This is a genomic window from Micromonospora sp. NPDC052213 (assembly GCF_040679695.1).
Classification (GTDB): Bacteria; Actinomycetota; Actinomycetes; order Mycobacteriales; family Micromonosporaceae; genus Micromonospora.
This window is the reverse complement of sequence record NZ_JBFAVI010000001.1, coordinates 56,611-154,024: the sequence shown is the minus strand read 5'-3', so window position 1 is coordinate 154,024 and position 97,414 is coordinate 56,611. Positions and strand designations below refer to the sequence as shown.

Annotated in this window: 87 protein-coding genes, 1 tRNA gene and 1 pseudogene (1 of these 89 cut by a window edge); 39 read left to right on the top strand and 50 right to left on the bottom strand. The window is 73.5% G+C overall.

Translation table 11 applies throughout. The features are described from left to right. Positions 1-67: 67 nt before the first annotated feature. A complete protein-coding gene (locus AB0L34_RS00715; protein ID WP_357452903.1) occupies positions 68-1,054 on the top strand; it encodes an aldo/keto reductase in 987 nt (328 codons plus the stop codon). Between the two features lie 145 nt (positions 1,055-1,199). On the opposite strand, the gene thpR is transcribed toward AB0L34_RS00715, so the two are convergent. The 5 genes from thpR to AB0L34_RS00690 all read right to left on the bottom strand — a co-directional run bounded on the left by thpR (position 1,200) and on the right by AB0L34_RS00690 (position 5,804). Next, positions 1,200-1,778 (bottom strand): RNA 2',3'-cyclic phosphodiesterase, encoded by a 579-nt coding sequence (gene thpR / locus AB0L34_RS00710; protein WP_363700722.1) that lies wholly within the window; start codon positions 1,776-1,778, stop codon positions 1,200-1,202. A 12-nt stretch (positions 1,779-1,790) separates the two neighbouring features. Beyond that, positions 1,791-2,300 carry a hypothetical protein gene (locus tag AB0L34_RS00705; protein ID WP_363700720.1) on the bottom strand — a complete coding sequence of 170 codons (510 nt, stop codon included), beginning with the start codon at positions 2,298-2,300 and terminating at the stop codon, positions 1,791-1,793. A 102-nt stretch (positions 2,301-2,402) separates the two neighbouring features. Continuing rightward, positions 2,403-3,686, bottom strand: coding sequence for an MFS transporter (locus tag AB0L34_RS00700; protein WP_357452896.1), 1,284 nt, complete (start codon positions 3,684-3,686; stop codon positions 2,403-2,405). A 70-nt stretch (positions 3,687-3,756) separates the two neighbouring features. Beyond that, positions 3,757-4,206 carry a MarR family transcriptional regulator gene (locus tag AB0L34_RS00695; RefSeq protein ID WP_350701717.1) on the bottom strand — a complete coding sequence of 150 codons (450 nt, stop codon included), beginning with the start codon at positions 4,204-4,206 and terminating at the stop codon, positions 3,757-3,759. 119 nt (positions 4,207-4,325) lie between these two features. Beyond that, positions 4,326-5,804 (bottom strand): NCS2 family permease, encoded by a 1,479-nt coding sequence (locus tag AB0L34_RS00690; RefSeq protein ID WP_363700718.1) that lies wholly within the window; start codon positions 5,802-5,804, stop codon positions 4,326-4,328. 88 nt (positions 5,805-5,892) lie between these two features. On the opposite strand from AB0L34_RS00690, the gene AB0L34_RS00685 reads away from it, so the two are divergent. Continuing rightward, positions 5,893-6,141, top strand: coding sequence for a DUF2530 domain-containing protein (locus AB0L34_RS00685; RefSeq protein WP_363700716.1), 249 nt, complete (start codon positions 5,893-5,895; stop codon positions 6,139-6,141). A gap of 36 nt (positions 6,142-6,177) precedes the next feature. Here AB0L34_RS00685 and AB0L34_RS00680 read toward each other — a convergent pair whose 3' ends face one another. Next, positions 6,178-7,017: a DUF3027 domain-containing protein gene (locus AB0L34_RS00680; RefSeq protein ID WP_357452889.1), complete on the bottom strand. Its 840-nt coding sequence runs from the start codon at positions 7,015-7,017 to the stop codon at positions 6,178-6,180. Between the two features lie 87 nt (positions 7,018-7,104). On the opposite strand from AB0L34_RS00680, the gene AB0L34_RS00675 reads away from it, so the two are divergent. From AB0L34_RS00675 to AB0L34_RS00665, 3 genes are all read left to right on the top strand, one after another. Continuing rightward, positions 7,105-8,763 carry an MFS transporter gene (locus AB0L34_RS00675; protein ID WP_363700714.1) on the top strand — a complete coding sequence of 553 codons (1,659 nt, stop codon included), beginning with the start codon at positions 7,105-7,107 and terminating at the stop codon, positions 8,761-8,763. Beyond that, the gene (locus tag AB0L34_RS00670) at positions 8,760-9,410 is read left to right on the top strand and encodes a futalosine hydrolase (protein ID WP_363700711.1); all 651 of its coding nucleotides are present in this window, start codon (positions 8,760-8,762) and stop codon (positions 9,408-9,410) included. Before AB0L34_RS00675 ends, AB0L34_RS00670 begins: the two co-directional genes overlap by 4 nt. A gap of 262 nt (positions 9,411-9,672) precedes the next feature. Further along, entirely contained in the window at positions 9,673-10,548 is an 876-nt protein-coding gene (locus tag AB0L34_RS00665) for a 1,4-dihydroxy-6-naphthoate synthase (protein WP_363700709.1), read from the top strand. On the opposite strand, the gene AB0L34_RS00660 is transcribed toward AB0L34_RS00665, so the two are convergent. Both AB0L34_RS00660 and AB0L34_RS00655 read right to left on the bottom strand, forming a co-directional pair. After that, complete coding sequence (locus AB0L34_RS00660; protein ID WP_091098926.1) at positions 10,509-10,895, bottom strand: cold shock domain-containing protein; 387 nt, start codon at positions 10,893-10,895, stop codon at positions 10,509-10,511. The two genes, AB0L34_RS00665 and AB0L34_RS00660, sit on opposite strands and share 40 nt — an antisense overlap. A gap of 28 nt (positions 10,896-10,923) precedes the next feature. Beyond that, positions 10,924-11,547, bottom strand: a complete 624-nt coding sequence (locus AB0L34_RS00655; RefSeq protein ID WP_363700707.1) for an HAD family hydrolase — start codon at positions 11,545-11,547, stop codon at positions 10,924-10,926. Positions 11,548-11,634: 87 nt separating this feature from the next. Between AB0L34_RS00655 and AB0L34_RS00650 the strand changes: the two genes are divergently transcribed. Continuing rightward, complete coding sequence (locus AB0L34_RS00650) at positions 11,635-14,118, top strand: helicase-associated domain-containing protein (RefSeq protein WP_363700705.1); 2,484 nt, start codon at positions 11,635-11,637, stop codon at positions 14,116-14,118. Between the two features lie 61 nt (positions 14,119-14,179). Here AB0L34_RS00650 and AB0L34_RS00645 read toward each other — a convergent pair whose 3' ends face one another. After that, a complete protein-coding gene (locus AB0L34_RS00645) occupies positions 14,180-14,428 on the bottom strand; it encodes a hypothetical protein (RefSeq protein ID WP_363700703.1) in 249 nt (82 codons plus the stop codon). A gap of 129 nt (positions 14,429-14,557) precedes the next feature. Further along, positions 14,558-15,424 (bottom strand): L,D-transpeptidase family protein, encoded by an 867-nt coding sequence (locus AB0L34_RS00640; RefSeq protein WP_357702378.1) that lies wholly within the window; start codon positions 15,422-15,424, stop codon positions 14,558-14,560. Positions 15,425-15,600: 176 nt separating this feature from the next. Between AB0L34_RS00640 and AB0L34_RS00635 the strand changes: the two genes are divergently transcribed. Next, the gene (locus tag AB0L34_RS00635; protein ID WP_357452867.1) at positions 15,601-17,280 is read left to right on the top strand and encodes a DNA repair helicase XPB; all 1,680 of its coding nucleotides are present in this window, start codon (positions 15,601-15,603) and stop codon (positions 17,278-17,280) included. A gap of 618 nt (positions 17,281-17,898) precedes the next feature. On the opposite strand, the gene AB0L34_RS00630 is transcribed toward AB0L34_RS00635, so the two are convergent. Both AB0L34_RS00630 and AB0L34_RS00625 read right to left on the bottom strand, forming a co-directional pair. Beyond that, positions 17,899-18,495 (bottom strand): dihydrofolate reductase family protein, encoded by a 597-nt coding sequence (locus AB0L34_RS00630; RefSeq protein WP_363700700.1) that lies wholly within the window; start codon positions 18,493-18,495, stop codon positions 17,899-17,901. Further along, positions 18,495-19,259 (bottom strand): TIGR03089 family protein, encoded by a 765-nt coding sequence (locus AB0L34_RS00625; RefSeq protein ID WP_363700698.1) that lies wholly within the window; start codon positions 19,257-19,259, stop codon positions 18,495-18,497. The genes AB0L34_RS00630 and AB0L34_RS00625 overlap by 1 nt, the downstream gene beginning before the upstream one ends. 137 nt (positions 19,260-19,396) lie before the next feature. Here AB0L34_RS00625 and AB0L34_RS00620 point away from each other — a divergent pair, with 137 nt between their 5' ends. Beyond that, a complete protein-coding gene (locus AB0L34_RS00620; RefSeq protein WP_363700696.1) occupies positions 19,397-20,236 on the top strand; it encodes a hypothetical protein in 840 nt (279 codons plus the stop codon). Between the two features lie 30 nt (positions 20,237-20,266). Here the strand turns inward: AB0L34_RS00620 and ligD (AB0L34_RS00615) are convergent, their stop codons facing one another. Continuing rightward, on the bottom strand, positions 20,267-21,178 hold the full coding sequence (gene ligD / locus AB0L34_RS00615; protein WP_363700694.1) for a non-homologous end-joining DNA ligase: 912 nt from the start codon (positions 21,176-21,178) through the stop codon (positions 20,267-20,269). Further along, positions 21,168-22,109, bottom strand: coding sequence for a non-homologous end-joining DNA ligase (gene ligD, locus AB0L34_RS00610; protein WP_363700692.1), 942 nt, complete (start codon positions 22,107-22,109; stop codon positions 21,168-21,170). The genes ligD (AB0L34_RS00615) and ligD (AB0L34_RS00610) overlap by 11 nt, the downstream gene beginning before the upstream one ends. 85 nt (positions 22,110-22,194) lie before the next feature. Between ligD (AB0L34_RS00610) and AB0L34_RS00605 the strand changes: the two genes are divergently transcribed. The 6 genes from AB0L34_RS00605 to AB0L34_RS00580 all read left to right on the top strand — a co-directional run bounded on the left by AB0L34_RS00605 (position 22,195) and on the right by AB0L34_RS00580 (position 26,682). Further along, complete coding sequence (locus tag AB0L34_RS00605) at positions 22,195-23,211, top strand: Ku protein (RefSeq protein WP_357452849.1); 1,017 nt, start codon at positions 22,195-22,197, stop codon at positions 23,209-23,211. Between the two features lie 112 nt (positions 23,212-23,323). Beyond that, the gene (locus AB0L34_RS00600) at positions 23,324-23,716 is read left to right on the top strand and encodes a MerR family transcriptional regulator (RefSeq protein ID WP_357452846.1); all 393 of its coding nucleotides are present in this window, start codon (positions 23,324-23,326) and stop codon (positions 23,714-23,716) included. Further along, positions 23,686-24,033: a thioredoxin gene (gene trxA / locus AB0L34_RS00595; protein WP_357452843.1), complete on the top strand. Its 348-nt coding sequence runs from the start codon at positions 23,686-23,688 to the stop codon at positions 24,031-24,033. Before AB0L34_RS00600 ends, trxA begins: the two co-directional genes overlap by 31 nt. Positions 24,034-24,196: 163 nt before the next feature. Next, positions 24,197-24,877, top strand: a complete 681-nt coding sequence (locus AB0L34_RS00590) for an FKBP-type peptidyl-prolyl cis-trans isomerase (protein WP_363700689.1) — start codon at positions 24,197-24,199, stop codon at positions 24,875-24,877. A gap of 194 nt (positions 24,878-25,071) precedes the next feature. After that, positions 25,072-25,896, top strand: coding sequence for a hypothetical protein (locus tag AB0L34_RS00585; protein ID WP_363700741.1), 825 nt, complete (start codon positions 25,072-25,074; stop codon positions 25,894-25,896). Between the two features lie 114 nt (positions 25,897-26,010). Next, positions 26,011-26,682, top strand: a complete 672-nt coding sequence (locus tag AB0L34_RS00580; RefSeq protein ID WP_363700687.1) for an HAD family phosphatase — start codon at positions 26,011-26,013, stop codon at positions 26,680-26,682. 4 nt (positions 26,683-26,686) lie between these two features. On the opposite strand, the gene AB0L34_RS00575 is transcribed toward AB0L34_RS00580, so the two are convergent. Next, positions 26,687-27,211 carry a class I SAM-dependent methyltransferase gene (locus AB0L34_RS00575; RefSeq protein WP_363700685.1) on the bottom strand — a complete coding sequence of 175 codons (525 nt, stop codon included), beginning with the start codon at positions 27,209-27,211 and terminating at the stop codon, positions 26,687-26,689. Between the two features lie 260 nt (positions 27,212-27,471). On the opposite strand from AB0L34_RS00575, the gene AB0L34_RS00570 reads away from it, so the two are divergent. Next, complete coding sequence (locus AB0L34_RS00570) at positions 27,472-28,488, top strand: NADPH:quinone reductase (protein WP_363700683.1); 1,017 nt, start codon at positions 27,472-27,474, stop codon at positions 28,486-28,488. Between the two features lie 267 nt (positions 28,489-28,755). Here AB0L34_RS00570 and AB0L34_RS00565 read toward each other — a convergent pair whose 3' ends face one another. Continuing rightward, entirely contained in the window at positions 28,756-30,390 is a 1,635-nt protein-coding gene (locus tag AB0L34_RS00565; protein ID WP_363700739.1) for a fatty acid--CoA ligase, read from the bottom strand. Positions 30,391-30,488: 98 nt separating this feature from the next. Between AB0L34_RS00565 and AB0L34_RS00560 the strand changes: the two genes are divergently transcribed. Next, positions 30,489-30,980, top strand: a complete 492-nt coding sequence (locus AB0L34_RS00560; protein WP_350701761.1) for an NUDIX domain-containing protein — start codon at positions 30,489-30,491, stop codon at positions 30,978-30,980. A 54-nt stretch (positions 30,981-31,034) separates the two neighbouring features. Here AB0L34_RS00560 and AB0L34_RS00555 read toward each other — a convergent pair whose 3' ends face one another. After that, on the bottom strand, positions 31,035-32,702 hold the full coding sequence (locus tag AB0L34_RS00555) for an MDR family MFS transporter (protein ID WP_363700681.1): 1,668 nt from the start codon (positions 32,700-32,702) through the stop codon (positions 31,035-31,037). Between the two features lie 118 nt (positions 32,703-32,820). Continuing rightward, complete coding sequence (locus tag AB0L34_RS00550) at positions 32,821-33,381, bottom strand: type 1 glutamine amidotransferase domain-containing protein (RefSeq protein WP_357452824.1); 561 nt, start codon at positions 33,379-33,381, stop codon at positions 32,821-32,823. A 117-nt stretch (positions 33,382-33,498) separates the two neighbouring features. Here AB0L34_RS00550 and rfaE2 point away from each other — a divergent pair, with 117 nt between their 5' ends. After that, positions 33,499-35,499 (top strand): D-glycero-beta-D-manno-heptose 1-phosphate adenylyltransferase, encoded by a 2,001-nt coding sequence (rfaE2, locus tag AB0L34_RS00545; RefSeq protein ID WP_363700679.1) that lies wholly within the window; start codon positions 33,499-33,501, stop codon positions 35,497-35,499. Further along, positions 35,496-36,374, top strand: a complete 879-nt coding sequence (locus AB0L34_RS00540; protein ID WP_363700677.1) for a glycosyltransferase — start codon at positions 35,496-35,498, stop codon at positions 36,372-36,374. The genes rfaE2 and AB0L34_RS00540 overlap by 4 nt, the downstream gene beginning before the upstream one ends. A gap of 51 nt (positions 36,375-36,425) precedes the next feature. Here the strand turns inward: AB0L34_RS00540 and AB0L34_RS00535 are convergent, their stop codons facing one another. From AB0L34_RS00535 to AB0L34_RS00525, 3 genes are all read right to left on the bottom strand, one after another. Beyond that, entirely contained in the window at positions 36,426-37,547 is a 1,122-nt protein-coding gene (locus tag AB0L34_RS00535; protein WP_363700675.1) for a glycosyltransferase family 9 protein, read from the bottom strand. 9 nt (positions 37,548-37,556) lie between these two features. Next, positions 37,557-38,090: an Hsp20/alpha crystallin family protein gene (locus AB0L34_RS00530; protein ID WP_357452807.1), complete on the bottom strand. Its 534-nt coding sequence runs from the start codon at positions 38,088-38,090 to the stop codon at positions 37,557-37,559. Between the two features lie 155 nt (positions 38,091-38,245). Beyond that, positions 38,246-38,752 (bottom strand): DUF2231 domain-containing protein, encoded by a 507-nt coding sequence (locus tag AB0L34_RS00525; RefSeq protein ID WP_363700673.1) that lies wholly within the window; start codon positions 38,750-38,752, stop codon positions 38,246-38,248. Positions 38,753-38,900: 148 nt separating this feature from the next. Here AB0L34_RS00525 and AB0L34_RS00520 point away from each other — a divergent pair, with 148 nt between their 5' ends. The 5 genes and pseudogenes from AB0L34_RS00520 to AB0L34_RS00500 all read left to right on the top strand — a co-directional run. Next, the gene (locus AB0L34_RS00520) at positions 38,901-39,518 is read left to right on the top strand and encodes a pyridoxamine 5'-phosphate oxidase family protein (RefSeq protein ID WP_363700671.1); all 618 of its coding nucleotides are present in this window, start codon (positions 38,901-38,903) and stop codon (positions 39,516-39,518) included. Between the two features lie 76 nt (positions 39,519-39,594). Then, entirely contained in the window at positions 39,595-40,203 is a 609-nt protein-coding gene (locus tag AB0L34_RS00515) for a helix-turn-helix domain-containing protein (protein ID WP_363700669.1), read from the top strand. Then, complete coding sequence (locus AB0L34_RS00510; protein WP_363700667.1) at positions 40,200-41,489, top strand: MFS transporter; 1,290 nt, start codon at positions 40,200-40,202, stop codon at positions 41,487-41,489. Before AB0L34_RS00515 ends, AB0L34_RS00510 begins: the two co-directional genes overlap by 4 nt. Positions 41,490-41,598: 109 nt before the next feature. Continuing rightward, positions 41,599-42,222, top strand: a complete 624-nt coding sequence (locus AB0L34_RS00505) for a hypothetical protein (RefSeq protein ID WP_363700665.1) — start codon at positions 41,599-41,601, stop codon at positions 42,220-42,222. A 223-nt stretch (positions 42,223-42,445) separates the two neighbouring features. Continuing rightward, positions 42,446-42,895: pseudogene (locus AB0L34_RS00500) on the top strand (SRPBCC family protein); the annotation flags it as partial. A gap of 404 nt (positions 42,896-43,299) precedes the next feature. Here AB0L34_RS00500 and AB0L34_RS00495 read toward each other — a convergent pair. From AB0L34_RS00495 to AB0L34_RS00485, 3 genes are all read right to left on the bottom strand, one after another. Next, positions 43,300-43,704: a VOC family protein gene (locus AB0L34_RS00495; RefSeq protein ID WP_363700663.1), complete on the bottom strand. Its 405-nt coding sequence runs from the start codon at positions 43,702-43,704 to the stop codon at positions 43,300-43,302. A gap of 64 nt (positions 43,705-43,768) precedes the next feature. Next, positions 43,769-44,185, bottom strand: coding sequence for an ester cyclase (locus AB0L34_RS00490; RefSeq protein ID WP_363700660.1), 417 nt, complete (start codon positions 44,183-44,185; stop codon positions 43,769-43,771). Positions 44,186-44,239: 54 nt separating this feature from the next. Beyond that, positions 44,240-44,785: a DUF4240 domain-containing protein gene (locus AB0L34_RS00485; RefSeq protein ID WP_363700658.1), complete on the bottom strand. Its 546-nt coding sequence runs from the start codon at positions 44,783-44,785 to the stop codon at positions 44,240-44,242. 206 nt (positions 44,786-44,991) lie between these two features. On the opposite strand from AB0L34_RS00485, the gene AB0L34_RS00480 reads away from it, so the two are divergent. Together AB0L34_RS00480 and AB0L34_RS00475 are read left to right on the top strand one after the other, a co-directional pair. Beyond that, a complete protein-coding gene (locus AB0L34_RS00480) occupies positions 44,992-45,627 on the top strand; it encodes a flavin reductase family protein (RefSeq protein ID WP_363700656.1) in 636 nt (211 codons plus the stop codon). A gap of 133 nt (positions 45,628-45,760) precedes the next feature. Then, a complete protein-coding gene (locus AB0L34_RS00475) occupies positions 45,761-46,759 on the top strand; it encodes a hypothetical protein (protein WP_363700737.1) in 999 nt (332 codons plus the stop codon). Positions 46,760-46,979: 220 nt separating this feature from the next. On the opposite strand, the gene AB0L34_RS00470 is transcribed toward AB0L34_RS00475, so the two are convergent. Continuing rightward, entirely contained in the window at positions 46,980-47,240 is a 261-nt protein-coding gene (locus AB0L34_RS00470) for a hypothetical protein (protein WP_363700654.1), read from the bottom strand. Positions 47,241-48,217: 977 nt separating this feature from the next. Here AB0L34_RS00470 and AB0L34_RS00465 point away from each other — a divergent pair. Then, positions 48,218-48,439, top strand: a complete 222-nt coding sequence (locus AB0L34_RS00465) for a hypothetical protein (RefSeq protein WP_363700652.1) — start codon at positions 48,218-48,220, stop codon at positions 48,437-48,439. A gap of 17 nt (positions 48,440-48,456) precedes the next feature. Here the strand turns inward: AB0L34_RS00465 and AB0L34_RS00460 are convergent. Then, positions 48,457-48,530: transfer RNA gene (locus AB0L34_RS00460), tRNA-Thr, on the bottom strand. A gap of 139 nt (positions 48,531-48,669) precedes the next feature. Between AB0L34_RS00460 and AB0L34_RS00455 the strand changes: the two genes are divergently transcribed. Beyond that, on the top strand, positions 48,670-50,427 hold the full coding sequence (locus tag AB0L34_RS00455) for a metallophosphoesterase (protein ID WP_363700650.1): 1,758 nt from the start codon (positions 48,670-48,672) through the stop codon (positions 50,425-50,427). 125 nt (positions 50,428-50,552) lie between these two features. Here the strand turns inward: AB0L34_RS00455 and ricT are convergent, their stop codons facing one another. The 6 genes from ricT to tmk form a co-directional block, all read right to left on the bottom strand. Continuing rightward, positions 50,553-51,392, bottom strand: coding sequence for a regulatory iron-sulfur-containing complex subunit RicT (ricT, locus tag AB0L34_RS00450; RefSeq protein ID WP_357452580.1), 840 nt, complete (start codon positions 51,390-51,392; stop codon positions 50,553-50,555). 334 nt (positions 51,393-51,726) lie between these two features. After that, complete coding sequence (locus AB0L34_RS00445; RefSeq protein ID WP_363700648.1) at positions 51,727-52,413, bottom strand: hypothetical protein; 687 nt, start codon at positions 52,411-52,413, stop codon at positions 51,727-51,729. Then, positions 52,413-52,718, bottom strand: a complete 306-nt coding sequence (locus AB0L34_RS00440; protein WP_350701801.1) for a hypothetical protein — start codon at positions 52,716-52,718, stop codon at positions 52,413-52,415. The genes AB0L34_RS00445 and AB0L34_RS00440 overlap by 1 nt, the downstream gene beginning before the upstream one ends. Position 52,719: 1 nt before the next feature. Further along, a complete protein-coding gene (locus AB0L34_RS00435; RefSeq protein ID WP_350701802.1) occupies positions 52,720-53,049 on the bottom strand; it encodes a YbaB/EbfC family nucleoid-associated protein in 330 nt (109 codons plus the stop codon). Positions 53,050-53,196: 147 nt separating this feature from the next. Beyond that, the gene (locus AB0L34_RS00430; protein WP_363700646.1) at positions 53,197-54,486 is read right to left on the bottom strand and encodes a DNA polymerase III subunit delta'; all 1,290 of its coding nucleotides are present in this window, start codon (positions 54,484-54,486) and stop codon (positions 53,197-53,199) included. Continuing rightward, complete coding sequence (gene tmk, locus AB0L34_RS00425) at positions 54,486-56,585, bottom strand: dTMP kinase (RefSeq protein ID WP_363700735.1); 2,100 nt, start codon at positions 56,583-56,585, stop codon at positions 54,486-54,488. Before tmk ends, AB0L34_RS00430 begins: the two co-directional genes overlap by 1 nt. A gap of 299 nt (positions 56,586-56,884) precedes the next feature. Here tmk and AB0L34_RS00420 point away from each other — a divergent pair, with 299 nt between their 5' ends. Next, a complete protein-coding gene (locus AB0L34_RS00420; protein WP_363700644.1) occupies positions 56,885-58,093 on the top strand; it encodes an alanine racemase in 1,209 nt (402 codons plus the stop codon). A 243-nt stretch (positions 58,094-58,336) separates the two neighbouring features. Here the strand turns inward: AB0L34_RS00420 and AB0L34_RS00415 are convergent, their stop codons facing one another. After that, positions 58,337-58,912, bottom strand: a complete 576-nt coding sequence (locus AB0L34_RS00415; RefSeq protein ID WP_363700642.1) for a TetR family transcriptional regulator — start codon at positions 58,910-58,912, stop codon at positions 58,337-58,339. Between the two features lie 225 nt (positions 58,913-59,137). Here AB0L34_RS00415 and AB0L34_RS00410 point away from each other — a divergent pair, with 225 nt between their 5' ends. Further along, positions 59,138-60,451, top strand: coding sequence for a D-arabinono-1,4-lactone oxidase (locus AB0L34_RS00410; RefSeq protein ID WP_363700640.1), 1,314 nt, complete (start codon positions 59,138-59,140; stop codon positions 60,449-60,451). Positions 60,452-60,460: 9 nt separating this feature from the next. On the opposite strand, the gene topA is transcribed toward AB0L34_RS00410, so the two are convergent. The 6 genes from topA to AB0L34_RS00380 form a co-directional block, all read right to left on the bottom strand. After that, positions 60,461-63,289, bottom strand: a complete 2,829-nt coding sequence (gene topA, locus AB0L34_RS00405) for a type I DNA topoisomerase (RefSeq protein ID WP_363700638.1) — start codon at positions 63,287-63,289, stop codon at positions 60,461-60,463. Positions 63,290-63,642: 353 nt separating this feature from the next. Further along, positions 63,643-64,347, bottom strand: coding sequence for a hypothetical protein (locus tag AB0L34_RS00400; protein ID WP_363700733.1), 705 nt, complete (start codon positions 64,345-64,347; stop codon positions 63,643-63,645). Continuing rightward, complete coding sequence (locus tag AB0L34_RS00395; RefSeq protein ID WP_363700636.1) at positions 64,344-64,886, bottom strand: hypothetical protein; 543 nt, start codon at positions 64,884-64,886, stop codon at positions 64,344-64,346. The genes AB0L34_RS00400 and AB0L34_RS00395 overlap by 4 nt, the downstream gene beginning before the upstream one ends. Before the next feature lie 109 nt (positions 64,887-64,995). Continuing rightward, positions 64,996-67,350, bottom strand: coding sequence for a sodium-translocating pyrophosphatase (locus tag AB0L34_RS00390; protein WP_350701813.1), 2,355 nt, complete (start codon positions 67,348-67,350; stop codon positions 64,996-64,998). 370 nt (positions 67,351-67,720) lie between these two features. Further along, positions 67,721-68,161 carry an ATP-binding protein gene (locus AB0L34_RS00385; RefSeq protein ID WP_357452553.1) on the bottom strand — a complete coding sequence of 147 codons (441 nt, stop codon included), beginning with the start codon at positions 68,159-68,161 and terminating at the stop codon, positions 67,721-67,723. Next, entirely contained in the window at positions 68,161-68,517 is a 357-nt protein-coding gene (locus AB0L34_RS00380; RefSeq protein ID WP_282263055.1) for an STAS domain-containing protein, read from the bottom strand. The genes AB0L34_RS00385 and AB0L34_RS00380 overlap by 1 nt, the downstream gene beginning before the upstream one ends. 343 nt (positions 68,518-68,860) lie before the next feature. On the opposite strand from AB0L34_RS00380, the gene AB0L34_RS00375 reads away from it, so the two are divergent. Then, entirely contained in the window at positions 68,861-71,293 is a 2,433-nt protein-coding gene (locus tag AB0L34_RS00375; protein WP_363700731.1) for a DEAD/DEAH box helicase, read from the top strand. A gap of 272 nt (positions 71,294-71,565) precedes the next feature. After that, positions 71,566-72,144 carry a hypothetical protein gene (locus tag AB0L34_RS00370; RefSeq protein ID WP_363700633.1) on the top strand — a complete coding sequence of 193 codons (579 nt, stop codon included), beginning with the start codon at positions 71,566-71,568 and terminating at the stop codon, positions 72,142-72,144. Positions 72,145-72,360: 216 nt separating this feature from the next. Here the strand turns inward: AB0L34_RS00370 and AB0L34_RS00365 are convergent, their stop codons facing one another. From AB0L34_RS00365 to AB0L34_RS00330, 8 genes are all read right to left on the bottom strand, one after another. Next, on the bottom strand, positions 72,361-72,741 hold the full coding sequence (locus tag AB0L34_RS00365) for an Rv3654c family TadE-like protein (protein WP_363700632.1): 381 nt from the start codon (positions 72,739-72,741) through the stop codon (positions 72,361-72,363). A gap of 11 nt (positions 72,742-72,752) precedes the next feature. Continuing rightward, positions 72,753-73,121, bottom strand: coding sequence for a TadE family type IV pilus minor pilin (locus tag AB0L34_RS00360; protein WP_363700630.1), 369 nt, complete (start codon positions 73,119-73,121; stop codon positions 72,753-72,755). Next, the gene (locus tag AB0L34_RS00355; protein WP_076470820.1) at positions 73,118-73,285 is read right to left on the bottom strand and encodes a DUF4244 domain-containing protein; all 168 of its coding nucleotides are present in this window, start codon (positions 73,283-73,285) and stop codon (positions 73,118-73,120) included. The genes AB0L34_RS00360 and AB0L34_RS00355 overlap by 4 nt, the downstream gene beginning before the upstream one ends. Positions 73,286-73,312: 27 nt before the next feature. After that, a complete protein-coding gene (locus AB0L34_RS00350) occupies positions 73,313-74,107 on the bottom strand; it encodes a type II secretion system F family protein (RefSeq protein ID WP_363700628.1) in 795 nt (264 codons plus the stop codon). Then, a complete protein-coding gene (locus AB0L34_RS00345; protein ID WP_363700626.1) occupies positions 74,107-75,420 on the bottom strand; it encodes a hypothetical protein in 1,314 nt (437 codons plus the stop codon). Before AB0L34_RS00345 ends, AB0L34_RS00350 begins: the two co-directional genes overlap by 1 nt. After that, positions 75,417-76,628 (bottom strand): TadA family conjugal transfer-associated ATPase, encoded by a 1,212-nt coding sequence (locus tag AB0L34_RS00340; protein WP_363700624.1) that lies wholly within the window; start codon positions 76,626-76,628, stop codon positions 75,417-75,419. The genes AB0L34_RS00345 and AB0L34_RS00340 overlap by 4 nt, the downstream gene beginning before the upstream one ends. Then, positions 76,625-77,728, bottom strand: a complete 1,104-nt coding sequence (gene ssd / locus AB0L34_RS00335) for a septum site-determining protein Ssd (RefSeq protein WP_363700621.1) — start codon at positions 77,726-77,728, stop codon at positions 76,625-76,627. The genes AB0L34_RS00340 and ssd overlap by 4 nt, the downstream gene beginning before the upstream one ends. A gap of 516 nt (positions 77,729-78,244) precedes the next feature. Next, positions 78,245-79,111, bottom strand: coding sequence for a sigma-70 family RNA polymerase sigma factor (locus AB0L34_RS00330; protein WP_363700619.1), 867 nt, complete (start codon positions 79,109-79,111; stop codon positions 78,245-78,247). Between the two features lie 153 nt (positions 79,112-79,264). Between AB0L34_RS00330 and AB0L34_RS00325 the strand changes: the two genes are divergently transcribed. The 3 genes from AB0L34_RS00325 (at position 79,265) to AB0L34_RS00315 (ending at position 81,728) form a co-directional block, all read left to right on the top strand. Then, entirely contained in the window at positions 79,265-79,723 is a 459-nt protein-coding gene (locus AB0L34_RS00325) for a carboxymuconolactone decarboxylase family protein (protein ID WP_363700729.1), read from the top strand. A 221-nt stretch (positions 79,724-79,944) separates the two neighbouring features. Continuing rightward, on the top strand, positions 79,945-80,439 hold the full coding sequence (locus tag AB0L34_RS00320; RefSeq protein ID WP_363700617.1) for a hypothetical protein: 495 nt from the start codon (positions 79,945-79,947) through the stop codon (positions 80,437-80,439). A 473-nt stretch (positions 80,440-80,912) separates the two neighbouring features. Continuing rightward, positions 80,913-81,728, top strand: a complete 816-nt coding sequence (locus tag AB0L34_RS00315) for an HAD-IB family hydrolase (RefSeq protein ID WP_363700615.1) — start codon at positions 80,913-80,915, stop codon at positions 81,726-81,728. A gap of 148 nt (positions 81,729-81,876) precedes the next feature. Here AB0L34_RS00315 and AB0L34_RS00310 read toward each other — a convergent pair whose 3' ends face one another. After that, positions 81,877-82,623: an oxidoreductase gene (locus AB0L34_RS00310; protein ID WP_363700613.1), complete on the bottom strand. Its 747-nt coding sequence runs from the start codon at positions 82,621-82,623 to the stop codon at positions 81,877-81,879. Between the two features lie 263 nt (positions 82,624-82,886). Here AB0L34_RS00310 and acs point away from each other — a divergent pair, with 263 nt between their 5' ends. The 5 genes from acs to AB0L34_RS00285 all read left to right on the top strand — a co-directional run bounded on the left by acs (position 82,887) and on the right by AB0L34_RS00285 (position 94,521). Further along, a complete protein-coding gene (acs, locus tag AB0L34_RS00305) occupies positions 82,887-84,851 on the top strand; it encodes an acetate--CoA ligase (RefSeq protein ID WP_363700611.1) in 1,965 nt (654 codons plus the stop codon). A 269-nt stretch (positions 84,852-85,120) separates the two neighbouring features. Beyond that, on the top strand, positions 85,121-87,913 hold the full coding sequence (locus tag AB0L34_RS00300; RefSeq protein ID WP_363700609.1) for an immune inhibitor A domain-containing protein: 2,793 nt from the start codon (positions 85,121-85,123) through the stop codon (positions 87,911-87,913). Positions 87,914-88,331: 418 nt separating this feature from the next. Further along, positions 88,332-90,638 (top strand): immune inhibitor A domain-containing protein, encoded by a 2,307-nt coding sequence (locus AB0L34_RS00295; RefSeq protein WP_363700607.1) that lies wholly within the window; start codon positions 88,332-88,334, stop codon positions 90,636-90,638. A 323-nt stretch (positions 90,639-90,961) separates the two neighbouring features. After that, on the top strand, positions 90,962-93,358 hold the full coding sequence (locus tag AB0L34_RS00290; RefSeq protein ID WP_363700727.1) for an immune inhibitor A domain-containing protein: 2,397 nt from the start codon (positions 90,962-90,964) through the stop codon (positions 93,356-93,358). A 230-nt stretch (positions 93,359-93,588) separates the two neighbouring features. Beyond that, positions 93,589-94,521: an alpha/beta hydrolase gene (locus AB0L34_RS00285; RefSeq protein WP_363700605.1), complete on the top strand. Its 933-nt coding sequence runs from the start codon at positions 93,589-93,591 to the stop codon at positions 94,519-94,521. A 25-nt stretch (positions 94,522-94,546) separates the two neighbouring features. On the opposite strand, the gene AB0L34_RS00280 is transcribed toward AB0L34_RS00285, so the two are convergent. Together AB0L34_RS00280 and AB0L34_RS00275 are read right to left on the bottom strand one after the other, a co-directional pair. Next, entirely contained in the window at positions 94,547-94,912 is a 366-nt protein-coding gene (locus AB0L34_RS00280; protein ID WP_363700603.1) for a hypothetical protein, read from the bottom strand. Next, a protein-coding gene (locus AB0L34_RS00275) for an SseB family protein (protein ID WP_363700601.1) crosses the window boundary here: on the bottom strand, positions 94,909-97,414 show its 3' portion. The gene runs 212 nt beyond the window's last position; only the last 2,506 of its 2,718 coding nucleotides appear in the window; the start codon falls outside the window, past its right edge; its stop codon occupies positions 94,909-94,911. The genes AB0L34_RS00280 and AB0L34_RS00275 overlap by 4 nt, the downstream gene beginning before the upstream one ends.

Sequence of the window (97,414 nt, the reverse complement as noted above, 5' to 3'; positions counted from 1 at the left end):
TCCGGCGGCGAGCGTTCGCCGGAGTCGACGCGAGGCACTCGAAGTGCCGCCGTGGCAGGGTGGCCGTATGGAGTACACGAACCTGGGCCGCACCGGCCTGTCGGTCAGCCGCCTCTGCCTCGGCACGATGAACTTCGGGCCGCAGACGACCGAGCCGGACAGCTTCGCGATCATGGACCGGGCCCTCGAACACGGCATCAACTTCTTCGACACCGCCAACGTCTACGGCTGGCAGACCGGCGAGGGGATCACCGAGCAGATCATCGGCCGCTGGTTCGCCCAGGGCGGCGGCCGGCGGGACAAGGTCGTCCTGGCCACCAAGGTCTACGGCAAGATGGGCGAGTGGCCCAACGAGCAGGGCCTGTCCGCCCGGCACATCGTCCGGGCCTGCGAGGACTCGCTGCGCCGGTTGCAGACCGACACCATCGACCTCTACCAGATGCACCACGTCTCCCGGGCCACGCCGTGGGAGGAGATCTGGCAGGCCATGGAGACCCTGGTCGCCCAGGGCAAGGTGCTCTACGTCGGGTCGTCCAACTTCGCCGGGTGGCACATCTCGGTGGCGCAGGAGGCGGCGGCGAAGCGTCACTTCCTCGGCCTCGTCTCGGAGCAGTGCATCTACAACCTGCTCACCCGGCACGTCGAACTCGAGGTGGTGCCCGCCGCGCAGCACCACGGGCTCGGCATCATCCCGTGGTCGCCGCTGCACGGCGGGCTGCTCGCCGGGGTGCTGCGGAAGATGGCCGAGGGCGGGGCCGCGCGCGGCGCCAGCGGCCGCTCGGCCGACGCGCTGGCCGCGCACCGGCCGACCATCGAGGCGTACGAGAAGCTCTGCGGCGAGCTGGGGCACGACCCGGCGGACGTGGCGCTCGGCTGGCTGCTGTCCCGGCCGGGGGTGACCGCCCCGATCATCGGGCCGCGCACCGCCGACCAGCTCGACCGCTCCCTGGGCGCCCTGACCGTCAGCCTCGACGAGGACGCCCTCGCCCGGCTCGACCAGCTCTTCCCGCCCGTCGGCAACGGCGGCCCCGGCCCGGAGGCCTGGGCCTGGTAGCCACGCGCCGACGATGGAGCCGGCGGCGGGCGACCGCCGGCTCCACGGGTGGGTGCCTCCGCCGCGGCCTGCGGCGACCTCCCCCGGGCCGGCGCGGCCGGGCGGTCACATGGGCACGCCGGCCGTTGCTGGCGCGGCCGGGCGGTCAGATGGGCCAGGCGGCCAAGCGGTCGTAGGTAGGGCGGGGGCCGGGGTGGCTGCGCATCAGCACCATCTCGGCGGCCGGCCACGCCGGGCCCTCGTAGCCGTCCAGGGTCGCCAGGTCCGCCGCCACGTCGACGTCGGGCACCCGGTCACCGGGTCGGGCGACCGTCAGGTGCGGGCGGAACGGCTTCTCGTCGTGTGGCAGGCGGGCGTGCCGCAGCCGGGAGCGGATCAGCCGGGCCAGTATCTGGAGCTGCTCCACCTCGCCCCGCAGGTCGACCCAGAGCACCGTGAACCGGCCCCGCCCGAAGCGCCCGCCGCCGGCGATCCGGAGCCGGGGCGCGGCGGAACGGCCCTCCCGGGACCACTCGGCGGCCAGCCCCAGCGCGCTCTCCACGTCGACCAGCCGGTCCGCCTCGACGTCGCCGAGGAAGGCGAGGGTGACGTGGGCGGTGGCCGGGTCGGCGAGCCGGACGTTGATCCCGGAGGCGGCCGCCGCGCCGACCCGCAACCGGGCGACCTGCGCGCCGAGGTGCGCGATCGCCTCCGGCGGCGGGTAGACCGCGACGAAGAGCCTCACGCCGGCCCGCCGTCAGTGGTGGCGCTGCCGGTGACCGGCCCGGGCAGCGGGCAGGGTCAGCCCGGCGGTGTGCAGGAGGCCCTCCACCCGGACCCGCTCCAGCTCCAGGTCGACGCCCTCCAACTCGGTCAGGTGCTCGGTGATGCCGAGCGCCCGGCAGGCCAGCCGGAGCCGGTCGTCGTACGCCCGGAGCACCGTGCCGTGCCAGACCGGCTGCCGGCCGTCGGTGCTGGCGCCCTGGCCGCGCAGGCGCCGCAGGTCGGCGGCGAGTTGCTCCAGCGGGCGCCGGTCGGGCCGGTCGAAGTCGGTGAGGTCGATGTCGCGGGTCAGCGCGTCGGCCTCGACGGCCCGGTCCAGCCGGGCGATGGTGCGGCGCTCCCGCCGGCGCTCCCGCCACTCGGCCCACCCACAGGCGACCCGGTCGATGATCTCGTCGGCGCAGAAGACCGCGGCGATCACCGCCGGCAGGCTGGCCACGCCCACGAAGGCCAGGACCAGCAGCACCCCGCGTCCGACCTCCACGCATCGACGCTAAGCCCGATCCCCCCGGGCCGCCACCGGATTGGCCGCATCCACGCCATCCGCAGGATGGGACGGATCGTCCCACCCGGGCGGCGAGGGCGGTCAGCAGTCGGTGGAGGTGACGTAGAAGCGTGGCATCGGCAGGATGCGGAAGCGCAGCCGGGCGCCGGCGCGGCGGAGCTGCCAGGTGAGCGCGATCAGGGCGGTGGCCAGCGAGACGAGCCCGCCGATCCAGATGCTGGCGCCCGCGCCGTAGGTCTCCGCCACCCAGCCGATCAGCGGCGCGCCGACCGGGTTGGTGCCGAGGAACACCAGCACCCACAGGGCCATCACCCGGCCCCGGAAGGCGGCGTCCGTGCCGAGCTGGACCCGCTGGTTGGCGGCCTGGGCGAAGAACACCATGAAGAACCCGGTGGGCAGCAGGAGCGCCACCACCATCCAGTACGCCGAGGCGAGCCCGACCAGGGTGCCGAAGCTGGCGCAGCCGACCGCGGCGCCGAGCACCACCCAGACCGACGGGCGGCTGCGCCGCCCGGTGCCGGCCAGCGCCCCGACCAGCGCGCCGACCGCCAGCGCGGTGCTGAACAGCCCGAACGAGGCCGCCCCGGTCTGGAACACGGTCTTGGCGAGCGCGGCCAGGGTGAGCTGGAAGTTGAACAGCGACATGCCGATCACCGACATCACCGCCATCGGCAGCAGCAGGTCGGGGCGGCGCCAGACGTAGCGCAGGCCGTCGACGACCTTGGCCGAGGCCCGCTCGTCGCGCGGCGGCAGCGCCTCCCGGTGCAGCTCGGCCGGGCGCATCCGGACGACGTTGACCAGTGGGGCGATCGAGCTGAGCGCGGTGAACAGGAAGACCGGCCCCACGTCGAACGCGGCGATGGCCAGGCCGGCGACGGCGGGCCCGACGATCCGGGCGGAGTTGAACACGGCCGCGTTCAGCGAGAGCGCGTTCGGCAGCAGCGACGTGCCGACCAGCTCCGAGACGAACGCCTGCCGGACGGGGGTCTCCACGGCGTTGGCGACGCCGAGCAGGGCCGCGAACGCGAAGACGTGCCAGAGCTGCACGAGGCCGGTGATCACCAGCAGGCTCATCGCGAGCGCCAGCACGGTCCAGAACGCGTTGGCGACGAAGAGCAGCATCCGCTTGTCGTAGCGGTCGGCGAGCCGCCCGGAGAGCAGGGTGAGCAGCAGGACGGGAGCGAACTGGAGGGCGGTGACCACGCCGAGCGCGGTGGCGGAGTTGTCGGAGAGCTCGAGGACCAGCCAGTCCTGGGCGATGAACATCATCCAGACACCGATCAGCTTGATCAGTTGCCCGGATGCGAAGAGCCGGTAGTTGCGGACCTGTAGGGACTGGAACATCGTGCTCAGCTTCGCCTGCACTCTTTGTGCGCCTCCTCGCGGTCGTACGCGTCATCGACGGCGGACGGCGCGGTGGTGCGAGGCGCGCGGGTCAGGCGCGGGCGAGCTGCTGAAGGATCTCGGCGGCCTGCCGCAGGGTGTCCCGTTCTGCTTCGGTCAGCTCGGCCAGCCGGTGGGCCAGCCACTCGTCGCGGACGCGCTCGAACTGGTCGAGCACCGCCCGTCCCCCCTCTGTCGCCGCGAGGATGACCTGCCGGCCGTCGGTCGGGTGGGGGGTGCGCTGCACGAGGCCGCGCTCCTCCAACTTCGCGACGATCTTGGTCATCGTCGGCGGCTGCACCCGTTCGACGTCGGCCAGTTCCCGTGGCGTCAGCGCGCCCGCCAGCTGGAGGCTAGTGAGCGCGGAGAGCTGGGTGACCGTGAGGTCGCCGACCGGCCGGGCCTGGCGGACCCGTCGGTTGAGTCGGGTGATCGCATCACGCAGCTGTGGTGCGAGCTGCGCCGGTGGCACGCGTTTCGCCGTCACCGTCCGCTCCGTCACGATAGTTAGCTTAACTAATGAGCTTGGCTAATGAGCTGCGATATGACCATGGTCACGAGAAGTTTGCCCTGCTCCGGGCCGGCTACCCGATTCGGTCACCGGCCCGGAGCGGAGGGTGGTCAGAGCACCAGGGACTCGATCGGCCCGCGCAGGAAGTACAGCACGAAGAGGGCGGCCACCCCGTACAGCAGGGGGTGGATCTCCCGGGCCTTGCCCTTGGCGAGCTTCACCACCACGTACGTGATCAGGCCGGCGCCGATGCCGTTGGAGATCGAGTACGTGAAGGGCATCAGGACGATCGTGAGGAACGCCGGGATGGCGATCTCGTAGTCGGACCAGTCGATCGTCCGCACCGCGGTCATCATCAGGAAGCCGACCACCACCAGCGCGGTGGAGGCCGCTTCGAACGGCACCACCACGACCAGCGGCGCCAGGAACATCGCCAGCAGGAACAGGGCGCCGGTGACCAGGTTGGCCACGCCGGTGCGGGCGCCCTCCGCCACACCGGCGGCGCTCTCGATGTACGACGTGTTGCTCGACGTGCTCGCCGCACCGCCGGCCGCCGCCGCGATCGAGTCGACCAGCAGGATCTCCTTGGCCCGCGGCGGGGTGCCCCGCTCGTCGAGCATGCTCCCCTCCTGCCCGACCGCGACCATCGTGCCCATGGTGTCGAAGAAGTCCGTGATCAGCAGGGTGAACACGAACATGAGGACGACGAGCCAGCCGGCCCGGCTCCACGAGTCGAACACGTTGAAGTTGCCGAGCAGCGACAGGTCCGGCACGTCCAGCCAGGTCTTCGGCAGCTCGGGGACGTTCAGCGCCCAGCCCTTCGGGTTCGGCTTGCCGTCGACGAAGGACGGCCCGATGTTCGCCACCGCCTCGACGACGACCGCCAGCACGGTGGAGCCGAGGATGCCGATCAGGATCGCGCCCTTGACCCGGCGTACCAGCAGCACCACGGTCAACAGCAGGCCCACCACGAAGACCAGCATCGGCCAGCTGCCGAGGGTGCCGTCGAAGCCCAGGCCGACGGGGACGGTGGTGTTCGCCGAGTCCGGGACGCGGCGGACGAAGCCGGCGTCGACCAGCCCGATGATGGTCAGGAAGAGGCCGATGCCGACGCCGATCGCCGTCTTCATCTGCGTCGGCACCGAGCGGAACACCGCCGTGCGCAGGCCGGTCAGCACCAGCACCGCGATGATCACACCCTCGATCACCACGAGGCCCATCGCGTCCGCCCAGGTCATCTCGGGGGCGATCTCGTACGCGACCAGCGCGTTGACGCCGAGGCCGGCGGCGAGCGCGATCGGGAACCGGCCGACGACGCCCATCAGGATCGTCATCAGGCCGGCGACCAGGGCGGTAGCCGCAGCGAGGGCGGGGATGGGGAGCTTCTGGCCGTCGCCGTCGACGGCACCACCGATGATGAGCGGGTTGAGCACCACGATGTACGCCATCGTGAAGAAGGTCGCCAGGCCACCGCGTACCTCGCGGCTCATCGTCGAGCCACGGGCGGAGATCTCGAAGAACCGGTCGAAACCGTTACGCGGGCGAGCCGGATCGGGTGGTGTGCCGTTGTCGGGTGGGGCTACTGCCATCAGGTCCTCGCAGGTGATCTTTCGTTGTCGCGCCGCATCGTCGCAGATCACGGGCCAGCAGCGAAAGTTGATCGCGTACGCTTGCCGCGTGCCGAAGGAGCAACCGCCGCGCCCCGAGCCGCTCGACCCGCCGATGGTGCCGTTCGCCCTCGCCGGGATGGCGGCCTGGGCGCTCGCCGGGTTGGTGTTGCTCGTCTTCTTCCGCGGCTGGCTGACCGCGCACGGTCACCAGGACTGGTTGTGGATCTGCCTGGCCGGTTTCCTGTGGGGTTTTCCCGGTCTCGCCGTGATGATGCGGCACGACGCCAACCGACGCCGCCGCCGCGCCGGCCGCTGACCTGCGCCGACGCCGATCCGCCGGCGCGGCCGTCCGTCAGGGGTGGCCGTACGGCTCCGCCGGCTCCGCGGCCTCCACCGAGCCCGGCGCCCGGCTGACCGACACGGGCTCCACCGCACTGTCGTCGTAGACCGTCGGCATCTCGTCGACCGGGGTGTCGGCGGCCTCGATCAGGGTCTCCGAGTGCGCGCCGCAGCCGTGGTCGGCGCTGACCACCCGGCCGTCGTCGGGGGCGTAGAAGTTGCCGCAGGCGCCGAAGGACTGCCGCAGGGCGCCGGCGAGCGGCAGGTAGAAGCCGCAGGTCCCGCAGCGGGCGGCGGCGGGAGCGGCGACCGAGATCGCGGCGGAGGGGCCGTGGTCGCCGTCGTACCAGCGCTGGGCGGCCTCGCTGCGCCCCTCCCGGGAGAGCACCCGGGCCCGGCCGAGCCCCAACTCCCAGGCGGTCTCCTCGACCGCCGGGTCGTCCGAGAGCACGTAGCCGGGCTGGAGCCGCTCGTCGTCCGCCGGGGTGGGCAGCAGGTCGCCGGGACCGAGGTCACCCGGCTTGAGCCGCTCCTGCCAGGGCAGCCAGCCGGGGGCGAGCATCGCGTCCGCGCCGGGAAGCAGCACCGTCTCGCAGACGGTGACGTGCCGGCTGCGGGGCACCCGGGTGACGGTGACCGCCCACCGCCAGCCGCGATAGCCGGCGAGCCGGCACTCGAAGTAGTGGGTGACGAGCCGGTCGCCCTCCGCGACGGCCTGCAGGTGGTCGCCGATGTCCGAGGCGTCGACCTCGGTGATGGCGTCGCGCGCCACCTCGACGGCAGCGGCGCAGACCTGGTCGAGACGAGCGGCGCGGGCGGAGGTGGGCCTGGTCACCCGACCATTGTTCCCCATGCGTACGGCCGACCGACAGGCACCCGCCGAGGACGTTCTGGCGCAGTGGTGCGGCGTGCGCGGACCGGATGGGCGAGGATGGTGGGCATGCCGCTGTTCTCCCGCTCCGGGCGGTCCGTGCTCGGGCAGACCGTCGGCACCGGCATCAAGGCCGTCCGCCTGCTGTTCCGGGGCTCGGTCAGCGGTGGACGCTGGATGACCCGCCGGGCCGGCCGGGCCCGCGCCCGGGGCGCCGGGGACGAGGTCGGCATGGTCCGCCTCTTCGACCTGCACGCGGTCTCCTGCGCCGGGGACACGCTGATCGCCATCGGCCTGGCCGGGACGATCTTCTTCAACGTCCCGCTCGGCGAGGCGCGCAGCAAGGTCGCCCTCTACCTGCTGGTGACCATGGTGCCGTTCGCCATGCTCGCCCCGGTGGTGGGCCCGCTGCTCGACCACTTCCGGCACGGCCGGCGGTACGCGCTGGCCGCCACCATGCTCGGCCGGGCCTTCCTGGCCTGGCTGATCTCCGACTACATCCACGGCTTCGGCCTCTACCCGGCGGCCTTCGGCGTGCTGGCGCTCTCCCGCGCGTACGGGGTGGCCCGCTCGGCGGCCGTGCCCCGGCTGCTCCCGGAGGGGCTCGGGCTGTCCCAGGTGGGTGCCCGGGCCAGCGTCTACGGCACGGTGGCCGGCGCGCTGGTCGCCCCGATCGGCCTGGCGGCCTTCTGGTTCGGGCCGCAGTGGCCGCTCCGGGTGGCCTCGGTCATCTTCCTGGTCGGCATGGTGATCTCCCTGCGGCTGCCCCCGAAGGCCGACTCGGAGCCGCCGGAGCGGGTGCCCCGGCCGCTGCGGGCGCTGGGTCGCCGCACCGGGGACCGCCCGCTGGGCCGGGGGCGACCGGCGGGCCGGCTCGTGATCGCCACCCTGATCGGCGCCGCGACGCTGCGCGCGGTCTACGGCTTCCTGCTGCTCTTCCTGGCGTTCGCGATCAAGGCGGGCGACCTGACCACCGTGGCCTTCGGCCGGGACCTCGGCGACGAGGCGGCGCTGGGCCTGGTCGGCGCGGCGCTCGCCGTGGGCACCTTCCTGGCCACCGCGGTCGGCACCCGGCTGCGCATCCACCGACCCGCCGCGATCCAGTCCAGCGGCATGGTCGTCGTCGCCGGGGTGGCGATCCTCGCCGCGTTGAAGTTCTCGCTGCCCATGGTCGCCCTCCTCTGCCTGGTCGCCGCGCTGAACAGCGGCATCGCCAAGCTCGCCGTGGACGCCTCGATCCAGGAACGCATCCCGGAGCGGCTGCGGGCCAGTTCCTTCGCCCACTCGGAGACGGTGCTGATGCTCGCCTTCGTCGCCGGGGGCGGGCTGGGGCTCGTACCCTTCGACGGCCGGATCGGGATCGCCGTCGTCGCCCTCGTCGGCACCGTGGCCGCCGCCCGGGGCCTGGTGGTGGCCGGCCGGCTGCGCGCGGAGCGCCTGCTCGGCCGACCGCTCGGCGACGACGAGCTGGCCGACGACACCGACGGAGCCGACCCCGACGCCCCGGGCTCCCCGGACACCGACGGCGCCGGTTCCCCCGCCCCGGAGGCCGGGCGCCGATACGACCCCACGCCCACCTCCCCCGCCCCGACGCAGGGCGGCTCCCCGCTGGACGATCCCGGCCTGGCACCGCCGGGCTACCACATCTACCGACCCTCGTCGGCCGTCGGCGGGCCGGGCGGGACGGACGACGAGACCCGCCGGGAGCCGCAGGGGCCGCTCTCGTGACCGCTCTGCTGGTGGTCACGGCGGTTCCCGCCGAGGCCGAGGCGATCCGCGCCGGCCTCGCCGACCAGACGACCACGGTGCTGCCGGTGGGGGTCGGCCCCGCCGTCGCCGCCGCGACCACGACCCGGCTGCTGGTGCTCGCCGAGGCCGCCGGCCGGCCCTACGGCGGCGTGGTCAGCGCGGGCGTGGCGGGGGGCTTCGCCGGCCGGGTGGAGGTGGGCGCCACGGTGCTGGGCACCGTGTCCGTGGCCGCCGACCTCGGCGCCGAGTCGCCGGCCGGCTTCATCCCCGTGGACGAGCTGGGCATGCCCCCGGAATGGCTGGGCGGCAGCACCGCGCTCGCCGCCGACCCGGGCCTGCTCGCCCGGCTGCGGGCCGCGCTCCCGGCGGCCACCGTCGGGCCCGTGCTGACCGTCAGCACGGTCACCGGCACCGCCGCCAGCACCGACGCGCTGCGCCGGCGGCACCCGGACGCGGTCGCCGAGGCCATGGAGGGGTACGGGGTGGCCGTCGCCGCCGCCCAGGCGGGCCTCCCGTTCGTCGAGCTGCGTACCGTCTCCAACCCGATCGGCCCCCGCGACCGCGACGCCTGGCGCATGCGCGAGGCGCTGGCCGCCCTGACCACCGCCGCCGCGGCCCTGGCCTGACCCGGCTCCGTCACACCTCGATCGCCGCCATGGAGTGTGCCGACTTCGACAACAGCCGCCCACCTGTGGAAAAGCCTGTGGATAACCGTCATGGTTGTGTGCAGCCCGGTGACGCCACCGACGACCGCTCGACACCGTGGTGTGTCCCGGTCCCGTCGCGCCCGTCGCGGGGCTCACGTCGCGGGGCTCACGTCGCGGGGCAGGTCACAGTCGCGGGTACCGGGCGGAGCCGGCCCGCTGCGGGCGGGGATACCGTGGAGGCGTGGCGCTCTCGCTGGCGATCTCGCCCTGCCCCAACGACACGTTCGTCTTCCACGCCCTGGTGCACGGCCTCGTGCCCGACGCGCCGCCGGTGGAGGTGACGTACGCCGACGTCGACGTGACCAACACGGCCGCCGAGCGGGGCGCGTTCGACCTGGTGAAGGTGAGCTACGCCGCGCTGCCGTGGCTGCTGGAGGACTACCACCTGCTGCCCTGCGGCGGGGCGCTCGGCCGTGGCTGCGGCCCGCTGGTGCTGACCAGGGGCGACGGCGCCGGTCGACCCGACCGCCCGGGCAGCGCGGGGCACGCCGACCGGGCTGACCTCACCGGCGCGACCGTGGCGGTGCCCGGCGACCGGACGACGGCGTACCTGCTCTTCCGGCTCTGGGCGGCGGACCGGCCGCCGGCGCGGATCGAGGTGGTGCCGTTCCACGAGATCATGCCGGGCGTGGCCGCCGGCCGGTACGACGCCGGCCTGGTCATCCACGAGGCCCGCTTCACCTACCCGCGGCACGGCCTGACCGCCCTGGTGGACCTTGGCGAGTGGTGGGAGGCCGACACCGGCCTGCCCATCCCCCTCGGCGCCATCCTGGCCCGGCGCGGCACGGTGGACCCGGAGGCCGCCGCCGGGTGGATCCGCGAGTCGGTCCGCCGGGCCTGGGCCGACCCGGCGGCGAGCCGCGACTACGTGCTGGCGCACGCGCAGGAGATGGAGCCCGACGTGGTGGACCGACACATCGGCCTCTACGTCAACGAGTTCACCGCCGACCTGGGGGACGCCGGGTTCGCCGCCGTGGAGGCGCTGCTCGGTCGGGCCGCCGCCGCCGGGCTGGTGCCTCAGACCTCCAGCTCGCGCGCGACGGCGTGGACCAGCTGAGCGATCTTCTGCGCGGTCTTGCGGTCGGGGAAACGGCCCCGACGCAGGTCCGGCTGCACCTTCGCCTCCAGCACCTTGATCATGTCCTCGACGAGGCCGTGCAACTCCTCGGCCGGCCGGCGGCGCAACTCCGCCACCGACGGCGGGGCGTCGAGCAGCTTGACCCCCATCGCCTGCGCACCCCGGCGGCTGTCCACCACGCTGAAGTCGACCCGCTGACCGCCCTTGAGGTCGGTGACACCCGCCGGCAGCGCGGTCTTGGGAAGGAACACGTCGCCACCCTCGTCGCTGGTGACAAACCCGTATCCCTTGGCCGCGTCAAACCACTTCACTCGACCCGTCGGCACCTGAGAACCCCTGCTTCGCTTGAGACGTCTACTGCCCCAAGGCTAGCCGGATCATCCCGTCCAGCGCCGCCGGGAATCCGGTGAGATCATCCAGCACCGCCTCCGCCCCGGCGGCGCGGAGTTCGTCGGCCGTACACGGGCCGGTCGCGACGGCGATGCCGGGCACCCCCGCCGCCCGCGCGGCCACCATGTCGGCCACGTGGTCGCCGACGTAGTGCGTGGCGCCGTGCTCGCGCAGCGCGGTCGCCTTCTCCTCGGCGAACAGGTCGCCGGCCAGCTCGTCGACCGCCAGTCCGAGGTGGTCGAGGTGCAGCCGGGCCAGGCGGCCCAGCTTGGAGGTGACCACCAGCACCCGGCCGCCGCGGGCACGGATCGCGTCGATCGCCTCGCGGGCGCCGGGCAGCGGGACGGTGGGCGTGATCGCGTACGCCGGGTAGAGCTCGCGGTACGTGCGGACGGCCGCGTCGACCTGCTCCGGCGGGAACCAGCGGGCGATCTCGGTACGCAGCGGCGGGCCGAGCCGGGACACGGCGGCCTCAGCGTCCACGTGCACCCCCGTCAGGGCGGTCAGCGCCCGGTAGGTGTCGGCGATGCCGGGGCGCGAGTCGACCAGGGTCATGTCGAGGTCGAAGCCGACCGTCAGTGCGGGCATGCGCAGAAACCTACCCGCCCATCCGCACGGGTCAGCCGGACGTCCGAGGGGCGGGAAGACCCCCTGCCGGGCTAGCGTGGAACGACGATGACCACCTCACTCGCCGACCACCTGCGGTCGCTGCCCGACGAGTCGCTCGCCGCCCTCCTCCAACTGCGGCCGGACCTCGTGGTGCCCGTGCCCGCCGACGTCTCCGCGCTCGCCATCCGGGCCCAGTCCCGGGTCTCGGTGGCCCGCGCGCTCGACGGGCTCGACCAGTTCACCCTGCAGATCCTGGACGCCGCCCGGCTCACCCGGGACCCGGCCGAGGGCACCACCTCCACCGCCTCGGTGCTCGCCATGGCCACCGCCGGCCCGCACCCGCCCGCCCCCACCTCCGTCCGCACCGCCGTGAACCGGCTGCGGGCGCTCTTCCTGCTGCACGGCCCCGAGAGCGCCCTGCGCGTGGTGGAGAGCATCGACGAGGTCTCCCCGTACCCGGCGGGGCTGGGCCGGCCGGCGGCGGAGCTGGACCCGCGGGCGGCGGCGCTCTGCGCGGACCCGGCGAAGCTGCGGCGGACGCTGCTGGCCGCGCCACCCTCGGCCCGGGCCATCCTGGACCGGCTGGCCGCCGGCCCGCCGGTGGGCAGCGTCCCGGCGGGCGCGTTGCAGGCGCCGCCGGTCGGCGCGGAGGACGACCTGCCCCCGGACCCGACCAACGGCGGCGCGCCGACCGGCTCGCCGGTGCGCTGGCTGGTCGACCACCACCTGCTGGTACTGGTCTCCGGCCCCAGCAAGGCCAGCGCCACCGGCACCGTCGAGCTGCCCCGGGAGATCGGCCTGCTGCTGCGCCGGGACAGCGGCCCGCTCGGCCCGCTGCGGACCAGCCCGCCGCCGGTGGCCACGCCGCCGCGCGAGCCGAAGGCCGCCGACTCCGCCGGGGCCGGGCAGACCATGGAGGCGGTACGCCACACCGAGGCGCTGCTGGAGCAGCTCGCCGCCGAGCCGGCGCCCGTGCTGCGCTCCGGCGGCCTGGGCGTGCGCGACCTGCGCCGGCTGGCCCGCGCGGTCGGGGTGGACGAGCCGACGGCCGCCCTGCTGCTGGAGGCGGCGTACGCGGCGGGGCTGATCGGCGAGGTGGACCTGCCCGGGGCCACCACCACCCGCTACGGGGCCGACCAGCAGGTGCTGCCCACCGCCGGGTACGAGGTGTGGCGGGCCGGCACGCTGGCGCAGCGCTGGGAGCAGCTCGGCCGGGCCTGGCTGACGATGACCCGGCAGGTCGGGCTGATCGGGCAGCGCGACGACCGGGACCGGCCGATCACCGTGCTCTCGGCCGAGGCGGAACGGGCCGGGGCGCCGGCCGCCCGACGCGCGGTCCTCGGGGTGCTCGCCGACCTGGAGCCCGCCACCGCGCCCACCCCCGAGGAGGTGCAGTCGCTGCTCGACTGGCGGGCGCCGCGGCGCAGCCGGGGGCGGGAGGCCGCGCACCGCGAGGTGCTGACCGAGGCGGCGACGCTGGGCGTGACCGGGCTGGGGGCGCTCACCTCGTACGGGCGGCTGCTGCTCGCCGACGTCACCGCCACCGACGAGCGGGGCGGGGACGACCCGCTCGGGCTGCGCGCGGACGCCGAGGACGGCGACGGGACCGGCGCGGTGCGCGCGCTGGACGCGTTGCTGCCCGCCCCCGTCGACCACTTCCTGGTGCAGGCCGACCTGACCGTCGTGGTGCCCGGCCCGCCCGACCCGGCCCTCGCCGCCGAGCTGGAGGTGGTGGCCGAGCACGAGTCGGCCGGCGGCGCCAGCGTGCACCGGGTCACCCCGGCCAGCGTGCGCCGGGCCCTGGATGCCGGCTACTCGGCCGACGACCTGCACGCCCTGTTCCGGCGCCGGTCCCGCACCCCGGTCCCGCAGGGTCTGACGTACCTGGTGGACGACGTGGCCCGCAAGCACGGCGGGCTGCGGGTCGGCTCCGCCGGGGCGTACGTGCGCAGCGACGACGAGGCGCTGCTGACCGAGGTGCTCGCCGACCGGCGGCTGGAGTCGCTGGCGCTGCGCCGGCTCGCGCCGACGGTGCTGTCGACCCCGTACCAGGTGGGCCGGATGCTCACGGCCCTGCGCGAGGCCGGGTACGCCCCGGTGCCGGAGGACGCGAGCGGGGCGGCGGTGCTGTCCCGCCCGAAGACCCGCCGGGCCCCGGCCCGGGTGTCGGTGACGACCCGGACCCTCGACCCGCTGACCGCGCCGAAGCTGTCCATGCCCCGCCTGCTGGGCGTGGTGGAGCAGATCCGGCGCGGCGACGCGGCGGCCCGGGCGGCGCGGCGCGCGCCGGCGGTGGTCCGGGGCGGTGCGGCGCGTACCGGGCCGGCGCCGGTGCACACCCACAGCGACGCCCTCGCCGTGCTCCAGCAGGCGGTGCGGGACAAGGCGCTGGTCTGGGTCGGGTACGTCGACGCGCACGGGGCGACCGCGTCCCGGCTGGTCCGGCCGGTCTCGATCGGCGCCGGCTACCTGCGCGCCGAGGACGAGCGGACGGAGATGCTGCACACCTTCGCCCTGCACCGGATCACGGCGGCGGTGCTGGAGGACTGAGCGCCGACGCCCGTCCACCCACGGGTCGTTCGTCCGGCAGGGCCGGCGGCCTCGGGCCGGGTCAGCGCCGGCTGCGGCGTACCGTCCCGACGACGGAGACGATCAGCAGCAGCGCGAACCCGGCGCCGGCCGACTCGCCGACCGAGTCGACGAAGCCCTGTTCGAGCACCAGCCAGCCGAAGAGGAACCAGCCGAGGAGCACCGCTGCGGCGGCCGCGTACGCGACGACGGTGACGGTGGAGACCACCTCGTCCGGTGACCGGTCGCGCTCGGCACTGTGCTCCGGTCTCGCTTCCCGGTCGACCGTCATCTCCAGCCTCCCCGTCCGTCCGACACCTGGCACTCCAGCGTGTCACTCGGGTGACCGGAGTGACAGGGGATAAAACCCCGATCGGACGACATGTGCGACGCGGACGGGCCGGGACCCCGGGGCGGCGGCTCAGGTGCCGGGGCGCCGCCCGACCAGCACCACCCGGCTGCCGACCTTGCCCAGTTCCCAGTACCGGACCGCGTCGGCGTGCAGCAGGTTGACGCAGCCGTGCGAGCCGATCGCCTTGTTGTGCAGGTAGGTCGTGGTCTCGTGGAAGCCCATTCCCTGCGTGAAGTGCTGCCAGTACGGGAGCCAGACCTCGTACGGGTCGGACCACTCTTTGATGTTGCGATAGTTGATCTTGAAGGTGCCGGCCGGGGTGCGGTAGCCGGGCATCCCCGTCCGGGTGACCGTCGGCTTCACAAGCACCTTGCCGTTGCGCATCACCCAGGTCGTCTGCCGGGTCAGGTCGATGCAGAAGGTGGTGCCCGAGCCGGCCTTGCAGCGCGCCGTGTCGGTGGTGGCGAGCCGCTTCGCCACGTCGTGGGTGGTGGGCCCCGCGCGGCCGTGGGCGGGGCGGATGTCGTACCGCTTCTGGAACTTCTTGATCGCGGCGCAGTCGGCGGCGGACTGGCGGCCGTCCACGGTCAGCGTCCCGAAACCGCCCAGCCGGGCGAGGTACGCCTCCACCGCGCGCTGGTGCTCCCCCTGTGGGCAGCCGGCGGCCGACGGCGACGTGGTGGGCTTCGGCGCGGGCCGGGTCGGCCTCGGACGGTTCGGCGCGGGCTTCACCGCCGGCTTCGCCGTCGCCGTGCCGGCCCGCTGGTCCGGCCCGGGCGCACCGCTCGCCCCCGTTAACTGCTCCGTGGCACCGACCGGGACGGGACCCCCGCCCCCACCTCCGTCGGCCCGCGGCTCGAACGCGCACGCACCGGCGCCGACCAGCGTGGCCACTGCCAGGGCGACGAGCCGGGTGGTGATCCGGACGTGTTTCATGGCGCCTCCCGTGACAGGTGTCCTATTGCTAGACGTTGCGAGTACCGCTCCGGTTGCGCCCCGTGTCCAGATTTTTCTGGCGTCACCCGGATACGTGCAAGACTGGTGGGTCGGCCCGGGGCGGGTCAGTCACCTCCCGGACAGCCGGCGACCCGAGGCGGAGGAGAGGCACTGGCGTGAGCGGTGGACCCCTGATCGTGCAGTCGGACAAGACCCTGCTGCTGGAGATCGACCACCCCGACGCCCAGGCGTGCCGGATGGCCATCGCGCCCTTCGCGGAGCTGGAGCGCTCCCCGGAACACGTGCACACCTACCGGCTGACCCCGCTCGGGCTGTGGAACGCGCGCGCCGCCGGGCACGACGCCGAGGCCGTGGTGGACGCGCTGATCAAGTACTCGCGGTACCCGGTGCCGCACGCGCTGCTGGTCGACGTGGCCGAGACGATGGACCGGTACGGCCGGCTCCAGCTCACCAACGACCCGGCGCACGGGCTGGTGCTGCGGGCCCTGGACCGGGTGGTGCTGATCGAGGTCGCCAAGAGCAAGAAGCTCGCCGGCATGCTCGGCGCGAAGATCGACGACGACACGATCGCGGTGCACCCGTCCGAGCGGGGCCGGCTCAAGCAGGCGCTGCTCAAGCTGGGCTGGCCGGCCGAGGACCTGGCCGGCTACGTCGACGGCGAGGCGCACCCGATCGAGCTGGCCGAGGCCGGCAAGGACGGCGGCAAGCCGTGGACGCTGCGGTCTTACCAGCGGGAGGCCGTGGAGGCGTTCTGGGCCGGCGGGTCGGGCGTGGTGGTGCTGCCCTGTGGCGCGGGCAAGACGCTGGTCGGGGCGGCGGCGATGGCCGAGGCGAAGGCCACCACGCTGATCCTGGTCACCAACACGGTCGCCGGGCGGCAGTGGAAGCGCGAGCTGATCGCCCGCACCTCCCTGACCGAGGAGGAGATCGGCGAGTACTCGGGCGAGCGCAAGGAGATCCGCCCGGTCACCATCGCCACGTACCAGGTGCTCACCTCGCGGCGCGGCGGCGCGTTCACCCACCTGGACCTGTTCGGGGCGCGCGACTGGGGCCTGGTCGTCTACGACGAGGTGCACCTGCTGCCCGCGCCGATCTTCCGGTTCACCGCGGACCTCCAGGCCCGCCGCCGGCTGGGGCTGACGGCGACGCTGGTCCGCGAGGACGGCCGGGAGGGCGACGTGTTCAGCCTGATCGGCCCGAAGCGGTACGACGCGCCGTGGAAGGACATCGAGTCGCAGGGCTGGATCGCCCCGGCCCAGTGCACCGAGGTACGCGTGACGCTCACCGACGCGGAGCGCATGTCGTACGCGACGGCGGAGGCCGAGGAGCGCTACCGGATGGCGGCGACCGCCCGCACGAAGCTCCCCGTCGTCAAGGCGCTGGTGGACCGGCACCCGGGCGAGCAGACGCTGGTGATCGGCGGCTACATCGAGCAACTGCACCAGCTCGGCGACTACCTCGACGCGCCGATCGTGCAGGGCTCGACCACCAACAAGGAACGGGAGCGGCTCTTCGACGCGTTCCGCTCCGGGGAGATCCGCACCCTGGTGATCTCGAAGGTCGGCAACTTCTCCATCGACCTGCCCGAGGCGGCGGTGGCGATCCAGGTCTCCGGCACGTTCGGCTCGCGGCAGGAGGAGGCGCAGCGCCTCGGGCGGGTGCTGCGGCCCAAGGCCGACGGCCGGCAGGCGCACTTCTACACGGTCGTCTCCCGGGACACCATCGACACCGAGTACGCCGCCCACCGCCAGCGCTTCCTGGCGGAGCAGGGGTACGCGTACACGATCGTCGACGCCGACGACGTTCTCGGCCCGAAGCTGCCGACGGTCGACTGACTCCCGTCACCGGGCAGACCTCGCGGGAGGCGCACGTCCCTCCGGTCGGTGTGGCGGGACTGGCGCCGGCTCAGCGGTGTGGCCCGACGCTGACGAATGACTGATGCCTCCCCGGGTACGCGGGCTGCGAGACCGGCGACGGATTCGGGCCCGTGGGCCCGCACCACCATCACGCTGGGCCACGGCCCGGCGCGGAATCGCGATGGCCGACCCGACATACGCGAGAAGAGGCATGCGATGAGGGACAGGATCCTCCAAGCTCTGAAGAGGCAGACAAAATCGATCATGGTGCGCCGCAGGCGCAGGGATTCCATGATCAGCAAGCGGGGCCGCTCCAGAAGGCCCGGCAGGCTCTTCCAATAAGCGCTTCGGCCTGCGTACACGAAAGGGTTGACGAGCCGCTGACCGCAGCCCGTCAACCCGGACCCAGATCGATGCGGCCCTGAGCAAAGACGACCCCGCCATCCGGCCCGCTCCGACTGCACGCTGCTCCGGCCAAATCTTGGACAGTTTCCGCTCGCGGGGAACGACAACTGTCCAAGATCGCCAAAGGGGTCTGGGGCGGCCGTTGGGCCGTGGCGAGCCGGCGCGGACGGGCGGTCGTGACCTGCCGGGCGGCTACGGCCGGCGGACCCGGTAGTAGAGGTGGGTGACCTGGTCGCCCTCGATCACGGTCGGCCCGGTCAGCTCGACCGGCGGGTGACCGAGCTGGTCGAAGAACGGCACCCCGCCGCCGAGCAGGACCGGCACGAGGTTGACCCGGATCTCGTCCAGCAGCCCGGCGTCGAGGCACTGGCGGGCGATGGTGCCGCCGTTGACCCCGACCCAGCGGTCGCCGGCCAGTTCCCGGGCCTGCGCGACGGCGGCCTCGATGCCCTCGGTGACGAAGGTGAACGGCGCGTCCGGCCGGGGCCAGCCGTCCGGCACGTGGTGGGTGACCACCACGACCGGCTTGTCCAGGGGGTGCCGGCCGTCCCAGCCGCCGATCAGGTCGAAGAGTCGCCGGCCGACGACCAGGGTGCCCGTCTCGTCCATGGTGCGGCGCACGTGGCCGGCGCTCGCCGGGGAGGTGCGGAACGTCATGTCCGGCTTGGCGGTCGGCACGGGGACGTCGCCGTTCTCGTACCAGCGGAAGAGCAGGTCGAAGCCGCTCTCGCCCGGACCGGAGATGTAGCCGTCCAGCGACATGCTCGCCTCGGTGTAGACCCCGGCCATCAGAGCACCCGGGTGATCTGCTCGGCGGCGATCCGGGCCTCCAGGGTCGCCGGGTCGAGGTTGGCGCAGAGCACCACCGACGCGCCGACGGACAGCGGCGCCAGCAGCCAGTACACGGGCTGCTCGTGCTCGGCGACGTCGACCAGCAGCCGGTCGCCGGCCCGCAGGTCGAGCCGCTCGGCCACGGCCCGCGCGACGCTGCCCCACTGGCGGTAGCTCGTGCCGTCCGGGCTGGCCGCGTCGGCGCTGGTCAACGGGGCGGACGCGGGTAGCGCGTCGGTGTGCCGACCCACCTCGGCGAGCCAGTCCAGGTAGCCCGGGGGCACCTCGGCCAACGGGGTGGACCCGAGCCCGAGGACGTAGCGGTGCCGGCCCTCGGGCACGTCCTCCAGCCAGTCGTCCAGCCGCTTCGCGCTGACGAAGACCGCGTCGAACGGTTCGTCGTCGCCCGGCCCGAGCTGTGGCAGCCCGGCGGTCGCCCGGGGGCGGAACGACACCGCCACCCCGGCCGACCAGGCGCCCAGCAGCACGGCGGCGGTCTGCCAGTGGGCCGGGAGCAGCACCGCGGCCCGGTCGCCGACGCCCAGCCCGCAGCCCTCGCGCAGCAGCCCGGCGGCCCGCGCCGCCCAGCCGCCCAGCTCCGTGGCGGTCAGATCGACCCGCTCACCGGTCGCGCCGTCGAGGTACGTCAGCAGCGGCTGCTCCACCCCGGCGGGCCGGTCACCGGCCGGCGACTCCCGGACGAGGGCATCGGTCAGGATCATCACGCACTCCTCGGGCAGGCTCAGGCCACCCTACTCAACCAGCGTCGGACCAGCATTCCACTGACGCGCCGGCGGGCATGCGAACGGATCGGCGTCACCTGAACCCCTGCCGGTCAGGGTGCGCTACCGTCCGCCCCGTGCTGACCGAGGCGTACGACATCTGGACCGACGACGACGTCGATGAGGAGGCCGGGGAGCGGCCCAGGCTACCCGCGGGATGGGCCGACCATGCCGGGCCGGGCATCGACGTCCGGACCTGGCCCAGGTCCCCGCGCACCGGTCAACCGATGCTGCACTGCTTCACGCTGTGGTTGCCCGAGGCGTACCGGCGGCGCGGACCCGATCTGGTGGCCGTCGCCGTCTTCCAGTGGGAGGACGAGCTCTACTTCAAGGACCCGTCGCCGGAGATCACCACGATCATGACCGGAGGACCCGTCGACGTCGCACAGCCCGAGCACCCGTTCTGGGCCGAACTCGCCCGGGCCAGGGCCCACCCACGACTGCAGGTCGCCGACGACGGCGTCGCGTCCCTGCTCGCCATGGTGTGGCTCACCGAGGCGGAGCTGAACGGGCCGCGGGTCGCCCGACCGACCGCGGCGCCCTCGCTCGCCGACGGCGAGGTCGACAACACCTCCTGGCGGGCGAGGCACGGCGTGTACGGCTCCCTGTGGCTGGTGCCCCGCGACGACCCCAACGCAGGCGTGCCACCGGTGAGTTTCCCGTCCGACGGCGACGCCTACGTCGACGTGCCGGACAGGTTCGACGTCTTCCACGCCGAACACCTGGGCGGCACCGGCATGTCCCCCGACGGAGTGCGCGACGGCCTGTCGCCCTGGTACGTCGAGGTGTGCCGACTGGGCGGCATCAGCTTCGGCGGCGACCTGGACATCGCCCTGGACCTCGAAAACGACGCCTTCCTCGGCGACTGGAGCACCGCTGTGCGAATCCCGGGCACCGATGCCGACGCGTTGACCTGACGGCGAGGAGCACCCGGAGCCCGCTGACCGTCACACCGGCAGCTCGGGGCCGCCGTCGAGCAGGGGGGCGAGCAGGTCCCCCTGCTTCTCCACCCGCGTCAGCACCTCGCCGGCCGTGTACGGCTTGCTCGACGGCCGCTTCCCGGCCGCGCCCGCCTCCACCTCGTCCCAGGTCAGCGGGGTGGACACGGACGGCACCGACTGGGCCCGCAGCGAGTACGGCGACACGGTCGTCTTGGCCGCGTTGTTCTGACTCCAGTCGATGAAGACCTTGCCGGGCCGCAGGTTCTTCGCCATCTTCGACACGACCAGTTTCGGGTGCGCCCGTTCCAGCTCCTGGGCGATCCGCTTGGCGTAGACGGACACGTCCTCGGCGTCCTGCGTGCCGGCGATCGGGCAGCAGAGCTGCATGCCCTTCTTCCCGGACGTCTTCGGGTAGCTGTCGATGCCGTCCTCGGCAAGCCGGTCCCGCATCAGCAACGCCACCTGGCAGCACTGACGCAGCGCCGCCGGCGGCCCCGGATCCAGGTCGACCACCATCATGTCCGGGTGCTCGCCGATCTTCCACTGTGGGGTGTGCAGCTCCAGCGCGGCGAGGTTGGCCAGCCAGACCAGGGTGGGCAGGTCGTCGGCGACCACGTAGTCGATGGTCTCCCGGCCCTTGCTCGACCCGGGCGCGGGCAGCGTCTCGGTGCGCACCCAGCCGGGGGTGGCGGCCGGGGCGTTCTTCTCGAAGAACGAGCCGCCGGTGACCCCGTTGGGGAAGCGGATCCGGGTCAGCGCCCGGCCTCGCAGGTGCGGCAGGAGCACCGGGGCGATGCGGGTGTAGTAGTCGATCACCTCGCCCTTGGTGAACCCCGCGTCGGGATAGAGCACCTTGTCCAGGTTGGACACCTCCAGCGAACGCCCCTCGACGTCCACCTTCAACCGCTCACCCGGCATCGTCGACCTCCTCGGCGGGCTTGTCCGGTCGCAGCCGGAGCACCCGGGGGAACCGCAACCGCCCGTCCGGGGTGCGCTGGCCGTACTTCACCTCCACCACGACCCTCGGTGTTACCCAGATCGCGCCCCGCGCATCCTCGCGCGGCAGGGCGTCGGCGAACGGCGACCCGCCGCTGCGCAGCGGCCCCAGCTCGCGGAGCAGTTCCCGCTCGATGGCCGCGCCGATGCCGCCGCCGACCCGCCCCCGGTAGGTGAGCCGCCCGTCCGGGCGCGGCACCCCGACCAGCAGGCCGCCGATCTTCCGCGCCCCGGGCCGCCAGCCGCCGACCACGAAGTCGCCGGTCACCTCCAGCTTGACCTTCACCCAGTCCGGCGAGCGCACCCCCGGGCGGTAGACCGAGTCGACCCGCTTGGCCATCACCCCCTCCAGGCCGTGCTCGCCCGCCGCCTCGTAGGTGGCCAGGCCGTCCGGGAAGACCGGCGACACCGCCCACCGGGCGCCGCCGAGCGCGAGGCCGTCCAGCGCCTCCCGCCGGCGGGCGTACGACCAGCCGGTCAGGTCCTCGCCGTCGAGCCGGAGCAGGTCGAAGATCATGTACGTCACGGGGATGGTCGCCGCCAGCCGGGCGGCCTTGTTCCGGTCGCGGACGTGCATCCGCTCCGCCAGGGCGGTGAACGAGGGCTGGCCGTGCTCGCCGAGCAGCACCACCTCGCCGTCGAGCAGCGCGTCGCCCACCTGCTTCTGAAGGGTGGCCAGCTCGGGGTACGCGACGGTGATCTCGACGCCGGAGCGGGCGTACAGGTGCTGCCGGCCGCCGGAGATGTCGGCGAGCGCGCGGACGCCGTCCCACTTGAACTCGTACGCCCAGCCGGAACCCGCCGGGAGCTGCCCGGTCATCGCGAGCATCGGCTTGAGCGGCGCGCCGGGCACCCCATGACTGTACTTGCGTACGGAAGCGCTCGCGTGGCCTTCGATCTTTTGGGATCCTGGGCAGTACCGGCGAGAGGAGCACGGGATGCGGGCCATCTGGAAGGGAGCGGTCTCGTTCGGGCTGGTCTCGATCGGGGTGCGGGTCTACTCGGCCACCGAGGAGAAGGACATCCGCTTCCACCAGGTGCACCGGGATGACGGCGGCCGGATCCGTTACAAGCGCACCTGCCAGGTCTGCGGCGAGGAGGTCACCTACGACGACATCGCCAAGGGCTACGACATCGGCGGCGGCGAGATGGTGATCCTGACCGACGAGGACTTCGCCGACCTGCCGCTGTCCACCTCGCACGCGATCGACGTGCTGGAGTTCGTCCCCGCCGAGCAGGTCGACCCGATCCTCTACAACAAGGCGTACTTCCTGGAGCCTGAGGGCACCGCCACCAAGCCGTACGTGCTGCTGCGCGACGCGCTCGCCGACTCGGAGCGGGTGGCGATCGTCAAGGTGGCGCTGCGCCAGCGGGAACAGCTCGCCACGCTGCGGGTCCGGGAGGGCGTGCTGCTGCTCAACACGATGCTCTGGCCGGACGAGATCCGTAGCCCCGACTTCGGCTTCCTGGACGAGGACCTGAAGGTCCGCCCGCCGGAGCTGGCCATGGCCAGCTCGCTGATCGACTCGATGGCCGGCGAGTTCGAGCCGGACGCGTTCACCGACGACTACCGGGCGGCCCTCCAGGAGGTCATCGACGCGAAGGTGGAGGGCCGCGAGGTGGTCCAGCCGGAGGAGGTCGAGGAGGCCCCGGCGGCGGCGGTGGACCTGATGGCGGCGCTGAAGGCGTCCGTGGAGCGGGCCAAGGCCGCCCGGGGCGAGGCGCCGGCCGGCGGTGGCGGCGAGCCGACCCCGATCTCGGCGGCCCGTTCCGCCCAGAAGAAGGCGGCCGAGAAGAAGGCGGCCAAGGCGCCGGCCAAGAAGGCCGCCGAGAAGAAGGCGGCGCCCAAGAAGACGGCCGCGAAGAAGGCCGCCCCGAAGAAGGCCGCCGAGGGCGAGAAGAAGCCCGCGGCGAAGAAGGCGGCCCCGAAGAAGGCGGCCCGCAAGACCGCCTGACCCGCGCCGGCCCGCGTCCCCCGGCCGCCGACGCCTGCCCGGCGCACCGCGCGGGTTGCCTTGACGCCGGTGGCAAGGTCTAGCGTCGGTCGCGTCGGACGAGGGAGGTCGGATGCTGATCGGTGAGCTGGCGGAACGCGCCGGCACGAGCACCCGGACCCTGCGCTACTACGAGACGCACGGCCTGGTCCGGGCGGCCCGCTCGGCCAACGGCTACCGGGTCTACGACGAGGCGGAGCTGCACGTCGTACGCGAGATCCGGGCCCTGCTCGCGGTGGGCTTCGGGCTCGACGACATCCGCCCGTTCGTCGCCTGCCTCCGGGCCGGCAACGCCGCCGGCCACGTCTGCCCGGACTCCGTCGCGGTGCTGCGGCGGAAGCTGGCCGAGGTGGACGCCGGCATCGACCGACTGCACGCGGTCCGGCAGGAGCTGCGGGACCAGCTCGCCCACGCCATCGCCCACCGGGAGGAAACATGCTCCAGACTGCGCCGCACGGCTCGCTGACCGCCGTCACCGACGACACCTTCGCCGCCGTGGTGCTCGCCGCCGACCGGCCGGTGGTGGTCGACTTCTGGGCCGACTGGTGCCCGCCGTGCCGGGCGATCTCCCGCAGCCTCGCCGAGCTGGCCGGGGAGTTCGCCGGGCAGCTGGTCTTCGCCACGATCGACACCGACGCCAACCCGGACACCACGCGCACGTACGGCGTGCTGTCCCTGCCCACCCTCCTGGTCTTCCACCGGGGCGAGGTGGTCGGCTCGATCGTCGGGGCGCGGCCGAAGCACCACCTTCGGCAGTCCCTGGCCCGGCACCTGGCCGGCTGAGCCCCAGGGCGGCGGCCCGCTTGGCCGCCGCCCTGCCCCGGGCGTTCCTGCCGGTGCTGGTGGGGCGCGGGTGGCCCGCGTGCTGGAAGCGGGACGGCCGAGGCGGCGCGGTAGGCGTCGGGGCGGGTACCGTGTGCGTCGGCTTTCCCCTCCCGGCACTCCGATGCCGGCCACACCTTCGCAGCAGGGAGTCGACGCCGTGAGCGAGCGTACGCAGAACCGAGCCCAGAAGTCGGAGCGGCGGCTGGCCGCCCAGTTGGCGGCGCAGAAGGCGGCCGAGGCGAAGCGTCGCCGGCAGGCGTGGGCCGGCGGGCTCGCCGGCGTCGCCGTGGTCGCGGTGCTGATCACCGTCTTCGTGACGATCGGGCAGAACGACGACGACTCGAAGGAGCAGGCAGCGGGCACCCCGTCGGCGTCCGCCACCGCCCCGGCCGCCGACGCGCCCCCCGCCCCGCAGCTCCCGGCGGGTGCGGACCCGGCCCTGGGCACCAAGCCGACGGTCGCCGCCGGCAAGGGCGAGCTGAAGAAGCTCACCGTGACCCCGCTGATCAAGGGCACCGGCCCGGCGGTGCAGAAGGGCCAGACGATCACCACGAACTACGTGGGCGTGTTCTACAAGGACGGCAAGGAGTTCGACTCGTCGTGGAACGCCGGCCAGCCGGCCTCCTTCGCGATCGGCGTCGGCCAGGTCATCCCCGGCTGGGACCAGGGCCTGGTCGGGGTGACCGTCGGCAGCCGCGTGCAGCTCGACATCCCGGCCGAGCTGGCGTATGGCAACGACCCCTCCAGCGGGCGGCCGACCGGCCCGCTGCGCTTCGTCGTGGACGTGCTCGCCGCCCAGTGACCCGGGCGGCCGGCCCGGTTCGCCCGGGTTGTCGCCCCGGTGTGATGCAGTAGCCCACAGAGGGCTTCCGGCCCTTCAGCCAGCGGCAGTAGGTTCAGCGTCACCCTGGGCGCCCGCCGTCCGGGGTGACCACCGGACCGGACGCGGAGGTGCACGTGACGGCGCTGGACGACGCGGGGCGGACCGCCCGGGTGATGTGGACGCACTTCGAGCCGGTCCACGCGGTCACCTACTTCCATCCCCGTGCCCGCGCCGCCTTCGAGGCGGTCGGGCTGCGCGGCTTCTGGCGCGGCTACTTCGCCGGCCGGGCGGCGCCGCTCGGGCCCGTCGACGCCGCGCCGGTGGTCGGGTCGTTCTTCAACTTCGCCCCGCACACCGTGGCGCGGGCGCTGCCGGCCGTCTGGCGGCTCGCCACCCCGCCGGAGGCGCTGCGCGCCCGGCTCACCGGCGCGGTGCAGGCGCTGGCCGAGCTGACCTACGAGCTGCCCGAGTCGCACCTGGTCGAGGCGGCCGAGCTGCTGGAGGCGGCCGCCGCCGAGGTGGAGCCCGCCGGCCGGGTGCTCGGCGCGGCCAACGCCGCCCTGCCGCGCGGCGAGTACCCGCTGGCCCGGCTGTGGCAGGCCGCCACGACGCTGCGGGAGCACCGGGGCGACGGGCACGTCGCGGCGCTGGTCGCGGCCGACCTCGACCCGGTGGAGACGCTGGCCTGGCGGGTCGCGGTCGGCCTGTCCCCGCAGTACCTGGCCGGGCGGGGCTGGGCCGAGGAGCAGTGGGCCGCCGCCCGTGCCCGGCTGGCCGAACGGGGCTGGCTCACCGCCGAGGGCGAGGCGACCGCGCAGGGCCGCGACCGGTTCCAGGCGATCGAGGACGCCACCGATGCCGCCGCCGCGCGACCGTGGCGGGCGCTCGGCCCCGAGCGCGCCGACCGGCTCCGGGAGCTGCTCGAACCGATCGCCCGCGCCGCCCACTTCGTCATCCCCGAGGAGAACCCGATCGGCCTGCCCACCCCGCAGAGCTGACCGCCGCCCGTCCGGGACAGCGCGGGTCATCGCCCGCCCGGGAAACGGCGCGGGTCATCGCCCGGCGAGTCGGCCCGGTCGTCGCCCGTCCGGGACGGCGCGGGTCGCCGCCCGATGGGGCAGGATGGGGCCGTGGCGGATGCGGTGATCTTCGACCTGGACGGCGTGATCGTGGATTCGGAGCCGGTCTGGGAGGAGGTGCGGCGGGCGTACGTGGCGGCGCACGGCGGCACCTGGCAGGCCGACACGCAGCGCCGGCTGATGGGCATGAGCACCGGCGAGTGGGCCCGGTACCTCAGCGGGGAGCTGGGCGTCGACCGGAGTGCCGAGCAGGTCGCCACCGAGGTGGTCGAGGAGATGATCCGGCGGTACGCGGCGCGCGTACCGCTGATCGACGGGGCCGACGAGGTCGTGCGCCGGCTGGCCGGGCGGTGGCCGCTGGGGCTCGCCAGTTCCTCGCCGACCCGGCTGATCGCGGCGGCGCTGGTCGCGACGGGCCTGGCCGACGTGTTCGGCGCGACGCTGTCGACCGAGGAGACCGAGCGGGGCAAGCCGGCGCCGGACGTCTACCTGGCGGTCGCCGGGCGGCTGGGCGTCGACCCGGCCCGCTGCGTCGCCGTGGAGGACTCGTCCAACGGCGTCCGGTCGGCGGCCGCCGCCGGGATGACGGTGGTGGCGGTGCCGCACGGGTCGTACCCGCTGGACCCGGACGCCGAGCGGCTCGCGGCGGTGGTGCTGGGCGCGGTGGGCGAGCTGACCCCCGCCACGGTGGACCGGCTCGGGTAGCGGCTCAGGCCGGACGGGCGACCACGTCCAGCAGCGGCGTCGGCCGGTCGACCCGGGCGATCTCCGCGACGGTCCAGCCCGCGGCGCCCACCCGGTCGACGAGCCGGTCGACGAGCGGGGCCAGCCGGGCGGGGTGCGGCGGCTCGTAGACCAGGTGCAGCACGCCGTCGGGGGCCAGCAGGCCGGCGAGGCGGCGGAACTCGGCGGTGGGCGGCCGGGTCCAGAACAGGTTGACGTTGACCGCGAGGATCCGGTCGTAGCGCTCCCCGGGGGAGTCCAGGGTGGACAGGTCGGCGTGCCGGAAGACGGCCCGACCGGCGGCGACCTGCGCGGCGTTGCGCTGGGCGGCGGCCCGCAGCGCGGTGGCGGACCGGTCGACCGCGACGACCCGGGCGACCGCCGGCACCGCGCAGATGAGCGCGACGGCCACGCCGTTGCCGCAGCCGATCTCCAGCACCTGGTGGCCGGCGCGCAGGTCGAGCCGGTCCACGGCCCAGCGCAGCCGCTCCGGCACCCGCCTGGTCGCCACCCGGTCAGCGTAGCCACGCCGGACCCGTCAGACCCGCCCGAATCGGGCTCGACCTCGGCGCGCGTCGCCGAGCGGCCCCGCGACTCCCCGGTGCCGGCCGGTTCGGCGTCGGCCCCCACCCCGTCCCGCATGACCACTCCCTCCCGCCGGTCACCCGGTTGCACGGTTTCCGGCCCCGCCGGGATCGGCATGAGCGCGGGTCCGCCGGGTACGGCAGCCGACGGCGCCCCGCGCCGGGGCCGCCGGGTGAGGAGACGGGGATGAAGGCGATCGTGTACGAGCGCACCGGCGACGCCTCGGTGCTGCAACTGGTCGACCGGCCGGTGCCGGAGCCGGGTCCCGGCGAGGTCCTGGTGCGGGTGGCGGTCTCCGGGGTGAACCCGACGGACTGGAAGTCGCGCCGGCAGGGGCCGCTGCCGGACGGCTGGCAGACGCCGGGGCAGGACGGCGCGGGGGTGATCGAGTCGGTCGGCGAGGGGGTCGACCGGGAGTTGACCGGCGAGCGGGTCTGGCTGTGGGAGGCCGCCTGGCAGCGCCCGTGGGGCACCGCGGCCGAGTACACGGTGGTGCCGGTCCGGCAGGCGGTACCTCTCGGCGACGCCTCCTTCGACGTGGGGGCCTGCCTGGGCATTCCCTTCCTCACCGCGCACCGGTGCCTGACGGCCGGGGAGTACACGCCGGACAGGCTGCACGCCGGGTCGCTCAGCGACCACACGGTGCTCGTGCAGGGCGGGGCGGGGGCGGTGGGCAACGCGGCCATCCAGCTCGCGCGGTGGGCGGACGCCTGCGTGGTCGCCACGGTCAGCAGCCCCGAGAAGGCGCAGCTCGCGGCGGCGGCCGGCGCGTCCTTCGTGGTCAACTACCGGGAGCAGGACGTGGTCGAGGAGGTCCGCAAGATCGCGCCCGACGGGGTGCACACCATCGTCGAGGTCTCCGCGGCGCGCAACGCCGCGACCGACGTGCAACTGCTCGGGCGGGGCGGCGCGGTGTGCGTCTACGCCGACGACGGCGGGGACGAGGTGACCCTGCCGATCCGGCCGTCGATGGTGCCGAACGCGCGCTGGCAGTTCGTGCTCGTCTACACGGAGCCGAAGGCGGCCAAGGCCCAGGCGGTGGTGGACGTGGCCGCCGCGGCGGCGCAGGGCGGCATCCGGGTGGGCGAGGACGCGGGCCTGCCACTGCACCACCACCCGCTCTCGGCGGCGGCCGCCGCGCACCGGGCGGTGGAGAACTCGGTGGTCGGGAAGGTGCTCATCAGCACCAGCGCCCCCGGGTGACGGCCCCGCCGGGAGGCGGCTGAGCGTCCGCCGAAAGACGGTGGGCGCCCGCCACCGGACGGGACCACCGCCCCAAACCCCTATCATCTGCGCGAGTTTCCCCGTCATCGGGACAGAGGCGAACAACTTTCGCAACAATGGTGGTGCGGGTCGCCCCGCAAAGGAACGGGCGGCCCCGGCGCGGTGCGAACGCCGGGGCCGCCCCTGGGGAGGGATGTCTCAGGAGTGCGTCCCTTACCCCAACAGGCGACGGTGCGCCTGAAAACGTTACGGGGCCGTCAGCTCCCGGACACTCAGCTCGCCCTCGGCGTACCTCGAACGCACCACCTTCTTGTCGAACTTGCCGACGCTGGTCTTCGGCACCGCGTCGATGACCGCCCAACGCTCCGGCAACTGCCAGCGGGCCACCGACCCGGCCAGGAACTCCCGCAACTCCTCCGGGTCGACCGACGCCCCCTCGCGGAGGACGACGGTGGCCAGGGGCCGCTCCCCCCAGCGCTCGTCGGGCACCCCGACCACGCAGGCCTCCAGCACGGCCGGGTGGGCCATCAGCGCGTTCTCCAGCTCCACCGAGGAGATCCACTCGCCGCCGGACTTGATCACGTCCTTGGACCGGTCGGTGAGGGTGATGTAGCCGTCCGGCGAGAGGGTGCCGACGTCGCCGGTGCGCAGCCAGCCATCACGGAACTTCTCCTCGTCCGGGGTGTCGTCGCCGAGGTAGCGGGCGGTCACCCAGGGCCCCCGGACCTCCAGCTCGCCCACGGACGTGCCGTCGGCGGGCATCGGCTCGCCCAGCGGGCCGACGATCCGGGCCTCGACCCCGGCCGGCACCCGGCCCTGCGTGTAGCGGTAGCGCCAGGCGTCGTCGCCGGTCGCCCCGGCCGGCGGGCGGGCCACCGAGCCGAGCGGCGACATCTCGGTCATCCCCCAGGCGTGCACGATGTCGATGCCGTGCCGCTCGCCGAACGCGTGCATCAGTGCCGGCGGGCAGGCCGACCCGCCGACGATCACCTCCTGCAGCGAGGAGGTGTCCACCTCGTGGCCGTCGAGGTGGGCCAGCAGGTCGTTCCAGATGGTCGGCACCGCCCCGGCCAGGGTGGGCCGCTCGGCGGCGATCATGTCGGCGATCGGCGCGGCCTGGAGGAACCGGTCCGGCATGATCACCGACGCGCCGGAGATGAACGCCGCGTAGGGCAGGCCCCAGGCCATCGCGTGGAACATCGGCACGATGACCAGCTCGCGGGTGGTCGGGCCGAGGCCGAAGGACTCCGGCATGCAGACCTGGAGGGAGTGCAAGTATATCGACCGGTGCGAGTAGGCGACGCCCTTGGGGTGTCCGGTGGTCCCGGAGGTGTAGCAGAGGGCGGCGGCGGCGCGCTCGTCCACCTCCGGCCAGTCGTAGACGTCGGGCCGATCGGCCAGCAGCGCGTCCCAGTGGTGTACGACGATCCGGTCGCCGGCCGCCGCCATCAGCGGGGCCGGGTCCCCGCCGCCGACCACGACCACGTGCCGCACCGTGGTCATCTCGCCGATCACCCGGGCGAGCAGCGGGATGAGCGTCGAGTCGACCAGCACCACCCGGTCCTCGGCGTGGTTGGCGATGTAGGCGACCTGCTCCGGGAAGAGCCGGATGTTGAGGGTGTGCAGCACGGCGCCCATGCTCGGCACCGCGAAGTAGGCCACGAGGTGCTCGTTGTTGTTCCACATGAAGGTGGCGACCCGCTCGTCGCCGGTGACCCCGCACTCGTCGCGCAGCGCGTGGGCCAGCCGGGCGGCCGTCCGCCCGACCTCGGCGTACGACATGCGGCGCGGTTCGCCGCCGGTCCATGTGACGACCTCGGCCGTGCCGTGCACGGTCGAGCCGTGGGTGAGGATCCGCGCGACCTGGAGGGGGGCGTCCATCATCGTGCTACGCATGGGTAACAAATTAGTGTCGCCGGTCACACCTTGGGAACCCTGGAAAACCCGTCCGCCCCCGGCCGGCCCCGTAAATTGTCCGGGTGAGCATCTCCTGGGCCGATTCGTACGTGGGCCAGTTGCGCGCCCTGGCCGGTGACCGGACGCTGATGTTCGTCGGGGCCCGCGCCGTGGTCCGCGACAACGCCGGGCGCGTCCTGCTGATCCAGCGCTCCGACAACCACCAGTGGGCCCTGCCGGCCGGCGCGATGGAGCTGGGCGAGTCGATCGCCGACTGCGCCGTCCGCGAGGTACGCGAGGAGACGGGCCTGCGCGCCCTGCGGGTCAGCGCCTTCGCCCTCTACACCGGCCCGGACCGCACCCACACCAACATGTACGGCCACACGTACCAGATCTTCACGACCGCGTTCCGCGTCGAGGAGTGGGACGGCAACCTGGCCCGGGTCACCGACGAGACCGTCGACGCCGGCTTCTTCCACCGGGAGCAGTTCCCGGCCCCGCTCTCCACGAGCGTCCCCGAGACCCTCGCCGACCTCGACGTCTTCGAGCAGACCAACCGGCTGATCCTCAAGTGACCCGGGCCGGGGCGCACCCCGGACACCGATCGCGCCCGGAGTGACAGCCGAGGGTCAGAGCATGGTCTGGCTCTTCGCCTCCATCTCGGCGGCGGCCTCCTCCTTCGACTCCCGGGACAGCGGCTTGCCGCCCGGCGCCGGGGCCTCGCCGCCGAGGCCGTCCGTGCCGCCCGTGGCGCCGCCGGGGCCCGCCCCGCGCAGCTTCTCGTTCGGCAGCGCGAGGGTGACCAGCACCGCCACGATCGCGATCAGCCCGGTGGTCAGGAAGACCAGGTGCAGCGACTCGACGAACGACACCTGGACGGCCGCGCGGACGGGGGCGGGCAGGGCCAGGATGGTGGCCGGGTCGTTGACCGAGACGTCCGCTCCGCCGCTCGCCGCCACCGCGGCCTGCTGCTGCGGCGGCAACTGGGCGATCGCCCCCGGCAGCCGGCCGGCCAACTCGGACGTGAGCCGCGACGACAGCACCGCGCCGAGGATGGCGACGCCGAACGACCCGCCCAGCGACCGGAAGAACGTCGCCGACGAGGTGCCGGCGCCCAGGTCCCGCATCGAGACGGCGTTCTGCACGGCCAGGATCAGCGACTGCATGCAGAGCCCCAGCCCGACGCCGATCACCACCATGAAGCCGAAGGCCGCCCAGAGCGAGGTGCCCACCTCCAGCCGGGTGAACAGCAGCATGCCGACCACCAGCACCGCCGCACCGGCCACGGGGAACCACTTGTACCGCCCGATCCGACTCATCGCCCGGCCGGTCAGCACCGAGGTGACGATGATGCCGGCCATCATCGGCAGCATCAGCAGGCCGCTGCGGGTCGGCGAGGCGCCCTTGACGATCTGGAGGTAGAGCGGGATGAAGATGATCGACCCGAACATCACCAGGCCGAGCACGAAGCCGGCGCTGTTTGCCAGGGCGAAGGTGGCGCTGCGGAACAGCCGCAGCGGCAGGATCGGCTCGGCCACCCGGGCCTCCTGGAGCACGAAGAGCACGCCGAGCACCGCGCCCGCGACGAAGAGCCCGATGATCACACCGGAGCCCCAGGCGTACTCGTTGCCGCCCCAGCTCAGCGCGAGCAGCAGACAGCTCACCCCGGCGACCAGCAGCGCCGCGCCGAGCCAGTCGATCGCGTGGTCGCGCCGGGTGAACGGGATCAGCCGCATCACCCGGGAGCAGACCACGATCGCCAGGATCGCCAGCGGCACGTTGACGTAGAAGATCCACCGCCAGTCGGTCTCGGCGAAGTAGCCGCCGACCAGCGGCCCGGCGACCGAGGAGAGGCCGAAGACCGCCCCGAACAGCCCCTGGTAGCGACCGCGTTCCCGGGGCGTGACCACGTCCGAGATGATGGTGAACGCCAGCGTCATCAGGCCGCCGGCGCCGAGACCCTGGATCCCGCGGGTGACGATGAGCTGGGTCATGTCCTGCGACAGGCCGGCCAGCAGCGAGCCGAGCAGGAACGTGCCGATGGAGAAGAGGAACACCGGGCGGCGCCCGTACAGGTCGGCCATCTTGCCGTAGAGCGGCGTCGAGGCCGTGGAGGCGAGCAGGTACGCGGTGACCACCCACGAGTAGTGGTTGATCCCGCCCAGCTCGCCGACGATCGTCGGCAGGGCGGTGCCGACGATCGTCTGGTCGAGCGCGGCCAGCAGCATGCCGGTCATCAGGCCGAACATGAGCAGCCGGATCTGCCGCCTGTTGAGCACCGGGGCTTCCGTGGTCATCCCAGGTCCTTTCCCCGCCCACCCGAAACATGCGTGCCGGCTGGTCGCCGGTCGGGTCGACCGCGAGTCGGCCGGCGGTGCCGGCCGTCGGCCCGCCGACCGCACGGTCGACGAGGGGTCACCGGGACGGGTGCGGCCCCTCGGCGAACTCCTCGACGATCTTCGCGCAGAAGGCCGGCAGGTCGCCGGGCTTTCGGCTGCTGACCAGCCCGTCGTCCGTGACGACCTGCTCGTCGACCCAGGTCGCGCCCGCGTTGGTCAGGTCGGTGCGCAGGCTCGGCCAGGAGGTCATCCGGCGGCCCCGCACCACGTCCGCCTCGATGAGCGTCCACGGGCCGTGGCAGATCACCCCGACCGGCTTGCCGGCGTCGAAGAACCCCCTGACGAAGCGCACCGCGTCCGGGTCGGTCCGCAGGAAGTCCGGGTTCGCCACCCCGCCGGGCAGCACCAACGCGTCGTAGCCGCCCGCGTCCGCGTCGGCCACGGTCACGTCCACGTCGTACGCGGTGGACTGGTCCAGGTGGTCGAAGGACCGGATCGTGCCGGGCCTGAGCGAGACCAGCACCGCCGTGGCGCCGGCCCGCTCCACCGCCTCGCGGGGCTGGACGTACTCGACCTCCTCCACGCCGTCGGCGGCCAGGAACGCGATCCGCTTGCCCTGAAGTGTCGTCGCTGCCATGTCGGTGTCCTCTCCTCTCCGGGGTACCGTCCGTCCCTTCCCGGGGCCCGGTGCCCGAAACCCGCGCCGGGGGTGCGCCCAGGTTTGACGGGGGTGCCGAGGGGGACCCCGGGAGGCATGGCAGCAGCAGCGGAACAACGCCGGCTCGCCACGGTGGTGGAGGGCTGGCTGGGGCGTCCCGTCCTGGTCATCGGCGACGCCATGCTCGACGACTGGCGGTTCGCCGAGTCCGACCGGCTCTGCCGGGAGGCGCCCGCCCCCGTCCTCACCCTGCGCCGGCGGATCTCGGCGGCCGGCGGGGCGGCGAACACCGCGGTGAACGTCGCGGCGCTCGGGGGCCGGGCGGTGCTGGTCGCACCGGTCGGCGCGGACGTCGCCGGGGACGAGTTGCACGACTGTCTGGACCGGGCCGGCGTCTGGGACCGTACGGTCAACCAGCCCGGCCGCCCGACGCCGGTGAAGCGGCGCATGCTGGCCGGCAACCAGATCCTGCTGCGCGAGGACTCCGGCGACCCGGACGACGCGCTCGACGACGACGGGGTGGCCCGGCTGCTCACGGCACTGGACTGCGCCACCGAGGAGCTGCGCGCCGCCGCCGGTGGCGAGGCGCCCACCCTGGTGGTCTGCGACTACGGCCTGGGCGCGCTGCCCGCTCCGGTGCGCGCCTGGCTGGTCGCCCAGCGGGAGCGGTACGCGACGGTCGCCCTGGACGCCCACGACCTGGCCGACTGGCGTGGCCTCGCCCCGACCGTGGTGACCCCGAGCTTCGCCGAGGCGACCCGGCTGCTCGCCCGGGCCGCCGGCACCCGGCCGGCCCACGCGACCGAGCTGCACCTGGACCACCCCGACGGCGATCCGGCCGACGGCCCCTCCGAACTCACGGTGGGCGCCGCGCCGGGCGGCCTCGGGCCGCTCCACGGCATCCGCCACCCCGACGCGACGGGCTCGACCGGGAACGCCGGTGGCCTGCCCGGGACCCAGCCGGCCGGAAACGCCGGTGGCCTGCCCGGGACCCACCCGGCCGGAAACGCCGGCGGCGTGGCCGGGACCCACCCGGCCGGAAACGCCGGCGGCGTGGCCGGGACCGGCCCGGCCGGCGGCGGAGCGGGACCAACCGGGCACGGGGCAGGCCCCGTCCGCGGCGGTGTCGGGCCGACCGGCGAGCCGACGCCCGGCGAGGGCCGGGTGGCGATGACCGGGGACGGGCTCACCGTGACCGGCACCGGCGTCACCGTCAACGCCACGGCGGGCGAGGGCGTCGACCGGGCGGTGCTGGCCGAGTCCCGCCTCGCCGAACTGCGCGCGCACACCGGCGCCGACGTGGTGGCGGTGACCCTGGACACGGAGGGGGCGGTGGTCGGCGGGGCCGACGGCGAGCCCCGGCGCAGCCACAGCACCCCGGTGCCCGCCAGCCACGCGGTCGGCGCGGGGGACGCGTACCTGGCGGCGATGACGCTGGCGCTGGCCGCCGACGCGCCGCTGCCGACCGCCGCCCAACTGGCCCAGCTCGCCGCGACCATCACGGTCTCCGACACCGGCACCTGCGTGTGCCGCCGGGAGGACCTGCTCGCGGCCCTGGACGTGCCGGTCGACGGGGCGGGCCACCGGTCGCTGGTGGGGGCCGACGAACTGGCCGCGCTCGTCGCGGAGCACCGCCGGGCGGGCCGCTCGATCGTCTTCACCAACGGCTGCTTCGACGTGCTGCACCGCGGCCACGTGCGCTACCTGGAACAGGCCCGGGCGCTCGGCGACCTGCTGGTGGTGGCGGTCAACTCCGACGGCAGCGTACGCCGGCTCAAGGGCCCGGACCGGCCGGTGAACCCGGTCGAGGACCGGATCGCGCTGTTGGCCGCGCTGGCCTGCGTCGACCACGTGGTGGTCTTCGAGGAGGACTCCCCGGCAGGTCTCATCGAGACCGTCCGCCCCGACGTGTACGTCAAGGGCGGCGACTACCCGCCGGAGATGGTGCCGGAGGGCCCGCTGGTCCGCCGGCTCGGCGGGCAGGTCCGCACCCTCGGGTACGTGCCGGACCGGTCCACCTCGGCGATCATCGACCGGATCCGGTCGCACAGCCAGGAACCCCAGGGGGACTCCTCCCTGACGAGCAAGCCGTCGTGAGCCGCCCGCTCGACCTCGGCACGGCCGAGCGGTTCCGCGCCGAGCGGCTGCTCGACGTGCTGATCCCGACCCGCAACCGCCCGGCCGAGCTGGCGGTCACGCTCTCCGGGCTGGCCGCCGAGGAGGGCGTGCCCGGCTTCGGGGTGGTGGTCAGCGACCAGTCCGACGGCGACGCCGCGTACCGGCACCCGGCGTCGGCCACCATGGTCCGGGCGCTGCGTCACCGGGGCCACCCGGTGCTGCTGACCCGCCGGCTGCCCCGGCGCGGGCTGGCCGAGCACCGGGCCTACCTGCTCGCCGCCTCCGCCGCCCGGTACGTGCTCTGCCTCGACGACGACGTCTGGCTGGAACCGGGCACCCTGGGCCGGCTGGTCACCGCCATCGAGGAGCTGGGCTGCGGCTTCGTCGGCAACGCCGTGCACGGGCTGTCGTACGCCGACGACGTCCGGCCGGACACGCACCGGAACTACGAGGAGTGGACCGGGCGGCCCACGCCGGAACGGATCCGCCCGGGCACCCCCGAATGGGACCGGGCATCGATCCACTCGGCGGCGAACCTGCTGCACGTCACGCGGACGCTCGACCTGCCGCCAGGGGCCTGGCGGGCGTACAAGGTGTCCTGGATCGGCGGCTGCGTGCTCTACGACCGGGCCAAGCTCGTCGATTCCGGCGGGTTCGACTTCTGGCGGCGGGTGCAGGAGAAGCACCAGGGCGAGGACGTCGCCGCCCAGCTCGCCGTGTTGGCGCGCCACGGCGGCGCCGGCGTCCTGCCCAGCGGCGCGTACCACCTGGAGTCGCCGACCACCGTCACCGACCGGGACGTGGAGGCGTGGGAGGTCGTGCTCGCCGAGGAGGACGCGGCCCAGCCGGCCTGAACCCGCGATCGGCGGCCGTGCTCGGGGCGCGCCGGGCTCGGGGCACCGTGCTCAGGGCGCGCCGGGCTCGGGGTGCAGCAGCTCGCGGGCCGCCTCCACCACCTCCACCACCGGCACGTCGGTGACGAACGAATCCCGGTGCGGGCACTCGCCGTCGCCGGGGCGGTGCGGGTAGATGCCGGGGGTGCAGTCCACCCCGCAGACCGGGCAGAGCACCGTCCACGAGGCGATCGGCCGGTGCCGGCCGCGCAGCAGGTTCGCCACGTTGATCAGGTTGCCGACCCAGTAGACGCCGACGGTCGCGGTGCCCACGGCGGCGGCGAGGTGCAGCGGCCCGGTGTCGTTGGAGATCACCAGTTCGCAGCCGGCGTAGCAGCCGGCCAGCCCGCCGAGGCTGAGCGTGCCGACCTGCGGGCGGACCGGCACCCCGGCCGCCGCGACCACCCGGTCGACCACCTCCTGCTCCGCCGGGGTGCCGGTGACCAGCACCTCGTACCCGTCGCCGACCAGGTCGCGGGCGACCCCGGCGAAGCGTTCGGCGGGCCAGCGCCGGCGGGTGTCCGTCGCGCCGGGGTGCAGCGCGACCCTGGGCCGCTGCGGTGGGCCGAGCACCTCGGCCGCTTCGGCCCGGTCGGCGTCGGTGACGGCCAGCGCCGGGACGACCGTGGTGGCCGGCGCACCCACCAGCGCGGCCACCTCCAGGTAGCGGACCACCTCGTGCTGGTAGTAGACGTACCGGATCCAGCGGTCCAGCGGCGGCGCGTCCTCGGCGCGCAGCCCGGCGGTGACCCGGGCGCCGAGCGCGCCGACGAACGGGTTGGAGTTGGCGCCCCCGCCGTGCACCTGGAGCGCCAGGTCGAAACGCTCCTTGCGCGCCGCGGCGAGGAAGTCGTCCGTCGACGACTCCGGCTCGTCCGGCTCGGGGTGGCGGATCCCGGGCGCGGGCGGCACCACCATGACCCGGTCCACCGGGCCGGGCCGGTCGCGCCAGAGCTTCGCGTGCCACGGCGCGCCGAGCAGCACGATCTCCGCCTCCGGGTACGCGGCGCGCAGCGCGTCCAGCGCCGGCAGGACGAAGATGAAGTCGCCGAGCGCGTTGGCGCGCAGCACGGCGATCCGCTCGACGTCGGGCACGCGCCCGGCGACCGGGCCGAGCACGTCCGGGGTGACCACGGGCCCCCGCTACGGCCGGTCGGTCTCGCCGACGGCGATGTCCGGGTGGTGCATCTCCCGGTCGGCGGCCGGGTCGACGACGGTCCGCGTGCCCACCGGGGCACCGGGGCGGCCGACGGTGATGGTGCGGGGTGTGGGGCGGGCGGCCCGGGGCAGCCGGACCCGGAGCAGGCCATGGTCCATCACCGCGTCGATGGCGTCCGGGTCCACGCGGGCGGGCAGGTCGACCCGGTACTCGAAGCCCCGCGTCTCGAAGCCGCCGGGGATGCCCTGGTCGGCGTTGACCTCGGCCTCGGAGCGGGCCCGGACGCACAGCTCGCGGTCGTCCAGCTCGACCGCCACCTCCTCCGGCGCCACCCCGGGCAGCCGCACCACGACCTCCCAGCCGTCGGCGGTCTCGGCCAGCTCGACGTCCGGCGGCCCGGCCCGCCCGCCGACCAGCCGGCGCAGCTCGGAGCGCAGGGACTGCAACTCGCCCATCGGGTCCCAGCCCTGCTGCCGCCCGCGCCAGCCCCGGCCGGACCCGCCGCCCTGCTCACTCATGCCGGCCCTCCGCTGCGCTCCGTGCCACCATGGGCACCACCGCCCCGAGCCTGATGATTCGCTCGCTGTGCTCGCTCATGCCGGCCCTCCGCTGCGCTCCGTGCCGCCACGAGGCACCACCGCCCTGAGCCTGATGATTCGCTCGCTGTGCTCGCTCATCGCACCTCTCCGATCCGGTGGGTGGCCGCCGAGGAGCGCAGTGAGCTGGGCGCGTCCAGGCCGGCGTCCCGGTCCACACCGACGCCGAGCCGGTCGACCAGTTCCCCACCGAGCCAGGCGCTGATGCCGAGGATGGCCAGCGCGACCACCTCGATGGCGATCAGCGCGCCGCCGGCGGCCCGGGAGTCGGCGTTGAGCCGCACCGCCCAGGTCGCCGCGAACAGCAGGATCACGGCGAGGTTCGCGGCGGCATGGCTCAGCCCCACCCGCTTGGCGCGGGTCCCCGACGGGATGGCCAGGAGGTCGAACGTCCCGGCCGCCGCGGCCAGCAGGCCGCCGACCAGGCCGACGGTGATGTTCCAGTACGCGACCTCGCCGAGGAAGTCCGGCCCGCCGACGGTGTCCACCACGTCGAACAGGACCGCGGTGACCAGCAGGGCCACCGGGAACATCACCAGCATCGGGTGGACGGGGTGGCCCAGCACCTTGAGTCGGCTCTCCATCCGGGCCTCCACTGCTCGGTCTGTCCGGGCGCCTCGGGTGAGGCGGTACCCCCGCCGCCGACGGGCAAACCTCGCGCCGGCCGCCTCCCCCTAGGCTGGCGGGCGGCGGCCACGCCGCCACCGGAACCAACGCACGGGGGAGGGTCACGTGACGGTGGAGATCACGTCGCACGAGGAACTGCGCGAGCTGCTGGGGGCGCCGATGCCGCGGGCGCTGGCCAAGGAACGGCCCGTCCTGCACGAACGGGACCGGCAGTGGCTCGCCGCGTCACCGTTCTGCCTGGTGGCGACGGCCGGCGCGGACGGCAGCTGCGACGTCTCGCCGAAGGGCGACCCGCCCGGCTTCGCGCTGGTGCTGGACGACCGGACCATCGCGATCCCCGAGCGACCGGGCAACCGGCGCGCCGACGGCTACCGCAACATCCTCGACAACCCGCACGTCGGGCTGCTCTTCCTGATCCCCGGGCGCACCGACACACTGCGGATCAACGGCCGGGCGCGGCTGGTCCGGGACGCCCCGTGGTTCGACGACATGGTGGTGAAGGGTCACCGCCCGGTCCTCGCCGTGGTCGTGGAGATCGAGCAGATCTTCTACCACTGCGCCAAGGCGTTCCTGCGCTCGCAGCTGTGGCAGCCGGAGAGCTGGCAGCCGGAAGCGCTGCCGTCCCGGGCCCGGCTGATCAAGGAGGTCGAGAACCCGGCCGAGAGTCTGGCCGACCTGGAGCGCCACTACGGCCCGGGCTACGCCGCCACGATCTATTCCTGACCGCCGTCCCGGTGCGGTTTCGGCCGCCTCACCTCCACCATTGCTAAAGACATCTTTATAAAGATAGCTTTAGGGTATGTCCCTACCCGAGGTGAAGCTCTCCGACCCCAAGGCCCTGCGCGGCTACGCGCACCCGCTGCGGATGGCCCTGATCGGGCTGCTGCGGCAGCAGGGCCCGATGACCGCCACCCAGGCCGCCGAGCGCCTCGGCGAGAGCGTGCCGAGCTGCTCGTTCCACCTGCGACAGCTCGCCAAGTACGGGCTGGCCGAGCGGGCGCCGGGCACCGACGCCCGGGAACGGCCCTGGCGGGCCACCGCCCTCAACACCTCCTGGGACGACGCCTCCGACGACCCCCAGACGCGGGCGGCCGTCGACGAGCTGAACGCCGTCCAGCTCGCCCTCTACACCCGCCGCGCCGAGGAGTTCCTGAGCCGACGGGCCGACGAGCCGACGGAATGGCGGGCGGTCACGGGGTTCAGCGACCGGCCGGTGCACGTCACCCCCGACGAGATGGCCGAGCTGACCGCGCGGATCGAAGCCCTGCTCGCGGAGTACGACGACCGGATCACCGACCCGACGAAACGTCCGGCCGGCAGCCGGAAGGTCAGCCTCATGCACCTGGCCGTCCTCACCGATCCGCCGCCGGCCGGAGCCTCCGCCGGCGAGCAGGGCAGTGCGCGATGAGCGCCGAGGCGACCGCCACCCCGGTCACCGCCCCGCCCGGCAGCCCGTCCCGACGCGGTCCGCTGCCCCGGCTGCTGCGCGATAGGGTGTTCCGCCGGTACTGGTCGGCGCAGACCGTGTCGTACTTCGGCGACGAGATCTCCGCTCTGGCCCTGCCGCTGCTGGCCGTGCTGGTGTTCCAGGCCACGCCCGCCGAGATGGGCTACCTGACCGCCGCCGCGCTCGTCCCGAACCTGCTCTTCTCGCTGCTCGCCGGCGCCTGGGTGGACCGGTACCCGCACAAGCGCCGACTCATGATCCTCACCGACCTCGGCCGGGCGCTGCTGCTCACCGCCGTGCCGGTCGCCTACCTGCTGGGCGTGCTCACCCTGACCCAGCTCTACGTGGTGGCCTTCGCGGTCGGCACGCTCGCCGTGCTCTTCGAGGTCGCCCGAGGGCCGCTCTTCGTCTCCGTCGTGGCCCGACCCGACTACGTCGAGGCGAACACCCTGGTCAACGGCAGCCGGGCGATGTCCCACGTGGCCGGGCCAAGCATCGGCGGGGCCCTCGTGCAGGTGCTCACCGCGCCGATCGCCCTGATCGCCGACGCCCTGTCGTACGTCGTGTCCGCGTACTTCCTGATGCGGATCCGGCCGACGGAGCCGGCGCCCGCCCGCGGCGGCCTGGCCCTCGGCGGTGGGCTGGGCTTCATCGCGCGGACACCGATGATACGCGCGATCCTGCTCGGCACCACCACGCTCAACCTGTTCAACTTCATGCTGGCCGCGCTGTTCGTGCTCTACGCCACGCAGGAACTCGGCCTCTCGCCCGGCCTGCTGGGCGCGGTGCTGGGCGCGGGCGCGGTGGGTGGCCTGATCGGCGCGGCGCTGACCGGCCCGCTGGTCCGCCGCTTCGGCGTCGGGCTGACGCTGCTGGCCGGGTTCGTCCTCTTCCCTGCCCCCATGCTGCTCATTCCGCTCGCCGGCGGGCCGACACCGCTGGTCGTCGGGATGCTCTTCGCCGCGGAGTTCCTCGCCGCGATCGGGGTGATGCTGCTCGACATCACGACCGGCTCGGTGCAGACGGCGCTGACCCCGCAGACGCTGCTGGCCCGGGTGGCCGGGGCTCGGCGCACCATCAACTACGGCATCCGGCCGATCGGCGCGCTGCTCGGCGGCGCGCTCGGCAGCACCCTCGGCGTACGGCCGGCACTGTGGATCGCGACGGCGGGCGCCCTCGCCGGGGTGCTCTGGGTGTTCTTCTCGCCGGTCCGTCACCTCCGTGACCTGCCGGAACAGGCCGACTGACGGGGCCGGACGTTTGCGGTGGCCGCCGAGGGTACTGCTGTCGGGGACGGCCCGGCGCGTCACACGGCGCCATTCTCTGGACACGGGTCGAAGGAAGGACGGACCTCCCATGCCCACGCGAAGCAGCTCGGGGTCGACCGCGACCAAGAACCCCCCGGGCAACCAGACGCCGAACACCCCGGACATCAACGAGAGCGAGATCGCCCGGATGAAGGTCGACGACCTGCGCGACCGGCTGCGCCGGCGCGGCGTCACCGACACCGCCGACATGAAGAAGGACGACCTGGTCGAGGCCCTGGTCACGAGCCTCCGGGACGGCTCGGACTCCTCCGGGCCCGGCTCCTCGGGCTCCTCGTCCGGCGGCATCCGGACCGGCGCGCAGACCTCCACGTCGGTCAGGTACTCGCAGGTCATCGACTCCGTGGACGACGAGCCGGAGCGGCCGGGCCGCAGCCTGGTCACCACCGACCACGAGGTCATCCGGCAGTGGGCCGAGGCCCGCAAGGGCGTGCCGTGCACCGTCGACGGCACCGACCACGACGGCCACGCGGGCGTCCTGCGCTTCGACTTCCCCGCCAACGGGCGCGAGGACCGGCTGCGTGAGATCAGCTGGGAGGAGTGGTTCGAGGCGTTCGACAAGCGCCGGTTGAACTTCATCTACCAGGAGGAACGCGCCGACGGGCGGCAGAGCAACTTCTTCCGGCTGGACAGCCCGGACCGCGCGGACGGCTGAGCCCTCGTACCGCACGGCAGGCCCGGGTCGGCATCCCGCCGGCCCGGGCCGCCGCGGCTCGACGGCACGTCCTCGCCCGGCTCGCCGACGTCGGGCTCGCTGTCCGATGTGGTGTTCCGCCAGGTCCGGCGATTGAGCGTCATCACCGGGGGTAGGAGTTCACACGGACGAGGGACGGCTCTCCCCTCCGACGAGAGCAGTTCGACCAACGAGGAGGATCACCGTGACCACGAAGGTCGAGAAGTCCATCGAAGTGCAGGTTCCGGTCAGCACCGCGTACAACCAGTGGACGCAGTTCGAGGAGTTCCCCCGGTTCATGGGGGGCGTCCGCGAGGTGCGCCAGCTCGACGACCGACGGATGCACTGGGTCGCCGAGATCGCGGGCGTCAAGCGTGAGTGGGACGCGACGGTCCTGGAGCAGGTGCCCGACCAGAAGGTGGCGTGGGCGGCCACCGAGGGCGCGACCAACGCGGGGGCGGTCTACTTCCAGCCCGTCGGCCCCGACCGCACCATGGTCCGGCTGCACCTGGAGTACGAGCCCGAGGGCATGATCGAGAAGGCCGGCGACAAGCTGAACATCGTCGAGCGGCAGGCCGAGTCCGACCTGCGCAAGTTCAAGTCGTACATCGAGGAGCGCGGCGTGGAGACCGGGGCCTGGCGCGGCACGGTCGACGGCGGCCTCGGGGTCGGCACGCCGGGCGTCGAGCACGCCGCGGGCACGCGGGGCGACAGCGGCAAGGCCGGGGTGTCCGGCAAGGCCGTGGCCGCGGGCACCGCGGTGGCCGGGGCGGCGGCGGCCGGAGCCGCCGCGGCCACGAAGCGCCGCTCCGACACCGACGAGGACGGCCGTCCGGCCACCGGGACCGACGCGGGGTATGTGGTGCCCGAGACCGGGACCGCCGGCTACCCGCACCGCACGCTCTGAACTTTCCGTACGCCCAGGAGCGCCAGCGACCGGCCCAGGTCCCCGAGACCTGGGCCGTCGCTCGTGCCCATCCCGACCCCGGCCGCCCACCGCCCCGTCCGCCCGGGGATGCTGAGACGGCCGCGGGGCGCGCTTCCCTTTCGCGGGCGGCGTCAGGCCGTCTCCGCGGACACCATCCACAGGTGGCCGTCCGGATCGGCGAAGGCGCCCGCGTAGCCCCACGGCTGCTGGCCCGGCTCGACGACCACCTCCGCGCCGGCGGCCCGGGCCCGCTCGACGAGCTGGGCCGCCTCGGCCGACGTCGCCGCCGACAGGCTGAGGACGCACTCGCTGTGCCCGCGCCGGGCGACCTCGTGACGGCCGATGACCCAGCCGAAGCCGCCAGCCGGCACCAGCATGACCCGGAGACCGTCGTTGAGCACGAACTGCAACGGCTCGGGGATGCCGTCCTCCGCCGGTTCCCCGACGGCGTCCAGGCCGAGCCCTTCCGAATAGAAGCGGTACGAGGTCGGGCGGTCGGCGATCGGCAGGCTGACGACGACCGGTGCGTACTGCATGAGGCTGCCTCCAGGTTGACGGACGACGTGAGTCGTCAGGGTGGACGCCGACGGGCGCCGGAACTCATCGCTCCAGCTGCGCCCGGAGGCCGTACCGGTCGATCTGGATCCAGTACTCCACGATCAGCCCGTCGACCACCCGGTAGACCGCGCTGGTCACCTGGGTCACCGGCGCCCCGGTGGGCGCGAGACCGTCGACCTCCCCGACGTGGTGCCCCCGCTGCGTCCAGCGCGCGTAGACCTTCTCGCCGGAGCCGAAGAGCTCGTCGACGGTGAGGGTGAAGCGGCCGTACGCGTCGAGCATCTCCGTCACGTGCTCCGCGTACTGCTGGGGACTGCGCTCGACCACGGCCGGGGCCTCGGCCTGCACCTGGCGGGCCGTCACCGTCGGGGCCATGAAGCGCCCGGCCTGGGAAGGGTCGACGCCGGACCGGACCACCTCGAGGAACGACCGGACCACGGCCACCGGATCACTGTGCATCACGAGAGTATTCCCGCAGGTCGTCGAACTGGCGGCGCGGACCGGCCCCCTCGGTCACTCGGGCCAGCCCGCCGCGTTCCTGCAAGACTCCCGCGAGATGCCGGAGCCGGTTTCCGGCCACTCGCCGAACCGCTTGTTGTGCAGGTGGGCGAAGAAGTAGCACATGCTCTCGCACGTGCTGTCCGGCACGGCCACGGCGGGGTCGGCGTTCACCGCCTCGTAGAACTCGCGCCCGAGCGCGACGATGTGACCCCGGGCGTAGAGGAAGCCGTCGTCGGACCCATCGGTCACCTCGTGGACGTCCGCCCGGTCGATGTCGTGCAGCTTGCGCTCGACCACCCGGTCCAGATCGGTCAGCTCCTGGCTGGACAGATCCGCCGAGAGCTGGCGGAGGTTGTCGAGGAACGGGTTGAGCCACGCGTCGATGGCGTAGAGGCTGTCGTCATCGACGTCGGCTTTCGGGTCGCGGGTCAGGAGCGCCCGGCGGAGCGCGGCGGGCTCGGCGCCCAGCCGTTCCCAGGCGGACTCGACGAGAGCCCAGAACCGGGCCTCGTCGTCGGCGCTCGGCAGCTTGGCGATAGCACTGGCAGGATCAGTCACGGCGGGAGCGTAGCGACCGCGACCGACAACCTCGCCCCGCCGAGGCGACACCGCCGACCTGCCTCCCTCGTTGCCCGTGCCGCCCGCTCCCACCGGTGCTTGCGTGACCTGGTCCGCCTGCGGTCGCCTCACCTCCGGCGAAGCTCCGGTCGCCGGTCAATCGCTTCGGTGGGTACCGAAGCGTCACGCCCGTACCGTCGGCGACCATGACGACGACGACCAGCTCATCCGCCGCCACCGAGCATCTGACGATCAGCCCGAAGGTCCTGTACTTCGGGACCCCGGTGGTGCTGCTGAGCACCGAGAACGACGACGCCAGCGCGAACCTCGCACCCATCTCCTCGGCGTGGGCTCTCGGCCACGTCGTGGTGCTCGGACTCGGTCGCGAGGGCCAGAGCGCCGACAACCTCGCCTCACGCCCCGAGATGGTGATCAACTTTCCGGCCGCGCATCAGTGGGAAGCCGTCGAACGCCTCGCCCCGCTGACCGGCCGGCACCCGGTACCGGTCCAGAAGCGTGACCGCTTCCGTTACGAACCGGCGAAATTCGAGGCCGCCGGGCTGCGCCCGCAGCCATCGCAACACGTGCGACCACCCCGGGTGGCCGACTGCCCGCTGCAACTGGAGGCCCGCGCCGCGCACGTCCGCGCCGACGCAGGCGGCGACTTCCTGATCGTCGAGGCCCACGTCCTGGCCGTGCACGCCGACGCCCGCATCGTCGTGCCGGGAACCCACCACGTCGACCCGAAGTCCTGGAACCCGCTGATCTACAACTTCCGCCACTACTTCGGCCTCGGCGACCAACTCGGTCACAGCTTCCGCTCCGAGACGCCCACGGTGTGACCGCCGACGGCGTTGACGATCCGCCCGCCCCGCGCTCGGCCGGGGCCGCCTCTCATTCGGGCGGAACCGGCGCGGGGTGACGGCCGCCGCCACTAGCGTCGGGACCATGCCCGCCCGTCCGTCCCGATGGTCGATGCCGCCGCGGGTGCTGGAGGCACCGTCGTACCTGCAGGCGTTCGTGCTCTCCGGGGTGGTGACGGTGCTGGTCACGCGGGCCTTCCTCCAGGCGGCCGGCTTTCCGCGGCTCGGCGGCGGCGGGCTCCACATCGCGCACGTGCTCTGGGGTGGGCTGCTGATGACCGCCGGCCTGGGTGTCGCGCTGGTCTTCCTCGGCAGCGCCCCGCGCATCCTGGGCGCGATCCTGGGCGGGACGGGGTTCGGGCTCTTCATCGACGAGGTGGGCAAGTTCGTCACGGCCGGAACCGACTACTTCTACGCCCCGGCCGCCGGCATCATCTACGGCACCTTCGCCCTGCTGGTCGTGATCACCCAGGCGATCCGTGGGCGGACCAGGCTCTCCGGCCCGGAGCGGACGGCCAACGCGCTGTACACGGTGGTCGGCGGGCTCCGCACGGGGCTCACCGATCAGCGTCGCACAGCGGTCATGCGTCAGGTCGACGGCTGCGGCCCGGACGTCGAGGAGGCGGTGGCGAGGCTGCTGGACGCCGTACCCCGGCGTGAGCCGGCCGGCCCCCGGTTCTGGCAGCCCTGGCTCAGCCGGGCCCGCCGGGCGGTGATCTGGGTGACCACCCACCGGTGGGTGGTGTCGCTGGTGGTGCTCTACCTGGTGGGCGAGCCGTTCGTCGTCGTGCTCACGGTCGTGCAGGACGCGGTCACCGGCCTGTTGCCCGACCAGCGGGAGTGGCGGGCGGTGGTCGGGGTCTCGGTCTCCGCGCTGATCACCGCGGTGCTCGGCATCCGCGGGGCGTTGCTGCTGCCGCACGGCCGGGTGCGAGCCTTCCGGCTGTTCAAACTCGCGCTGCTCGTGGACCTGCTGTTCGGGCAGATCTTCAGCTTCACCGTCGATCAGTTCGGGGCGCTCTCCGCGCTCTGCGTGGACCTCTTCCTGCTCGCGGTGGTGACGGCCGAGTACCGCCGGCTCTGCCGGCAGGCACCGACGTCACGCAAGTGAGGTGCGGCTGACCGGCTTCGGCTGGTCGCTCTGCCACCTGATCGGCGGCGGCCTGAAGAAGCGGCGAAGCCGCTCGTTGACTGGACTTCGGCACCGTCGCGCGGTGCCGTCCAGGACGTGTTTCCCCCACCGCTCCTGTACACAGCGTGCGGCCTCCCGATTCTGGTCGGGAGGCCGCCGTCGACTGAAATTCAAGCGCGGGAAGTGTGGGAACCGGCGATCAACGGACGAGGCGGATTTCCACCGGGCCGGTGAAAGCACCGCCGTCGAAATCCGAAGCCGTGGCCACGGCCAGGCCCGGGTGGTACGGCGAACCGCTTCGCGACTGCACGAGAATCTGCGATGTCTGCGTGAAGGAACTGCAGGTGCTGAAGAGGAAGCCGAAGCCCTCCACGAGTTCGGTTCCTCTGGCCTGCGCGACGTAGACCTCAATGTTGGCGGGTTCGGAGGGGGTGCACTGATAGGTGACCGAGACGGTCACGAAGACCCCTTGGGAGCTGACTTGTGCTGTCGGAGAGATCTCGATTTGCGAGACAGCGGCTGAGGCAGGAGTGGGGTAAACCAGGACCGCAACGAGGAATACGACACCTGCCAACAGTGCCGACACCCGTCTTTTCATGATCCAACTCACCTTCCTTACGACTACCGCCCCGTACACAATTTCGGGGCATCGGTCGGCGTCGTTCAGGCATCACGCTACTCGTGACACTCCGTGATCGGCCTGACCGAGCAGGCGGTGGTGGCCGACTGATCGGCCCGGTTTGTTTTTGGATGATCGGCCGATGCCACGCCCTCATCCGAGCCTCGAACCGCGCATCACTCTCCCCCACCGGTGCTGGCCGCCTTGACGTGTACGCGGGGGCTGTTCGGTGAGGACCTGGACGCGGTCATCAACCGGCTGGACGAGGCGACCGCGGCGCGGGATGCGGACCGTCCGCGGCTAGCAGGCAGACTTCTGGACGAAGGTCTCGCGTTCCCCGGTGTCCGGGTCGCCGGCCCATCGCCACAGGCTCACGTCCCCCCGCCAGTTGCGGTCAGCGTTGAATCAAGGCTTGTTCCGGGTTCCTTCATCCTCAGGAACAGCCGACCGTCCGCTGCCAAGTCGTCCGGACGCAGCAGGCCGCTGCCGGAAATCGTGTCCCTAGACCCGTCCTCGTTGTGACCGAACATGACCTCAGACACCGTGAAGGCGCGATTTGGCGCGATCTCGATGACCCCACCCTGGCGGGACTGGAAGACCCCGCACAGAGCGTGTAGGCGAACCGGCCACAGTGCGCGCCAGGCAAGGGCACATGGCAACAGCGCTACCAGGAGGCCCGCGGCCACAAGCGCGGTCTTTCCCCTACTCATGCGCTCGCCTCCCGCCGATGTCCGCCGTCAGCATCGCTGACACCACCGGCTGTGCTTGCAGGCGGATCTCCTCGTCGGGCAGTCTCCGACCTTCCAGCGAGTCTCGCCGTGGCGGCGGGCACCAACGTCAAGGCGGTGCAGCGGATGCTCGGGCACGCCTCGGCGTCGATGACGCTGCACGTGCTCGCGGGGCGGTTCGGTGACGACCTGGACGCGGTCGCCAACCGGCTGGCCGAGGCGGTCGCCGCACGGGACAGGGACCAGTCAAGGACTCGACGCGTCAGCGGCGGCGTGACCGATCTCGGGAAACGGCGAAGCCCAGGTCGTTGACCTGGGCTTCTTCACCGAGCCGCCTGACGGAATCGAACCGTCGACCTACGCATTACGAGTGCGTCGCTCTAGCCGACTGAGCTAAGGCGGCAACGATCGTCAAGTGTACGGCACGTCCGGCCGCCCGGCCGAGCGGGATCCCCCCACCCGCCCCGCCGACCCGGACATCCGGGGCCGATCCGTCGTTCGCCGGACAGCGATGGCGGCGGGTCCGGACTACGCTGCGGCGGGTGACGGACGATCGTGCCCCCGACGACGACCCGCAGGACGGCGCGGCGGCGAGCCCGCACGCGAGCGAGGCGGCCGGCGGGCGGGCGGCGCGCCGACCGCGCAGCACCGATCCGCGCGAGCTGGGCTTCACCCCGCGCAAGCCCGTGCCGTGGCTCGCGCCCTTCCTGCTGATCAGCACCGGCATCCGTACGCTGCTGGCGATGCTCTTCGGGGCGTACCTGGACAAGCGGGAGCTGCAGAACGCGTTCGGCGACGGGATCTTCCGCCAGGTCGGGCCGGACGGCGGGCTCTGGCTGGACTACGTGGCCGACCTGGGCGACGGTTTCAACGCCACCTACTCGGTGGCCTACCTGATCGCTCAGCGCGAACTGGAGGTGGACGGGCACCGGCTGCCCCGGGCGCAGACCCTGGTGATGGGCGGCGACCAGGTCTACCCCTCGGCGGCGTACGAGGCGTACGAGGACCGGTGCAAGGGGCCCTACCAGGCCGCCCTGCCCGTCAGCCCGCCCGAGCGGCCGACGCTCTTCGCGGTCCCCGGCAACCACGACTGGTACGACGGCCTGACCGCCTTCCTACGGCTGTTCGTCCGGTCCCGGGACCGGCACTTCGGCGGCTGGGACACCGGCCAGTCCCGCTCGTACTTCGCCGTCGAACTGCCCGCCGACTGGTGGCTGCTCGGCCTCGACGACCAGTCCGGCTCGTACCTGGACGACCCGCAGCTCACCTACTTCGACAAGGTCGCCGAGCGGCTGGGCCCGCAGAGCCGGGTGATCCTGACCGTGCCGGCGCCGACCTGGGTCAAGGCCGTCGACCACCCCACGGCGTACGACTCGATCGACTACTTCATCCGCACGATCATCGCGCCCACCGGGGCGCAGGTGCGGCTGCTGATCTCCGGCGACCTGCACCACTACGCCCGGTACGCCGGCCCGGACCGGCAGTTGATCACCTGCGGCAGCGGGGGCGCGTACCTCTACCCGACGCACAAGCTCCCGGAGCGGATCGAGGTGCCCCCGCGTGACACCCTCGCCCGGCGGGCCAGCACCTCCCGCCCGTACGACCTGGCCGGCCGCTATCCGGACGCCGCCCGCTCCCGGCGGTACGGCTGGGGGATCTTTCCCCGGCTGCCGCTGCGCAACCCGGGCTTCACCACCCTGCTCGGCACCCTGCACACGCTGCTGATGCTGGCGATGGCCGGCGTCGTGAGCAACCGGACCGGCACCGAGCAGCGACTGTTCAGCGTGCCGCTGGTGGCGATGCTGGTCGTCACGGTGCTCGCCGCGGCCTTCTTCGCCAAGCCGCCCAGCTCCGGCGGGAAGCGGCACGCGCGGCACTGGATCCTCGGCGTGGGTCACGGCCTGGCCCACGTCGGGCTGGCCGCCGCCGGCACCTGGGCCTGGCTGGCCCTGCCTCTCTACGACTGGCCGTGGCCGCTGCCGGCCGTCGCCGCGGCGGTGGTCTACGGCCCGGTGAGCGGGCTGGTGGCGAGCCAGCTCGTGGCCGCGTACCTGTTGGTGGCGGGCGCGTTCGGGGTGAACGTCAACGAGCTCTTCGCCGGCCAGGGCATCGAGGACGCGAAGGCGTTCCTGCGGCTGCGCATCGATCCCGACGGCAGGCTGACGATCTATCCGATCGCGGTCGACCGCGTCGCCCGCCACTGGCAGGTCAACCCCGACCAGTCCCCCGAGTCCTCCTGGCTGGCGCCGAAGCACCCCCTCCGCCCCCGCCTGGCCGAACCCCCCACCACCCTCACCTGACCACCCCACCCCCGCCGGCCGCCGGCCTCGTTGATCATGAAGTTGTTGCAGCGACACGCCGATGTGGGTGACAACAACTTCATGATCAACCGGGCGGAGGCGCGGGGAGGGGGCTGGGGGCGGGGTCAGGGGTTGTAGTGCTGGTCGTGGGCCTGGCGGGGGCCGCAGACCGAGGCGCGGGAGCAGGAGCAGCGGGAGCCGTCGGCGTCCAGGCGGACCGTGACGGAGTCGCGCGGGACGCTGTGGCCGACCACCCGGCCGTCGCCCTCCGGCGTCGACACCCGCGCGCCGATCGCGGGGGCGGATTCCTGGAACCGCTGGTAAAGAGGATGTTCGTATTTGAGGCAGCACATCAGCCGGCCGCACGCGCCGGAGATGCGCAGCGGGTTGAGCGGCAGGTCCTGGTCCTTGGCCATCCGGATGGTCACCGGCTCGAAGTCGGTGAGGAAGGTGGCGCAGCAGAGGTCGCGGCCGCAGGAGCCGATGCCGCCCTGCACCCGCGCGGAGTCCCGGGCGGAGAGCTGGCGCAGCTCGACCCGGCAGTGCAGGGTGGCCCCCAGGTCACGGACCAGCGAGCGGAAGTCCACCCGGTGCGGGGCGGTGAAGTAGATGGTGCTCCGCTCGCCGCTCCCCTCGCCGGAGCCGAACACGTGGTCGACCGCCACCACCTTCATCGGCAGGCCGTGCTCCCGGATCAGCCGCTTCGCCGCGACCTTCGCCTCGGCCTTGCGCCGGCGCACCGCCTCGTCGCGGCGCAGGTCCTCGTCCTGCGCCAGCCCGGCCAGCCGGGGGAACCCCGCCGTGTCCTCGGAGACCCACTGCGCGGCCCAGACGCACTCGGCCACCTCGGGCCCGTCGTCGGTCGGCACCAGCACCTTGTCACCGACCTGCGGGCGCAGCTCGCCCGGGTCGAGGTAGTAGAGGCGCCCGTACCGCTGGAAGCTGACCGCGCAGAGCATGCCCATGCCCTTCACCCTACGACGGCCGGGCGGCTGCGGGCGGGCCGGCCGTCGCCGCCCGGCTACGCCGTGCAGCCATCCACAGTGGTCGAATCAACCGATCCGCAGGCCACCTCGTCGTGCCGTCCCCCCTCGCCCGGACGGTTGATTCCGCTGCCCCGTACGGGACAAACGTGCACCGGAGGCGTTGAGTGAAGGCAGACCTGCGGGGGGTGCAGGGGAAAGGCCACGGCGTCGCCGCCGGAGCCCGGCCGGACCGGGCCCTGGGCGCGACGCCGTGCGCCGTGCCGGGGTCCGTCACGGAACCGCCGGGCGCGCCGCCGGACGGGGCGGTCGGGAACTACCAGCCGATCCGGGTGGGGGCGTCGTAGCGGGGACGGTCCGCCACCGGCTCCCACCAGCGGGACTCGGCCAGGCTCGGCCCCCACTGGCGCAGCAGCGTCTCCGCCCCGTCGTACGCGACGCAGAGCACCGCCAACACCCGCGCGGCGATCTCGGCGGCCTCGGTCCCGCCCGGCCCGGCCGGCCCCCGGTGCCCCGGTCCGCCGCCCGGCACCGAGGTCGCCGCGACCACGGCCACCGCTTCGGCGGAGCGCAGCACGTCGGCCAGCGCCCGGGCCAGCGCCCGCCGGCTGCCCTCCACCCAGTCGGCGAGCGCGTCGGCGTAACCGGCGGTCGACTCCAGCCGCCCGACCAGGCTCTCCGGCCCCTCGTCGAGATGGCGCAGCAGGGCCGTCCGGGCCTGCCCGTAGGTCGACGCCGCCGGACCGGACCAGAGGACCGGATCGGCCAGCGCGGCGGAGGCGTCGTCGTAGCCCCGGACGAGCCGGCGTGCCGCGTGGCCGGCGCCCGCCAGCGGCGCCGGGTGCAGGTCGAGGAAGTTCCGGACCGCCTCGCCGGGGAGCACCTGCATCCGGCGCAGCAGCGGCCAGACGCGGTGACCCTCGGGCGCCCCGGCGGCGAGCAGCGTGTCGACCCGGCCCAGCAGGTCGAGCCCGGGCTCGGCGAGCCGGTCCAGCGTGTCCATCACGCCTCCCCGGTCAGCCGGTGGCGGGCGGCGCGGTCGGCGTCGGCGTAGTGGTCGGCGGCGGCCCGCACCGCCGCCGCCGCGACCGCCAGCCGCTGCGCCACGGCGTGCGCCTCCCGGGCCCGGTCGCCGGTGGCCGCGATCCACTGCCGGTGCAGGGCCCGCCCGATCTCGCCGGGCCGGCCGGGGGCGTCGGCGCCGAACGCGGCCTGCGGCGGGTCGCCGGCGGTGACCGTGCGGGACACGGCCGTCATGGTCTCGCTCGCCTGGTCGAGCCGGGCGGCGAGGGCGTGCAGGGTGTCCATGTCAGGCTCCCGCCAGCGGACGGTAGGCGGCGAAGGTCTCGTTGTGCAGCTTCTCCCGGGCCCACTGGGCGGCATCCGCCGCAGCGGTGACCGCGGCCTGCACCGAGCCGGCGACGTCCCGGGGGCTGCGGGTGTGCAGCGGGCCGAGGAACCGGACGTCGGTGATCCGCCCGCCGGCGGTAACCACCACCTCGACCAGCCCGTCGGGCGACCGGACGGTGACCTCGACGGTCGCCACCGCCCGGTCGAACTCGGCCTGGAGGGACTCGATCCGGCGGTAACGCCGCACCGCCTCCTCGATCCAGGCCTCGTCGATCTCCCCCCGCGACATCGGCGGACTCCTCCCGGAACAGGTCATCACTGAGCGTGCCGCCACCGTCACGGCACACCGGACCGTACCGCACAGCAATTGCGGCTGTCGATGCCTGTGGACAACCGACGCGGCCGGCGGAATCCGGCCCGGTGCCGAACGGGCGGGTCAGCCCTTCCAGAGCGCGAGCATCATCGCCTCGACGGCGATCCGGGGCTTGACGTTCGCCTCGATCGCCGCCCGGCACTCCAGCACCGCCTCCAGGCGGCGCAGCGCCCCCTCGGCGTCCCACTTCTGCGCGCCCGCCCCGGCCAGCGCGGCGGTGTCGGTGTGCACCGGCGCCACTGGGGCGCGCAGCGCCATGGTGAGCGCGTCCCGGTAGAAGCCGGCCAGGTCGACCAGGGCGCGGTCGAGCGCGTCCCGCTGCGCCCGGGTGGCCCGCGACTTCTGCCGCTTCTCCAGGTCCTTGAGCTGGCCGGCGGCGCCCCGGATCGCGCCGGCCGCGCCCCGCCCGGTGCCGCCGGCGCCGAGTGCCGTCTCCAGCGCCGCCCGCTCGGTCGCGTCGGTCTCCGCCACCGACGCCGCCGCCTCCGCCTCCGCCGCCTCGATGAGCGCCGACGCCGCGTCGAACGCGGCCCCCACGCCGGTCAGCCGGCGCGGCACCGCGAGCACCGCCTCCCGGCGGGTGCGCGCCTCCGGGTCGCGGGCCAGGCGGCGGGCCCGGCCCACATGCCCCTGCGCGGCCGCCGCCGCCCACTGCGCCACGTCGGGCGCCACGCCGTCCCGGCGGGCCAGCACCTCGGCCACCGCCTCGGCCGCCGGCTGCCGCAGCGGTACGACCCGGCAGCGCGACCGGATGGTCACCGAGATGTCGTCCGGGTGGGTGGACGGGGCACAGAGCAGGAAGACCGTACGCGGCGGCGGCTCCTCGATGGCCTTGAGCAGCGCGTTGCCGGCGGCCTCCGTGAGCCGGTCCGCGTCCTCGATGACCACCACCTGCCACCGCCCGCCCGACGGGGTGCTGGCGGCGCGCAGCACCAGCGCCCGCATCTCGTTGACGCCGATGGAGAGCCCCTCCGGCACCACCAGCCGGACGTCGGCGTGCGTGCCGGCCATCGTGGTGTGGCAGCCGGGGCACTGGCCGCAGCCGGTGCCGTACGCGCACTGCAGGGCGGCGGCGAAGGCCCGGGCCGCCACCGACCGGCCCGACCCGGGCGGCCCGGTGAAGATCCAGGCGTGCGTCATCCCCGCCCCGGGATCGACGGCGGCACCCGCCCCCGCGCCCCCGGCGCCCGCGCCCTCGGCCTCCTCGGCGAGCGCGTCGAACTCGTCCCCGGCGGCGTCGGTCGTGGGCGCGACGGCGGCGGCGCGCAGCACGGCCGCCGCCGAGGCGGCGGCGCGGCGCAGCGTGTCGACCGCCTCGTCCTGCCCGACCAGGTCGGCGAAGACGTCCGGCATCAGGTCCGATGCTCCATCGTCACCAGCTCCGATTCGGATAACTCCGGCTGCACCGAGGTGTCCGGCCCCTGGGCGGGGCGCGGGTGCACGATGCCGCCCGGGGTGCCCAGCATCTCCTCGACCCGCCGGGCCACCTGCTCGGCGATCTCCTCGACCGGGCGGGACGCGTCGAGCACCAGATAGCGCTTCGGGTCGGCGGCGGCGAGGTCGAGGAAGGCGTACCGGACCCGCTCGTGGAAGGCGACCGACTCGGCCTCCACGTGGTCGGCCGCCTCGGCGCGGGACGCCACCCGGGACAGGCCGGTGTGCGGGTCGACGTCGAGCAGCACCACGAGGTCGGGCTTGAGCCCGCCGGTGGCCCAGGAGGACAGCCAGGAGACCTCGTCGACGGGGAGGGTCCGCCCCGCCCCCTGGTACGCCAGGGACGAGTCGACGTACCGGTCGCTGATCACCACCGCGCCGCGGACGAGCGCCGGCCGGACGACGGTGGCCACGTGGTGCGCCCGGTCGGCGGCGTAGAGCAGCGCCTCGGCGCGCGGCGACGGCACGTCGGACCCGGGCGCGCCGAGCAGCAGCGACCGGATCCGCTCGCCGACGGCGGTGGCGCCCGGCTCGCGGGTGACCACCACGTCGCGCCCCTGCCCGCCCAGCCGCTCGGCGAGCGCGGCGAGCTGGGTGGACTTACCGGCGCCCTCGCCGCCCTCGAAGACCACGAAGAGGCCGGCGGAGACGAACGGCTCGGCGGGCATCAGCGGGCGGCCCCGGATGGAGCCCCAGAGGTCGGCCAGGACGGGGACGCCCTTCTTGTCGTCCATCTGCCCGAACGCGCTGATCCCGGCGAAGATGCCGGCGGTGCCGGCGGCGAGCAGCAGCAGCCGGGTGGACGAGATCGAGACGCCCAGGTCGGCCAGTTCCAGCCGGCGCGAGCCGCCGACGCCGGCGAGCAGGCTGCTCAGGCCGATCGCCAGGATCAGCACCAGCCGGGTGCCGATCTGCACCACCGCGAAGACCCGGCCCCGCACCTCGTCGGCGATCTCCCCGCCGAGCAGGGTGGTACCGGAGAGGAAGGCCATGCCGGCGCCCGCGCCGACCAGGACCGCGCCCACCATCGCCATGGACAGGTGGATGGCGAAGGCCAGGGTCATCACCGAGGCGCTGGCCAGCACGATGCTCATGCCGAACCAGCGCCGCCGGGACATGTCCTTGACGATCATCGGGCCGAGCCCGATGCCGAGCGCGAGACCGACGAAGATGGCGCCGAAGAGCAGGTAGAAGGCGGCATCGCCGGCGCCGAGCGAGGTGGCGAAGAACTTGGCGGTGCCGATCACGATGCCGCCGCCGGCGAAGGCGCCGAAGATGCCGAGCACCAGGCCGCGCACCAGGGGGGTCTGCCCGATGAATTGCCAGCCCTCCTTGAACTGGCGCAGCATGCCCTGCTCGCCGCCGCCCCGCTCCGCGGCCTGCCCCTGGCTGATCTCCTTGATGCCGTACGCCACCACCAGCGCGGTGGCCAGCCGGGAGAACGCGTTGAACCAGAGCGCCAGGTCGGCCGGCTCCGCCCAGTTGGGCGTCGAGCCCCCGGTGGCCGCCCGCACGATGCCGTCGAGCGCGGCGAGGATCAGTGCGGCGAGGACCGGCGTGAGGCCGTACGTGGTGATCAGCGTGAGCTGGTTGGCGGCCTCCAACCGGGCGCGCGGGATCAGGTTGGGGACCGCGGCCTCCTTGGCCGGGATCCACAGCAGCGTGAGCGACTCGATCAGGAAGGTGGCGATCGCCGCCCAGGCGACCACCGCCCCGCCGGGGGCGCCGAGCAGCGCGGCCAGCGGGATCGAGGCGAAGAGCAGGAACCGCAGCACGTCGCAGATGACCATCGTCCAGCGCCGGTCGAACCGGTCGGCCAGCACGCCGGCGACCGGGCCGAGCACCAGCGCCGGCAGCAGCCGGATGGCGATGACGCCACCGAAGGCGGCGCCCTGGGCGGTGCTCCCCTCGACCTGGGAGGCGGCGAAGACCGAGGTGGCGAGCAGGCCGAACCAGTCGCCGAACGAGGCCGCGCCGAGGACGATCCAGAGCCGGCGGAACGGCGTGATCCGCAGCACCGACCGGATGCCGGCGTAGCCGGACAGGTCGGCCTTGGGCTGGTCGGCGGTGCCGTCGGGCTTGTTCGATGACGACGACACGCCGGGCGACTCGCCGTTGAACTGGCTTTCGATGGCCGTACCTCCACGTGCCGGCCCATCGCTGGGCAGTCCCGGTGGAACACTCTAGACCCGGTGGGGAACCTTCCCCGCCGCGACATTCTCCTGCTCGCCGAGCCTAGGCCGCCGCGGCCACCGCCGTCAGCCCGGACAGACGCGAGGGTATTTCGCATTCACTCCCAGACAGTTAGCGTGCAGACGTGGCCACCGAAAGCGACAGACTCCGTGAGCGGCTCGACCGGGCGACCGCGCACCTCGACCCGCCGTACGCCGTGGTCGACCTCGCCACCTTCGACGGCAACGCCGCCGCGCTGGCCGGCCGCGCCGGTGGCAAGCCGATCCGCGTCGCCAGCAAGTCGGTCCGCGCCCGGGAGCTGATCGGCCGGGCGCTGGGGCGGCCGGGCTGGCACGGCGTGATGGCCTTCACCCTGCCCGAGGCGATCTGGCTGGTCCGCGCCGGTGTGACCGACGACGCGCTGGTGGCGTACCCCACCGTCGACCGGGGGGCGCTCGCCGAGCTCGCCGCCGACCCGGCGCTCGCCGCCGCCGTCACGCTGATGGTCGACGGCACCGACCAACTCGACCTCGTCGACGCCGTGCGGGCTCCCGGCGGGCGTCCCGAGCTGCGGGTCTGCCTCGACCTGGACGCCTCCTGGCGACCGCTGGGCGGGCGGGTGCACATCGGGGTGCGCCGCTCGCCGGTGCACAGCGCCCGGGCGGCCGGCGCGCTCGCCGCCACCGTCGCGGGCCGCGCCGGCTTCCGGCTCGTCGGGCTGATGTCGTACGAGGCGCAGATCGCCGGCCTCGGGGACGCGCCGCCCGGGCGGGCGGTGCTCGGCTCCGCGATCCGGCTGGCCCAGCGCGGGTCGTACCGCGAGTTGCTGACCCGCCGGGCCGCGGCGGTGGCCGCCGTACGCGAACACGCCGACCTGGAGTTCGTCAACGGCGGCGGCACCGGCAGCCTGGCCGCGACCAGCGCCGATCCCGCGGTCACCGAGGTCACCGCGGGATCGGGCCTGTACGGGCCGACGCTGTTCGACGCCTACCGCGCCTGGCGCCCCACCCCGGCGGCGTTCTTCGCCTGCGCGGTGGTCCGCCGCCCGGCGCCCGGCCTGGCCACCGTGCTCGGCGGCGGCTGGGTCGCCTCCGGCCCGGCGGAGGACAGCCGGCTGCCCCGCCCGTGGCTGCCCGGGGGGCTGAAGCTGGTCGGCACCGAGGGGGCCGGCGAGGTGCAGACCCCGCTGGCCGGCACGGCGGCCGCCACCCTGCGGGTCGGCGACCGGGTCTGGTTCCGGCACGCGAAGGCCGGCGAGCTGTGCGAGCACGTCAACGAGCTGCACCTGGTCGAGGGGGATGCGGTCGTGACCACCGTGCCCACCTACCGGGGCGAGGGCCACGCCTTCCTCTGAGACCCACCGACCCGGCGCACCCCGGGCCGTCTGCCGCTTTCCGCCGCCCGGCGCACCCCGGGCCGTCGTGCCCTGTCCACCGGCCGGCGCACCCCGGCCGTTCCGTCCTTACCGCACCTGTCGCCCGGCGCACCCCGGGTACGTCCTACGCACCGTGTCGTTCCGCACCGCGCTTCGCGCCCGGCGCACCCCGGGCCTTCCGTCCGGTCCCGCCACCCACGCACCCGGGCCGGCGGACCGGGGTCAGCCGGGCTGGCCGGCGTCGGCCGGGGCGTCGACCTGTCGGTGCAGGTACTCCCGGATCAGCGCCTTCGCCTCGGCCAGCACCCGCTCGTCGCCCTCCGGCAGCCGACGGAACGCCAGCTTGATCAGCGCGTCGGCCGTCTCCACGGCGATCTCCAGATGGAACTGGAGGTCGGGGACGTCGGTCAGACCGAAGCGCTCGCCGAGCACGCGGGCCAACTGGTCCGCGATCACCCCGTTGTTGTCCCGCTGCTCATCGAGCAGGTGCAGGTCGACCACGTCGCCGAAGTGCAGGGTACGGAATCCCGGGACGGTGCGGTGCATCGTGATGTACTCGTCGATCCCCGCGTCGACCCCGTCCCACCAGTGGGTCAGGTCGTCGGAGGCGAAACGCTCGTCGAGCCGCTGGAGGTAGGACTCCATCGTGCGCAGGGTGAGCGCCTGCACGATCGCCCGCTTGTCCGGAAAGAACTGGTACACCGACCCGATCGCCACCTCGGCACGCTCGGCGAGCAGGGTCGTGGTGAGCCCCTCGTACCCCACCTCGTCGACAAGTTCGGCACAGGCGTCCAGCATCCGCTGGACCCGAGCGACACTTCGACCCTGCACCGGTACGCGGCGCAGCGGCCCGGCTGTGGCGGCTGGTGTGGACACTCGGCGCCACCCCCCTTCGACGGATGAACATATCTGCACGTCACGAGTTCGTGACTACCGGTACAACGAGCAAGACTCGATTGCGGTATTTACCTGCGACAACGTTCCTGATATGAAGTCAGTTCACATTCATGTCGAGGAGTGTGCATGGCCGGCACCGCAGGCTCCACCACCGCCTGGTCCAACTGGGCCGGCAACCAGCGCGCCACCGCCACCGCCATCCTGCGCCCCACCTCTCTCTCCGACGTCACCGATGCCATACGCGCCGCCGCGGCGGCCGGAGACCGGATCCGGGTGGTCGGCAGCGGCCACTCCTTCACCGGCGTCGCGGTCACCGACGGACGGCGGATGGAACTGACCGCACTGGACACCGGCGTACGCGTCGACGTCGACCGCCGACTGGTCACCGTACCGGCCGGGATCACCCTGTGCGCGCTCAACGACCTGCTCGCCGCGCACGGTCTCGCGCTGCCCAACCTCGGCGACATCGACGCGCAGACGATCGCCGGGGCGATCTCCACCGGCACCCACGGCACCGGTGCCGCGTACGGCTGCCTGTCGACGTTCGTCGAGGCGCTCACCCTCGTCACCGGCACCGGCGAGGTGCTGCGCTGCTCCGCCGACGAGAACCCCGACGTCTTCGCCGCCGCCCGGGTCTCCCTGGGCGCCCTCGGCGTGCTGGTCGAGGTCACCCTGCGCTGCGTGGACGCCTTCGTGCTGCACGCGCACGAGCGGCCGGCGCCGCTGGACGCCGTGCTGGCCGACCTGCCGGCGCTGGTCGAGGGGCACGACCACGCGGAGTTCTACTGGTTCCCGTACACCGACCGGGTGCAGGTCAAGACCAACGACCGGGTGCCCGTCGACGACCGGCCGCTGCCCCGGTGGCGCGGGTGGCTGGACGACGACTTCCTCTCCAACACCGTCTTCGAGGGCGCCTGCCGGCTCGGCCGCGCCGTGCCGGCACTCGCCCCGAGGATCAGCGCGCTCTCCGCGCGGGCGCTCACCGAACGCCGCTACACGGGCCGCTCCGACAAGGTGTTCTGCACCCCGCGCCGGGTCCGCTTCGTGGAGATGGAGTACGGGCTGCCGCGCGAGGCGCTCGGCGAGGCGCTCGGCGCGCTCCGGCGGATCGTGGACGGCCTGCCCTTCAAGGTGCTCTTCCCCGTGGAGGTGCGGTTCACCGCCGCCGACGACATCTGGCTCTCCCACGGGTACGGGCGCGAGTCGGCGTACGTGGCGGTCCACCAGTACGTCGGCATGCCGTACGAGCCGTACTTCCGCGCGTTCGAGCAGGTCGCGGAGGGGTTGGGCGGTCGCCCGCACTGGGGCAAGCTGCACTGGCGGGACGCGGGGTCGCTGGCCCCCGCGTACCCCCGCTTCCCGGACTTCCTGGCAGAACGCGACCGCCTGGACCCCGACCGTCTCTTCACCAACCCGCACCTCACCCGGATCCTCGGCTGAGGTGGCGGGTCAGTCGGCGGTGGTGGTGGCCTTCCGGGGGGCCGCCTTCTTGGCCGGGGCCTTCTTCGCCGTGGTGGCCTTGGCCGTCGTCGTCTTCTTGGCGGCCGTGGACTTGGTCGCCGCGGCCGTCTTCTTCGTCGCCGCGGCCTTCTTGGCGGGTGCCTTCTTCGCGGCGGCCTTCTTCTTCGGCGCCGGGCCCTTCGCGCGCTTCTCGGCGAGCATCTCGGAGGCTTCCTCGATGCTCAGCGCCTCCGGGGTCTGGCCCCGGCGCAGCGACGCGTTGGTCTCCCCGTCCGTGACGTACGGGCCGAACCGACCGTCCTTGATGACCAGCGGCTTCTCGGTCAGCGGGTCGACGCCCATCTCCCGCAGGGGCGGCGCGGCGGCCCGACGCTGGCGGGTCTTCGGGGCGGCCAGCAGGGCCAGCGCCTCGTCCAGCGTGACGGTGAACATCTTGTCCTCGGAGTCCAGCGAGCGGAACTCGTCGCCGCGCTTGACGTACGGGCCGTAGCGGCCGTTGTTCGCGAAGACCTCGACACCGTCCGGGGCCACGCCGACCAGCCGGGGCAGGCTAAGCAGCTTCAGCGCCTCGTCGAGGGTGAGCGAGTCCGGCGACTGCGAGCGCAGCAGCGACGACTTGCGCTCGCCGCTGGCCACGTACGGGCCGAAGCGGCCCGACTTGAGCAGGATCGGCTCGCCGGTGGCCGGGTCGTCGCCGAGCTTCCGCTCGCCCCCGCCCCCGAGGAACAGCTCGTGCACCTTCTCCGGGGTCAGCTCGTCCGGCGCCAGCCCCTCGGGGATCGGCGCCCGGTCGCCCTGGCCGGCGCCCTCCTCGCCCTCCGCGGCGGGCGCCGGCTGCTCGCCCGGCACCGCCCGCTGGAGGTACGGGCCGTAGCGGCCGACCCGGACGACGACCTCGCGGCCGTCGTCGTCGGTGAACAGCGGGATCGAGTTGACGCTGCGCGCGTCGATCTCGCTGAGGTTCTCGGTGACCAGCTTCTTCAGGCCGCCGGAGCGGGCGATGTCCCGGTCGCCGGCGCCGTTGGCGCTGCCGAAGTAGAACGCGGTGAGGAAGTCGACCGCCGCGTGGTCGCCGCCGGCGATCTCGTCCAGCTCGTTCTCCATGCTGGCCGTGAAGTCGTAGTCGACCAGGCGCGGGTAGTGCCGCTCCAGCAGGCCGATCACGGCGAACGCCAGGAATGACGGGATCATCGCCTGGCCGCGCTTGAAGACGTACCCGCGGTCCTGGATGGTCTGCATGATCGACGCGTACGTCGAGGGACGGCCGATGCCCAGCTCTTCGAGGGCCTTGACCAGCGACGCCTCGGTGTAGCGCGACGGTGGCTGGGTGTGGTGGCCCTGCGCGGCCAGCTCGTCGGCGGTGAGCGGCTGGTCCTTGACGAGGGTGGGCAGCCGGCGCTCCGCGTCCTCGGCCTCGGCGTTCTCGTCGTCGCTCGACTCGACGTACGCGCGCAGGAAGCCCGGATCGGTGATGGTCTTGCCGGTGGCGCCGAAGTCGGCCTCCTCCTGCGCCGAGGAGACGGCGCGGATGCGCACCGAGACACTGGAGCCGACGGCGTCGGTCATCTGCGAGGCGATGGTGCGCCGCCAGATCAGCTCGTAGAGCTTGAACTCCTCGGCCGACAGCTCCTTGGCCACGTCGCCCGGGGTGCGGAAGTTGTCCCCCGCCGGGCGGATCGCCTCGTGCGCCTCCTGCGCGTTCTTCACCTTTCCGGTGTAGCGGCGCGGCTCCGGCGGCACGCTGCGCTCGCCGTACAGCTCGACGATCTGCCGGCGGGCCGCCGCGATGGCGGTCTCCGACAGGTTCACCGAGTCGGTACGCATGTAGGTGATGTAGCCGTTCTCGTAGAGGCGCTGCGCGGTGCGCATCGTCTGCTGCGACGAGAACCGCAGCTTGCGGGCCGCCTCCTGCTGGAGGGTGGAGGTGATGAACGGCGCGTACGGGCGACGCCGGTAGGGCTTCTCCTCGACGCGGGTGACGGTGAACGGCCGGCCCTCCAGGCGGGCCGCGAGCCCCCGGGCCCCGCCCTCGTCCAGGTGCACCACCCCGGCGCCGGGCTTCACGCGACCCGTGGTCGGCTCGAAGTCCTTGCCGGTGGCGATGCGGTCGCCGTTCAGCGCGACCAGGGTGGCGTTGAAGTTGCGCGGCCCCTCGCCGGCGTTCGTCACGGCGAGGGTGGCCAGGATGTCCCAGTATTCCGCCGTGCGGAAGGCCATCCGCTGCCGTTCCCGCTCCACCACGATCCGGGTCGCCACGGACTGCACCCGGCCCGCCGAGAGCTTCGGCATGACCTTCTTCCACAGCACGGGGGAGACCTCGTAGCCGTAGAGCCGGTCGAGGATGCGCCGGGCCTCCTGGGCGTCGACCAGGTCCCGGTCGATCTCGCGGGGGTTGGCCACCGCCGCCTGGATCGCCGGCTTGGTGATCTCGTGGAAGACCATCCGCTTGACCGGCACCTTGGGCTTGAGGGTCTCCACCAGGTGCCAGGCGATCGCCTCGCCCTCGCGGTCCTCGTCCGTCGCCAGGAAGATCTCGTCGACCTCCTTGGCCAGCTTCACCAGCTTGCTGATCTGCTGCTTGCGGTCGGCGGAGACCACGTAGAGGGCGTGGAAGCCGTTGTCGACGTCCACCCCGAGCCGCGCCCACGGCTCGCCCTTGTACTTCGCCGGCACGTCGGCGGCGTTGCGTGGAAGGTCCCGGACGTGGCCGAAGCTGGCCTCCACGACGTATCCCGGGCCGAGGTAGCCCGAGATCGTCTTGGCCTTCGCCGGTGACTCGACGATGACCAGACGGGTGGTTCCAGCGTTGCTCGGCACGTTTCTCCCCGACCTCACTCCTGCTCGCAGCCGCGCGGTGCCCGGTTCGGGCCCGCTTCCGACCCGCCGACCCCCGGCGGCCCGGACGTCCAACGTAACGCGCCGCCCGCGTTTCGGGTTTCGCGGGCGGCAAACCGCCCCCGGCGGGGCGGCACCTTCTCTCCGGCGGCGCTGGCGGTGCCGGACGGCGCCACCGTACACCGTGCGTGTGCCGGGGGGCGGGACACTGTGACGATGGCGGGCCGTCGGCCGAGGCGCCACCCGGCCGTTTTCCTGCGGATTTCCGCGTCCGGCTGTCCCGGATCGGACACCGGCGGAGCGGGGTGGGCCGGGTCAGGGGCAGCCGGGGCGGGTCAGGAGTGGCTGGGCCAGGCCGTCGGCGGGGCGGCGGGCGGCGGGTCCCCGACCAGCTCGGCCAGGCGGGCGAGCCGGCGGCGGCCGGTGATCCGGTACGCCGGGCCGCCGTCGGCCGGCCCCAGGAGGGCCCCGGACAGGCCGACCGCGGCGAGCGCCGCGCCGACCGGCTCCCAGCACTCCTCGTCGGCCACGCCGAGCCGGAGCAGGTAGCCGGGCGGCTCGGCCACGCCCGCCGCGGCGAGCCAGAGCCGCAGCCGCCGGCCGTTGAGGTGGAAGCCGGCGGGCGGACGCTTGCCGGGGCCGCGCAGCCAGGCCACCGCGAGCGGCTTCAGGGTGCGGGCGTACGAGGTGCGCACCGCGTGCCGCCCGTCGGCGGTCGCCTCCCAGGTGGCCGCCACCCCACGCAGCGCCAGCTCGGCGACGAGCACGTGCACGCGCCAGGCGGCGTCCACCACCACGGAGAGGCGGGCCGTCCCGCCCATCCGGACCACCTCGCCCGGACCGGCGAGCAGCCCGGCGAGGTCCGCGAGGGACGGGTCCGCCGCCTCGGCGGCGAAGAACGGCAGTTGCCGGGCGGAGTCGTCGACGTCGCCCGGCGGGGGCGGGGCGGCCCGGCGGGGCGCCGGCGCCACCCGGTCCGGCTCGGGCGCCGGGAACAGCGCGGGCGGCGTCCGGCCGTCCGACTCACCGGTCCCGCTCAGCGACACTCCGGCACCTCGTCGAAGGCCCGTTTCAACTCCTCCGAGTTGAGCCGGCTGGTGTCGAGCGCGCTGGCGTCGTACTCCTTGTTGAGGGTCTCCACGGCGGCGCGGACGCCGTCGTAGAAGGCGGTGGGCTGGCCCGTGCTCAGCCCGTCGATGGTGTCCCGGGCCCGGCCGTACGCGTCGCGCATCTTCTCCAGGGACGCGCGGAAGCCGGCGGAGACCTCCGCACCGTGCTCGGCCTCCGGGATGCCGGCCTGCTCGACCTTGCGCCGGGCGGTCTCGCTGGCCTGCTCCGCGCCGCCGAAGAGCCGCACCAGGTTCTCCTTCGCCTGCGCCGGGGTGGTCTGGGCGGTCATCTGCTGGTCGGTGCTGCTGGTCAGCTTGCTGATCTCGGCCCGCCACGGGGTGAGCGCCGAGCAGACCGAGGCGGCCCACGCCTGCGGGCTGGGGCCGCCACCGCAGCCGGCGGCCACGAGGACGAGCGTGGCCAGGACCACCGTGAGCTTTCCGGCGGTTGTCGCCCGGCACGTGCGCATGCGAAGCAGCGTACGGCCTGTGTCGAGCCGGGGCACCGGTCAGGTTTGCCGCGGCGGCACGGTCCCCGGCCGGCCACGCGGGCCGACCGGGGACCGGATGCCGGACGGATCAGGCGTTGACCGTCTCCGGTCGCTGGTCCGGGCTGCCGGTGCCGGTGCCGGCACCGGAGTCGGACATCGCCACGCCCTTGCGCTTGCTGAACACCACCGCCGCGACGACGATCAGCGTCGCCACCACGGCGATGCCGACCCGCAGGGCGGTGTTCTTCTCGTCGCCCACGCTCCAGGCCACCACGGCCGGCGCGATCAGCAGCGAGACCAGGTTCATCACCTTGATCAGCGGGTTGATCGCCGGGCCGGCGGTGTCCTTGAACGGGTCGCCGACGGTGTCGCCGATGACGGTCGCGGCGTGCGACTCGGAGCCCTTGCCGCCGTACGCGCCGTCCTCGACGAGCTTCTTCGCGTTGTCCCAGGCGCCACCCGAGTTGGCCAGGAAGACCGCCATCAGCGTGCCGGCCCCGATCGCCCCGGCCAGGTACGCCGCGAGCGCGCCCGGCCCGAGGCCGAAGCCGACCGCGATCGGGGCGAGGATGGCGAGCAGGCCGGGGGTCATCAGCTCGCGCTGCGCGTCCCGGGTGCAGATGTCGACGACCTTGCCGTACTCGGGGCGCTGGGTGCGGTCCATGATCCCGGGCAGCTCGCGGAACTGCCGGCGGACCTCCATCACGACCGCGCCGGCCGAGCGGGAGACCGCGTTGATGGCGAGCCCGGAGAAGAGGAAGACCACCGCCGCGCCGATGATCAGGCCGACCAGGTTGCGCGGGTTCGCCACGTTCAGCGAGTTGAGGATCTCGGCGCCGACGTCGCCCACCCCGGCGTCGGAGTACGCGGTGCGCAGCGTGTCGGTGTAGGAGCCGAAGAGCGCCGTCGCGGCGAGTACGGCCGTGGCGATCGCGATGCCCTTGGTGATCGCCTTGGTGGTGTTGCCGACCGCGTCCAGCTCGGTCAGCGTCCGGGCGCCGTGCTCGTCGATGTCGCCGGACATCTCCGCCACGCCCTGGGCGTTGTCGGAGATCGGGCCGAACGTGTCCATCGCGACGATCACACCGACCGTGGTGAGCAGGCCGGTGCCGGCCAGCGCCACGGCGAACAGCGAGAGCGTGATGGAGCTGCCGCCGAGCAGGAACGCGCCGAACACCCCGGCGCCGATCAGCAGCGCCGAGTAGACCGCCGACTCCAGGCCGACGCTGATGCCGGCGAGGATGACGGTGGCGGGGCCGGTCTGGGAGCTCTTGCCGATGTCCTGCACCGGGCGCCGGTCGGTCTCGGTGAAGTAGCCGGTCAGCGCCTGGATCGCGGCGGCCAGCACGATGCCGATGACGACCGCGCCGATGGCGACGACCCGCGGGTTCTCGTCGACGTCGGTGAGCCCGCCCTCCAGCTCGGCGAAGGTGGCCGGCAGGTACGCGTACGTGGCGACCGCGACCAGCACCGCGGACAGCAGCGCGGAGATGTAGAAGGCCCGGTTGATCGCGGTCAGGCCGCTGCGGTCCGAGGCGCGCAGCCGGGTGATGAAGACGCCGACGATCGCGATGAGCACGCCGATGGTGGAGATGATCAGCGGGAAGACCAGGCCCTGCTCGCCGAAGGCGGCGCGACCGAGGATCAGCGCGGCGACCAGGGTCACGGCGTACGACTCGAAGAGGTCGGCGGCCATGCCGGCGCAGTCGCCGACGTTGTCGCCCACGTTGTCGGCGATGGTGGCGGCGTTGCGCGGGTCGTCCTCGGGGATGCCCTGCTCGACCTTGCCGACCAGGTCGGCGCCCACGTCGGCGGCCTTGGTGAAGATGCCGCCGCCGACCCGCATGAACATGGCGAGCAGCGCGGCGCCGAAGCCGAAGCCCTCCAGCACGGTCGGCGCGTCGCCCCGGAAGAAGAGCACGACCAGCGCGGCGCCGAAGAGGCCGAGCCCGACGGTGAGGAAGCCGACGACGCCGCCGGTGCGGAAGGCGATCTTCATGGCGCCCTCGCGGCCGCCCTGCCGTTCCCGGGCGGCGGCGGCGACCCGCAGGTTGGCCCGGGTGGCCAGCCACATGCCGGCGCCGCCGATGAACGCGCTGAACAGCGCGCCGACGACGAAGAAGGCGGAGCGCCCGATCTTCACCGCCGTCTCGTTGCCGTCGGTGTCGTGCACCGGCAGCAGGAAGAGCAGCACCACGGCGATGACCACGAAGATCGCCAGGGTGCGGAACTGCCGGAGCAGGTAGGCCGAGGCGCCCTCCTGAACCGCGCCGGAGATCTCCTGCATGTTGGTGGTGCCCTTGCCGGCGGCCAGTACGGCTTTCGTCAGTGCGGCGGCGAAGGCGAGCGCCACCAGCGCGATCACCGCGGCGATGACGACGTACGTGACATTGTTTCCGGTGAGGGAGATCCCGCCGCCCTCGGCGGCCAAGGTGTCGGACATCTGTGTCCTCCTGTACCGAACGCTCGCGCCGGCCGGTGGAGACGCACCGACCCGGCGCCTGGATGCGGATTCGCAAGCGCGCCAACCCACCCCGGCGGACCAGCGATGACACGGTTCCCGCTGGTTGCGGGATGCGATCACTTGCTGACAACCCGCGTACTGTAGCCCTCCGCAGTGTCGGAGGTCACACCGAGGGGGCACCCTGTCTCGATGATCTTCGTCGCTGTGTTACGAGAAAAAATCTGATATAGGAGTCCGTCCATGACAAGGAGGCCGCGTCCCTTCGCGGAACGCGGCCTGACGGCGTGCGACGCCCTCTGCCGGAGGGCGGTGGAGGAGCGACGCGGCCCCTCGCCGGGGCCGGGGCGGATCAGCTTCGGCGGCCCACGGGCCAGACCATCCGCACCTCGGTGCCGATGCCCTCGTCGACCGGGCGGACCTGGAGGTCCTCGACGAAGCCGGCGAGCAGCGCGAAGCCGACGCCGGTGGTGAGGTCGTCCTCGTTCAACGACTCGTTGGCGAGCTGGTCGGCGTCCAGCGCGGCCAGGCCGAGGCCGGCCTCGATCGGCGCGCGGTCGACGACCCGCACCGCGTACGCCCCGCTGTCGGACATCTCGACGAGCACCGGGTCGGACACGCCGTACTGTCGGTGCAGGGCGACCGCGCGCGTGCACGCCTCGCCGATGGCGAGGCGCACCTCGTCGAGCAGGTCCTCGCGGACCCCGGCGCGCCGGGCGACCGCCACGCCGACCAGGCGCGCGGTGCGCACGTGCACCGGGGCCGGCGAGAAGGAGAGCCGGACCGTGGCCATCACGCGCCAGCGCCGGCCGGGTCCGCGCCGATCGCCGCGTCGACCGTGGGATGCAACGGGAAGACCTGGTCGAGCGCGGTGATCCGGAAAATCTTGAGCAGCGGCTCCTTGTCGCAGACCAGCGCGAAAGAACCGCCGGCCGAGCGCAGCCGCTTGAGCGCGCCGACCAGCACGCCCAGGCCGGTGGAGTCGAGGAAGTCCACCCGGCCGAGGTCGACCACGACGTGGCGGGCCCCGCCGTCGATCAGTTCGAGGAGCCGTTCCCGCAGCCGGGGGGCGGTGTAGACGTCCACCTCACCGCCGACCTCAAGCACTGTGTGCTCGCCCACGGTGCGGGTCGCCAGCGACAGCTCCATCGGTCCTCCCTCGCAAGAGCCGTAAACTCTCCTGGGCATCTAACCATCCCCGCCGGATTCGGCTCTGCTCACCGGCGAAGGCATCCCCATACCCCGCTTTTCATCCCCGAACACCAGTGCGAGAGTGCAGGACGTGACCTCCGACAGCTTCAGCTCGGCACGTCTGACGCCGCGCGACGACCTGAAGCCGTCGTCCGACAGCTCCGGCTCGGCACCCCCGACGCCGCGCGACGACCTGAAGCCGTCGTCCGACAGCTCCGGCTCGGCACCCCCAGCGCCGCGCGACGACCTGAAGCCGTCGTCCGACAGCTCCGGCTCGGCACCCCCAGCGCCGCGCGACGACCTGAAGCCGTCGTCCGCAGCCACCGTGTCCGCAGGCGCCGGCCCCGGGCGATCGCCGGCCGACCTGCTGGGCCGGCTGCGCGCCCGCAACGGCGTCGATCCGGTCACCCACGTCGAACGGGTCCCGGCCAGGGCCGGCGAGCCCGCCCCGTGGCCGGGCTGGGCGCCGGAGGAGCTGCGCGCGGCGTTCGCCCGGCGCGGCGTGGTAGCGCCCTGGCGGCATCAGGCCGAGGCCGCCACCCTGGCGTACGACGGCCAGCACGTGGTGGTCGCCACCGGCACCGCGTCCGGCAAGTCCCTGGCCTACCAGCTCCCCGCGCTGGCCACCCTGCTCGCCGACCCCCGCGCCACCGTGCTCTACCTGGCGCCGACGAAGGCGCTCGCCGCCGACCAGTTGCGCGCCGTCGCCGCGCTGGAGCTGGAGGGCGTACGCCCCGCCTGCTACGACGGCGACACCCCGCGCGCCGAGCGGGAGTGGATCCGGCGGCACTCGCGGTTCGTGCTGACCAACCCGGACATGCTGCACCACGGCATCCTGCCCGGCCACGCCCAGTGGTCCGGGTTCCTGCGCCGGCTCACGTACGTGGTGATCGACGAGTGCCACACCTACCGGGGAGTCTTCGGCTCGCACGTGGCGCACGTGCTGCGCCGGCTGCGTAGGCAGTGCGCCCGGTTTGGGCGTACCCCCGTCTTCGTGCTGGCCTCGGCGACCTCCGGTGACCCGGCGGCGGCGGCCGGGCGACTCACCGGGCTGCCCGTCGCCGCCGTCACGGAGGACACCTCGCCGCGCGGCGGGGTGACCTTCGCGCTCTGGGAGCCGCCGCTGCTGCCGCCGGACTCCCACGCGGACCAGCAGGCGGACCTCACCCAGGTCCGCCGGTCGGCGCTGCGGGAGACGGCCGACCTGCTCGCCGACACGGTCGCCGAGGGGGTACGCACACTGGCCTTCGTGCGCTCCCGGCGCGGCGCCGAGGTGGTCGCCGCGAACGCCCGCCGCGCCCTCGACGAGGCGGTACCCGGCCTCGGCGACCGGGTGGCCGCCTACCGGGCCGGCTACCTGCGCGAGGAGCGACGCGGACTGGAACGCGCGCTGCTGCACGGCGACCTGCTCGGGCTGGCCTCGACCAACGCGCTGGAGCTGGGCGTCGACCTGATCGGGCTCGACGCGGTGCTGATCTGCGGTTACCCGGGCACGCGGGCCTCGCTGTGGCAGCAGGCCGGCCGAGCCGGGCGCTCCGGGCAGGAGGCGCTCGCCGTGCTGGTCGCCCGGGACGACCCGCTCGACACCTATCTGGTGCACCACCCGGAGGCGCTGTTCGGCCGGCCGGTGGAGGCGACCGTGCTCGACCCCGCCAACCCGTACGTGCTGGCCCCGCAGCTCGCCTGCGCGGCGGTCGAGGCGCCGCTGACCCCGGCTGACCTGGAACTCTTCGGCGACGGAGCCAAGGAGGCGGTGGACCAGCTCGTGGCGGCGGGGGCGCTGCGACAGCGGCCGACCGGCTGGTACTGGCGGCACCGGGAACGGCCGGAGGTGGACCTGCGCGGCGAGGGCGGCGCGCCGGTCTGCGTGGTGGAGGCGGCGACCGGGCGGCTGCTCGGCACCGTCGACGGCGGCTCGTCGCACTTCCTGCTCCACCCCGGCGCGGTCTACCTGCACCAGGGCGTCTCGTACGTGGTCGACTCGCTCGACCTGGCCGACGGGTGCGCGCTGGTGCACCCCGAGGAGCCGGACTGGTCCACCCACGCCCGGGACGTCACGTCGCTGTCGGTGGTGTCGGTCCGCTCGTACGTGGACGCCGGGCCCGTCGGCCTCTTCCTCGGCGAGGTCGACGTGACCAGCCAGGTGGTGTCGTACCAGCGACGACGGATCGCCTCCGGCGAGGTCATCGACACCCGCCCGCTGGACCTGCCGGCCCGGGAGCTGCGCACCGTGGCGGTCTGGTTCACCCTGTCGCCGCAGTCTCTGGCGGCCGCCGGCGTGGAGCCGGCAGACGTGCCGGGCGCGCTGCACGCCGCCGAGCACGCCGCGATCGGGCTGCTGCCGCTCACCGCCACCTGCGACCGCTGGGACATCGGCGGGCTCTCCACCGCCGTGCACCCGGACACCGAGGCGCCGACCGTCTTCGTCTACGACGGGCACCCCGGCGGGGCGGGGTTCGCGGAGCGCGCGTACGGCACGGCCGCGGCCTGGCTGCGGGCCACCCGGGACGCGATCGCGGAGTGCGGCTGCGAGGCGGGCTGCCCGTCCTGCGTGCAGTCCCCGAAGTGCGGCAACGGCAACAACCCGCTCTCGAAGCCGGACGCGGTGAAGGTGCTGGACGTGGTGCTCGCCAACCTGCCCGACGGCGTACCGGCGCCCCGCCGGTCCGGGGATGCCGATGGCGCCCCGGATCCTCGCGCCGCTGCTCCGGGTGACGCTGCCGTCCGGGACTGACCAGCCCGCCGCGCGCTGCCGTCCCACGCGGGGGCGGATTCCGGCGAGCGCGATCCGGCGACGGCTTCGGGCGGTGGGCTCTGGCGGCGGGCTCCGGCGGCGGGCCCGGCGACGCGATCTGGCGGTGGCTCCGGGTGGGCTCCGGCGGTGGGCTCCGGCGGTGGGTTCGGGGTGGCGAAGGCGCGGGTGACGACGGGGCCGCTCGCTACCTGAGGGCCGGCGGGACGGTTGAGCCTGTGCGACACTCCGGCCCACCCCTCGAAGGAGATCCCATGCAGCCCGACACCTTGCAGTCCCAGCAGCAGTTCCACATCCGGCAGCGGATCCGGATGATGGTCAACCAGTACGAGGTCCACGCCGTCGCACCGGACGGCTCCGAAGGCGGGATGCTGGCGTTCGCCCAGCAGAAGCGGCTCGCCTTCAAGGAGCAGGTGACGATCTACACCGACGACTCGAAGCAGCAGCCGCTGCTCGGCTTCAAGGCCCGCCAGCGCCTCGACATCGGCGCCACGTACGACGTGACCGACCACGCCGGCAACCCGATCGGCCTGTTCCGCAAGGACTTCGCCCAGTCGCTGCTCCGCTCCACGTGGCACGTGGAGCAGGCCGGCCTGCCGCAGATCACCGGCCAGGAACGCAGCATGCCGGTGGCGCTGCTGCGGCGCTTCGTCGACTCGCTGTCCTGGCTGCCGTACCACTTCGACTTCGTCGCCGGCGGCCAGCCCGTCTTCTCGGTGATCAAGCAGTGGGGCCTGCGCGACCGGTACGTCGTCCAGGTGCAGCACCCGCAGATCGACCGCCGACTCGTGATCGCGATGGCCGTCGCCCTCGACGCCCTCCAGGCACGCTGACCCACCGGCCCCGGGTACGCCTGGCGGCGCTCGACGGCGACGTGAGGTGCCGGATCACGGCGGCGCGAGGTGCCGGATCACGGCGGCGCGAGGTGCCGGATCACGGCGACGTGAGGTGCCGGATCACGGCGCCACGAGGCGGCGTTCCCGCCACCCGGCCCGGCTCCTTGCCGACCTGGCCGGGGCGACCTGGCCTCTGACCAATCCCTCTTCTGGTCAGCCTCCCTCCTCGTCAGCCCGGACCGGTCCGGCGCGGGCGGTCGCCGTGGCGGCCCGCGCCAGGCCGGGCAGCGGGGTGACGGCCACCTCCGCGGTCACCAGGAGGTCGAGGCCGTCGAGCCGGCAGTCCAACAGTGAGCCGCCGTTGGCGGCGGCGATCTCGGCTGCCCGACCGCACGCCGCCGTTTCGCCACGGAGGGCCTGCCCGGCACCGGCGAGCGCGCCGAAGTCCGCCGCGACCCGGGCCCGCTGCCGGGCGGTCTGGGCGGCACCGACGGCCGCCCCGAACAGGCCGACCAGGACGAACACCAGCCCGACCGCGAGCAGGCAGACGGTCGCTCCGCCACGCTCCCCGCCGGTTCCTCCGGGACGAGGCACTGACGAGCCGGTCACGGTCGGGCCGCCGGGACGCCGGGTTCCACCGCCGCGACCGCGGTCGCGGTCACGGTGATCCTGGGCAGCCGCGTGCCGAGTGCGCGTACGTGCCCTCGGACGGTGGCGGTGACCCGCTGGCCGTCGACCGTGACCGTGACCTCGGCGCCCGCCGGGGCCACCCGGCCGGCGGCGGCCACCCCGTCCTCGCCCCGGGAGGCGGCGAGCGCCGCCTCCCGGGCCGCGTGCAGGCAGCCCGCCCTCGTGCCGACGGCGTTCACCGCGGTCAGCCCGGTGAGCAGGAGCAGCAGGAGCGCCGGCAGGCCGGCCGCCAGTTCGGCGGTGAAGGAACCCCGGTCGCGGCCGGCCGACCGGCGCCAGCTCACTTGAGCGCCCGGTCGATGACGGCGGTCAACGCGGACTGCACGTTGCCGGAGGTCAGCACCTTCAGCAGGATCCCGGCGAAGGCGACGGCGGCGAGCGTGCCGACGGCGTACTCGGCTGTGTTCATCCCGGCGTCCCCGCGCAGGCGGGCGAGAAGTTTGCGCATGTGTGCTTGTCCTTTCTGGAAGGTTGGTCAGAGCACGTCGCCGAGAACGGCGACGATCACCGGCACCAGGCCGGCGAGAATGAAGGCCGGCAGGAAGCAGAGCCCCAGCGGCAGCACGATGAGGACGCCGGCGCGGCGGGCGGCCGCCTCGGCAGCCGTGGACCGGTCGGCGCGCAGGTCGTCGGCGAGCCGGGTCAGCGCGCCGGCCAGCGCCCCGCCGCTGTTCGAGGAGCGGCGAACGGCCGCCGTCAGCCGCTCGGCGCCCGGCACCGACGCGAGCGGCTCCCATGCCTCCTCGGGGCCGCCGCCGAGCCGCAGCAACCGGCCCACCCGGGCGAGCCGGTCGGCGAGGGGCCCGTCGAGCGCGTCCGCCACGGCCAGGACGGACCTGTCCACCGGCGCCCCCGCCCGCATCGCCGCCGCGAGCAGGTCGGCGGCGAGCGGGAGGTCGGCGGCCTCCCGCAGCCGCCGCCTGCGTACGGCCGGCGGCTCGATCCGGCGCAGCAGACGGTCGAGCAGCAGCGCCGCCGGCGCGGCTGTCAGCAACCCGGGCCAGCCGCCGACCACGACGGCCACGGCCAGACCACCCAGCCCGGCGGCGAGCCGGATCGCATCCGGCCGGCGCCGGGACCGCGCACCCTCCGGCGCCTCGTCGCCGGTCCCGGACGCCACCGGTCGGTGAACCGAGCCGGCCGGGCGTACGCCGGGCGGCGCCCCGCGCAGGGCGCGCAGGCGGCGCAGCGGCCGCCGGCCGGCGAGGAACGCGACGGCGAGCAGGGCCACCGCCGCCAGGCAGCCCGCGACCAGCACCGCCCGGGGCATCAGCTCGCCCGCCCCGGTGTCGCGCCGAGCCGCTCGGCCCAGAACAGGCCCGCGACCTGGAGGGCGACGGCGGCGACCGCGCACGCACCGCCGACGGGGGTGTGCAGCAGCACCGCCACGGGGTCGACGCCGATGCCGTAGCCGAGCCCGATGCCGCCGAGCGGCAGAGCGGCGAGCAGCAACGCGGTGGCGCGCGCCCCGGCCGCCTGGGCCTCCGCCGCGGCCAGTCCCCGGTCGCTGGAACGGGCGTCGGCCTCGATGCGCTCCAGCAGCTCGGCCAACGGCGCGCCCGTCCGGTCGGCGAGCCGTACGGCCGCCCGCGCCAGCCGCTCCAGCCGGTCCGGGCCGTTGCCGGCGGGTCGCCGGGGCGGCTTGAGCAGCGTGTCCGCTCCGACGTCGAAGTCCCGCCCGTCGCCGGGCGCCGCGCCCTCCCGACCGATCCCGGCGGCGATTCCTGGCCGTCCGAGGGTGAGCTGCTCAGCGGCGACCGGCACCGGCAGGCCGGCCCGCAGATCGGCGGCCAGCCCGCAGAGTTCGTCCAGCCGACGTCGCCGGGCCCGGTCCGCCAGCTGGCCGGACTGCCGTCGAAGCAGCGCGCGGGCGGCCAGCGTGCCGTAGGCGCCGACGGCCACCGCCGCCACCGGCCCGGCCAGCAGCAGTCCGGCCGCGACGCCGGCCAGCCCCACCAGCAGCAGGGTGCGCCTCGGTGACGTGGTCAGCACGCCCGACCGGTCTCGCCGTCCCGCACCGGCAGGACGGGCCGCCCGAACGTCGGGTCGACGGGTGGGTGCAGCGGTCGGGGCCGGCGCGCCGACGGGACGTCGCGCGTCCCGCCGGGTGGGTGGTCGGGCGGGTCCCGGCGGTCGGGACGGGCCGGGGTGACCACCGGCGGGCCACGGCCAGGACGGCCGGTCCGCGACGTCCCGCGGCGGCCACTGCGCCGCGCCGCCCGGTCCGTGCCCGCTCGGAGGCACCCGGCGGACCGAGGCGGCCTGGGCCACGGCCGGCAGGCGCGCCGGAGCGGTCACCTCGGACATCTCACCCGGCTGCCGGCCGGCCGGCGCCGCCCCAGCGGCCGGGCCGGTAAACGCCTCGACGGGACGGTCCGGCGGGGCGGGGCGGAGATCCGGCTCCGACGCCCGGCGCAGCTCGGTGATCCAGTCGACGAGCGGATCGTCCGCCCCGTTCGACGCGTTCCCTTGTGCCTCGCTCACGAGGGTGCGCCGCCTGCTCCGAAGGCCGCCCAGCAGATTGGCCACGACGACCGCCGACGCGATCGCCAGCAGCGCCACCAGCGCGTACGGGGCGCTCACTTCGGGCCCGCCGATCCGGGCCACGGCTCGCTGAGGATCGGCGGCACCGGCACGCCCCGCTCCCGCAGCAGCGCTCCGAGCGCGCGGGCGGCGGGACCGAGGCCGCGCCCGCGTACCCAGGCGGGAACCGCGGCGACCAGGCGGTCCGGACCCTCGGGCAGGAGCAGGCACACCGACTCCAGCACCCGCCCCTGTTCGCCCCGGCGCACCTGGAGCAGCACCTGGAGCGCGGCGGCCACCTGGGCGTGGAGCGCGGGGCGGGGCAGCCCACCCAGCATCCCGAGCGCCTCCAGCCGGGCCGGCACGTCGGAGGGGGCGTTGGCGTGCAGGGTGCCGGCACCGCCGTCGTGACCGGTGTTCAGGGCGGCGAGCAGGTCGACCACCTCCCCGCCCCGGCACTCGCCGACGACCAGCCGATCGGGCCGCATCCGCAGTGCCTGCCGGACCAGGTCGGTCAGCCCGACCGCGCCGGATCCCTCCACGTTGGCAGTTCTGGCTTGCAACCCGACGACGTGCGGGTGCCGGGGGTGCAGCTCGGCCGCGTCCTCCACCAGCACGATCCGCTCGGTCGACGGCACCAGCCCGAGCAGCGTGTTCAGCAGAGTGGTTTTGCCCGAGCCGGTGCCGCCGGTCACCAGGTACGCCAGCCGGGCCGCCACGACGGCGGAGAGCACCGGCGCCATCGGCCGGGGCACCGTCCCCTGGCGTACCAACTCGTCGAGGGTGAACGGCCGCTGCCGGAACGTCCGCAGGGACAGGTAGGGACCGTCGGTCGCCACCGGCGGCAGCACGGCGTGCAGCCGGGTGCCGTCGGGGAGCCGCGCGTCCGCGTACGGCGAGCCGTCGTCGAGCCGCCGGCCGGCGCTGGCGGTGAGCCGCTGGGCGAGCCGGCGAACGTCGTCGACCGTGCCGATCGGCACCGCGACCTGGTGCAGGCCCTGCCCCCGGTCCACCCAGACCCGGACGCCGTTGACCAGCACGTCGGTGACCTCCGGGTCGGCCAGCAGCGGCGCGAGCGGACCGGCACCCACCAGGTCGTCGTGCACCCGGTCGGCCATCCGCAGCAGGGCGGTGTCGCCCAGCACGGCGGCGGTGGGTTCCGCGCGTACGGCGGACACGATCGCGGCGGGGGTGACCGGGGTCGCCGCGGCCGCGATCCGCTGCCGCACCCGGGAGGCGAGAGTCTCGCCCTCGGACGGTCCGGTCATGCCGCATCCGCCGCGGGTGTGCCGGTCAGGTCGGCGACGATGCGCTGGCAGAGGGCCGCCAGCGGCCCCCGGCCGTGGGCGGCCGGTGCCTCGCCCCGCTCCAGCCCACGGACCAACGCCGGCTCCGGCCGCAGCGTGCCGGCAAGCGGCAGTCCGAGCGCGCGGGCCACCTCGGCGGCCCCGAGCCTGCCCGGTGCCGGACCGCGCACGATCACCGACATCGCGGCGCAGTGCGGTGCGGCGGCCGCCACCACCCGGGCGGCCGCGGCGGTGGCCCGCAGTTCGGCCGGTACGACGACGAACACGTGGTCGGCCGCCTGGAGTGCGGTGACGGCCGCGTCGTCCAGTTGCCGGGGCAGGTCCACCACCACGAAGTCCCGGCCCCGCCGGGCGGCGTCTACCGTGGCCGCCATCGCCTGGGCGGGCAGGGCGAGCAGGTCGCCCCGGTCCCAGGAGAGCACCACCAGGTCACCCCGGCTCGGCAGGGCCCGCACCAGCGCCGGCGCGTCCACCCGGCCGTCGGCGTCGGTCAGCGCCGGCCAGCGCAGCCCCTCCAACTGCTCCCAACCCAGCACCAGGTCGAGCCCACCGCCGAGCGGATCGGCGTCGACGAGCAGGGTGCGCAGCCGGGCACGGGCGGCCGTGACCGCGAGCCCGCCGGCCAGGATGCTCGCCCCGGCGCCACCACGCCCGCCCAGCACGGCGGTGATCCGGGCTACGCCCCGATCGGCGCCCTCCGGCCCGCACTCGGCGAACCGGTCCACCAGCCACGGCTCGGCGGCCGGCAGGACGGCCACGTGCTCGGCGCCGATCAGCTCGGCGACCTGAAAGCCGGGATCGGGCTCCCCGGACCGGCCGACCAGCACCATCCGTGGCCGCTGCGGCAGCCGCGCCCGCAGGCACGGCTGGGCCTGGTCGGCGCCGACCAGCACGAGCGGGGCGGGCAGCCAGCGGGTCCGGGCCGCCGCCGGGTCGGCGGCGAGCTCCACCTCGACGCCGCCCGCTGCGGCGAGCCGGAGCAGGTCGTCGAGCAGGTCGCCGTCCGAGGTGACGAGCAGCGGCAGTCGCCGGTGCGGCGGGACGGAGGTACGGGGTGGCATCGCGGCCTCCAGCGGTCGGGCTCCGGGGTTGCTGACCCGAGACCCTGCCCCCGATCCGCCACCGGACGCCGCCCCACGGCGCCAGCCTGTGGACAACTTCGGCGCCTGTGGACAGCGCCCACCGCGCGAGTCGATCTGCTATGTCCGTCGCCCCCCGGCACGGCCCCTGTCGTACGTCGCCGGCACGATCCGCCACCTGACCGACAGCCTCGTGGAGCTTCTCTGCCGGGCGCGGTGGCGGGCCGACGCCGACCGCCCGAACCGACCGCGCCGCTGCACGACGCCCTGCCAGGGCTGGTCACCGCCGTGCAGGCGGTCGACGACGCGCCCCGCTTCCACCTCGACTCCGAGACCGACGACGTGGTGGCGGAGACCGCCCGGCTGCTCGCACCCGGCGCCACCCGGGTCGCACGGTGGCGGGAGTGCCGCGTGTTGACGGCAGCGGAGAGCCCGTGCACGGCGGCGCGACATCGGAAGCCACGCCGCCGACGAACCCCGCCGGAGACCGTCCGCCGGTCAGTCGATGACCAGGTCGAGGGCGGCGATCTGGTCCGGGTCGGCGACCACCTCGACGCCGACGATCCGATCGGTGACCACAAAGCTGATCACGATGCGGGTACGGCCGCCGACGACCACCACCGCGCCCGGCGCGCCGTCGACGAACGCGGGCACGGCGGCCTGCGCCCGCCCGGAGAAGAAGGCGGCCACGACGGACGAGCCGTGTGCCTCGCCCGTTCCGCCCATCTTGACGGCCGTGGCGTCGGAGCGCAGGACGACGTGCGGGTCGAGGAGGCTGAGCAGGTCGTCGAAGCGCCCCTCCCGGGACGCGGCCAGGAACGCCTCGACGAGCCCACGCTGCCGAACTCGGTCCGTTTCCGGCGTCGGGGGTCCGCTCTGCACACGACGGCGGGCCCGGCTGGCGATCTGCCGTACGGCGGCCGGGCTGCGGTCGACGACGGGGGCGAGTTCGTCGAAGGACACCGCGAACATGTCATGCAGCACGAAGACCAGCCGTTCGGTGGGACCGAGGGTCCGCAGCACCACGTCCAGCGCCCGTCCGACCGACTCGGTGAGCAGCGCCTCCCGCTCGGGATCGACCTCGGCGGACCCGGCCGTGGCCGGATCGTCCTCGGCGACGTCGGCGGGCTGCTCGTGGCGGGCCGTGCTCGACCCCAGCCGATCGAGGCAGACCCGCCCGAGGGCGGTGGTGAGCCACCCCGGCAGGTTGTCGATGCCGTCGACGTCGGCGCGGCTGAGCCGCAGCCAGGTGTCCTGGACCGCGTCGTCGGCCTCGGCCCCGGAGCCGAGCATCCGCTGGGCCACGGACCGCAGGCGGGGACGCTGCTCCTCGAAGCGCAGGGCCAGCAGATCGGTGTCGCTCATGGCATCGCAATCCTGGCCGACGTCCAGCCTCCACGTGACCGCGGTCACATCTGTCACGCCGGCCGTCCCGCTGTCGACATCAGGGTGACGGACGAGAACGCTGCGGCGAGAAACGCCAGCGAGCGTAACAGGAAGGGCAGGGACCAGATGACCATGCAGGCCCGCATCCAGAACCCCGCGATGCTGCTCCCCGACGCGGCGAAGGCGATCAACCTGCTCTACAAGGCGGCGCACTCCGCCGGCGTCCCCACCAGCACGCTGGAGTTGGTCCACCTGCGAGCCAGCCAGATCAACGGATGCAGCGCGTGCGTCGACTCCGGCGCGCGCAGCGCACGGAAGGCCGGAGAGACCGAGGAGAGGCTCTTCGCGCTGGCCGCATGGCGGGAGACGCCGTACTTCACCACAGCGGAGCGGGCCGCGCTCGCGCTCGCCGAGGCCGCGACCCGGCTCGCCGACCGGGCCGACGCGGTGCCCGACGAGGTCTGGGACGACGCCACCCGGCACTTCGACGAGAAGGAACTGTCCGCGCTGGTGCTCTGGATCGCCACCACCAACTTCTTCAACCGGTTGAACGCCACGACCCGACAGCCCGCACCGCAGATCTGGGGCTGAGCGGGCGCCGACAGCGGCGAGGGGGCGGAGGCGCCCCCGCCGCGGCGCCCCGGAGGTCGAGCGACAGCCGGCTGCGGTTGGCGGTTCGGGTTCGCGCGGTCAACAACGCCACTGCACCGGCCTACAGAAGTCCGCACGGCCGTTGTTGATCCCCCTTGCAGGGGAGCCGGCTGGTTCCCTCGCGGGAGGTTTCGGACCCGGAGCTGCACTGGAATCAACGCATGAGTTCGATGAAGTCCCCGAAGGCCGTTTGGTTGGGAACTGCTGCGCTGACCCCCTACATCCTGATGAAGACCTACTGGGCGTTCGGCGGGAACGCTGGCCGACCGGCAGGCGACCTCGCCGCCTCGATGCGCGCCAACGGTGCACCCGAGGCGCTGGTGTGGCTGGAGCAGCATGGGATCGACTTCACCGTGCTGGGCGCCCTCGGCGGGGTGCTGCTGCTGACCGCGCTGACCCGCCCCTGGGGCGAGCGGCTGCCACGCTGGACGCTGCTCGTCCTGGGCTGGCCGGGCGCCGTGGCCCTCACCCCCTACGGCCTCGCCACCATGATCGCCGCAGCCGCCGGCTTCACAGTCGGCGACGCCGAAGGCTGGTCCCCTTGGGTCGGCTACGTGGGCGGACTCGCCTTCGCCGGCCTTGGCCTCTCACTTGCCCTCTGCACCCGCTCATACCAGCGCCGCACCCGCCCCCCGGCCGTCCTCGCCCACGCCTGAGCACGCCTACGCCACCCGGCTGGTCACCGACGGTGCCCTGGTGCAGCGGGCCATGGGCCACGAGCAGGAGTCCACGACGCTCAATCGTTACACGCACACCACGGACGACTGCGCGGCTCTGATCCTGGATGCCTTCACGCTGCTCGCTGCGGAAAGGGACGACCCCCGTCGGGGGGAGACGGGGGTCGTCGGGAGGTTCGGCTCCGGGGGGGTCGAGCCGAACCCACTCAGCGGTCACGGGGGGTGCAACCGCCGAGGGCCTGTCTGTTGTGCGAGATGTGAACGCTCGTCGTGCCGACCAGTCTGCCTGAGCGGACCTGTATACGTCGAGTGGTGTCACCTCCACTCCCTGCAAATTAAACTTCGCAGAGTGTGACGGACGTCACGATGAGCGAGGGCGATGGGGTCTGCCCGCAAGTCCGAGGGGTCATCGGACCCCGGGCACCCGCCGACCATAGACCATCCGGCTAGACTTGCGCGCCGTGGGCCGAAGTGCCGCTTTCTTCGATCTGGACAAGACCGTCATCGCCAAGTCGAGCGCCCTGGCGTTCGGTCGGCCGTTCTACCGGGACGGCCTGATCACCCGGCGTGACGTGGTCAAGTCGGCGTACGCGCAGCTGATGTTCCGGCTGGGCGGCACCGACGAGCAGACCATGGCCAAGACCCGGGACTATCTCGCCACGCTCTGCAAGGGCTGGCAGGTGGAGCAGGTCCGCCAGATCGTCGCGGAGACGCTGCACGAGCTGATCAATCCCTACGTGTACGCCGAGGCCGCCGCCCTGATCGAGGAGCACCAGGCTGCCGGCCGGGACGTCGTGCTGGTCTCCGCCTCCGGCGAGGAGATGGTCCGGCCGATCGGCGCGCTGCTAGGGGTCACCGACGTGATCGCCACCCGGATGGGCGTGGTGGACGGCCGCTACAGCGGCGAGGTCGAGTTCTACGCGGCCGGGCCGAGCAAGGTCGAGGCGGTCAGCGAGCTGGCCGTCCGCCGCGGGTACGACCTGGCCGACTCGTACGCCTACTCCGACTCGTACAGCGACCGGCCACTGCTGGAGTGCGTCGGCCACCCCTCGGTGGTCAACCCGGACCGGCAGCTGCGCAGGCTCGCGGTCGAGAACTCCTGGCCGGTGCTGGAGTTCCGGCACCCGATTCCGCTGGGCCGGCGGCTGCGGGAGCGCCCGGCCGTCCCGGTCGCCGCGGCGGCGCTGGGCGTGGGCGTCGGCGTGGCCATCGGCATCGCCTGGTACGGCCGTCACCGCCGTACCCGCGCCACCCCCGCTCCCGCCTGACCGGATCCGGGCCGAAGCGACCCGGACCGAGAGCGACCCGGACCGAAGCGACCCGGACCGAAAGCGACCCGGACCGAAGCGACCCGGACCGAAAGCGAGCCGGACCGAAGCGACCCAGGTGCCGAGGGATCCAGGCTCGGCGGGCGGGTCAGGCGGCGGCGAGGATCTCGTCGCCGATCGTGGTGAGCTGGTCGGCGCCGACCTCCACGGCCGACATGTAGTGCCGCAGCCAGGACCGCAGGCCGTCCGGGGTGCCGGTGGCGAACGCGCCGGCCGAGCCGACGTACTCGGGCTCGCGCTCGCGGTGGCCGACGTCGACGGCGAGCAGGCCGCGCGGGTCGAGCCCGCTGGACAGCAGCACCAGCCGGGCGGCGCCGCGGGCCACCACCCCGGACGGCCCGGCGAAGGGGCGCAGGTTCAGCAGCTCACCGTGCACGACGGCGGCCAGCACCAGCGGGGAGACCTTCGTGCCGCCGGCGACGAGCCCGGCCAGCCCGTCCAGCCGCGCGGCGACCACCGGGTCGGCCACGGGCCGGCCCAGTTCGGCCTCGGTCACCACGTCCCGGGCGGCGAGCACGTGCAGCCTGGCCAGCGCCTGCCGGGGCGCCTTCGGCCAGAGCTCGCTCAGCCCGGGCAGCGCCCCGGCGACCCGCAGCGCGCCCTGGACCACCGGCTCGGTCACGGTTCCGGCACGGACGGCCTCGCGCTCGTGGGCGTACCCCTCGAGGGCGGCGCTGGCGACCGCGGACCGGAGGCTGACCTCGGCCGCGACCTGGCCGCCGTGCCGGCGCAGCGCGCGGTGCCCGAGCGCCTGGTCGAAGCGCTCGCGGGCCCGCTCGACGGCGGGAGCGATGTCGGCGAGCGCGAGCAGCGGGGCGAGTGGGTCAGCGGTCACCCCGTCACGCTATCGACTGTGCGACGCGACCCGCCGACGAGCCGCCGGGGAGCGACCGCCGCCACCCCTCGATTGTGGTGGCAAGGGGCCCTTCCTCGACGGAAGGTGCCGACGCGGTGCCCCTTTTGGCGTCCGGGTGGCCGTCCGGCGCGCGGCGGGGGCCGCTCGGCGCGAGTTGGCCGGACCGGCAGTCAGGCGACGGGGTGTCCCGACTAACCTCGTGCGGGAGACGCAGGTCACCCCGAACGACGAGGGAGCACGGCATGAGCGAGGCATTGGCCAATCTGTTGAACGAGACACGCCAGTTCCCGCCGCCGGCCGAACTCGCCGCGAACGCCAACGTCACCGCAGACGCGTACGCGGAGGCCGACGCCGACCGGCTGGCGTTCTGGGAGCGGCAGGCCGGGCGGCTGACGTGGGCGCGGCAGTGGGACCAGGTGCTCGACTGGTCGAAGCCGCCGTTCGCGAAGTGGTTCGTCGGCGGGCAGCTCAACGTGGCGTACAACTGCCTGGACCGGCACGTCGAGGCCGGGCTGGGCGACAGGGTCGCCATCCACTGGGAGGGCGAGCCGGGCGACACCCGCACCATCACGTACGCCGACCTGCACAAGCTGACCTGCCAGGCGGCGAACGCGCTGACCGACCTGGGCGTCACCGCGGGCGACCGGGTGGCGATCTACCTGCCGATGATCCCGGAGGCGGCGGTCGCGATGCTGGCCTGTGCCCGCATCGGCGCGACGCACAGCGTGGTCTTCGGCGGCTTCTCCACCGACGCGCTGACCAACCGGATCCAGGACGCCAGCGCCAAGGTGGTGATCACCGCCGACGGCGGCTTCCGCCGGGGCAAGCCGTCCGCGCTGAAGCCGACGGTGGACGAGGCGGTGGCCAACTGCCCGTCGATCGAGCACGTGCTGGTCGTGCGGCGCACCGGCGAGGAGGTCGCCTGGTCGGCCAAGGACCACTGGTGGCACGAGACGGTGGAGACCGCCCCGGCCGAGCACGCCGCGCAGCCGTTCGACGCCGAGCACCCGCTGTTCATCCTCTACACCAGCGGCACCACGGCCCGCCCGAAGGGCATCCTGCACACCACCGGCGGCTACCTCACCCAGACGGCGTACACGACGCACGCGGTCTTCGACCTCAAGCCGGAGACGGACGTCTACTGGTGCACCGCCGACATCGGCTGGGTCACCGGGCACTCCTACATCGTCTACGGCCCGCTCTCCAACGGCGCCACGCAGGTGATGTACGAGGGCACCCCGGACACCCCGCACAAGGGCCGGTTCTGGGAGATCGTCGACAAGTACAAGGTCAGCATCCTCTACACCGCCCCGACCCTGATCCGCACGATGATGAAGTGGGGCGAGGACATCCCCGCCGGCTACGACCTCTCCTCGCTGCGGCTGCTCGGCAGCGTGGGCGAGCCGATCAACCCCGAGGCGTGGATGTGGTACAGGCAGCACGTCGGCCACGGTGAGCTGCCCATCGTGGACACCTGGTGGCAGACCGAGACCGGGTCCGTCATGATCTCGCCGCTGCCGGGCGTGACGGAGGCCAAGCCCGGCTCCGCGATGACGCCGCTGCCGGGGATCAGCGCCGACGTGGTGGACGACCAGGGCCAGTCGGTGCCGAACGGCGGCGGTGGCTACCTGGTGCTGCGCGAGCCGTGGCCGTCGATGCTGCGCACCATCTGGGGCGACGACAACCGGTTCATCGAGACGTACTGGTCGCGGTTCGAGGGCATGTACTTCGCCGGGGACGGCGCGAAGCGGGACGACGACGGGCACATCTGGCTGCTCGGCCGGGTCGACGACGTGATGCTGGTGTCCGGGCACAACATCTCCACCACCGAGGTCGAGTCGGCGCTGGTCTCGCACCCGTCGGTGGCCGAGGCGGCGGTGGTCGGCGCGACCGACCCGACCACCGGGCAGGCCATCGTCGCGTTCGCCATCCCGCGCGGCGCCACGGACACCTCCGGCGAGGCGGGCGAGAAGCTCATCGCCGACCTGCGCAACCACGTGGCGAAGACCCTCGGCCCGATCGCCAAGCCGCGGCAGATCATGCTGGTGCCGGAGCTGCCGAAGACCCGCTCCGGCAAGATCATGCGCCGCCTGCTGCGGGACGTGGCCGAGAACCGGTCGCTCGGCGACGTCACCACGCTCCAGGATTCGTCCGTGATGGACCTGATCTCGTCCGGCATGGGCGGCGGCAAGTCCGACGAGGACTGACGGCAGGCGTACGACCCGATGGGTGGCGGTCCCGCGCGGACCGTCACCCATCGTCATTTCTTACGGGTACACGACGGACCGGATGCGCCCTGTCACATCAGTCAGTCGGGGGAACCGGGAGAAGCTGAACGGACACAGGCAGGCGCGGACCCCTGTCCTTCGCCTGATTTCTGATTTAGGTTCACGCAGGCCGAGTCGGTTCGATGGACGTCACATCGATGGGAGGCCGGCCGGCTTCCTCCCTCCCCATGCCCGAGAAATGGAGCGGCATGAACAGAAATCCGCAACCTGGGTCGCGTCGACGCCTACTCGTCGCGCTGCCCGCCATCGCCCTGGCGGCCACGTCACTGACCGTGACTGGCAGCTCGGCGGCGGCAGAGTCCGGCCCCGCCCGAGCCGTCATCGGGGCGGACGAGTACTACATCAACTACTCCGAGCCGGCCGTCCAGCCGGACAGCACCGGCCGCGAGGTCAAGGGCAAGGGTGGTGTCTACGCCCCGGCGGTCGAGAAGGCGCGGGCCTACGACCGCAAGTTCGCCCGCGGCAACCCGGTCACGGCACGGGAACTCGCCAGGACCGAGGCCGAGGCGATCAAGACGGGCAAGAGCCCGCGGCAGATCAAGCAGGCCGAGGGCACCCAGACGGCGAAGCTGCTCACCCTGCTGGTGGAGTTCAACGACCAGGCCAACGACGACTTCACCGACGTCATGGTCCCCAAGACGGTCTTCGAGGACCGGAGCTGTGTCCCCGGCACCGTCCAGAACGGACCCCTGCACAACAACATCCCCAACCCGGCGTCCCTGCCGCGCGAGGACAACAACTCGATGTGGGTGCCGGACTTCTCACCCGCGCACTACGACAAGATGCTCTACACCAAGGAGGGCATCACCGAGCGGGTCCGCCCGGACCTGACCGGGCCGGACGGCAAGCCGGGCATCAGCCTGGCCGGCCGGACCATGCACAACATGTACCTGGAGATGTCCAAGGGCGCGTACACGGTCGACGGGCAGGCCAGCCCGTGGATCAAGGTGCCGCACTCCGAGGGCTGGTACGCGGCCTCCCGCTGCTTCCAGGACGAGAACGGCAACTGGGTCGCCGGCCGCGAGCAGGCGATGAACGGGCACCCGGACAACCCGCAGGGCGCGGGCCGGCTGGCCACCGACGCGATCGCCACCCTCGCGCAGATGGACCCGAACTTCCCGTGGGCCGACTACGACATCGAGGACCAGGGCGACCGCGACGGTGACGGCAACGTCTTCGAGCCGGACGGCGTGATCGACCACCTGGTGCTGGTGCACGCCGGCCAGGGCAAGTCCCGTGGCGGCGGCGCCGAGGGCATCTACGCCGTCTGGGCGCACTCGTCGTCGATCGCCGGCGGCTACACCATCCCCGGCACCAACCTCCAGGTGTCGAACTACATCGTGCAGCCGGAGGACGCCGGCGTCGGCGTCTTCGCCCACGAGTTCGGCCACGACCTGGGCCTGCCGGACCTCTACGACACCTCGGGCAACGCCGACTCGGACGTCGACTTCTGGGACCTGATGGCCTCGGGCTCGCACTCGGGTGAGATCTTCCAGGCGCTGCCGACGCACATGGGCCTGTGGGACAAGTGGGTGCTCGGCTGGGCCGACCCGCTGACCCTCGCGCCCGGCACCGACCCGCGCTCCGTGCAGCTGGGTCAGACCTCGCGGACCCCGGTCGGCACCAAGGACGGCATCAAGATCGACCTGCCGAACAAGGTGATCACCCTGGCCACGCCGCACAGCGGCGAGAAGATGTGGTACACCGGCGCCGACCAGGACTGGGCGGATGTCAAGATCGCCCGCCAGGTGGCCGTGCCGGCGGCGGCCGACGCGAAGTTCTGGATGTGGAACAACTTCGTCATCGAGGCCGACTGGGACTACGGCTTCCTCGAGGTCTCGACCGACGGCGGCGCCACCTGGGCCGAGCAGAAGGTCTACGACTCGACCGGCAAGCTCGTCACCACCAACGACGGCTACGCCGACCCGAACGGCCGGATGGTGGACTTCGGCAACAAGAAGTACGGCCTCACCGGCAGCACCAACGGCTGGCGGCACGACTACGTCGACCTGTCGGCGTTCGCCGGGCAGACCGTGCAGGTCCGGCTCCGCTACGCCACCGACGAGGCGTTCGTGGAGCGCGGCTGGTTCGCCGACGACTTCTCGGTGACCGGCGGCGGCGCCACCACCTGGAGCGACGACGTCGAGAGCGGCACCAACGGCTGGACCGCGACCGGCGGCACCTTCGTCGACACCAACGGCGCGGGCTGGCGCATCGACAGCGGCACCTCGACCCAGGCGCACTACTACCTGGCGGAGTGGCGCAACTTCGACGGCTTCGACAACGGCCTGAAGTACACCTACGACACGGTGTACTCGCACGAGGCGTGGAAGGTCGACAAGGTCTCCTACAACGCCCCGGGCATGCTGGTCTGGTACCGGGACACCGCGCTCGGCGACGTCAACCACGTCACCGGACAGCTGACCTCGCTGCCGAGCTACGGCGCCAAGGGTGGTCTGCTGATCGTCGACTCGCACTTCGACCCGTTCCGCCGCACGGGCGAGGCGGCCGTCAAGGACCCGTCGGTGCTGGACAACCTGCCCAGCCGGCCGCAGTCCGCCAACGCGGCCTTCTCGCTCAACCCCACGTACCCCTTCCGGGAGTGCCTGGAGGCGGCGGACGAGCCGTACAGCGAGTACTGCACGAACTTCCCCGCGCAGCCGGCGGTGCCGGCCTTCACGGACGCCAAGGGCTGGTACCCGGGCATCGAGATCCGCGACGGCTCGGCGTACGCCCGGGACAGCGACGCCTCGGTCGTCATCCCGTCGAAGGGCAACGCGCCGTACACGACCCGGGTCACCAACCCGGACGGTACGCCGGCGCCGGCCTACTACGGGGTCACGCTGGGCGGCGGCGCCATCGTGCTGGGCACCGGCAACCCCGGTGACCAGGGCGTGGCCTACGGCGTCACCATCACCATCAAGCAGACCGCGAAGGACAACTCGTACGCCACGGTGTACGTCACCCCGGCGACGAACTGACCCGAGGGTCGGTCGACGGGACACACGGCGGGGCCCGTCCGGAGCACACTGCTCCGGGCGGGCCCCGCTCGTCGTGTGGTCCGCGTTCCGCGCCGACCGGCCGCCACCCGGACCTGGCCGGCACCATCGTTGAGAGCCTCTGTGACGATTTCCGGCCCCCGGGCGCTCCCCCGATGGGGACTTCATAACTACGGTCACCCAAGGTGATCGTGGCCAAAACGTAACGTGAACCGATGTCGGTTCAACGCGCCCTTTGGTCGGCATTTATGCGCATATGCAGGTCGGCGGACGCGTGCCCACCAGGTATTTGACCCGTGACAAGCGCGCGCCCCCTCTGCCAGGGTGAGTGGCGCATCACATGACAGTCGCGGCCTCGGCCGCGCTCGTCATGTAACAGATCCACAAAGGAGGAGGACCTTTGAGGAGACGAGTCACAGCCGGTCTGGCCTCTGCCACGGCCGCGCTGCTGGCGGCGGGAGTCGTGTCGGCGCCGGCCTCCGGCGCACCGGCCGCGGACCCGGCCCCCGGTTCCGACAAGGCGAAGCACCGCAGGGACAACCTCCCCGATCCGAAGGCGGATCAGCAGCGGGAGCTCCGGAAGAAGGCCATCGCCGACCTGCTCTCCGGCAAGGCCAAGCTTTCCACGCGCAACGGCTCGAAGGTCATCCAGGTCAAGGACGACCTGTTCGTGGAGTACCAGCAGGCCCCGAAGACCGACCCCATCTTCACGATGCTGGTCGAGTTCGGCGACCAGACCGACCCCCGGACCGGTGGAGCTGCCGGCCCGGTGCGCAACCAGATCGCCGAGCCGGACCGCAACTGGGACGGCGGCTCGACCGACGACAACAGCACGCTGTGGCGGCCGGACTTCAACCGTGCGCACTACCAGGACATGATGTTCGGTCCGGGTGAGTCGATGCGGGACTTCTACCTGAAGCAGTCCGGCGGGCGCTACACCGTCAACGGCGACGTCAGCGACTGGGTCAAGGTTCCGTACAACGAGGCCCGGTACGGCAGCAACGCCATCTCCGAGGCCGACGGGTACTGGAACTTCGTCAAGGACACCGCGACGGCCTGGTACGAGTCCCAGGTCGCGGCCGGCAAGACCCCGGAGCAGATCAAGCAGTACCTGGCCCAGTTCGACATCTGGGACCGGTACGACTTCGACGGCGACGGCGACTTCAACGAGCCCGACGGCTACATCGACCACTTCCAGGCGGTGCACGCGGGCGAGGGCGAGGAGGCCGGCGGCGGCGCCCAGGGCGAGGACGCCATCTGGTCGCACCGCTGGGCGGCGTTCCCGAACCTGGCCGGCAGCGCCGGTCCGGGCGAGAACAAGGCCGGTGGTGTCCAGATCGGCGACACCGGCATGTGGATCCGGGACTACACCACGGAGCCGGAGAACGGCGGTCTGGGCGTGTTCGCCCACGAGTACGGCCACGACCTCGGTCTGCCGGACCTCTACGACACCGCCGGCGGCGACAACGGCGTGGGCTTCTGGAGCCTGATGTCCTCCGGTTCGTGGCTGAGCCACGGCACGGACGACATCGGGTCGACCCCGGGCTACATGGACCCGTGGTCGAAGCTGTTCCTGGGCTGGCTGAACTACTCGGTCGTCGAGGAGAACAGCGGCACCACCCGGGTCACGCTCGGCCCGGCCGGCGACAGCGACGGGCCGAAGGCCCAGGCCGTCGTCGTCAACCTGCCGGCGCAGACCCAGACCACCAGCTACAACACGCCGTTCGGCGGGTCGTACGAGTGGTGGGGCGGCAGCGCGGACGACCTGAACACCACGCTGACCCGCCAGCTCGACCTGACCGGTGCGACGTCCGCGTCGATCACCGCGAAGGCCTGGTACGACATCGAAGAGGACTACGACTACCTCTACGCCGAGGTGTCGACCAACGGTGGCTCCACCTGGACCCCGCTGGGCAACTCGTCGATCGACGCCGGTGAGACCGGGGTCGACGGCTCGACCAGCGGCGCCTGGGTGGACCTGGCCTACGACCTGTCCGCGTACGCCGGGCAGACCGTGCAGTTCCGCTACCGCTACCAGACCGACGGCGGCGTGCACCTCGCCGGCGCGTTCCTGGACAACGTGTCGCTGGTCAAGGGCGGCACCGTCGCCTGGACCGACGACGCCGAGACGCTGGCCGCCGAGTGGACCGCCAGGGGCTTCACCCGGATGGGCGGCTCGGTGACCGACACGTACCCCCGCTTCTACATCGCGGAGAACCGGTCCTACTTCGGCTACGACGACACCCTGCGGACCGGCGGGTACAACTACGGGTTCAACAACACCCGCCCGAACTGGGTGGAGCGGTTCTCGGTCCAGCCCGGCATGCTGGTCTGGTACGTGAACTACGCGTACGGCGACAACAACACCTCGGAGCACCCGGGCTACGGCCTGAACCTCCCGGTGGACGTCCGGCCGAACAAGATCAACGTCGGTGGTCAGGGCACCATCACCAACCGCCGCAACGGCTTCGACGCCACGTTCAGCCTGTACGCCAAGCCGGCGCAGACCTTCCACCTCAACGGTGTCCCGGTCACGCTCCCGGCGCTCGACCCGAACCCGGTGTTCTTCGACAGCGGGGCGAACAAGTACTGGACGTCCGGCAACCCGTGGAACTCGGTGAAGCTGGCCGGTTCCGGCACCCGGATCGAGATCCTGCAGCAGGGCACCAACCCGACCGACGACATGGTCGTGAAGGTCAGCAACTGACAATCGGGTTACCCGTGGGGCCGGTGGCGGTGACGCCACCGGCCCCACTTTTCGCGTACGTGACCCGGTCCGATCGAGAACGATCTCTTCCGCCCCATCGGGGACCCTATGCCCTGCTCATGACGGTTGATGAACGGCCGGGGTGTGACGGTGAAGAGCATTCCCAACAAAACTTTGCAACAAATAGACGTGCGCATCTTCCCAGGGGTCACATGAGTGTCTATGTTCACCATTGGTCCCACTAGTGGGATCGATCTCCACCGGCCCGTACCCCCGTTGGGCCGGTTCCCTCACACCGGAGGTACCACGTGCGCAAAGTCGCAGTGGGTCTGCTCGGGCTTTCGCTGACGGCGACGGGACTGGCGGTCGGCACATCCGCCAGCGCCGCGCCGCAGCCGAAGTTGCCGACGGCCGCTCCGTCGGTCACCGAGCCAGCCCATGTCGACCACGACCTGCCGAACCCGCTGGAGGACAAGCGTCGCGCCCTGCGCCAGGAGGGCCTGAGCGACGTCCTCTCCGGCCGGGCCAAGGCGCAGAAGATCAACGGCAGCACGGTCGTCAAGGTCGGCAAGACCCAGGCCGAGGGGGCCACCGCCCGCTCGACCCGGGCCGGCGCCGCCAGCCAGATGGAGGACCAGTACGTCGAGCTCGCCCGCGAGCAGACCGACCGGATCTTCGTCATCCTCGCCGAGTTCGGCAACGAGCGGCACCCGAGCTACCCGGACCAGGACACCGACCCGACCACGCCAGGGCCGACCCGGTTCGACGGGCCGCTGCACAACGAGATCCCCGCCCCCAACCGGGCGGTGGACAACTCCACCGTGTGGCAGGCGGACTACAACGCCGACCACTACCGCAAGCTCTACTTCGGCACCAACCCGGGTGACGAGTCGCTGAAGCAGTACTACGAGGCGCAGTCCTCGGGCCGCTACAGCGTCGACGGCACGGTCACCGACTGGGTGAAGGTCAGGTACAACGAGGCGCGCTACGGCCGCTCCGGCGGCTACCCGTGCGAGGACAACGTCTGCACCAACACGTGGGCGCTGGTCCGGGACGCCGCCAACCAGTGGGTCGCCGACCAGAAGGCCGCCGGCCGCACCGACGCCCAGATCGCCGCGGACGTCAAGGCGATGGACCAGTGGGACCGGTACGACCACGACTCGGACGGCAACTTCAACGAGTCGGACGGCTACATCGACCACTTCCAGATCGTCCACTCCGGCGGCGACGAGGCCGACGGTGACCCGTACCAGGGCGAGGACGCCATCTGGAGCCACCGCTGGTACGCCTTCGCGTCCGACCAGGGTTCGACCGGCCCGGCCAACTTCCCGGCCGGCGGCACCCAGATCGGCAACACCGGCATCTGGATCGGTGACTACACGATCCAGCCCGAGAACGGCGGCCGGAGCGTCTTCTACCACGAGTACGGCCACGACCTCGGTCTGCCGGACGACTACAACGTCGTCAGTGGTGGGGACAACAACAACGAGCACTGGACCCTGATGGCCCAGAGCCGGCTCGGCGCCAAGAACGACGCCGGCATCGGCGACCGCGGCGGCGACCTGGGCGCGTGGAACAAGCTCCAGCTCGGCTGGCTCGACTACGAGGTGGTCGTCGCGGGGCAGCAGCGCACCCTGAAGCTCGGCCCGCAGGAATACAACACCGACGAGGCCCAGGGCGTCGTGGTGGTGCTCCCGAAGCGGGAGTACACCTTCGACAACGGCAAGCCGTTCGAGGGCACCAAGCAGTTCTTCTCGGGCAACGAGGACGACCTCAACAGCACGATGACCCGGACCCTGGACTTCACCGGGAAGTCGTCGGCGTCGCTGTCGATGAAGGGCCGCTACGACATCGAGGCCGGGTACGACTACCTGTTCTTCGAGGCGTCGCTCGACGGCGGCCAGACCTGGACGGCGCTGCCGGGCACGGTCAACGGCCAGCCCCTCCCGGAGATCTCGCCCGGACGTCCGGCCCTGGACGGCAGCAGCAACGGCGAGTGGGTCGACATCAACATCCCCATGGACGCGGCGGCGGGCAAGGTCGCGCAGTTCCGGCTGCGCTACCAGACCGACGGCGGTGTCTCCGAGGGTGGCTTCTACGGTGACGCCGTCACCGTGACCGCCGACGGTCAGACCGTCCTCTCCGACGGTGCCGAGTCCGGCGCCGCCGGCTGGACGCTCGCCGGTGGCTTCGAGGTCGCCGAGGAGACCTACACCCGGGAGTTCGACAACTACTACATCGCGGGCACCCGGCAGTACATCTCGTACGACAAGTACCTGAAGACCGGCCCGTACTTCTTCGGCTACGCGAACACCCGCCCGGACTACGTGGACCACTACGCGTACCAGGAGGGTCTGCTGATCTCCTACTGGAACACCCGCTGGGCGGACAACGACACGTTCGCGCACCCGGGTGAGGGTCGCAACCTGATCATCGACGCGCACCCACGGCCGATCTACAACCTGACCGGGCAGCCCTGGCGGGCCCGCGTCCAGGTCTACGACGCGCCGTTCAGCCTGAAGAAGGCCGACTCGTTCACGCTGCACCTCAACAGCCAGCCGCAGTACATCCGTGGCCAGGCCGCGCAGCCGCTGTTCGACGACACCAAGCAGTACTGGTACCCGGAGCTGCCGAACCACGGCGTCAAGCTCCCGGCCACCGGCACCAAGATCAAGGTCCTGGAGAAGGACGGCCTCTACACCAAGATCCGCATCTCCTGATCGCCTGATCACGCACCACCCGCACCACACGATGCCCGGGCAGGCCACCTGCCCGGGCATCGCCCGTTCCGCACCCGGCAGCGAGGGGCGACCGGCGGGGGAACCCGCGTGGCGCATGGCGCGTCCGGCCGGGCGTGCTGTCCGCCACCCACGCGATCGTCGGCGATCCCGGCCACCCGGCCGGGGTCGGCGGCGGAGCCGGCCGGCACCGGGGTCCTAGGCTGTCTGCCATGACCGAGCAGCGTGGCGGGCCCGTCGACGAGTCCTGCGTCCTCAGCGAGGGGCCGTGGACGCACCGGTTCGTCGGCGCGAACGGCAGCCGGTTCCACGTCGTCGAGTCGGGCACCGGGCCGATGGTGCTCTTCCTGCACGGCTTCCCCGAGCACTGGTGGGCCTGGCACGAGATGCTGCCGGCGGTCGCCGACGCCGGGTTCCGCGCCGTCGCTGTCGACCTGCGCGGCTACGGCGCCAGCGACAAGCCGCCCCGGGGGTACGACGGCTACACGCTGGCCGCCGACATCGCCGGGCTGATCCGGGCCCTCGGCGAGCGCTCCGCGACCGTGGTGGGCACCGGCATCGGCGGCATGATCGGGTGGACCGTGGCGTCGTTCCACCCGTCGCTCGTCCGCCGGCTGGTGGTGCTCGGCGCCCCGCACCCGCTCCGGCTCCGGGCCGCCATCTTCGCCGACCCGCGCGGGCAGTTCGCCGCCTCCACGCCCACCCTGAAGTTCCAGCTGCCCCGCTACGAACACGTGCTCACCCGGCACGACGCGGCGGCGGTGGAGGAGATGCTGCGCCGCTGGGGCGGGCCGCGCTGGGTCCACGGGCCGGACTTCGAGGCGTACGCCCGGCGGTGCCGGGAGGCGATGCGGATCCCGCAGGCGGCGTTCTGCGCGCTGGAGGGCTACCGCTGGGCTTTCCGCTCGGTGCTCCGCCTGCACGGCTACCGCTTCGTCCGGCTGATGCAGAAGCCGCTGACCACCCCGACGCTCCAACTCCACGGCGCGCTCGACCAGGCGTCCCTGCCGCGCACCGCCCAGGGCTCAGGCCGATACGTGGTGGCGCCCTACGAGTGGCGGCTCCTGGACGGCGTGGGGCACTTCCCGCACGTGGAGGCCCCCGAGGTGGTGCTCGGCGAGATCCTGCGCTGGGCGAAGTCCTGACTCCGACCCGCTGCCCGCGCGGGCCTCAGACCCGCTGCTCGCGCAGGTCGGCGACCTCGGCGGCGGGCGCCCAGCCCTGGTAGACGCCGAAGTCGAAGACCTCCAGCCCCATCGCCCGGGCGACGGGCCAGCGCCCGCCGGTGTACTCCACCCGCAGCCAGCCGTCGTGCTCGCCGAGGACGATGAACGGCTGCCCCTGCCAGGTGCAGGTCGTCCGCACGTACGCCAGGTCGTCGACATCGGTGGCCGGGACCACCCGCACGTACCGGCCGGGGCGTACCTCCTCGAAGCCCTCGCCCGACTCGGGCTGGTAGAGCCGGACGTCGTCGCCGTCCGGGCTCGCCTGGTACTCCCGGCCGCGCCAGCGGGCCACGTAGCCGTCCCGGATCACTGCGCACCGACCTGTCGCCACAGCAGCGCGTCGGTGTCGAGGATGGCGACCACCCGCTCCGTGCCGTCCGCGCCGATCCGCCAGAGCTGCGCGCCGTGCGGCAGCCGGGCGCTGTCCACCTTGAACTCCGCCACCACGTCGCTGCCCTCGCCCGGGGCGAAGCCGTTGCCCCGGAACGGCGGGCGCTCGATGACCCAGCCCTCCATGGCCCGCATGGCGGCCTCGCTCTGCCCGCCGTACGGGATCCGGTAGAGGCTGGGTCGGTGCGCCGGCCAGCGCAGCACGTAGATCTCCTCGGCGTCCCGCGCGAACGGCGAGTCGGGGTGACCGAGGCCGAGCGCGTCGTGCAGCTGCGCCGGGGTGTTCAGGTGGGCCAGCTCGTTGGCCCGGTGCACGAAACCGGAGACCCGGTCGTAGCCCCGCTCCAGGTAGTAGGCGAGCTGGCTGGGGGCGACCGCCTTCTGCATCACGATCGGCCGGGCCGGGTCGGGTGCCGCGTAGCGGGGGCGGCTGACCGGCTCCTCGACGGGGGCCGCCGCCTCGCCCTCGGTCCCGGCGTCGTCGCCGAGCCCCACCTCCGCCGCCCAGTTGGCCAGCGCGAGGATCTGCTCGCCGGGCAGCTTCGCCCCGACCGGGCTGCCCGGGTTGACCGCGAACGACCAGGAGGCGTCCGGCCACCGCCGGATCAGCTGGACGAACTTGACCTCGATGGTCTCGGCCGCCGCGTCGGCGTGCTCCGCGAGCCGCTCCGGCGAGGTGTGCACCACCACGAACGTGTCGCCGTCGAGCTCCTCCGTACGCCAGACGAAGCCGGGCTCGCCGGGCCGGCTGCCCGGCGCGGAGTCGGCGGCCACCGGCAGCAGCACCCGGGCCAGCAGCAGCGTGGACAGGAACGTGTCGGTGCTGCCGCTCCCGGCGGCGTCGAGCAGGTTCTCCTCGACCTCGTTGGCCGGCTGGAAGTCGACCGGCACGGGCTCGACGCGGGCCGCCGCCGGCCCGGGCGCGGTGTCGGGCGGCGCGGGCGCGGCGGCGGCCGGCCGGGACGGGGTGTCGGACAGGCCGGGGGCGCTCTCCACCGGTGCGGCTGCGGTCTCCACCGACCCGGGTGCGTCGACCGCGCCGGGTCCGGTGGCAACGGGGTCGGCGGGGCCGACCGCACCGGCCGCCGTGACGGTCGGGCCGGCCGGTGCCGTGGCGGTCGGGCCGCCCGGTGCCGTGGCGGTCGGGCCGCCCGGTGCCGTGGCGGTCGGGCCGGCGGATGCCGGGCCGGCGGGGGCGGTCGGGGCGGTCGGGGCGGGCCGCCGCACCGGCTCGAACAGCGACACGGGCTCCGCCGGGGCAGCGGCGGGCGGCCCCGCGAGGTCCCGCGACTCGATGACCGTGCCCTCGATGACGATCGGCGTGAACCCGCGCCGGGGCGCGGGCGGCCCGGAGACCGGCTCCGCGGCCGAGGGCGGCTCCTGCTCCGCACCGGGCTCGGGCGTGGGCCGGGGGCGCGGCAGGGCCTGCGTCACGTCGGGGTCCGGCCGGCGGGCGGCGTACGCCGGTGTGGGGTCGGGGGCGGAAACGCGAAGGTCGCGGGTGACGTCCTCGGCGGACGGGTCCGCCCGGCGCGGCGGCAGCACCTGGGTGCTCTCCCCGCCCGGCACCGCGAAGGCCCGGGTCGGCTCACCGTCGGCCGGGGCGATCGGGATCGGGTGGGTCGGGCCCTCCGGCACCGGCTCGGCGAGCGGCCGGCGCCGGGGGAACGGCTGGCCCCCGCGCGCGAGGCGGGACGGCGGTACGGCCCGTTCGCCGGAGCGCAGCGCCTCCTGCCGCTGCGCGGACGCGCGGCCGGACGCCGGCTCGAAGAAGGACCGGTGGTTGGGCCGCTCCGGGGTCTCGCCGGCGGGACGACCGTTCGTCGGCGAGGCCGGCGCCGGGGGCGGGACCGGCCGGCCCTCCGCACGGTCGCCGAGCGGCACGAACCGGGACGGCGCCGGCCGGTCGACAGCCGCCACGGCGTCGCCGGCCGCCGGGTCACCCTGCTGCGGGCCGGGCCGGTTCGACGGGTACGCGGGCGGGACGGCGGCGCGGGGCGGCTCCGGCGGCCCGGGTCGGGCGGGCCCCGGCACCCGGCCGGCCGTCGACGCCGCCGGAGGTTCGGGCCGGGCGGCCGGGGCGCCGTTGGCCGGGGCGGCACCGGCCAGGGCGGCCCGCCCCGTGCTGCCGGTGGTCGGCCGGGTCGCCGGCCCGTCGGCCGGGTCGCGACCGGTGGCCTGGGCCCGCACCCGGGCGACCGTCTCCGCCCGTTCCAGGCGGGCCCGCGCACCGAGGGTGCGGCCGGGCAGCCGGACGTCGCCGCGGGAGAGCTGGGAGACGAACCAGGCCGGCAGGTAGCCCTCGACGGGCAGGCCGGGGTTCACCGCCAGCCACCACTCGTGGTTGGGCCAGCCGGCAGCCAGGTCGGCGTACGAGGTGCGGCGGCCGGAGCCCGCGTTCTCCCCGAGACAGGCCCGCATG

Coding starts and splice junctions, on each gene's coding strand:
- AB0L34_RS00715 (WP_357452903.1), top strand. CDS start 68: ATGGAGTACACGAACCTGGGCCGCACCGGCCTGTCGGTCAGCCGCCTC.
- AB0L34_RS00480 (WP_363700656.1), top strand. CDS start 44,992: ATGACGACGACGACCAGCTCATCCGCCGCCACCGAGCATCTGACGATC.
- AB0L34_RS00495 (WP_363700663.1), bottom strand. CDS start 43,704: ATGCAGTACGCACCGGTCGTCGTCAGCCTGCCGATCGCCGACCGCCCG.
- AB0L34_RS00355 (WP_076470820.1), bottom strand. CDS start 73,285: ATGCGCAAACTTCTCGCCCGCCTGCGCGGGGACGCCGGGATGAACACA.
- AB0L34_RS00565 (WP_363700739.1), bottom strand. CDS start 30,390: ATGGACGCCCCCCTCCAGGTCGCGCGGATCCTCACCCACGGCTCGACC.
- AB0L34_RS00505 (WP_363700665.1), top strand. CDS start 41,599: ATGCCCACGCGAAGCAGCTCGGGGTCGACCGCGACCAAGAACCCCCCG.
- AB0L34_RS00655 (WP_363700707.1), bottom strand. CDS start 11,547: ATGCCCGCACTGACGGTCGGCTTCGACCTCGACATGACCCTGGTCGAC.
- AB0L34_RS00395 (WP_363700636.1), bottom strand. CDS start 64,886: ATGCGCACGTGCCGGGCGACAACCGCCGGAAAGCTCACGGTGGTCCTG.
- AB0L34_RS00630 (WP_363700700.1), bottom strand. CDS start 18,495: ATGGCCGGGGTCTACACCGAGGCGAGCATGTCGCTGGACGGCTACATC.
- AB0L34_RS00385 (WP_357452553.1), bottom strand. CDS start 68,161: ATGGCCACGGTCCGGCTCTCCTTCTCGCCGGCCCCGGTGCACGTGCGC.
- AB0L34_RS00415 (WP_363700642.1), bottom strand. CDS start 58,912: ATGCTGGACGCCTGTGCCGAACTTGTCGACGAGGTGGGGTACGAGGGG.
- AB0L34_RS00675 (WP_363700714.1), top strand. CDS start 7,105: ATGCCGCTGTTCTCCCGCTCCGGGCGGTCCGTGCTCGGGCAGACCGTC.
- acs (WP_363700611.1), top strand. CDS start 82,887: ATGAGCGAGGCATTGGCCAATCTGTTGAACGAGACACGCCAGTTCCCG.
- AB0L34_RS00525 (WP_363700673.1), bottom strand. CDS start 38,752: ATGGAGAGCCGACTCAAGGTGCTGGGCCACCCCGTCCACCCGATGCTG.
- AB0L34_RS00440 (WP_350701801.1), bottom strand. CDS start 52,718: ATGGACACCCTGCACGCCCTCGCCGCCCGGCTCGACCAGGCGAGCGAG.
- AB0L34_RS00570 (WP_363700683.1), top strand. CDS start 27,472: ATGAAGGCGATCGTGTACGAGCGCACCGGCGACGCCTCGGTGCTGCAA.
- AB0L34_RS00590 (WP_363700689.1), top strand. CDS start 24,197: ATGCCGGCCACACCTTCGCAGCAGGGAGTCGACGCCGTGAGCGAGCGT.
- AB0L34_RS00625 (WP_363700698.1), bottom strand. CDS start 19,259: ATGATCCTGACCGATGCCCTCGTCCGGGAGTCGCCGGCCGGTGACCGG.
- AB0L34_RS00645 (WP_363700703.1), bottom strand. CDS start 14,428: ATGACGGTCGACCGGGAAGCGAGACCGGAGCACAGTGCCGAGCGCGAC.
- AB0L34_RS00340 (WP_363700624.1), bottom strand. CDS start 76,628: ATGACCGGACCGTCCGAGGGCGAGACTCTCGCCTCCCGGGTGCGGCAG.
- rfaE2 (WP_363700679.1), top strand. CDS start 33,499: ATGGCAGCAGCAGCGGAACAACGCCGGCTCGCCACGGTGGTGGAGGGC.
- AB0L34_RS00585 (WP_363700741.1), top strand. CDS start 25,072: ATGTGGACGCACTTCGAGCCGGTCCACGCGGTCACCTACTTCCATCCC.
- ssd (WP_363700621.1), bottom strand. CDS start 77,728: ATGCCACCCCGTACCTCCGTCCCGCCGCACCGGCGACTGCCGCTGCTC.
- AB0L34_RS00320 (WP_363700617.1), top strand. CDS start 79,945: ATGAGTTCGATGAAGTCCCCGAAGGCCGTTTGGTTGGGAACTGCTGCG.
- AB0L34_RS00530 (WP_357452807.1), bottom strand. CDS start 38,090: ATGAGTGAGCAGGGCGGCGGGTCCGGCCGGGGCTGGCGCGGGCGGCAG.
- AB0L34_RS00515 (WP_363700669.1), top strand. CDS start 39,595: ATGTCCCTACCCGAGGTGAAGCTCTCCGACCCCAAGGCCCTGCGCGGC.
- AB0L34_RS00435 (WP_350701802.1), bottom strand. CDS start 53,049: ATGTCGCGGGGGGAGATCGACGAGGCCTGGATCGAGGAGGCGGTGCGG.
- AB0L34_RS00325 (WP_363700729.1), top strand. CDS start 79,265: ATGCAGGCCCGCATCCAGAACCCCGCGATGCTGCTCCCCGACGCGGCG.
- AB0L34_RS00475 (WP_363700737.1), top strand. CDS start 45,761: ATGCCGCCGCGGGTGCTGGAGGCACCGTCGTACCTGCAGGCGTTCGTG.
- AB0L34_RS00510 (WP_363700667.1), top strand. CDS start 40,200: ATGAGCGCCGAGGCGACCGCCACCCCGGTCACCGCCCCGCCCGGCAGC.
- AB0L34_RS00445 (WP_363700648.1), bottom strand. CDS start 52,413: ATGGACACGCTGGACCGGCTCGCCGAGCCCGGGCTCGACCTGCTGGGC.
- ligD (WP_363700694.1), bottom strand. CDS start 21,178: ATGCCGGGTGAGCGGTTGAAGGTGGACGTCGAGGGGCGTTCGCTGGAG.
- AB0L34_RS00600 (WP_357452846.1), top strand. CDS start 23,324: ATGCTGATCGGTGAGCTGGCGGAACGCGCCGGCACGAGCACCCGGACC.
- AB0L34_RS00410 (WP_363700640.1), top strand. CDS start 59,138: ATGGCCGGCACCGCAGGCTCCACCACCGCCTGGTCCAACTGGGCCGGC.
- AB0L34_RS00640 (WP_357702378.1), bottom strand. CDS start 15,424: ATGAAACACGTCCGGATCACCACCCGGCTCGTCGCCCTGGCAGTGGCC.
- AB0L34_RS00550 (WP_357452824.1), bottom strand. CDS start 33,381: ATGGCAGCGACGACACTTCAGGGCAAGCGGATCGCGTTCCTGGCCGCC.
- AB0L34_RS00380 (WP_282263055.1), bottom strand. CDS start 68,517: ATGGAGCTGTCGCTGGCGACCCGCACCGTGGGCGAGCACACAGTGCTT.
- AB0L34_RS00430 (WP_363700646.1), bottom strand. CDS start 54,486: ATGCCGGACGTCTTCGCCGACCTGGTCGGGCAGGACGAGGCGGTCGAC.
- AB0L34_RS00555 (WP_363700681.1), bottom strand. CDS start 32,702: ATGACCACGGAAGCCCCGGTGCTCAACAGGCGGCAGATCCGGCTGCTC.
- AB0L34_RS00370 (WP_363700633.1), top strand. CDS start 71,566: ATGCAGCCCGACACCTTGCAGTCCCAGCAGCAGTTCCACATCCGGCAG.
- AB0L34_RS00350 (WP_363700628.1), bottom strand. CDS start 74,107: ATGCCCCGGGCGGTGCTGGTCGCGGGCTGCCTGGCGGCGGTGGCCCTG.
- trxA (WP_357452843.1), top strand. CDS start 23,686: ATGCTCCAGACTGCGCCGCACGGCTCGCTGACCGCCGTCACCGACGAC.
- AB0L34_RS00680 (WP_357452889.1), bottom strand. CDS start 7,017: ATGGGGAACAATGGTCGGGTGACCAGGCCCACCTCCGCCCGCGCCGCT.
- AB0L34_RS00390 (WP_350701813.1), bottom strand. CDS start 67,350: ATGTCCGACACCTTGGCCGCCGAGGGCGGCGGGATCTCCCTCACCGGA.
- AB0L34_RS00490 (WP_363700660.1), bottom strand. CDS start 44,185: ATGCACAGTGATCCGGTGGCCGTGGTCCGGTCGTTCCTCGAGGTGGTC.
- AB0L34_RS00650 (WP_363700705.1), top strand. CDS start 11,635: ATGACCACCTCACTCGCCGACCACCTGCGGTCGCTGCCCGACGAGTCG.
- AB0L34_RS00605 (WP_357452849.1), top strand. CDS start 22,195: ATGCGGGCCATCTGGAAGGGAGCGGTCTCGTTCGGGCTGGTCTCGATC.
- AB0L34_RS00580 (WP_363700687.1), top strand. CDS start 26,011: ATGGGGCAGGATGGGGCCGTGGCGGATGCGGTGATCTTCGACCTGGAC.
- AB0L34_RS00300 (WP_363700609.1), top strand. CDS start 85,121: ATGAACAGAAATCCGCAACCTGGGTCGCGTCGACGCCTACTCGTCGCG.
- AB0L34_RS00690 (WP_363700718.1), bottom strand. CDS start 5,804: ATGGCAGTAGCCCCACCCGACAACGGCACACCACCCGATCCGGCTCGC.
- ricT (WP_357452580.1), bottom strand. CDS start 51,392: ATGGGCATGCTCTGCGCGGTCAGCTTCCAGCGGTACGGGCGCCTCTAC.
- AB0L34_RS00285 (WP_363700605.1), top strand. CDS start 93,589: ATGACCGAGCAGCGTGGCGGGCCCGTCGACGAGTCCTGCGTCCTCAGC.
- AB0L34_RS00330 (WP_363700619.1), bottom strand. CDS start 79,111: ATGAGCGACACCGATCTGCTGGCCCTGCGCTTCGAGGAGCAGCGTCCC.